Origin of the sequence: Chitinophaga sp. RAB17 (genome assembly GCF_052114225.1) — a bacterium.
Taxonomy (GTDB): domain Bacteria; phylum Bacteroidota; class Bacteroidia; order Chitinophagales; family Chitinophagaceae; genus Chitinophaga.
Map to the genome: position 1 here is coordinate 1 of NZ_JBFREI010000016.1, position 115,343 is coordinate 115,343.

Sequence of the window (115,343 nt, forward strand, 5' to 3'; positions counted from 1 at the left end):
TCCAGCGCTTCTCCTCCAAATATCAGTAGTTGCTCCGGCAACAATAATTTATCGGGCGCCGATACTGCTTTCCAGTAAGAAGGCACTACTTTGATACAGTCTATCCGATGAGAGTTAAAGTAATCATGCAGTTTGTCACTATCGTTGATAAAGGCTTTCGGAAACAGGTGCAATTCCCCTCCTGTAGCCAGGCAACCATACAATACCGTATTGCCCAGATCCGTGGCGATACCGGTCAGCAAAGCAAACGAATGGCAATCTGCAATTGGTATGGCCGCCTGCAAACCTGCCAGGTAATCAGACAGGTTGCGATGAGTGATCATAACGCCTTTGGGCGCACCTGTGCTACCAGAAGTATAAATCACATATAACAACTGTGAAGCAGATGGATGAGGTAGGACAGGTCCGGCATCGTTTAATAAATCTTCATCCAGTGAAATCACCTGCGCCGCTGTGGATGGCAACAAGCCCCGGCAACTACTACTGCTCACGATCACCGTTGCCGCGGCATCTTTTAAAATATAACTGATCCGTTCTATAGGATAATCCTGCTCAACAGGCACATAAGCACCGCCTGCCTTCAATATCCCCAGGATACCCACTACCATATCAGCAGAACGTTCTATGAACAGCGGTACTAACGTATTAGCCTCTACGCCGTTTTGGCGGAGACAAACCGCCAACCGGGTAGCACGTGCATCCAGTTCCTCGTAACTCATAGACTGCCCCTCAAATACCAGTGCAGTGGCCTGTGGTGTACGGGCTACCACAGCCGCAAACATATCCACGATCGTTTGATCCGTTCCGGCTAACGCCACATGATTATTGGCAGATAGCAGCAATTCGCGTTCAGCCGTTGTTAACAGCTCAATATCGTTGAGCTGCTTTACTTCATTTTCAATTACCTGCAAAAGCACATGATGGAACTGCGCGGCTATCTGCTGCACATAAAACGTATCCAGCAGATCACTGTTATAACTGAATAATAGCCTGGTAGTTTCTCCCGTATGAATGATGATGGTTAATGGATAGTTGGTATGCGGATGGGCCTCCAGGTTGGTCATTTTCAGCTGCCAGTCTTTTAATGCCAGTACACTGTTCAACGGGTAGTTCTGAAACGTGATGGAAGTATCGAACAAATCACCTGTTATACCGGTACTTTGCTGAATATCCTTTAACCCTGTGTATTGATATTTACCGCATTCCTGCTGGTTTACCTGAAGTTGCTGCAACCATGCAACAATATCATTCTCCGGTTCCACGGTAGTATGCAATGGCAGTGTATTGATAAACATACCTACCCGTTGTTCCATTCCCGGTAATTCTTCCGGGCGGCCGGCAACCGTAATACCAAAAATAATATCCCTGCGGCCGGTATAACGGGACAACAGATAGCTCCACACTCCCTGCATCAACGTATTTTGTGTGATACGATGACGGCGGGCATACGAAGTAAGCCTGTCGGACACGATGGTATCCAACTGTAGCAGATGTTCCCTGTAAACGCCCAATCCTTTTGTCCGGCCAGCCACAGTACCAATGAAAGGCAACAAGCTTCCCTCACTGATCCTGTTCAGATAATTACCCCAATATTGCAATGACTGTGCTTTATCCTGACGGTCCACGAAACGTATAAAATCTTCAAATCTGTCTTCCGTTGTGATGACCGGCCTACTGCCCATAGTGACAGTCTCATAATACTGCAGCAGTTCTGCCAGCAACACCGGCAATGACCAACCATCCAACAGGATATGATGGAATGTCCATAATAACCGGTAATGGTCATCTTTCAGGCGTATCAGACAGAAGCGCGTTAGTGGAGCTTCGCTGAAATCGAAGCCCTGACGGCGATCTGTTGCTTCATATTGCGATATGGCGTCCAGTTGTTCATTTTCCTTCAGCTGCCGGTAATCCAGCACGGTTACCGGTAGTTTCACCTCCCGGAGCACACACTGAACAGGAACACTGAATTCATCGTAATAGAAAACACTGCGTAAAATAGTATGCTGTTGCACCAGATGTTGCAGGCCCTGTAAGAGTATTGTTTCGTTTAATGCACCCAGGTCACAGGTTAATTGTTCCAGATAGACATCCGATTGCTGATTATACAATGAATGAAACAGGATACCCTCCTGTAAACCGCTCAGTCGATATAAGCCGGTTATTTGCTGACGCCTGGGGACACCTTTGTAAGGAACATCCAGGAATTTATCCAATGCTTCATGATTGATATACGCTCCCAATCCATAATCAGCAGGTGTAAATGAAACTACCTGTTGTGAGGCACAATGCGCTATCAGCATTTGCAGGTTTGATAAATAATCTGAAGCCAGTTTTTCTATATCAGTCATGCTATAGTGCCGCGTACTATAACGCCAGTTCAATACAAGCACTCCGTCCTGAATATAACTGTCTATAATTATTTTCTCCTGAACAGGATGTGCCTCACTGGCAAAAGCGTGCAGCGATTCCATGGAGGCACTCAGATAATCATTAGGCCTCAGCAGGCTATCCAGCTGCCCGAGGTAATTAAACAGGACATCCCAGGGATTATTCCCCTGCAGGGAAGGTACTTTGTTGATATACTTCAATACCCCATATCCGATGCCCTTATCCGTTACTTTACGCAATTGTTCTTTCACCTCTTTTATCAGTGCTGATTTGTCGTCTGTTTGCACCTCCAGCACTACGGGGTACATGCTGGTAAACCAGCCTACTGTACGGCTGTTGTCTATGCCGGCGGCAATGTCTTCCCTGCCGTGCCCTTCCACTCCCACTACTACACTGCGGCTATTATTCCATACATTGAGGGTTAGCGCAAGCGCACTCAATAAAATATCATTGATCTCCGTATGATAGGCCTTAGGTACGTCCTGCAGCAGACGTTGTGTCCGGACTGCATCCAGTCGCACTTCCAGCCGGTCAACATCAGCCGTGGCAATATTACCATCATAAGTATGTTCTACCCTTAACGGGCTATATTTTCCAGCGATTTTTTCCCAATAGGATTGTTGGTTTAATAAGTGGGGCAACCTGCTATAGTTTTCCAATACATTATACCACTGACGGTAAGAACTACCTTTGTGGCCAAGTATGCTGTTCATTTCAGGTGCTTCTGCATTCAGCAGCAACACTACATCTTCCAATAAAATCCTCCAGGATACGCCATCTACAGCAAGGTGGTGAACGATCAGCAGTAAACGATGATCTTCTTCTTCCTCCGGCGTGAGCAATAATACTGCGCGGAAGAGGATACCTTTTTCAATATGCAGACTACGCTGGTATTGTTCCTCTTTCGCTGCAATAGCTGACGGTAGTGCCGCCGGGGCAACATCATGCAGGTCAAATATTTCCAACGGAGCTTCATAATTACCGTAGGACTGTTTCCAGATTCCATCGGAATATGTATACCCGAAACGCAGCGCATCGTGATGGCGTACCAGTTGTGCAATAGCCATTGAAAGTTTATCCGCATCGGTTGCTTTGGTTACTTTCAGCAGCACGCTTTGATTAAAATGGGTACTGGTATTGCCTGTTGTTTCAAAATAAAATTGCTGTATGGGTAACAGTCCGCTGGTACCGGTAAGTAGTCCCTGCTCACCTGCAAGTGTGTTATGCTCCTGCAACAACAGGAAGGAAGAAAGTGCAGCAATGGTTTGACAGGCAAATAAATCACGGGGTTGCAACGCATAACCCGCTCGCCTTGCGCGGCTTACCAGCTGGATCGTAATGATGGAATCGCCACCTAATTCGAAAAAGTTATCGTATATACCTACACGTGATACACCCAGCAATTCTTCCCAGATAGCTGCCAATGTTTGTTCCCGTTCATTGCGGGGCGCTACATAATCCTCTTCCAGCAACACATTCATATCCACTGGCGGCAAAGCTTTTTTATCTATTTTTCCGTTTGTGCCAAGCGGTAATTCGTCCAGTGGGATCAAAAAAGATGGCACCATATAACCTGGCAATTTTGATTGCAAATAGACCAGGATAGCGCTTTTATCAAAATCACCCCGGGGTACCACATAACCTATCAACCCCTGATTATCTTTCCTTGGCACTACTACCGCCTGGCTTACCAGCTCACATTGCAGCAATAAACTCTCTATTTCACCCAGTTCGATACGATAACCGCGGATCTTTACCTGATCATCTTTCCGGCCAAGGTATTCGATATTCCCATCCGGCAACCATCTTGCCTGGTCACCGGTACGATACATTCTTGTATGCCCTGTTGCTAGAAATGGATTATTAAAAAATCGCTGAGCCGTTAATTCCGGACGATTCAGATATCCACGTGCCACCTGTATCCCTCCGATGTGCAACTCTCCCGGCACCCCTATAGGTGTTATGTTGCCGGAGGTGTCCAGAATGTACAGGGTTGTGTTGGCAACAGGTTTGCCGATAGGTACTATTTCAGGGTTACTGCTGTCTTCCGGCGCCGGCCAGCAGGTTACATCTATTGCCGCTTCTGTAGGGCCATACAGATTATACAAACCTGCAGGGATCTTCGTTTGTTTGAAAGCCTGTACCTGCTGCGGCAACAAGGGTTCACCACTGCAAAGTACACGACGTAAACAGGAGCAATCTCCTGTAGCAATATTTTCCAGGAAAACATGCAACATGGAAGGCACAAAATGGATAGTAGTAATCCCCTCCCGGACAATAATTCCCTTCAGATAATCAGCATTCCTATGTTCTTCGGGCAACGCAAATACCAGCCTCGCTCCCGTGATCAGAGGCCATAATAATTCCCATACAGATACATCGAAACAAAAAGTATTTTTTTGCAATACGGCATCGGTACTATCAAGATTAAAGTAATCCTGTGTCCATAGCAAACGGTTCAACAACCCTCCGTGCTCATTCATTACGCCCTTGGGCTGACCAGTAGTACCGGAAGTATAAATTACATACGCCAGGCTGGCTGGGGTAAGTGAATTGGGTGGCGCGGTGCGGGGATAGGTCGCTATACTGCTGTTATCGCCATCCAATGTGATCACCCGGATATTGTCTGCCAGCTGCAAACGCAGAGCAGACGCCATCGTGGTGAGTACAATGCTGGCGCCGGTATCTGTGAGCATATAACGTATCCTTTCCGCCGGATAATCCGGATCGATAGGTACATAAGCACCTCCGGCCTTTAATATGCCCAAAATGCCTGTTATCATTTCTTCAGAACGTTCCAGGCAAACAGGTACCAGTGTTTCTTCTTTTACTCCCTGGCTTTGCAGGTAATGCGCCAGTTGATTGGAGCGCTCATCCAGTTGCCGGTAGCTGATGGCAGCCTCCTTAAAAACCACCGCAACGGCATCAGGAGTACGCGCTACCTGGGCGGCGAACAGATCCAGCCAGGTTTTGTCGTTAGGATAAGCTACCGCAGTATCATTGTATGTTGCCAACAACCGATGTTCTTCCTCCGGCAGGATACTGATTTGTCCGACAGGATCCTGCAAACCATTCTTAAACTGCCGTAAAATATGCATAAGACGGCGTGCCAGTAACGGCATCTCTTCCGCAGAAAAGAACTGTTCCTGGTAATCCATTCTTAACTGTATGGGCTGTTGTTTGCCATAATCCTTCCACATCAGTTCCAGTGGAAATGAGAGATCAGGGTTAGACAGAGTGGTGGTAGTGGCTTTTATATTTCCTTCCATCTCCAGTTCCATATCCAGCAATGCATAGTTCACAATCACCTCAATCAGGTAATCGTTGATATGGCCGATCTGCATCATTTTTTTCAGATCGCTGACCAGATAATTCTGATAACGATAATCTTCCCTTTGGGTAGAAGCAATCTGCTTCAGCAGTTCGAGCAAAGGAATATCCGGTTGATACACGCCTTTAAAGGGTATAACTCCCATAAACATACCGGCTATGGTACGTAATTGTTTCGTTCTCCTTTTATGTAAAGGAACGCCAAAAACGAAGGATGTTTGCGATGTTGATTTAGCAAAGTAAATCATTAAGGCAGCAATGGTTAATTGTTGCAAATTCACACCCGATCGTTTTTCCAATTCATCCATCCAGGCTTTGTCGTCCGCTGCAATATCAAGCAGGTAGGTTCCTCCCTGCTTCTGATGTGCAGCGCCCTGTCTTTTCTTCAACACGCTATCCGGTTTTTCACCAATTCTGGCCTTCCAGTATACACCTTCCCTGACATAGTCCTCAGAATCCCAATAAGTGTGCGCCCTGATGGCTTCTTCTTTATAAGAAGGGAAACTGAAATTTGTTTCCACACCAGTTGCCAGTGCATTATATTTTTTTGCGAGATATTGAAAAACCGCAGCCACCCCTACACCATCTGTTACAAGATGATGATATTTAAAATACCACCAATGTTCCTGATCACTGATCCTGATGAGATAAAACTCATACAGCAATGCCTCCTCACCTAATTTAAAAGGGATGTTCAGCCGATCTTTTATCCATAGCTCCATTGCAGCATTATTATCAGGCATGTCAGTGGCATCCACTTCCTGCATGTGATATGACAGGGAGTTGTTATCAAAATACAGATGTGGTGTATCATCTGTGATACTGAATCTCATTCTGAGTGCATCGAATACCGCAGGCAATGAATAAACGGCGGCGGCAAATTTTTCTTTGTCAAGTGTACCCACTATTTTCAGGTAACCACCTGTGTTGTAATGAGAACTATCAGGATATATCAATTGATCCATGAAAATATCATGCTGTGCGGGATGGAGCGAAATCATCTGTTGGAACATATTATTTTATATTTTGAGTATTGTAAATTATTAAGCAGTAATAGGAACAGGCATGTAAAGCCCGCCCTGCGCCCTTTCAGGCAGCAGATCAGTAGTACGCCGTGTATTTACCGGCTATGTAACTAAATACCGGGGGGAACTATTCGGAGATAGTAGCAAATGGATAGTAACAAAAAGCTTCCGGTAATCTGCATGATTACACCGGTTGTTAACACACTTTACGACACTCAAAGTAAAGGACATAGCTGTCGCATGTGTGAGTACATATTTGTTTCACACTATTAGGCTTCCCTACGATAATTAATTATGTAAAAGCTAACGGGTAATGTTTTGTAACATATACTCCAGCTTGCATAGAAAAAACCAGATCATATCTGGTCAGTAAGAAAAGTAAGTTCAAATCATAAGCATCAGCGGATCTTTCCAGATTATTGTGCAGATCTGAAAGAAGGTATGCTGATAAATAAAAAAGAGTAATCATTTTACCCTATGTATGTTTCAACCTCCGGGTCATGGTTGGGGGACAGACATAGCTTCCACGTTAACGGCTGGGTTATTTTAAACAGAGCACTGCGGATATGGTTCAAAGGAACTAAGCTGATTAGGCCTCATAAAATACGGGTATTAAAATGTTAAGTCTCATTGACAATAAAAAGTGTTTCCCTGGATGTTGTGTTTTTATATGGGTTTCCGGCTATTTGAGTTGGTGTTGGTGTTGTTGTTATTTTTTTAGTAGTCGAAGAAAAGTATGACTAAAATTAGGAATAAAAAAACAAGAATGAAATTTTTTTTTTTAAAACTTATGACTGATATAAACAGCGCATTATAATATGGATGTTATGCTGTTTAAAATAGCTGTATTTCAAACAGCATAACATATCAATTATTCAATTTCACGGCAATTGGAAAGCAGGTGTCATAGTAGTGCCATCAGCTGCACCCGTAGGCGTTTCCACCAGTTTACGCGCCATCAGCGACAGCGCAAACATAGTACCTACTGCTTCCTGTAAAAATCCGGGCTCTCCATTGAATGTACGATGCAATGCTTTTAACATGGCCTGATACGCCTGCGCAAATTGTACAGACAATATCCGTGCACGGGAGTTTTCCGGATAGTTAACCAGTTGCGGATCATCTTCTATTGGCCATACACCATTCGCATCAAATGATATTTTAGCTCCTGTATAAGAAAAGCCACCACCTTTTTTTCGAACCAGGTGATATCCGTTCACTATTTCCGCAAACTTATAGTAATGCGCCAGCTCACCATCACCATCCTCCGGATTGGAGGAAGACATCCCTTCTCCCTGATCTTTTATCTGTTCCAACGCATTCAGCGCATCCTGTAGATTCTTTATAGCGAACAACTTTCCCTGTCCATTCCATTCCTTCACCTGTTTATCAATATTACCAAAAGTAATTTTCCCTGCCTTATTCAAATCAATCAACCCTCGTTTGATCTCATCATAAAACCAACCAATGGTATAGGGATTGGCTCCTTCCGGCCATTGCTGATTCTGCGCTTTCATCCTGGTTTGAATCATTTCCTCCGGTTCTTCAATGGTCATAAAAGTATCACGGATATGTTCTATAGAGCAACGTCGTAAATGCACAGTGAGACCTGCTCTCAAACCTCCCGGCAATGAAGCGGGATAGCGTGGTACAAATCCGGGATGCACCATATCTGGACTACCACCGATAGCAATCAACAGGTTTGATACCAATGCCATATGCAACATTTCTTCCATTACAATACCTCTGATCAATTCAGCTACTTCTATATTATATCCCTGTTTGATACTATATAAAGCGCACAGGTAAGGGGGAATAGTGGCGTGCTCCAGTTCCAGCGCCGTTTGCAATGCCAGCTTCAGACTATCAATACTATCCAGTTTCATATACACCGGATTGTCCAGCCACTTACGGATCATCTCCAGCTTTGCAGCAGAAAGGTCGCGCGTTACGGGCATATAATTAGGACTGGTGACCGGCAGCCTGAAAACATTCTTCATGACATGCAAACGCTGAATAACACTGGCATAATTAGACAAGTCAACAATAGGCTTCATCACCGGGTACAGATTGGCATACTGCTGAAAAATAGGTTGTACATGCTCCATCCAGGTTGGTTGATCTGGCACCTGGTACCCGGAATATACTTTTGCCATAATCGTGTCATTACTCCGTACATCCCCTGCCGCATAACCAATATAATACACCTGCCCATCAATAAAATCTCTCGGTGTTCCGGGATCACTGGCGGTAACAGGTATTTCTGCCACACCATCTACATTAGTCATAACATTGGCAGGGAAAGCCAGGTGAGATGGTGCACCCGGTTTAGCTCTCCGTCCCTGCACATTAAACAGCCGGATGGACTGGTTGCTGAACGGTTTGCCGAAAGCAGTTGCATATATCCTGGCAGTTTGTTTTTCTCCGGGATTAAACCGGAACGTAAATGCATCAGCACGCAGGAATGTCCCGGTTGTATCTTCCTGCAGCAACGTTCTGCCGGATGCAGAATGAAAGATAGCAAGTGGATTTTGCTCAATTAATGCAGCTGTTGCAGGTGTAAAAGGGATGGATACAATACCGGCGGTAGCAGCATACCAATTGGTATCAGCATAATGTATTTCTCCCAATAATACCGGTGCACCGGAAGCCGGCAATACCGCCAGATAAATCTGGTCCACATCGGCAAGGACTCCCTTCTCAGTAGGCAAACTATTTCCCAGGTCAACATGTACCACGCCATCGCCCACTTTACAGTAAGCAGTGTTAAGACTAATACGCGCAGCCGGATTGGGCAACAGCGCCCGGCCATTTACAAAATGCAGCGGTTCATCCGGATAATATTTGCCAATAGCTCCTGTAATCCTGCCAAAAAGAAAAGTAGGAGACGCAGGATTAAAATCAAACGCATCCAGGTTAAACTTGATGCTCAGCTTGTCCGGCGCCTCTCCTGACGGCTCGCCTGCAGCCAGTTCCTCCAGGAAGCGGGATCTTATGTTATGATTCCATCTTCCAATATTTAAAACGCTTTGATAAACAGCACCACTGCCAACATCGCCGAAAATTGCATCCTGTGCACGCAACCAGTAATCACTGAAAGCCGCCACTTCATAGTCGCCCTGAAAAGCAGCATCATCGCCATCGCCAACTACTACCTGGAAGCCCCATAGTTCAGTTGTTTTTTCATCGGTATCCAGATCCGCCATTTTACCATCCACTCGGCTGTCCACTCCGCTCAATGGCATGCCGATAATAGCATCCAAAGCAGCATCATCGCAGGTAGTGCCGTCAAGGTAAGTAACCCGCTGAACCGTACAATTATATAATCGCCAGCTGCCGGTTCCATTAGGACTGGGACCTCCATTCCCTATCGGATAAGCAGGTAGCTGATAACTGGTCTGGAAATTATCATTATCATAATAACCCCTCGGATTATTGACTGTCGGGATATCGGACTCAAATTTTCCTGAAAAATGAAGCCGGGGAAATTGCAAATAACTCATAGATAGTGTTTAAATTAAGGTGTTCGATTAATGGCATACTAATGCCACGGTTATAAAATGATATACACGATGGATTTCGCCACAGGTTGATGAACCTGTCACGAATTAGTTTTAAGAAAGGTTTGTATGCAGGTTACTCAGCCACGAAAGCTCACAGCTTCTCCAGGCAAAGCCAAGGAATCTGTACAGTTAAATGAATAACCAATAAAAAAGAAGAGACAATATTAGGAAGGAGGAGAATACTGCTTATTAATTAAAAAATGCTTCCTGATGCCAACCGATAAAATTACGAATGCTTGTTTCATTTCTTATTCCTTACGTTTCCTTAATAAATCCAGATTACCAATTATAACAACAGTATAATGTGTTATCAGGCAGAGGTGGGTGTTACAAAAAAGATATCAGATACACACGGTTTTCATATTTTCTTTACGGCGTTAAAACTACAATGTGATAATGCGATAGGGCCGCAGTATGATAAAGCATAACTTAAGGAAAAAAAAATCTGAGACCAATACAATGATGTATTGCTTTAGCGACCTTACATAGCACAGATATTCCCGCCGGTTGGAATTTCAAGCGAAGTCCACCCCGGCAAAGAATTAATATTTTGATTATCTTGCTACTGAAAAACAGCCTATCATGTGATGGAAAAAATCCTTCTTAGTGTCGATAATATACTATTCACTAATAAAACCCTTTTATTATGACAGTAGAACAAATTGCCTCACGCCTGACAGCACTTTGCCGGGAAGAAAAATTTGATATTGCACAAAAGGAACTTTATGCAGACGATGCGATCAGCATAGAACCTTACGCTACGCCTGATTTTGAAAAAGAAACAAAAGGATTGAGCGCTTTAAGGGAGAAAGACAAAAAATTCAGTTCTATGGTGGAAGCCAGGTACGGTACTACTGTTTCAACACCATTGATCACGGGCAACGTTATCGCTTTTGTACTCACTATGGACATCAAAATGATTGGCAAAGACCGTATGAAAATGAGTGAGCTCTGCGTATATCATGTAAAAGATGGTAAAATTATTTCAGAGCAGTTCTTCATGTAAGAATACATTTTCACATCGTTGATCAGCGGCTTGCTGAAGCGTTATTTCGTAGCTGATTATTTAATTCATCGACCATGATTCCGGCCCTTGAATCAACAACCCCTATCTCTCCGTGAGAAACGAGATTTCTTATCCTGGTTACACGATTGAGTTTATTGATTTGATCCCGGGTTAACATTCCTCTTTGAAAAAGCTCTCTCATGACCTGTTGAAAATGCATAAATTGCTGGGGCCAACCAGCGTCGGCACCCCGACCTGGAGTTTTAGCCAAAATGTTTCGTGCTGTTTTCTCCAATACAGCAAATTTCTCCAGGAACTCGTCTCTTGATACCGTACGGGAGTTGCTGACATCAAATGATGCTTTATCGTTTTCAATCAATTTATCTGCTGTGTTTTCAATCTTTGACGGATTTACAATAAATATGACAAATAGCATAGCCTGGAAAATGGTGAAAATATTAAGGACGCCCACAACTGCTACAAGGAATATTAAGAATGAGCCTAAATCAAATCCATTAAGATAAACGACTAACAAACTAAAAGTTATAGAAAGGCCGGTAAGCCATAGTAAAAATTTTAATCTCGAAAAATATTGCTTTTTAATATCAGCATAAATTTCAATAAGGGTTTCATCCTTTTCTACTTCTCTATCCATTCTTTCGTGGATAAAGAAAAACCCTGCTGCAAGAAAGCCTATTAGCGCCGCAATGGCCTGTGCAGAGGAACTAAATGTCCAATAAATATTATCTTCTCCCTTGTACATTATATTAGCAATATGGTAGTTACCAAAAGTTATTGTAATACCCGGATAGCCTGAGCAATCGCTATTCCGTAGGGCTAATATAGAAAGAAATGTGTAAGTATCCCTATTGGGGAACAGTTTATCCTTAGAAATTTAAAGGCAAGTACTATCTGTTTCCGTAAAGCCTTACAGCAGCATGATAGCGTAAAATAATCCCAACGTTTTATACATTTAATGAGTTTGAGATTTATTAAGTAACTTTCCTTACACTAAAACAATATCCTATGGGTAAATTTGTTGTCTCCAAAAGCAGCAACGGCGAATTCCGTTTTAAATTAAAAGCAGGTAATGGGGAAGTAATCCTTGTTAGCGAGGGCTACACCTCCAGATCAGGCTGCGACAACGGCATTGAGTCCGTAAGAACCAATTCCCAGGTTGATGAACGGTTCGAGAAAAAAACCTCCAGCAATGGGAAACACTATTTTAACCTGAAAGCTACCAATGGACAAGTTATTGGTACCAGCGAAATGTACGAAAGTGCTGCTGGTCGTGATAATGGCATTGCTTCTGTCAAAAGTAATGCCCCTAAAGCGACAGTAGAAGAAGCTACAGCTTAATTTGCTTGAAATCCGGCTGGTCGGCATATGCGCTGACCAGCCTTTAGTTAGCTCCCCACCCCTTCATTCCCCCAAATAAATACCGTTATGAAAAAACCGGGACGCGGAAGTAAAGTCATGTATACTGCCAATGCCATGCCCCCCGAAATTCAGGATTACTTTGGCATTTTGTTTAACAACATAAAAAAATATCTCCCCTTTTTTTCCGAAGCATTAACCAACAACATCATTAACAGTTGCGAGATATTCTCCTTTAAACGCAATGACATTATACTAGACTACGGAGAAATTTGCCGACACTGCTACTTCTGTATTGGCGGCATGGTTACGGCTAAATATCTTAAAGATGGTACAGAAAAGGCTAAATGGTTTTTCACGGAAAATGATGTTATCACCTCTGTAAAAAGCTTTTTCCGGCAAACAGCCAGTGCAGATAAATTAATTGCCAAAGAGCCTACCATTTGCCTGGCCATTCCATGGGAAAAACTGGAAGACATATATGCTACACATCCGGAGTTCAATAAAGTAGGCAGAAAACTAACAGAGTATTATTACGAGCTGGCAGAAGAAAGAGCCATATGGCTAAATAATACAGCAGAGGAACGTTACAACCTGCTGTTTCAGGAATACCCCAAATTGGCTAACAGGATCACGGACACAGAGCTCTCCTCCTATCTGGGCATTTCCCGCCAATATTTAAGCAAAATAAAAAAGCAACCGAGGAAAAAATTGCCTTAAATCCTTCCCCCAGGCTGATTAAAAATTGTCACATATATTAACAAACTTCTCAAAATAGCATTCTAATTTTGAAAATGAAAAAATAACCTCGCTACATTCCATGTACGCTTTAGAAATGTCTACCATTTATTAACCCTAAATAAAACGACAATGGTTATTAAAAAATCTCTCCGAAAAATCCGCCTGGCATTTACCCCACGAAGGCTAATTACTTCCATGATTAAAACTAAGCTGTAAAAAAAGCCCCCGCATCCAGCGGGGGCCTGGTAGCTATACTGAGTTGTTGCAACTGTACCCAGCATAGGCAGCAAAGCGGGGCTACTCTTTTTGCACAGCCGCCTGGCTTACACCCGTCATGATGCTGCCTGCTACTGCGAGTACACCCGCTGCATTTCCCACTATTTCAGGGAGCTGTATGAGTAGCCCTATCACTGCCGCTGCAAGAGCAGTGAGTATTAGACCGATATTACGCACCTTCTTAAAGAATGGTGGTGTTGGGGCTACTAATCGCTGAATTAATTCCATATAAAACTTGTTTTAAAGATGAAAAAATTACGCTTCCTTAAACAGCAGCGGATACCGCCACCATCTTCATGGAATTGTATGTACCATTCGACAGCTGATAAGGCTTTCCATTTATCAGCTGCACAAACTCAATACTGAGTGCCAGGAACATCGGGAAAGTGCTGTTAGGAGAAATAGTAGCCGTAAGGTTCAACGGTGCAGTATTAGTACTATCAAGTATTAATATCTCACTTGCCGCCTCGGCACTTTCATACTTCTCTCCAGTAAAATCGATAGCACTTACCCCACACGTGATGATGAAGTGTGTAGCTCCTGCTGGTGCAGCCAAGCCTTTTTTCGCATTAAATGGCGGTACCACTACGCTGCCAGTGCCAGCCACCCGATCAATGGTAGCTGTAAAAGGTGCAAAGAGGGAGGTATTCATCACGCTGTTCATATTGAACTCAAATTTTTCAATGAATCCAATTTCTCCATCTATGACATTACGCAACCCCCTGTCGCTGGTGGCATCCGCCTTTACTACTTTCACAAACGCTTGTGTAAGCCGGATAGCAACTCCGCTATCTGCTACACTACTCATCATAGTGCGAAAAGCAACCCGGAGCAATTTACTGGCCTTACCGGCACGGCCAAATTCCTGCCCATTTTCCCGTGTACGCTGGAATGCAGGATCTTTGAAGATCCGTTCACCTGATACGCCGCTTCTTTTTCTAACGGAGTATCCTTTTTTCGTTTTGTAAAACGATAAGTTTTCAATGGCTCCGTTAAACTGGAGCAGTCCATCTTGTTTACTCATAGCTTATAATTTTTTCGATTAAAGAGAGGCAATTTATAACGCCATGCCTTTTAAGCGTTTCCATCTGATCAGATAGGCTGCACTTCGAAGTACAATGCGAAATTATTCACCGGTGAAAGTGTGAGAAAACGTAACTTCCGCTTTTGCCACTTTTTGCGGAATTATGCGGAAAAACGTACCTCAAAGAATAGTGATATACACCAAAGACATTCAAAACATGTTTGGCAAGAGCGAACGCTCAGCTCAATACACCATGCAAAAATTGAGGCAAATGTTCGGAAAGTCCCAGTGGCAGCATATTTCAATAGCTGAATTTTGCAAATATTCGGGATTAAGCGAGGAAGAAGTCAGGCAATACCTGGAGGGCTCATAGTGCGGTGAAAGAGTAGTAAGAGAGTAGTAGAAGAGTAGTAAAAGAGTAATCTAACAGTAGTAAGAGTGTAGTGGAACAGTAATAGAAGTATAGCGGGAATGTAATAGATAGACGAGTCCTAAGTAGTAGAGAAGTATGCGACAAGTAGTAACAATACCATCCTTGAATTGCTATTTACAGAAGATAAGTTATCCTAATTAAATAATCCATCCTTTAATTTTATGGCAAAGGACACAGGACGGTAATGATCACAATGCCAGTCCCGGTGTTGCCCCTGGCCGTACAGTGCCCTCTGTTAGCGAATAGTTACCGATGATTCCGGAGCAAAAATTTGGGGTCAATAAAGCGGTTAGGCTGCTGTTAAATAGTCTCCGACCATAGGTGTGGTTACCTTATAGATTGTTTATTGTAAGAGGCTCTTGCTATTCGCAGGGTCCTCTTATTTTTTTGAATGAAGTTTTTCCTTTGCTTCAAAGGCATCGATCACAGCGATTATATGATCTTTATGAGCAGGAGAAAGTTTTTCCAATCTGGAAAATTGTTGAATTAAATTAGCCGGTATTGTGCCTTTTTCCAGCTCCGGACTAATATCCCGTACTAAGTAATCGAGGGAACTATCTAAAACATCAGCCATTTTTGCGGCTACTTCAATAGAAGGTTTTATTTCGTCTCTTTCATACTTTCCAATTATATCCCGCGAAGTGCCAATTGCATTTCCCAATTCCGTCTGAGTCCATTCCTTAGACTTCCTCGCTAATGTGATTTTTTGACCGAATGTCATAGTAGATAAATTATTTATTAAAACTACCGATTTAAAGTTAAATGTGAATTAAACATCTCCTGTTTGTTCGCATTCGAAGTTTGATAAAAGTGTCATATACAGCACATTAAATGACGCAAATATGACACAAAAGAGATTTAAATAGTACATTTAATGTATCTTTTTAGGCACATTTTGTTTATATTGTGATAAATAAATCACATCATGAATAACCAATTAAATGATAGAAAAGCAAAACTTCATTATAAGAGTGCGCCACGGGTATATGAATATAAAAAAGTGCCCTGGATAAATCTTTCTGGTCTTTGGCTAGAAAAGGCTGGTTTTGATATTGGAGATAGTATTACGATTTCTGTAAATGAAGGAGCATTGACAATAAGAGTAGCTAGTAAAGCCCCAAAAGTAAAAGCCTTTTGGGAAGATTAAAGTTATAACCCCAAGATGAGCACTGGCAGCCTGAGGGCGGAGTATCATAAAACTACCGCCCACAGGATACCAGGTATAATGTTGATCCCAAACCATATTTTATAAATAATCCAAAACGCCGCAGGGATGCGGCATACTACTCAGCTGGCACCTGCATTATGGTCAAACGTTCTATGCTGAACGATTGCCATCAGAATATCCGCTTTGCAAATATCAAAATCAATTTTATCGATCAAAATTGATATAATATTGCAGATGATCCCGAATAGGGCGTCGATATTAATAAAAAATAAACCAGATAATTCTGATATGGGCTTAACTCTTGATGAAATCATAAAATATGAAAATGAAACTACTTATGTTGACTTTAAAAAACAAGAATATCGTCCGGGTCAATATGTAGAATTCCTAAAAGACGTTCTTGCTTTTGCAAATGCTGATTATAATGGCAGTCGATATATAATTATTGGTGTAGATTTTTCAGAAGGAGAAAGGAAAATTATCGGTATAGAAGGACAACTAACAGATTCTGCTATATTTCAAAAATTACTTCATGATAAAGTAGAGCCGGACATTGATCTTAGCTATTACCCTTACAATTTTGGAGAAAAAAAACTTGGAATTATTGAAATCAAAAACTGCGCGGATCAGCCATACATGATGAAAGCAGATTATGGTGACGGCAAGAGAAATTTATTTAAAGGGAATAGTTGGATAAGAAAAGGTTCACATAAAATTGAACTTCAAAGAAGTGACTTAAATAGGATTTATACAAATAAATTTGAAGTGGTAAACTTCGAAAATCTAATTGACATATTTTTTAGAGATAGTAATGAACTAACCTGCAATATTAAATCCAAGAATCTACCACTGCCTTCTGAAAGGGCAAAACAAAGTATTGAAGAGGCAATTCGTTGGAAAGAAGCAGAAAAAGCTTCTAATATAAGAAACACAGGCTCATTACGTGATATTATGGCGGATACTTGGAATAATAAGTATAATGATATGAGTCTTGCAGATTTACGAATAGAAGCCCTCCTTATTGATCATAAACTTAAACGACAAGATAATTACTATAAGAATGAGGTTAATGCAATAAAACTAAATTTCACTATCAATAACAATGGAAGTTCTTATTTAGAAGACGTATCTGCTATAGTAAAAATTCCAATTAATAAGGGAATCATTGTACTACAACAAAAACAATCTGACCCTGATTCGTTAATGAGTTTACCCTTAATTAGTAGAGATAATTATCCTAGCGTTAAGAAATCGAATACCGAGTATATAATTTCGCAAAATATAGGAGTAATCAAACAYCAGATTCCACGAACTGCTTTCTTCGATGATTTAAGGCTAATTATTTCTGATGAGGTGAAAGACCTTATAGTAAAAATAGAATTTTCACTTTACTCAAGAAATCTTACTACCCCAATTATCAAGGAACTAACAATTAGGGTAGTGAATTCCCAGGAAAGCGATATGCTATGAAGTTTTGAGATATCGTCGCGTTTCCGGAAATAATATATTTAAAAAACCAAGGTATCCATTAGTGCTGCAGTTAAAAGCTCTGTTCTCTTTTCAACAAAAACAGGAAAATCGACTAAATCAAGTTCTTGGGGCAAATAATGCTTTTTTAAAGATGGTGAATATTCTTCTACCCATGCCTTTAAGTCTTTTGAGCTTTTTGATTTATTTTCATTCCCATCTAACATTTGCAGGTTAATAATCGAATTAAAATAGTCTCCTTCTGTAAAATATTCAGTATTATCATCTGCCAATATTATCCCACGAGCCTTAAGTCTTTTCTCATTAAAGGAGGAAATAGGGTGACAATGATCCAAATGAAAATCCCTATTCTTATAGTCCAGATGAGGAAATAATAATGCCAAAACAGGGAAAGCATAGCGATTGTCCTTGCTAGTATAAAGTAATCCCTGAACAAATTCCTCGTCAACAGAAATGCTTTTATTCGTCTTAGCTAATCTGGCGGCAATTGCTTTAGCTGGGAAAATTTCACAGGATCTGGCTATTTCCTTTCTTACGGTATCTCTGATTGCTTTGAGCACACCTTCTGCTTGGCCCCCAAAAATCCGATGTAACAATACTACATGCAGCCAACGTTTTATGAGTGATCTGTCTTCTTTGTATTTTACTTTTTGGCAAAAGTCCTTTACTCTATCAGTTTTATATAAATAGTACACGATGGGCAAAAGTGCATTTAATGAAGTTAAGGTGTTAACGGAGTAGCCAAAATCTGTCACCAACTGAAATACTTCTTTTATCGCAACTCTAATCTCCGGCCAATGCGACTCAAATTCTTTAGCATTACTGATTTTGAAATTTTCTACCCTAAATTTAATATCATCGTTATACAGCACAAGATACGTTCTCAAAATAAAGTCCTTATTGACCTGGAAGCCATACTCTTTTATAAGTTCGTCCACCAACCCATTAATCTCTTTCTTTGCATCCCTCTCCATCCATCCAGATATCGTCGTGGACATTACAAGATCTGAGTAACTAAGTGATAACCCTCCTGAATTAATTCTAATAAAAATGTTTAATGCGCGGGTGAAGTCGGCACTCTGTTCCAAATAATAATGAACTAATTTCTCTAGGTGTACCATATCGTGCAAGCGGCTGAGTATTTCCTGCGCGTTTTCATCCTCAATCTGATGCTTACGACAGTAACTGTTCAACTGGGACATTCCCTTGATGGCTAAGATATCCCCTACCTTAAACCATTTATCAATGTTATCACCGGCCACGACTTCATCAGGCGTTAAAAATGAGAATTCGTATTTTCTATCATCATCACTATCATTAAGATTATCCTTCTGGCCTGTTTTATATTTTAAATTCAAATATAAATAGCGAGTCGGTACCGAATACTCGTTATCCTTCCAGGCAAGATTGTATCCATGATAAGCATATGAACCTTTGAGACCTAAATATAATGCGGTTAAGCGCTGCTGCCCATCCAAAACTACTTCAAAACTCGGCATTCCAATAGTAGAGATCTCTTCCGAACGATTCAAATATCTTTCCCTGTATTTCTTCAAAATGCCATAAAAACGCTGAGAGGTAGTATTATGCCCGTCAACTCGCCATAATAACATGGAGCCGATAGGGTATCCTTGCATAAGGGAATCAAAGAGCATTTCAATCTTGGTATGTGGCCAAACAAAATCTCTTTGGAAGGCTGGTAACAGGTATTGGTTATATTCAATTTTGTCAATTGCGTCTGATACAGACAACGGAGGGAAAAAGGACATCTCTAAATATTATTAATTTTATTGTTGAAGATATTGCAACTACGAATATAAGCAAGTTTAACAATTATATGCAGGTAAAAGATGCCTGTTTCCAGGTCCCTAATACTCCCACTCCCCGCGACTTACCGGCATCCGATTTAGTTCTTCCCGGTAAAATTTCCATTGGGGCATAAATTCATTCATTAACGCCAGAAAGCGGTCATTATGATATCGCTCCAGCAGGTGTACCAGTTCATGAACTATAATATATTCAAGGCAGATAAGCGGTTTTTTGGCCAGTTCGAGGTTCAGCAGGATACGTTTTTTATCCGTATTGCAACTACCCCACTTGGTTTTCATTTGTTTTATCTGCCAGTCTTCTGCCCGCCTACCAATTACCTTTTCCCATTTGTCCATAAGCGGTCCGGCACTTTTCTTCAGCTCCTGGCGGTACCATTCCGTGATAACGGCATGCCTTTGCCCAGTGGTTGCTCCTGGCTTCACATACAAGTCAAGATAAGTTTTGGTCTTCAGCACTACTTTCTGTGGGCTGGTGTGTTCAGTCACTGTCAGCAAATATCTTTTGCCTTGGTAATAGTGGCTTTCCCGGGCCTTGTATACTCTGGGCGCTTGCGTCCGGACCACCAGCATATTTGTCAGAGACATATTTTATAAATAACAATGCGAGTACATAATCCTTATACTGACTGGCATCCATCCCACCTCTGAGCGCATCACAACTGGCCCACAGGGAACTGTATAATTCTGATTTCTTTATTCCCATTATTTTATCGCAAAATTAGATTGATCAAACGGGCCGTAATGTACTTAAAATAGTGATAATATGAGACATACGGCCTTTCCATCTAAACCGGAAGCCGGCGATAGAAATAGCATGTCCTGTATAAAGCACAAATCAAGGATCTCAATAGTACCATTTTAGCTGACAAGTGTATTATTTAGTTAGGGTGTCAGATATGGTCGTATTATGAGACAAAATTTCCTAATCGTTTCCCAGTAAAAATAATAACAACAAAGGTTTATGATTATCAAATATTTTATCAATACCCGGTATGAAGAGTACTTCACAGGGGAAAGAAGCATTGATGCAAATTCTTTTAAGTTGCTACATCCTGCTGCACAGGCGTGGGTTCAGATATTAGAGGCTAATCAGGAAATCCTATCAGGGATGGAAGGCACTATAAATCTTGTCTATTATGTCCATGAACATGAGGTTGTCCTACGCGAATTCGATCAGGCTGATCTCATGGCCGAATTGAATGCAGAAGTAAATCGCGTATTGTCAGCTACTGCAAGATAATAGACGTAACGAAGCGGTGTAAATTTAAAATCCCCACCGTAAGTATCCAGGGTCCTTATCAAGATGAGATTGACCCAATGTCTTGTCAATTTTCTGATAAAATCTTATCTTAATCTATAGTCATTAAGCCAATACCCTTACACTACCATGTCTGTCATTGAAAGTCCCAAAACTTAGCCTATAACCAAATAAGAATACATGGCAAATTTCACAGGTGAAAAAATTGAGAAAAGTAGTGTAGTAAAGGAACCTTACTTCTATTATGATAACACTAAAAAAATAAAATAGCAGCTACGTAAGTTGCTCTCCATCCAATACATATGAAAGAAAAGATAAAATCAATAAAAATTGGAATAGTAAGTTATCTCATCAAAGTACTTTACAAATGGGATGCTGCACTGAAAGGAGAAGCGTTTAATCCTAATCCTAAACATTTCGATGACCTTACCCCTACCAGAAGCCCTGAAATGGCCGCCCCATATATCGAAAGGCTGCTATGGGCATTACGCAACCGAGATGTTAAAAATATAGCGCTCACTGGATCATATGGGTCTGGAAAAAGCAGCATCATCAGAATGTTCATAGCAGCGCACCCGGAATTTAGCTACCTGACCATTTCCCTGGCTTCTTTCACGAAAAATGATGTAGATGAAGAACCAGAAAAAGTGGAATTTAGTATCCTGCAACAGATTTTTTACCATGTTAAAGGAAAAGACCTACCCGATTCACGGTTCAACAGGATAAAAAAGCTCTCCCGCTTTGAACGATGTGCGTTCCCTGCCGCCATACTATTTGTCCTTTGGGCTTTCGTCCAATTGCTATTTCCCGATTTCTTCAACAAATTTGATCTTTGGAAAACATATTACGCAACCAATGAGGAAATACTAGGCAGGATTGCGCTACTAGTAATTGCAGCGGGCATTTACTTTGCCGTCCTCTTTACATTAAGAATCTTTAAGAGATCGAAATTTAATAAACTAAATCTAAGCTCCGGTGAATTTGAACTGATACCTAAAGAATCAGATTCGTCCATACTAAATAAATATATGGACGAACTAATCTACTTCTTCCAGGTTACATCCTACGATGTATTAATCATCGAAGATCTAGATAGGTTCAAAGACACGGGTATCTTTACGAAATTACGTGAAATTAACACGCTGATAAACAACTCCACCCAAATAAACCGCAGGGTCACTTTTGTTTATGCAGTCAAAGATGACTTGTTTCCGAAAACAGGTAGTAGGACTAAATTTTTTGATTATATTATACCGATTATCCCCGTCATTAACACCTCCAACTCAGGCGACAAACTCGCTGAAAAACTCAATAAGTTCGGCCTCAAACAAGGCATCAGTGATGATTTTATATATGATATCACTTTGTATATAGATGACATGAGGGTATTAAAAAACATCGTTAATGAATATGGATTATATAAGGAAGTTATCGGCAGCTGGCTTAATAAAGAAAACTTATTTGGATTCATTGTTTATAAAAACCTTTACCCGGATGATGCCGCATTACTAAATGCTAATAAGGGAACTGTCTATACCGTTTTTAATAAAAAAGACGAGATTATCCGCTTCTGCTCGGAAGCTTTAAGGGGCGAACTAAACAAAATAAACACGGATATTACCAATATTGAAAAAGAAAACCTAAAAGATGTTCATGAATTGCAGGTGGTATATTTAAGCCAGCTCTTTGAATCGTTACCTATTGGATCTACTATCAATCAGCAAGATATGTTTTATGATGTTGGTCATTATTCAAGGTCTGGTGACTTCGATAGCCTAATAAAACAAAAAGAGGTGTTAACTTATAGCAGAGAGGGAACCCGTAACATCCGTATAGATTTCCAGGAAATTCAAAAACAGGTAGATCCAAGCCATACTTACGAGGAAAGGCTGGCAAACATCACAAACCGGAGCAGTGAACATTTAAACCTTCTGAAAATAAAAGCCGAAGAGATTAGAACCCAGATTGTAGATATTGAGCATTCCAGCATTTCCGAAATTTTACAGCAGTATGAAAGTGATATAATTAAAACTACAATAGGAGGCAATAAGTTAATTACCTACCTCTTACGCTATGGTTACATTGATGAAATGTATCATTCCTACATTTCCTACTTTTATCCCGGTAGTCTCTCCTTTGAGGATATGCAGTTTGTACAGAGTATTAAAAACAGATCAGCATTACAACATCTTCATCCTTTGTCCAACGTTAAGAAAATACTGGAAAGGTTACGTCCCAGCGAGTTTGCCTATAAAGAAGTATTGAATTTACAACTGATAGATTGGCTATGTACTCATCATAATGACTCGTCGGTAATTCTTCGAGCACTTTTCACGCAGCTTTCCAATGAGAGCTCTACATCTATCGATTTTATCGAGCAATATATAAAAAACGGGAAAAGCATACTGGTATTTATTCGCCAGCTGTGCAACAGTTGGCCAGGGTACTGGGCATTTGTATCAAGATCAAACTATAGCAATGAAACCATAAGCGAACACCTATTGTTAATCCTGCAATATGGAAAACTTAATGACATACTAGTTCAGGACAAAGGCTCAATTCTTAGCACCTATATTGAGAATAAAGAAGACTTTCTCGTCCTAGTCGATAATATACAAGATTTACCAAAAGTAGAAAATCTAATTGCGGAGCTTAAAATAAGGTTTGAAATCCTTGATATTCAAGACAGTGAAAACCGCCTATGGAAATTTATCTATCGTAATAATTGGTATCAGCTAAATCCGAAAATGATTTCGGTAATTATGAAATTGGGAGGTACAACAAATCTTAGTTACGCTCTAGAAACCAGCAACTATACTACAATTCTCCAATCTGATTGCCATTTTTTAAAAGAGTACATAGAACAACGGATATCTCGCTATGTAAGGCAAGTGTTGCTTGTCCTCCCTGAAAACAAATTCGAATCAGAAGGGACCATTTTGAAACTGCTCAACAATGAGTATCTTTCTCAAGAAGAAAAAATTACCATTATTGCAAAACAAAATAATAAGCTGTCAGTAATTACTGATGTAGGCACTGAAATATGGCCGATGCTGATGGAGGAAAATAAATTAGCCCCCACGTGGGAGAACATACTTAATTATCACAATTCCGGCAATACTTTAGACGAACACCTTATTTCTTTTCTCAATAACAACAGTAATGTGGCTCTATTAACCTCTGGAAAAAATGATATAGAATCTACTTTCCCCCGTGACAAATATAAGATTCTCTTCTTCGATATTGTTTTTTGCAACCAGATTGGAGATTCTAACTATGAAAGTTTAATTGAATTTGAACCTTTTAGCTTTGATTACCCACCGGACAAAGGGCTGTCAATATCTAAAATCAGGATATTAATAAAATACGGCGTATTCCCCTTGTCTATGGAAAACTTAACAGCGCTAAAACAGCTTCAACCAGATCTGCATCTTTCGTTAATAGAAAAACACATATCCGGTTTCATTAAAAATATTGATAACTATCAGCTTGAAACAACAGAATGGAAACACCTAATTAATTCACCGGCGATTAGCCGCGATCAAAAATACAGCATTCTTGAAAAATTTAAACCTGGCACCTTCGATACCGATAGTAGCCTGTCGGAAGATATCACCAAGTTTATTCTAGGAGATTCTCGAAAAATAAACTATGGGGTATTTACGGAATTATTGCACAGCAAAATCTCTCAAATCATTCTTCTGAAGTTATTTATAACACAAATTCCATTTATGGTTCATAACCAAATCACGGAAAGCTTAACATTACTCGGTGCACCGTATATACAATTAACAGAATCTCAAAAAAGACCAAGTTTTGAACCAAGTTCCGACAACCAGTTGCTGGCTGAAAAATTACTGACAGCGCGGTATATTGCCAATTTCAAAATGGAGGGTGACAAATTGCGGATTAATACACGTAAAATTAAGATAGCACAATAGAAGGCATTGGAGAATAACTTATTGAGAGGCGGTAAAGTCTACCTTCTCTTATCGCCACTCCCCCCTTTTTATATTCCTGAAATCGGCCACCATTGAACCCAGTATGATAATGATCCAGATAACATCAATCGTATTCCACAGTGTTCTTCCCAGCACCGGCTTTACAAACGGGCTGTTCATCAAGGCTGATACGCCCCATACAATACCCAGGTAGATGTGCTTTCTTTTAAACGCCTCTACACAGAATATCAGGAAGAGTGTAAATGATACATATCTGAAAAAGACGTAATACTGATAGGGCATTTTCAGTAAGCAAATGCCACACAGAATGATCAAAATTACTTTCAGCAGCCAGATTAGATACCGCATATAAAGCAAAAGTTATTTCACTATAATATAATAAACAATCCCCGGTCCTTGTCATAGAGCATCACCAGCACCAAGTGCAGGTCTTCCAATCTTTCTGGCCCCTCTTGGGAGAACCGCGTATCTTCCTAATGCCATATAGTGTCAGTGTTTGACAGTGGTAACGCTTTTTACTAACCGCATTGTTGACTTATTACATCTGTGGTATACAAAGACAAATGATTCCATAAAGATAAGGAAGTATAAGCTTCAAATAGCAACGACTTAATCTCACACCAGGGATTAAGTCGTGCCCATTTTAGTCAACTGCCAATCGAGCACACAACATCCGCTCCTTACTTCGCCCGCACCGCCCCCAYCATAATCGAATCAAACTTCTCAGCAATCACTCCCGGATCAATCCCTTCCGCAAACTCACTCACCAAATAATGCCGCTTATCATCCGGTGCTAAACGCCACAAATTCGTCCCGTTTTCGAAAATATGGTTATATCCGTGTTCCTGCAGCTTGAAATAAGGTTCCCACCCTCTTATAGCCACATAAACAGCAATGATGTCGGCGCTGTGATGCCAGTTCCTATGCCAGCCTTCAAGGTACAATTTGTACGCATACGCCATCGGGGTGTGCTTATATTTTTCATTGAAGAAAACCTTTCCTGTCGGCACGCTGTCCGCGAATGGGCCGCCTCCGGTGAAATAAATGCGGGTGGGCCATGCTGCAGCCACATGTTGGGTGGAGGCCGGATCAGTTTTGAAATTCCCCCAGGGTGTTGGATCCAGGTCTGCAGGGTATCTGCCTCCCATACATACCAGGTGCTTTACTTTCTTTTTCACCAGGTCAATACCTTTCAATTCGCTGAACTGATCTGCTTGCGTATCCAGCAATTTAGAAAGATTCGTCAGGTCGCCCACCGTCACCACTACCACGCTGCTATCCGGTTGCGATGATAATATCTTCCGGTACAGCATCGTTGCTTCGGGCATGTCCTCTCCCAGTTTGGCATCGGGTTTAAATTCTTCGCAAATCCTGCGTGCATATTTGGATTTATTGTACACGCCAAATCGCTGCACGGCGCCGATGGGAATATCCGGCCTGCCGAAATAGGTGTTGATTACATCCACTACTCCCGGCGACCATGGATTGAGACTGGATACCGTAACCGCCAGTATTTCCGCTTCTCCGAGATGGGCGAAACCGTGGAGCATTGCCAGGGCACCTACGTCATCCACATCGGAATCCATATCCGTATCGAAAATAATTTTTACGCGTTGCGCTAAAGTTAGATGACATAGCAACAGGCTAATGATCAATAATCCGAAATGTTTCATTTGTTCTATTTGTTTAACAATGAAGAAGCCGCCCCAATGAATTATGAGACGGCTTCTCTCTCTTTAGATTTTAATAACCTGGAATGTCTTTGTCTGACTTTCTCCTTCCAGCTTCAACCAATAGGTACCCGCTGCTAGTGCGCTGATGTCCTTGCTGATCTGCCTATCTCCTTTCTGGATATTCCATTGTCGCAGTACGTTGCCGCGTATATCCAATAAGGTGAGTCGTTTGTAGGTCCTGCCGCGCAGGTCTATGGTCAACTGCCCACTGGTGGGATTGGGATAAATAACGGGTGCTTTGGCATCCGTTGTTGCCACTGGATCCTCCGGTTTACTGTACGCCATACGGGCGGGCGATGGGTTTACTGCACAGTTATCAATACTGAACCAGTTAAACTTCAATGTGCCCGACAGTATATGCACGCCGGTATAGTTGAGGGCGGGCAGCCTGATCGTATCGGTAATCGTCATCCATACACCTCCGGTGGATGGAATGCTGATGGTATCGAATTTAAAGGTGCTATGGCCTATCCATATTTTAGCTGGAGCATTGGTCAGCACCCTGAAGCTGATATTATACCTGCCTGCAATGGGAACATTCAGGTTGTTGTAAGTAAACCAGTTGCTGGCTTTCAGGTTAGTGAAGTCCTGTCCGCCGCCGGTATCGGTACAGGCTTCCAGCACCAGGCCGGGGGCCTGAGTGGAAGCGCTTTCTGCTTCGTACTTGTTATTAACGCTACAGGTAAAATCCACTTTTACAGGAGTACTACCAGATATAGCGTTTCCACTTGCCGTGAGGGTAAATGTGCCGGGCGTTCCACCTGCCGTGAAGATACCGTTGGTGTCGATGGCATTTCCTGCGCCGGTAACACTCCAGGTGGGTTTAAAGGTAAAGGGAGTGTTGCGCTGGTCATAGCCTTTAGCAGTGAATTGTTGCGATGCATTCAAAGGTACCGTTGCGGAATCCGGCGTAATCGCAATGCGGGTCAGCACAGGCGGGGTAACTACATGCACGATAGATGTATCTGCCTTAGTTCCTAGTGTTGCTGTCACCAGGTAATCACCTGCAACATTGCCCGTAAACAGGCCGCTGGCGTTGATGCTGCCACCATTGGATGCAGACCAGACCGGTGATACAGGTAACAGGCTGCTGTCCTGGGCATAACCCGTTGCAGAAAACTGCTGCACCTGCCCTATGGTGATGGTCGCGCTATCAGGTTTTATGATCATGCGCGACAGCTGTACAGAGTCTGCCCGAATAAAGCTCAGCCAGTTGAAATTCCAGCCATCCTTGTTGGCAGCAATCCGGATGGTTTGCTGACCTTGTTCTAATCGTATAGGCGCTGACGTGACAGTGATCCATTTCTGCCATCCACCGCTTGCAGGCAGGTTGACTGTCTGCAGGGTAACGCTGTCCCGCTGTATTTTCAGGCTGGAAGCGCCGCTTACTGCCACGCGGAACTGTATCCGGTAGGTATCGCAACGGGGTACATTGATGTCGTATTCAAACCAGGTGCTGGCGCCTATATAGCTCACATCTACCCCACCACCTGCATCTGAAGTGGGTTCTGTGCAGCATGCGTTGCCGTTATCAAAGGCCTCTGCCTGTATTTTTGCCGGTATGTCCTTGTAATTGCCTGTTCGATAGGTTACAAAGGCAACGCCTGTTCTGGTGGTGGTATCTACAGTAGCCGTGGCGGTTACTTTCCCGGAATTATTCAGGGTGGCCAAACCGCCGGCGGTAATGCTGTTACCGGCGCCTGTGATATTCCACACCGGTGTAATGGCCATGGCGTATCCATTCTGATCAAAGGCTTTGGCGGTATATTGTTGTTGTTTTCCGGGCAGGAAAGACAAATCAGCCGGAGTCACCATGATGGTATCCAGCACAGGAGTGCCCACGCCTTTCTGATAAATACGCGCGTAGTCTACCGACATACTATCGGGCCAGTCCGCATCCACAATGGAACCACCCATTCCCCCGCCAATGGCCAGGTTCAGGATGAGGTGGAACTTCTGATCAAAGGGCCAGTCCTTCCAGTCCGTATGTGGATTCGCGTAAGACAGGATCTGCGTGCTGTCGTATATGAACCGGATAGTATCCGGCGCCCATTCCATAGCATACACGTGATACACGGTATCAGCATCCATCAGTTTTTTACTGTTGGATACACCTCCGCCATTGGTCCAGTTGTGGTTCTGTGTATGAATAGTCGATAACACTGTACCAAAGTTGTTGCCCACATGTTCCATAACATCCAGCTCTCCGCTTTTGGGCCATCCACCATATACGCTGCTGGTAGGCATGAGCCAGATGGCAGGCCAGGAGCCATGTGCACGGGGTAGCTTTGCCCTCACCTCTACTTTGCCGTAAAGGAAATCAAATTTGCCCTGCGTAATGAGCCGGCCAGATGACCAGGGCTCTGCGCTGTTCCCTGTGGGAAAATCTTTCTTTCCGGTAATCACCAAACGACCGTTTCTCACGCGGGCATTATCATGGGTGGTATCCGTGTATACCTGTTGCTCACCGTTGATCCAACCTTTGGGATGCGGGTCTACTGTCCACTTGCTGCGATCAGGTTGTCCGTCTGTGTTAAACTCGTCCGCAAACATCAGTGTCCAGCTGGGATTGCCTTCAAATAATACATTCCCTTTTACCGTATAGGCGGTAACGTTAGCAGTGGCCACCTCCTGGCCGGCCACCGTAAGTTTCAGGGCGGTCCTGGAATAGTTGGCTGGTGAATTACCGCTGAGCGTAATGGTGGCGGTACTGTCATTTATCCGCTGCACCTGGCTGATAGCAACGCCGGCGGGCAGGTTGGACGCCACCCAGTTGGAGGCTGTCAATGTGGGACTAAATACGCCCCCCTTCACTTGTGCAGTGAGTACTGCACCGTTTTCATGGCCCATCAGGATGCTCGTATCCTTTAAAACAAGGGCAGTGGGATTGGGCGCCTGTAGCAGATCAAAATACAGGATGCCGTTGGCTTTCTTTCCATCAATGAACTGTATGGAAATCGTGTTGAAATCTGTTCTGTTCTTAACGCTCGCAAAGTTGTAAGTAGCTTCTTCCCAGTGGTTCACGCGGGAGGGCTTGAAGGTGAAGAAAACGGCCTTGCTGTAATTGGTGCCTGGCTGCAGTTTAAACATGATCTCATCCAGTGTGCTGCTGTATACGAGCATTTTGAAAGTACTGCTCACGGAAAGGTTAAAGGAATCTCTCAGCTGACAGGTAGCGCTCATGTATTCAAAGCAGCTGGTGTCTTTCGTAAATTTGGCCACCAGCGGACTAATGTTCAGGCCGGAGGGATTGGGATTGGGCACACCAAATTCCACTTTACCGGTGGTGGTATTGCCCGCATAATAGGTCCATTTACCGGAGCATGGGCCATGGCCTTCCATGTCGTCCAGCAGCAGGAATTGCGCATGGAGCTTGCTGCTCAGCAACAGGCATAGCGGCAACAATAATAGCAGGAATTTTTTCATCAGGTGACACCTGATAGGTAGCCGCCGGACGGCACCTTGCAAAGAAAGTCCTTCGCGAACAGTTGATTTTGGTTTGCTTGCTTTCATAACATTTTATTTGGGTGGAATTGGCCAGTGCAACCGATTGCTGCACTGGTTGCATGTTTGGTATCAGGTGATTTAACGAAAGAAAAAGAATAGGAGCTTTGTTCGTCTATAGGTCATAAATCAGGATTCACCGGCACATCTGCACCGGCGATCTCGGGTTGTCAATTTGAAATCGTTTTGATCGTTCTAAATCTGACGATGCTATGATGTTATTCAAACGTGAAATACAGTTTTCGTAGAATGCGTATTTTTTCAACAGACGCGCAAGTGTTTATTTAGGACCTATGATGCCGAAATTTTTTTTACACCTGCAGCAGCTACAGTATGAGTGCGCGAAACCGCCTCCCCGACTGCTTCAGCTGCTTGCGTTCTACTTAATTTTTATATAGAAAAAAAGAAGACCCACGCACAGCGCAGGTCTTCAAATCTCCAGAGATCCTCTTGAGAGCAACACGTTTCTTCGTAATAGCTTGTTGATTAGCGTCATCCCCCATCATTCAAAATCCCGGCTCCGGTGAGATCAAAAAGAAGGAGATGATAATCACTTCCTCCTTCCATCTCTTCAGGCACCGAATTCTTACATTTTCACCAATTGTATACAATTTTTAACCCGGCATTGTATGTACTATTCCCATTGCATACTTTCGTCACAAGAAAAAATAATTCCCATATGGAAATAAAAAAATCTTCTCCTGATATCAAATTTCCAAAATACAGATGTCCGTTTTTAACAAGAACTCAGTTAATATCCATCCCGCCACAACTAACTAAAAGGCAATGGGCTTCTTTCTATCCATTGCGCATAATTTTCCTGTTGTTTGTCATCGCAATTGTCAACGGCGGATTTGTTGGAGCGATGGCAGCTCCTGTTCATACGGTGTTTGCAGACATAACGATTACCGGCAAAGTAACGGATGATAAGGGCAGTCCTATTGCTGGCGCCACGGTTAGGCTGAAAGGTACACGATATGCTACAACAACAGATTCCAGCGGCAGCTTTTCCTTAACAATACCTACCGATACGGAAGTTCTGGAGATAAGTTGTATTGGATATACTCCACAGCAAATATCTGTTAACCATCAAAAAAAAGTAACAGTCCGACTTCTGCAAACACAGGACAATCTTGGAGAAGTAGTGGTGGTGGGTTATGGCACACAAAAAAAAGCCACTTTAACCGGTGCTGTATCACAAATAAAAGGGGATGTTATAAAACTAAGTCCCAATGGAAATTTATCCAACAATTTAACCGGCAGAATGCCGGGCCTTATTGCGGTTAATCGTACAGGAGAACCAGGTAATGATGGCTCTTCCCTGAGTATCCGTGGAGCAGGTTCCTTTTCTAATCCCAATGCGGGTCCCCTGATTATAGTAGATGGGATCCCTGACAGAAGTTTCAGCCGTCTAAACCCGGACGATATTGAATCTGTTTCCGTACTCAAAGATGCATCGGCAGCTATTTATGGTATGCGCGCAGCAAACGGTGTGGTATTGATTACTACCAAGCGTGGTAAAAGTGGCAAGCCTACTGTAAATTATAATGGCAGCTTTGGCTTGCAGTCGGTAACACGGAAATTAAATCTGGTGAATGCTTCCCAATATGCCACCTATATTAACGAGATGAATACCAGGTTGGGGCAGCCTAAAACATACACTGACGAGGATGTCAAATTGTATGCTGACGGTTCCGATCCCCTGGGACATCCCAGTACCGACTGGTGGGATGCAGTTATCAGGAAAACTGCACCTCAAACACAACACGATCTTTCTATCTCCGGCGGATCTGATAATGTGAAATACTTTGTCTCTGGCCAATACCAGCGCGTTGACTATCTATACAAAGGTGGTTCAGGCTTTAATTTCAATCAAAAAAATATCCGCGCCAACCTGGATATCAATGTTACCAAAGACTTAAAAGTATCACTTGACCTGGCTGGCAGAAATGAAGAAAAATATGGCCCTTTAAGTAATGCGAGCCAGAACGGTGGCATATTTATGTATATACTCGGTCAGTATCCTACGCTTGCTGCCCAATATGCTAACGGCTATTATGGAATTGGAAATACTGTTGGCTCCAACCCACTTATTAACGCTACTGACATACCGGGTAACAGCAGGAACCTTTCCTACTTTATACAGCCTGTTGGAACAATTGATCTTAAAATGCCCTGGATTACGCCAGGCCTCTCTTTTAATGCCTATGCCGCTTTAGACAACACCTACTGGCAATATAAAAACCTGACCAGGCCCTATGATGTGTATCAATACAATAAAGACACGAAGGAATATGTGAACTTCCGGGATCAAACAGCAGGCAATGGTGTTACATTAAATGAAACCTGGGGACGCTGGAGAAGGAACACCTATAATTTCAAATTATCCTATGACCGGAATTTTGAAAATATACACGCCATAAATGCACTAATAGGCTATGAGCAAAGCGACTACTTTACAGAAAACATAGGTGTCACCAGGCGCAACCTGCTTAGCGATCAATTACCATTTATAGGTATGGGCGGATCTGATCCTGCCAATTTAGGGAATAGTGGTACCGGGGATCAAAATGGGCGTAAAAGTGTGTATGGCAGAATCAATTATGGATATGCCAATAAGTACCTGGTAGAATTTAGCGGACGATATAACGGCTCCTACAATTTTGCTCCGGGCCGTCAATGGGGCTTCTTTCCAGGCATTTCCGCAGGTTGGGTATTGTCCCAGGAAAAATTTTGGAGCAAAATTTCATCCATTGTTAACTTCGCCAAAATAAAAGGCTCCTGGGGAATTCTGGGTTATGATGAAATCAACCCCTACCTGTTCCTGGGCTTATATAACTTAGTTGATCCCGGATCTTTCTTTGGTCCTGAAGGCACACCTGTTCCCGGATTAACAACAGGCGTTTCTCCATTGCAAAGCTTTACCTGGGAAAAAGTAAAATCAACTGACATCGGTATAGAAACCGCACTTTTCAATAGTCGCCTTACCATTAATGCAGATTACTTTTACCGGAAACGTTACGATATTTTAACTGCAAGAAATGCTTCAGTACCCAATTATACTGGCCTCTCGGGTAAACTTCCTCCTGAGAATATCGGTAAAGCCAATAGTTACGGTTTTGAACTGGAACTAAACTATAACGGTAACATAGGAAAATATTTTACTTATAATATCGGCGGCAATTACACCCATACCGACAATAAGATCATCTTCATGGACGAATCGCCTAATGTGCCGGCTTATCAAAAGCAGACAGGTTTTCCAATACAGTCACTGTTAATGTATAAAACCGATGGCATATACAATAACCAACAGGAAATAGATGCCTACACCAACACAAAAGGGCAGAAAGTAATCCCACTTACCGGCACCAAGCCTGGCGATATTAAATATGTTGATGTGAACAATGATGGGAAAATTACCAGTCTTGATCAGGTACGGTATTATCAGAATCCCGTTCCACGGGATGTTTTCGGCATCACCCTTGGAATGAAGTACAAAGGGTTTGGCTTGAGTGCATTGTTATATGGTCAAAGCAATGCTTACCAGATCATCAGGCCGCAGGGTACCAACGCAGCATTCACTCCTCCCCTTTGGGAATATGAAGGAAGGTGGACACCTGAAACACCGGATAACAACAAGCCGGCAGCTTTTGATCGAACCAGCACAATTAATAATCTCAATTCCGATTTCTGGCTGAATGATATGCGTTTTCTGAAATTGAAAACATTGGAATTGTCTTATGATCTACCTGCCGATTTCATTTCCACCATAAAATTAAAGCGTGCAAGAGTATTTATAAATGGGTCTAATCTTTTCACCTGGAGCAAAATAAAAGAGTATGATCCTGAACTGAATTACGTCCCATCTGATAATAATGGTTACTACGTAAATGCAGCATACTACCCGCAAACAAGAATTATAAATGCAGGTTTCAATCTTACTTTTTAATCTGCATCATCTCAAAGAATAAAAACTATACGGATGAAACAAAAATATTTCTTTATACTGCTGATTCCATTCTTAACGCTTGGCTCCTGCAAAAAAGACATCTTAAACTCACCACCCCTGACCGCGGTGAGCGACGCTACCGTTTGGAATGACATCAACCTCGTTCAGAATTTTATTAATGAGAAATATAAAATACTTCCTCACTTTTATCTTTATACCAGCCTGCCCAGTCACATGGGCTACTCAGCTGCATCAGACGAATGCTATTCGATGTTCAACTACGAAAGTGTCAACCGCCTCAATAGTGGAGCATTGACCCCGGATAATATGGCACTGGACAGCTGGACAGTAGATTATAACTATATAAGAGATATTAATCTGTTCTTTAGTAAAATCGATGTTGTTCCCGGTGATGAAGCGCTTAAGAACCGCTTAAAGGGTGAAGCCACCTTTATCAGGGCCTATTGCTACTTTGATCTCGCGACCAAGTATGGTGGTATTCCACTGATCACCAAAGTATATACAGCTGCCGACAAAGGATTTAACGAAACGCGCTCAACTTATGAAGAAGCAGTAAAATTTGTAACAACCGAATTGGACAAAGCTGCTACATTATTACCATTAAATTATGAAGATGCGATGGCCGGCAGAATAACCAAAGGTGCCAGCCTGGCGCTAAAGTCCAGAATGCTGTTGTACGCAGCCAGCCCCCTTTGGAATACCAATAACGATGCTTCAAAATGGCAGGCCGCGGCAAACGCAGCAAAGGCAGTAATCGATTTAAATCAATACAGCCTTTGGCAAAACGCTAACTATCATGATTTATTTATCACCCCCGACCACTCAGAAATTATTCTATCTGCACATCAAAATGATATAAAGTATCAGCTATATATTGATATCCATTTATCTCCCAATGGATATCATGGCTGGTCCGCATATACACCCACCCAACACATTGTAGACCAGTTTGAAATGGCCAATGGTAAAATGATTAATGAGACAGGCTCCGGCTATGACGCTCAAAAACCTTATGAGAACAGGGACCCAAGACTTTACGCAGATATAATTTACAACGGTGCTAAATTCAAAACCAGGCCGGCAGAATATTTCAGAGGTGGTATGGACAGCCCCCAAAGCCCTGTAGAAAACTGGAACGCCAGCAAAACGGGATATAATTGGAGGAAATACAATAATGAAGCATATGATCTAAATACGCAGGCCGTAGGGAGCAAAACACCCTTTATTATATTCAGGCTTTCTGAAATATACTTAAACTTCGCGGAGGCGCTTAACGCGTTGGGTAAAGACGATAGTGCACGCACCTATGTAAACATGGTTCGTACCAGAACCGGTGTAAATATGCCAGCCCTCGATGCATCAATAACAGGCTTACAGCTGCGTGATAAAATCCGCCACGAACGGGAAGTGGAACTTTGCCTGGAAGGTAACCGCTTTTTTGATGTAAGAAGGTGGAAGATTGCTGAAACTACCGACAACCTGCCGGCCAGGGGCGTTAAAGTCACTAAAAATACGGACGGTAGTTTTACGTATGATTATAACTATACTGTAGAGCCGAGAAAGTTTTTTGCCCCTCAGCATTACCTCTTCCCGATTCCCAAGTATGAGTTGGACAAAGTAAGTCTTCCGCAAAACCCAGGCTATAATTAGTGATAAAAAAGGCGCTTCAAAATAATTATTACTACTGACCAAATACAATCATACATGCGTCAAAACATTTTCGTAATTGGATGGCTATTCCTTTATTTGGGGAACCCTTTTTTTACGCGAAATATTATTGCACAAAGCAAGCGCCCAAATATCCTTTTTTGTATAGCGGACGATGCTTCATATCCTTTCCTGAGTGCTTATGGCTGCAATTGGGTTAAATCGCCCGCCTTTGACCAGGTAGCCAGGCAAGGTATTTTATTTACCAACGCTTACACCCCCAATGCCAAATGTGCGCCTTCCCGTTCCTGTATTATCACCGGAAGAAATTCCTGGCAACTGGAAGCAGCCGCAAATCACTGGTCGTACTGGCCCGGAAAATTCAAAAGCTATCCGGAGATATTAAAGGAGCACGGCTATTTTACCGGCTTTACGGGCAAAGGTTGTGCACCAGTTATAACCGAGAAATTAAATGGTCAAGAAAGGGAACTTACTGGTCAAAAATATAGTAAGCATAAAACGACTCCTCCTACCAGCCAAATATCTGCAGAAGATTATGCCACCAACTTTGCCGATTTTTTGAATGCGAAGCCAAAAGGGCAACCCTTTTGTTTCTGGTACGGCGGAAGAGAGCCCCACCGGGATTATGAATATGGTTCGGGCATTCGCAAAGGAGGAATGCATCTGGACGACATCACGACAGTGCCTCCGTTCTGGCCGGACAATGATTCCGTTAGAACCGATATGCTGGATTATGCTTTTGAATTACAATATTTCGATCAGCAACTGATGAAAATATTGGAGATCTTAAAAGCAAGCGGAGAACTGGATAATACAATTATTGTGGTGACTGCAGACAATGGGATGCCCTTTCCACGGGTGAAAGGCCAGGAATATGAATACTCCAACCATGAACCACTCGCCGTTATGTGGAAAAACGGAATTAAAAATCCAGGAAGAATTGTCAGTGATTTTGTAAGCTTTATCGACTTTGCCCCTACCTTTTTAGAATTGGCCGGTATAAAAGCCACTACCTCGGGAATGCAGCCCATAGAAGGGAAAAGCCTTACAGATATTTTTTACTCGGATAAAGCGGGAACGGTAAATTCCCAACGAAGCTATGTGCTGATCGGCAAAGAGCGGCATGACGTAGGCCGGCCGAACGATCAGGGCTACCCTATACGTGGTATTGTTACCAAAGATTACTTGTACATCCATAATTTCAAAACGGAGCTTTGGCCTGCAGGCAACCCGGAAACCGGCTATCTGAATGTAGATGGCAGCCCTACAAAAAAGATATGTATTGAAGCTGGAAGGTCCCCCCAGACTGCGCGTTACTGGCAATGGAGCTTTGGAAAAAGAAGCAGTGATGAATTGTACCAGTTACAATCAGACAGGGAATGCCTGAACAACCTAGCTAATAACCCTCTTTATACAAATGTTTTGAAGAAAATGGAGGAAAAATTATTCTTCCACCTGAAACAACAAAAAGACCCGCGTATGTTTGGAAAAGGTGATGTTTTTGATCAATATCCCTATGCAGATAAAACAGGTATTCACTTCTACGAAAGATATCAAAAGGGGGATACAACATTGAAATGGGATTGGATCTACAAAACGGATTTTGATACCAGTTATCCCAAACAGGGCATCTTAAAATAACAATGATAAAAACTGAAACAAAAAGAGCACAGCAAATTCAGGGTATAAGCCTGTGGAAACTGTGTTAAAATATTTCTATTCATTAAGCAGAGAAGCTGCAGGCCGTGTAACAGCCTGCAGCTTCTCTGGTCTACCGCTCCATATTGAGCGTATAATAGTATTTTTGCGGAACCACGTACTATAAAACACCTTTCACTTCAAATACTTTTGTCAGGCTATTACCATTGAGATCAGGCACCGTAAAGCTCAACTTATCTGCGTCCTGCCGGAATGAGATATTTCTCTTACTTCCCAAAAGGCGGATCGACTTAATTTTATTTTTATTATACGGAGAATTTGTACCCAGCGACGGCACCTCGATTTCACCTGATATTGGATTTAGCACGAAAACATACAGCGCGTTCCCCCTGGTGGTAAATCTCACCTCGTTATGCGAATAGGGCGGACTGGCAATGGTTCGCTCGTTAAAATCTTCCGACTTATTTTTCTTTACGGCTTCGAGATCAGCATTGGTAATGTTTTTCTTTGTGGCGCCCCCTCCCAGGTTATCACCATAAATTTTCCATGGCTTGCTTGCGTAGATAGCTATGCTATCGGTATTTATCCATGCACCAACGCTGTCTAATATACGTTTATGATCAGCCGGAATAGTTCCGTCCGGACGCAGTTCCACGTTTAGCAGGAGGTTACCGTTTTTGCTGATAATATCTGTAAGTGTTTCTATAATTACCCTTGCATTTTGCCGGGGAACTTCATCTTCCTTGTAAAACCAGCTACCGAAGGTAAGTGTCCCCTGCCAGGGATAAGGCAGGATCTCAGTAGCACCGCCCCTTTCAATATCTTTTACAGTAGAAGGCTCATTATTGAATTTCCCTGCTATTACCGCAGTATACTTTCCGTGTTTTTGGAGATTATAGTTTAGAAAGTAGGTACATACTTCTTTTCCATAATTCCCGTAAGGAAATCCATAACCATCAAACCACAGCATATCAACATCATACTTTGTCACCAATTCTTCAATGCGCTTAACATAATTCCGTTTCACGCTGTCAAGGTATTCCGGTGTTCTTTTTTCAGGCGGCAGGCCGTACAGATCTGCAGGATCTAACCCGTCCCACCATTTACCTTTGCCGTCTGCCTTTGTCATACGGCCATCATAAGGCACTCCTTTGTATGGACCGGAAGTATCAGCTCCAAATGCAGGCAGCCACCAGGAAAGGAACCTGTCGTCATGTGAGCTTACCCCAAATGGTATCCCGTATTTAACCGCCGATTTTTTAAACAACCCGATGATATCCTTTTTGGGACCAACATTCACAGAGTTCCATTGGTGATAGGTAGAATTAAAATTATCAAAGTGATCATGATGATTAGCCAACGCCACAAAATATTTTGCACCAATGCTTTTAAAATATGCCAGCAGCGAATCTGTTTCCAGATGATCGGCCTTCCATTCATGGATCACATCTTTAAAGCCTTTTTCTGATGGATGACCATAAGTTCGGACCTGGTAGGAATAAGCTTTCGCACCCCATTTTTCTGTACCTACATCCTGCATGTACATGTGCCTGGCGTACCAACCGCCGCCTGATGCAGGTTGAGTTTGGGCTCCCCAGTGTACCCATATTCCAAAGCGTGCTGCTGTATACCATTTAGGAAACTGGTAGCTATTGCGCTCTTCCTCCCAGGTCAGTTTTTTTTGCCGGGCAAATAATAGGGTACCTGGTAATAAGGTAAGTATGAAAAGGAACGTCCATCCCTTTGCCAATACCAACGTCCTGATCCAATTTATTTTCATATGCATTTTCTTTTTGTTTCGCATTTTTGAGTAGCTTTTGATACGGCAGTAGCCCCTTACCTCCTGGCCTGATAATAACGGCATTCCTGATGGCTTGGTATTGAAACAAACAAAAATTTAGCGTTCTTCTATAAAATCAAGGTCCCTGCCATGCGTTTCAGGCACACTAAAAATACAATAGCATCCAATTGCAAAACAAACGGCGCCAACTATGCCCGCTGCGTGGCTTACTGTGACCAATGGTTTGAGAGCTCCATAGGAAATGGTCATTATTACAACAGTACCACGAACTACATTCGGTATGGTGGTAGCGGCGGTGGCCCTTAGATTGGTTCCGAATTGCTCTGCTCCAATAGTGACGAACATTGCCCAATAGCCTATTCCAAAACCCATAAATGCATTTAGAAAATAAATTCCCTCAGCAGTATTTATACCAGCATAGAGGTATACAACGCAACCAATAAAAGAAAGCCCCATTAAAAGCAAAACTGCTTTGCGCCGTGATTGCATGCGGTTACTGATAAAGCCACTTAAAAAATCTCCTGCCGCCAAACCTACATAGCACCACATTACGCTGAGCCCCGGCTTTATCTCTTCACCGGCCTTCACAGACTTGCCAAACTCGTTGCTAAAGGTCGACAGAATACCGATTACGTACCAGGTAGGCAAGCCGATCCCTACACATTTCAGGTATAATTTCAACCGGTCGAAGTTGGTAAAAAAAGAACTGAATTCTCCCCTGGCAATTTTTTTATTACGCAAATTCTGGAAAGTGGCCGATTCAAACACACCTATCCTCATGAAAAGTAAGCAAACACCAAGTATTCCTCCGGTAAAATAAGCGTTGCGCCAGCTGAACAACTCCACGGTAAAATAGGCAGCCACTGCTCCAAGCAGCCCAACGCCGGCTACCAGTGATGAACCAATAGCCCTCAGTTGCCGGGGCAATGTTTCTGATACCAGCGTGATACCGGCTCCCAGCTCTCCTGCCAGTCCTATACCTGCTATAAATCTAAGCAACTTGTAGAGGGCTACAGATTGTACAAAACCACAGCCAAAATTGGCAAGCGAATAAGTAAGAATAGATCCGAAAAGTACGGATAGTCTTCCTTTTTTATCTCCTAAGATACCCCACAATATACCTCCCAGCAGTAAGCCACTCATTTGCCAATTTAAGATGCCGGCGCCTTCCTGTGAAATAGCTGTTTTATCTAGGCCCAGATCTGTTAAACTGGGTATCCGGACGATTCCAAACAACAGTAAATCGTAAATGTCAACAAAATATCCTAATGATGCGATCAGGATAACCGGGCTAAACAGGTGTTGCAGCGTTGTTTTTTGCTTTGTGTCTGAGATATGGCTTAACTGCATGGATAATCTATAGTTTTAAATATTTACGTTCAATAACAGGGAGAGTGTGTATTCGTAATTTACTTCTGGGTTTCAAGATCGCGTTCCGTGATTTTCTTTGTATCGCTCCGTAACTTCATAAAGTTTATTTTATCTTGTTTTGGAAAGCCGTTTTCACGAAGTATCTTACCTACTTCTATCAGGGCTGCCCTATCCTCCGGAACGATCCTTCCATCCGGGTATGGGCCGATATTTATCAGCAGATTACCGTTATTGACAGCAGCTGTTTTCAATAGCTCCATTACCTGCGCTGCCGTTTTATGCTGCTGTTTCGGACTCTCATAATAGCCCCAGTTAATTTTTTGCATGGTAGTGTTCAATTCAGCGATCTTTGTCCGGTTCTTTTGCCAGGCTGCTTCTGCCGCCTGCGCTGTTTTCTCTCCCTGCACATTGCGCATCAGGTCTGTTATAGACTTTATTTCATGCTCACAGGAAATATAGTCTTCGTTGCCATTAAATCCCGTTTTATAAGAGATCAATGCCTGCGGCTGCAGTCTTCTGATGATGTCATAAACACTTTGCACATCAAACAGATCGGGATTTGTGTAAGCGCCTCCAATAGGATCAAACCATACACCCGCAAGCGGTCCATAGTTGCTACAGATTTCATAGATCTGTGTTTTTACATAATTCCAGTAATGCACAAAATCTTCCTTTGCTTTAAAGCGTACCTGCGGGGGGAGACTGTCGTAATGTGGCCTTGCCGCATTATAGAATTGCGTAGTAAGATAAAAAGGATGCGTCCAGTCAATGCCTATTGAATAATACACAAATAAACCCAACCGACGTTTTTTACATGCGGCAGCTATCTCTTTTAGAAAATCACGGTGAGCAGCAGCATTCATGCTATTAAAGGGCCCCGCTTTTGAGTCAAACTGGGCGAAGCCATCATGATGTTTTACCACGTAGGTGATATATTTCATTTGTGCGCTCACCGCCAGGTCCGCAATGGAATCGGCATTCCACTTTTCACCGGTGAACGTCATGGCGGAATCCATATACTGTTGCAACGGTATTTTTTTGTCGTACAATACCCAGTCTCCGGATTTGTAGGCAGCAGACGGCCCCCAATGAACAAACAATCCGAACCTTGCGTCTTCAAACCATTTCAGTGCTGCAGCACGCGGGTCTTTTTTGTAAAGCGCTTTATAAGCTGTCAGAAAATACGGAATCTCTTCTTTTTGTTGTGAAAGAGCCTCCAGGTCTTTCACAACAAAAAATAAAAAGAACATGAAATATTTCAAGTTGATAGTATTTAGATTAATAATAAACAAACCAAACCGTAGCCTTACAGTCGGTATCTGCTACCGCTCTTATCCAGTGTGCACTATATCCATCGGGGAAGATGTGTGTAATGGTTTTACCTGCCGGAACCTTTATTTTTTTGTAGGTATGCCATCCATTCAGGTCTGTATTTACCTCCAGGGTGATCGTAACATCCTTATCTGCAGTCAGCGAAACTTTTTTCTGATCATAGCCGGTCATGAGGTATGGTAAGGATACTTCACCGGCTTTCACCGAAGCATTCCTCCAAACACCGCCTTCCCCTGTTGGTTTACCTAGTTTCCACAGATCATCGATGGCGCCAAACCAAAGACCTGTTGAGTTACCAGCGTTACGGAAGTAATGACCATCGGGCTTCGCAGTGGTTTTTGTACCGCTTATCACCAATAGTCCTCTCCAGGTGCAGAAATCGATTATCTTCTTTTTATGAGTGGTGATGGGGCGCATGGCTTCAAACCCTGATTCCCGGCCTATTTCATAAAAAGTACCTTGTGCATTCAGCATATATCTTTCAGATTCTAATTCTCTCGCTCCCCGTGATGAAAATTCTTCATAATGCGAAGAGGTTTTAGGGAGTCTGAAAGTACCGGTACGGTCTTTCACTATTACGGAAGCAGCATCTGTTTCATAACCTTTTTTAAATGCCAGTAATTTTTCCAATTCGGTAGTACTATCAGCGGCCGCATTGATAAATTCCAGTCTTTCGTTTACTTCAGCATATTGCTTTTTTCCACTGCTGATATCTAACACTTGCAGGTTTTTGTTATGCCCCGCAGGACGAATCAGGTTTTCGGCTACAGCACCCTGGTCGTCAATACCCGCCAGGGAATTAAACATACCGTCCTGTTTATCGTGAGGTACACCACTGAGATGGAAAAATGCAGATGCAATACAGGGTTTATCCGCTGTTACTCTTATCCAGGCCGGCGAGAACGCTTTAGGAAAGATAAAATACTGATATTCTCCGGCAGACACGGTGAGGGTTTTGTACGACTGCCATTTATTATTCCCCGCTTTATCTATTTCCAGGGTAAAGGTTACTGCTTCGTTTGCGTCATGGCTCAGATGGAGAACTTTTTTATCAAAACCATTCAACAAAAAAGCATCTGAGGGCTCTCCTGCTTTCACGGTATCATTGATCCATGGACCGCCCCAACCATTTGTAGCTCCCCATGTTTTAAGGTCGTTCCAGGTACCAAACCAGAGGTTGGACTGTGAGCGACCGGCCATAGGGTTTTCGAGAATGGTGGTTTCATCGGTAGCCAATACCAGTTGACCATTCCAGTTACAGAAATCCGGGACATATCTCAGGTGATTACTCACAGGAGTAATACCGGCACTGTTGCTTCTGGAAAAGGTTGTAGGAAAGTTGTAAAACATGCCATGCATATCCATCAGCATCCTGTTGTTGCCCACTTCCCTGATGCGGGGCCATTCGGTATACCATCCCCCTTTGCCATCATAGGTATGTGCCGCTTTGGGCAGACGATAAGTATACCATTTACCTCCATCCAGTAATTTTAAGATAACAGAACGTTTGTCCCAACCGATGCTCCATACGGGCGCTGCATCATTGGGAGCTCCGTAGATACCACCCGGACCGGTCACGTCTGTAAATTGTTTTCTTTCTATTATAGACCATTTTTTCCCATCCCAGCTGGCCAGTACACCTTTTTCCTCACTGTTATGCGGCAGATCACCGGCTTCCAGGTCTGCTTTTGTTATTTTAAATACGGCGTCTTCTCCATTGTTAGCTACGATGAACCTGTTTTGCCCGGTATAGGCGCCTTTACCATGCCATCCCGGAACTGGTTTTTCGAACAGCTTTTTAACTGCGAGGGTGTGGACATTTACTTCATATACTTTCCCTTCCATATCGTAGAAGTATACCAGGTTTGCAGGATCAGTCAGGTGGCGCGTTGTAGCGGTCATTCTTCCCGGCATAATGGTAAGGGGAACTACTCTTACTTTCCCTGTTGAGTCAATAAAGTAGGATCCGGTGATCAACTGATTGGATTCCCGGTGGATCATTCTGTTGGCCGGCGTGCCGCCAATACTTTCAGGATGAACGGTGATGTTGAGTTCTTTATTAAGACTATACAGTTTATCAGAGCTTCCGTTAGGACAATGCGGAGAATAGGTAATCATCCACAACTGACCGGCCCAGGGGGTTACGGCTCCGATACCGCCTTCGCCACCATCGCCGAAACGGCTTGTTCCGCATGCGTTTGAACCGCCTTCATTAAACAATGCCAGGTGTGGATACACACCGCTTACCTTTAAATGTTTTGAACCTCCCGGTTTTTCTCCGGCTGCATTACCCGATGATTGCGCCAATATTTTTCCCGTTATTCCTACCCCTAAGACGAGGCAAATTCCCAGCGTTAAAATTTTCATATCGTTTATTTTTTTGAAAGCATCTTTTAGCAGAAATGTTTTCTGTGACCCCGCACTAATAATTAGGATTTTGTGTAAGCTTTGGATTTACCCTGATTTCAATAGAAGGGACAGGCCAGAGGTATTGTTTGTTTTTATCAAAGGCACGTTGTGCAATGATTTTTACATCGCCTGCAAAGCCGGTGTAATCTGCAATTCCATCATCGTCTAATGGTGTTACTCCGGGGAACGGCCACTTTGAGCGATTTTGCCTGGCAGGATCAGGGAGGCCTATTACTGGTTTAGTCAATGCTTTTTCCGCCAGTCGCCACCTGATAAGATCCATATAACGAAGCCCCTCTCTTACAAATTCCACTCTTCTTTCCCTTCTTACTATTTTGCGTAGCTGTGCTACATCTGTGGTGGTTACCGCTGGATAAAGTGTTACCTGCGTGGGCGTGACGCCATATGCCCTTGCCCTTACCTGGTTGATGGCGTCCGGCACTGTATTATCTATTTCGCCAAGTTGTATTTTCGCTTCTGCATAAATGAGTAATATTTCAGCATAGCGGTATAAGATGGCATCATTGTCTTCGACCTGCCTGTCGGCCCAGCTCTGGTCAATACCTTTTTTCCAGAGAAAGCCCGTTGGACTCGCAAAGTTGGCTACCGCCCGCGTATCCCTGTTAGGCACCCGGAGGTTTGTTTTAGAACTGAAAACGGTAAGGGTATCCGGATGCGGCTGATAGGAAAATCCAAGCCATTGCGTATTAAATTCAACTAAGGTAGCGGTAAGACGTGGATCACGGTTCTTAAACGGGTCATTGGGATTATAAAGCGGTGATTCATCTATTGGCAGTCCATCTCTACACTCGTACGCGTCAAAGACTTCACGGGTAGGCACATAAGCACCAAAACCGCCAGCGTTGCGGCTTATAAAGTCCAATACATATCCCGATCCGTTATATACCTGCTGCGCCTGATCGCGTGGAACGCTAATGATAATCTCCGGACTGGTTTCACCTGGTTTCTGGAATAGTTGCGCATAGTCCGGATGAAGTTTGTACACATTCAGTTGTATCAGTTGTTTAGCAGCATCCCTGGCAATACTCCATTGTTCCGTATATAATGCTGTTCTGGCCTTAATTGCCAGCGCCGCACCTTTTGTAAGGCGGCGTACTTCTGCCGTAGTGTATGATGCAGGCAGGTTGGCAGCAGCAAAATCCAGTTCAGAAAAAATAAAATCACGGATTTTTTTTTGGTCGGTACGTTCAATACCTTTTGCCTCGGCAAGTTCCATTGGTGCTGTAAGAAAAGGTACATCGCCAAAATGCGTGATCAGACGTGAATATTCGTAAGCGCGTATCAATCTCATTTCTGCTTCCAGTTTGGTTATCACCGCCGCCGAGGTGTTGGAAGCAGCTTTATCTTTATTGGCAATAAAAGCATTTACGCGGGCAATGGCTTTATAGGCATTTGTCCAAAGAGAAAGTGGGGCGCCATCATCTGAAGTCATGGTACCGAAGGTTACCGAGTTACCACCAGTAGTGCGATACCAAAGGTTGTCTGAAGAATTTTCATCATCATTTCCCCAGAAATCCAGGCGATAAAGATCGTTTACCGCCAGCTCCAGTTCAGTTTGATTATCGTAATAGGTTTGGGTAGATGCCTGTGCAAGTGGATTAAGATCAAGTTTGCTGCATGCTGCCAGTAAGACAGCAGATAGTACGCAGGAATATATTTTCTTCATTGTTAACGTGATTTATCAGGTAAATAATCAAAACCGGGCGGTAACGCCAATCATAAAGGTTTGTACAATAGGATAAGCATTGCTGCCTACTTCAGGATCCCAGTATTTCGGAAAATGATGAATAGAAAAGAGATCATTGGCAGCTACGTAGAAGCGGCAGGATTTCATCCCTATTTTCTGAATCTGTGGCCATTTCAGTGTATAACCCAGCGTGATATCTTTCACCCTGAAGTAGGCGCCATTTACCAGGTAAAGATCTGATAGCAGATAATTGTTGCTTACGGAACTGCGGGAAAGCCTGGGATATTTAACCGCCAGGTTTTGTTCAATGCTGTTATTCACGCTCCAGAAATTCCCCACCAATTCTTTAGGAAAATTGCCGAATGCGGCAGCAAATGGTTGAATAATATCATTGGGCATGCGGCTTAATTTTTTCGCAACGCCCTGTATCACGATTCCGAAATCGAAATTATTATAGTCGAGCCGGATATTACCGCCATACAGGTAGCGGGGCAGCGAACCACCGAGCAGCACTTTATCTCCGAGAGGGGTAATTTGTTTATCTCCATTTACATCCACATATTTTACATCACCAACTTTGGTATTTGTGCTGATCTTTGGGTAGTTTGCCAGTTCATCGGGTGTTTGAAAAAGGCCGGCAGTTTTATAGCCAAACCACTCATTAAATTCTCCGCCTTCTATATTTGCCTGGTCACCGAGAAACTGCGTACCTTTTAAATCCACTATCCTGGTGCGTGTATCAGAGAGATTGGCCGATATGGCGTATTGCAGTTTGCCGATATGATCTTTCCAGCCGACTTCTAGTTCCCATCCTTTCGCATTCAGGACACCTGCATTCTGAAATGGGTTGTCGAATCCCAGGTAATTGGGAATATCCAGTTGCAACAGGATATTATATGTTTTTTTATCGAAATAATCGGCAGAAAGCGAAAGCCGGTTATCAAGAAACATAGCATCGAATCCTGCATCAATGGAGCGGGTTGTTTCCCATGTAATATCGTTTACCGCATACACCTGTTGGTTGCCGCCGTTGAGTGGCAGTACATTTCCATTTTGATAAAAAAGTGCGGTAGTAAAAGGGATGCTTGCCTGGTAAGGATAATATGACGGATTTCCGCTGATGTCCTGCAATCTTTCATTGCCGGCCTTTGCCCAGGATCCACGTATTTTCAGGAAGTTCAGCCAGGAAATTCCCAGCAGGAATTTTTCTTCGGAAGCTGTCCATGCAGCAGACACAGTTGGGAAAATGGCCCCCCTGTAGTCTTTGGCAAACCTCGACGACTGGTCGTAACGCAGGGTACCTTGTATGCTGTACTTGTTCTTATAGCTATAACGTAACCRGCCAAATGTAGAATGCAGGGCATATTGATAAGCATCGCTGCCATTATTTCTCAGAAGCAGGGAGCCGGCCGACAAATAAGGAAAATCGGTTAAGGCAAACCCATCACGGGAGGCCATCAGGTACTCGTATGAGCCATAGTTTTCTTCATACCCGGCGAGTATATCTATATGATGTACATCATGAAATGATTTGGTATAGTTGGCCAGCAGCTGCCCGTTAATCTGGAATGTTTCGGCGCGTTGTTCTTCCAGTGTGGTACTGGCCTGGTTTTGATTAATCACCCTGGATGGATCATCCTTAGCAGTGTACTTAATCTGTTTTGAAAAGATCTTTGTTTTGTTCATATCAAACGTGGGTGCTACCACAGCCATGAGTGACAGCCCCTCTACCGGCTTAAATGCAAGTGATACCCTGCCCATAAACTGGTTGAGCCTTGTTTGATTAAAGCCTCCTTCACGTACTTGTGCCAGTGGATTAAACCCATCTTTTCCCGGAGCATAACGACCGTCATCATAACGATCATCGTAATAGGCGGGATAAATACGGATATCGGAAATCGGATTATAAGTAGGTGTGTTCTGGTCTGTGCGTCTATAGGAAACATCCAGGCTGCCACTTAGTTTGCTGCTGATCTCCAGGTCATTGTTCACGCGGAACTGATACCTGGTGTAATCGTAGTTATCATAAAGCGCATCAGCTTTCTGGTATCCAAAAGAAGCCTTGGTTTTGAGTTTATCTGTTCCTGCAGTAAACACAAGATCATGGCGATAACGGGGCGCATTTTCTTTCATAACGGATCGTTGCCAGTCGGTGTTCGGAAATTTATCGGGATTTATCCGGTTGCTGTCGAGATAGGAGTTTATGAAGGATGGCGCGTAAAGTGGAGCGGTACCATCGTTGGCCAGTTGTTCATTAAAATAGCGCATATAGTCCTGGATGCCTGCATAGCCCGGCAATGCAGTTGCTTTCTGAGTGCCATATTCATAGGTATAGTCCAATGTGCTCTGACCTTTTTTGCCCCGCTTTGTTGTTACCAGTATAACACCTGCAGCTGCCCTGGAGCCGTAGATAGCAGCAGAGGCGCCGTCTTTCAGCACACTGATATTTTCTACATCGTTGGGGTTAACATTGTCGATGTTGCTCACCGGCACCCCGTCGACAATGATCAGAGGGCTGTTATTATTCAGGGTAGTAATTCCCCTGATCAGGATATTGGAGCTGGCGCCAGGAGCACCGTTGTTCCGTGTTACCGAGATTCCCGGCATGCTGCCCTGGAGGGCTTCCGAGATTTGTACTGTCTGACGACCACCAACATCTTTAGCGCCGATTGTGGAGATAGCCCCCGTGATGTCCCGCTTTTTCTGCGTGCCATATCCCACCACTATTACTTCATCCAATCCTTTTACGTCGCGAACCAGGCTAATTTCCAGTGGCGAAGGGCCAATAGTGACCACCTGAGTTTTATAATTTAAAAAAGATACTTCTATTTCGGTGGCGGTTGAAGGCACCTGTAGTTTAAACTGACCGGCATTATCAGTTGTTGTGCCGGACTTGGTTCCGCGGACAATAATTGTCGCTCCGGGAATGGTGATATTTCCCGATGCATCCCGTACTTTTCCGGTGACGGTTTTATTTTGTCCAAACAACGCGGAACTGACAAACATCAGTAGAAAAAGAAAGTTAAGTTTCATTTTGGTTGTAGTTAGTTTTTCTCGGGTGGAAGCCGATGTGAAATTTGGTTAAGCGATTGGGTAAATTTAACTTTGAACAAAAGCTGATTCCAAAATTTCGCTTGACCAAAAGCTTCCCATATATTTGGACAACCATAACTAACTAAAAATCAGCACCTAAGAGACTATGACGTTGGGAAATGGACAAGGCGCAATAACGTATTCATTTTATTATCTGGACATTTGTTGTCATCAGATAGAATTAAAATTTACAACCAGGCCTATCGAGGAATGGACAAATACTGACTATCTCCGTTTAAAAAATGTGTTGTTACAACAGACCGATGTAGCCATTAGTCCCAATACGTTAAAAAGGATCTTCGGAAAACTTAAAACTTCCTCACGCTATTATCCTCAGAAAGCGACACGTGATGCGCTGGCAATTTATATTGGCTATACAGACTGGGAAAGTTTTGTCGCCGGGCAATCTGCGATGGAACAACCCACCTCCCCGGTGAGTAGCTCTGCAGGGAACCCATTGCCTCCGGCAACAGCAGCCGAAATGCTTTCGATTGCAGATGAGCCAACAGAAGCCAGGAAGCATGCCCTCCGGAAGTATGGACTCATCATCACAGGCTTGTTAATTATTATAATGACAGCCTTGTTGATTAGATATAATTTGAATAAGAAAGAAATACTAAACCCTCTCGGGAAAGTCCATTTAATTTGCCAAAACCCGGAAGGCAATGCTGCCCCCCACTCTGTTGTTTTCCGTTTGCAGATTCCCGAGGGATTCCATTTTCCCAAGGGACAGTTTACAATTGATTTTGGTGATAACAGACCAGTAAAAAAGATCAGGCCCGGTGAATTAGTGACTCACTTTTATGAAATTCCCGGAAGATACTATGCCAAACTTAAATATGAAGAGCAACCTGTAGATACATTCCCTGTATACCTGAAAACATCCGGCTGGCTGGCTACCGCTTCCATGCCTACCGATACCATGCGCGTGTATCCTATAGAAAGTCCGGATATTGCCGGTAAAGAAGGCCTATCAGCAAACGCCGTTAATTTGTATCATTCGGGAATTGATACCAGCCACACCTTCTATGTCAATTTTATAAATGCCAGGCCACTGCCCATCAGTGCAGATAATTTTGAGCTAACCATTGTTGGTCAGACATCAGAGAGCAGACCCGGTGTCAGATGCTCCGAAATAGATGTTACTGTTTATGGCGAAAAAACCAAACATTCATTTGTGATAATGAAACCCGGATGCGAAGCCTTCATGGATGCTTTTTTTTCTGATTGGCTGGGAAATGGGATTTATACTGACCTGAGCGCACTTTCTGCCGATCTGACCAAAGGAGGACGTATCCGTTTAACAATCATTGATAAGAGAGTGGTCATTTATATAAACGAAAAAGAAGTGTTTAAAACATCTTATCACATTTCTGCAGGAAATATATATGGTGTAGGAATAGTGTTTTCTGGTATAGGAAAAATATTTGAGGTAAATCTTAAAAACCTGCAGGATCATAAAGAAACTACCCTCCTGCCTGTTAGTAAATGACAGTGATGTGCAAAGCTGATGTTTTCCTTTTCGAATTTCGTCTGGTCTGCAACCAGCAACAGCATATTGCCTCTTATCTGAAGATCACACCACAGTCGTTAAGCAGAATAAGGAAGGAACTGGCAAAAGGTAAACATGGAAAATAGTAACGGCTGGCAGAAGGCATTATAGTTGAAGTTATATTTTGTTATAAGTATACCATCAGGTGCCATATGTAATTTAAAGTATAATATGGATAGCTTTGGCAATAACGTTCAAGTATCTGGTAATACATGTACAGGAACTGGGTGAGCAATTACCTACTATTGAAGTTTACATCTAATCCTTAATATATTTCGAAAAAGATTCAAGGGTAATTTGTTTCAATTTATCACAAAGGTATAATGATATAACTGTTTTTTTATCATGACTTGTAACGGGGGTTGTGGTATTTGTATATTTAATACAAGGTTTTTTTCTCCATTCATATGAATATCCGTCGCCTATGCCATTGAATTGCATGTCATATCGGCCATACTCGGTCTCCAATATTGATAATAGATTACTGGTATCAGGCAAAAGTAAATATACACCGGCAATATTTCCATTAAGTACCGATACTCCCAGGTGTTGAACTTCTGCTGGTAGAAATTCCTGGGCCAACAAATAATCAATTCTAAAAGGAAAAAAAGAGAGACTGACATTCAACTTTTTTTCTACCGCTTTTATTGGAATAAATCCTTTATAGTGATCAATGCTATCGCCCAGGCAATAGGTGTTCATTGCTTTTATTATGGTACGATCTGTCATCGCTTGTGATTTAACATCTCGGATAAAAAACAAGTTGAATATAACAATAAGAAAAAGACGAGCAATCTTATTGAAGATAAGAAATCTATGCATACTACTGTCTCTCATATTATTCCATTGTGCGATACTTACTTGATTATAAATTAATAAGTCCATATAGGTCGATTTGTTTCTGCGCTGACTTTTTCCAATAAATTGTATATTCAGGAAAACTTACCAATCAACTCAAATATACCATTAAACCCCTTCTGCAATGGACTATATCATTCAAAATGACAATAAACATTTGATCGTTTTAGTCCATGGACTGAATGGCGACCCCACTACCTGGCATGGAAGCGAAGAAAGGTTTGTAGAAAGGTTATCGGAGGAACAACTTGTCAAAGAATATTTTGATCTCGCTTCGTTTACTTACGGTACGAAAATATTTAGTATTGGCTGGCTTGTTAAGCTCAAAAATACCATTATCGGTTTTACCAGGAATCGTCCAAAAGAAGATATTAATGGCTTCAATGTAGGGATTGAACCCATTTCCCGTGTTTTAGAAGCTGAATTGAGAGGGATGCATGAAAAATACAAGACAATCACGTTTATAGCACATAGCATGGGAGGCTTGGTTACAAAGAGCGCATTGAACTGGTTAAACGATGATGTTCTTAAGAAAATCGAGTTATTTATCTCGCTATCAGTGCCGCATATGGGCGCCAGACTTGCAAATATCGGATCTGATCTTATTGGCAATAACCCTCAATTACGGGACCTCACAGCAATGGGAAATTTTACAACTGCGCTTAACGAAAGGTATGCCAGTTTAAAATACCTGCCCAAGGTTATTTATCAAACCGGTAACCAGGATACTATCGTACCCAGACCATCGGCCGTACCACCGAACGTTCATAGTGATTACATCGAAAGCACGTCGGATGATCATTTTTCAATCCTACTCATCAAAAACAGTAAAAACAACGCTGTTTTCAGGACAGTAATCAGGGAATTAAATGGTGTCCTACAGCCCTTTAGATCTGTTGAAGCTGATGTCCCTCAGGACACTCCTTTCCAATTTTTTGTTGAAGCAATGGCTTCAAAGTTCGGGGTTCAAATCGACATCACCTGCTTCTCTCAAACAGAACTAAGCGCAAAACTCAGGGGCGGCAAAATTAATAGTTCATCTGTTGAAGATTTCTTTTTGCAAACCGGGAATTTATCCATCAATACATTCCCTAAATATACAGTTGAGAGAGAACGAGGAACAACAAACTACACCTTCAAAAAATAAAATGCTATGAGCAACGAATGCAAATGTACACACCCGGACGGAGGTGGCGCTAAATGCCCCGTTCAGCATGTCGCCCTATGCATCCGGGGAAAGGACATGCAGTGTTACGGAGAGTGCGTACCTATTCCCGGCAGCTATAGTTTTGAAACCTCAGGATTTAACAGGTGGCTGGATGATATAATTAACCAATCCGTTAACGACTACGCCCGTGCCAACTATGGAGAAAAAACCTCACAATTTGGTGTAACAAGGTTATCGGACTCCAGTGCGCTACAAGACGGAAGAATTACATTTCAGCTTGACACCATAAAAATTCATATCAGGTTTTCCTATGAGTTCAGAAATAATATAGAGCCTTTAGGGGGCTTGCAGGAGGAGGCATATGTTAGCTAACCGGCTTTAAAGTGGAAGAAGTTAAAATTTCAATTCCCGGCTTATGAGCTAATTGATTTCAATCGTTATACGAATGGAGTTGATATGTTGCTCCATCAAAAAAGCTTAATATTCATGCAACCTTTTTATAGCAGAGGCGTCTTATATAGGAATACTATTCATTAACCCACCTGAAGAACCTATTAACATGTCAATATCACCGGTTAAATCAATTTGCATATCTGTATTAGGCCTTCTTTTCAGTGGGTATCTGTTTGCCCATAATGGAAGTGTTGCCTATGCATATCCGCTTGGCAGGATCACGGTGGATGGCGATCTTTCCGACTGGCCCAAAGATGCTGTCAGGTATAAAATCGGAATAAATCCGTCGGACACCAAACCGCAGAATGAATCCGATTTTTCCGGCTATTTCCAGCTAGGCTATAACCTCGGCAATCAATCATTATATGTGGCATTTACAATTACGGATGATGATTTCGTCGAAGATACTTCTCAAAATGTAAGCTGGAATACCCAGGATGGGTTGGAAGTAAGCATTGATGCGCGTCATCTGCTCTCCGGTTCTGGGGTGGCGTCATTTATGTATAGCAAGCGCCTTCATACCATCAATAATGCCTTCTTTGATCCTTTTGCCAGTAAAGCCACCTGGGATATTACGGAGGTGGCTCTTACACGCCATGGTAACACCCGCATTTACGAATGGCGTATACAGCTAGGAAACGAGTTGGCGGTTGGAAAATCGATCGGTTTCGATTTTCATGTATTTGACAAAGATCAGGATGGAAGCTTCTCCTGGTCTGCCTGGGGAAAGGGAGAATCTAAATTTAAGAACCCAAACAGCCTTGGCGATATCGTCTTCCTGCCTGCCGGCAAAGAACTGTCCACTGTTTCGGGAAAGTTAAGCTGGAGCAAACAACAGGCGGCAAAGCTACCAGGTCTGTTGCGGCTCGTTGCTTCGGATAATCCAAAACTTTGGATGACAGCGGAAGTAGACAGCCTGGGGAATTATGAGGCGATGGTACCTCCTGGAAAATATACCCTCGCACTGCCTGATCCTTACTTTCAATCTGACGGTAAACTTTATGCTGCTGATCAAAAAGCACCTCTCACCGTTGTGGCAAAATCAGGACAAAAAATAGTTGCAAGTGAGTTTCGTATATCATCTACCCCTCTACCCGACTTGATTCCTGATAAAGGCGTACTGTTAAATTTTACCGCATCCGGCACCAGTCAGATAGATCATTTTATCGAAACCTACCGCGATTATTATGGAATACCAGGTGTTTCGCTTGCAGTAATTAAAGATGGGAAATTGCTGTATCATAAAACATATGGTGTTAGCAACACGATGACCGGGGAAAAAGTAAATGACAATACATTGTTTGAAGCTGCTTCCGTTACAAAGCCTGTATTTGCCTTTGCTGTTGAACGACTGGCAGACCGTGGAGTGATTAACCTTGACAAACCATTATATGAGTATCTTCCTTATAAGGATATCGAATACGACGATCGATATAAGTTGATGACCGCAAGACATGTATTAACGCACAGGACAGGTTTCCCGAACTGGCGGTGGATGAATAAAGATGGAAAACTGGATCTGAAATTTACACCCGGCACAGCATATAGCTATTCAGGTGAGGGCTTCGAATACCTGAAGCTGGTGATAGAAAAAATTACTGGTAAGAAGGTGGAGCAGGTATTGCAGGAGGAGGTTATTGAGCCGGTTGGACTATACCATACTTTTTTCTCAAAAAATGATTCTTTGCAGCGGATGGCCGCATATGGTCATTATGATAAACTGCCAACTAAAAATGATCTCCCGGAAAGCCCTGGCATGGCTTATTCTATGTATACCGAAGCAAAAATCTTCACGAAGTTTATGCTGTATTTGTTGGAGCAGAAAGGCCTGAAACCAGCAACTTATGACACTATCCTGTCGAAGCATTCAGCATATACTTTTGATGACGAGGCGCATAAGCCGAAAGTTCCTACCTATATGGGTATGAGCCTTGAGATTAGAGAAACTCCTTTTGGCAAAACATTTGGTCATGGTGGCAATAATGGCGATTTCAAATGCAGGTTTGAAGTATATAAAGACCTGAAAATGGGATATGTTATTTTCACTAATTCCAATACATCTGATGTGTTGCTGGACAACCTCCGCAAGTTGTTGGTGGAGGGGAAAGATGCTACGCCGTGATGTGTTAAGTTTATCTCCAACGGGAAAAGGCCTCAAAATTAATATTTTGAAGCCTTTTCCCGTTTAGGACCACTGTCATCATACTTTTATCTACTAAAAAAAAGACGCAGGTTGTCAGAAAAGTGGTTTGTGTATTACCTTTGCGGCTGTATAAACAAAAGACATGAGTCAATTTTCACATATAAACCTGCCGTTAAAGAACAAACTGACATTCACTGCTAACCCGGTAAACGTAGTGCCATTGCCGAATGGAGAGATCCTGATGAACTTTGCGAGTCAGCCATTGATTACAAAGCTCAATGCCAACCTTGAAATTGTTTGGGAAAAAATCATCCAGGGACAGCATGCGAATTATGTAAGCAGCAAGCTGTCTGCCTCTTCTGATGGCCGCCTGATTGCTATTGCAGGAATGACCGATATGCGTATTCTCGATGCAGAAGGGACGATGGTATTACATACGGTGGAACATGAATCCTGGGGCTGGTTCCTGGGTGCTGCCTGTTATTTTGCCAGGGATAATAAAACGATCTGGTATGTATTGCCAGGTGATAAAAATGAAACAGATCAGCTGCAGGTGATGGATGCTGCTACTTTTGAAGTAATTGCTTCTTCCCCCCTGCTGGAAAGCCAGCAATACACCTATGTATTTCATGCTACGCCAGACAATGACATGATCCTGCTGGAAGCGGCCGCCGGCCAGGAGAAAACCATCCTGATGCAGTTACAGCTGAACGATAGCGTCATCTCCCTGACAGCACTTACTCAATGTGATGATGTGATCATGGGCAACTTTGCGCCATCCGGAAAAGAGTTTGTTATGGCTCCGCATTACGATGGACCATTAGAAATCTACTCCTTCCCTGGAATAGCCAGGATAGCAGAGCAGGAGCAGGAAGCTATTTTCGATGGCAGTAAAGATTTTCCTGCCACTGAACCGGATAATATCAACTATAATGTATTCTTTGTAGATGATAATAACATCCTGGTAGTTTCCCAATTTGGAAGATTGTTATTACTGGACAGAAAAGATTTACGTTGTAAAGCAGAAGTAAGACCGGAGGGTATTGAATTTACGGCATATAACCTGGATGGTAATCCTACCACCAACCCGGATTATATCTTTGATTACAGCAGTAATATTATCAATGTAATGATTGTGCATGACAAGCTGTTGCTGACGACCGGTGATGGTCAGTTGCGCAGTTATGACCTGCCTGTATGATAAAAAATCGAGGGGTGTCTCCTGGTTTAGGAGACACTTTAGCAGCCCATAAACGCGTCATAATAACCATTTTTTTGATAATTTACTATACATTTTAGTTAAAATTCCATGCGGAAATATTACTAACTATCGCTAATATTGTCATGATTCCGCTGTAGTGTCAACCAAGTGAGCAAACCGTCAACCAAATTTCCAATGCTTTATGGGGTTAAAGTGTATTGACAATGAACGTGAAATACTGGAGCAAGTGGCCGGCGGCTCCCAACATGCCTTCTCAAAGCTTTTTCATGGTTATGTACATCAGGCAGGCCGTATTGTTTATACCATCATCGGTTCCCGTGAGCAAACAGAAGAGATCCTGCAGGACCTGTTTGTAAAACTTTGGAAAAACAGGGAAAAACTCACCAGTATCAAAGAATTCAATGCCTATTTTTTTATTCTGCTGCGCAACCATACCCTTAATTACCTGACGCGGCTGGCCGCGGAAAGAAAAGGACAACAGGAGTATGCCAGGTTTGTAATACAGCAACAGGACAAAAAAGATGACCATGCTGATGTTCGTCTCGAAATAGTTGACAAAGCTATTGAAGCGCTGCCCACCCAGCAAAAAACCGTATTCCTCCTGCGGGCGCAGGGCTATAGAAACCCTGAAATTGCGTCCCGCATGAATTTATCTACCGACTCTGTAAAAAAGTATAACCAGCTGGCCCTTAAGTTTATTCACCAGTTTATTAAGGTGAGGGTAACTGTTTTGTTCACATTGGTAGCTGTCCGGTATTTAAAATAAAATATTTTTCCTCCCCATATCTCCTTTTATACCCCCTCCACTGTCTTATGTATAGGAACAATGTTCAAACAGTCATACTATGCAGCAGCAGGACCGTTTACAATATTTGCTGGAAAAGACCACTACCGGCACTATCGCTGAAGAAGAGCGACAGGAGCTGTTTGTATTATTGACTGATCCGGATACAAGGCAATTATATAATGATTTATTTGAGCAGCTGTCAACACAGTACGCTGAAGAAGAAGATTTTTTCTCTGCTGAAGAGACCACCCATTTATTTGAACAGATCAATGAAAAAAACAGGGAGTCAGGTTCAGGCCCGGATGTCAGTACCCGGATACATCGCTTAAAGCCAGTACTCTTCTGGGCTGCCGCCTGCATAACAATGTTATTGTCGTTACTCTCCTACCGCTTTTTTGTCAACATGCACCGGGTAGCTGATCAGAAAAAAATGGCGCAGCTAACACCTGCTCCCAGGCCCAAATCTGATGTAATGCTGACACTCTCCGATGGCACACAGGTGTCCCTGGACAGTACAGTAGCCGGACGGGTATTTGAGCAAAAAGGAGCCCGCGCCGTTAACAACGATAACGGAACCCTTACCTATGCCGGAGATGTTACAACAGCCGCAAAGCCCGAAGTGGTGTATAATACCCTCACTATACCGAGGGGAAAACAATATAAAGTAGTACTGCCGGATGGCAGCCAGGTTTGGTTAAATGCTGCCTCCTCCCTCCATTACCCGACACAGTTTCCCGACCAGGAAAGAAAAGTTGAACTATCAGGCGAAGCTTATTTCGATATCGTTAAGGATGATCGTAAACCATTTTTAGTAGTAACTGCTCAGCAAACTATTTCCGTGCTGGGTACTTCTTTTAACGTTAAAGCCTATACAGATGAACCGTATATTAAAACTACACTCATAGCAGGTAGTGTAAAAATTGATCCGCTAAATGGAAGCAAGTCAAGGGTATTAAAACCAGGAGAACAGGCTATAGTGGCAAATAATGATTTGCAGGTAAAAACAATAGATACCAAAGAAGATGTTTCCTGGCGGTCCGATCTCTTTTATTTTTCCGATACCGATCTGCGGGAGATGGCGTATCAGCTGCAACGCTGGTATGATATTGAAGTGGATTTTTCATCCCTTCCGGCAAAAAGATTATATGGACAATTACCCCGTAGTACACCACTACCGGAACTGTTAAGCGCAATTGAGAAAACAAGTAATATAAAATTTAAATTAAGCAACGGCCGGCTGTTTGTAGAGAAATAGTATCCGGATTTTATTTATCAACCATCATCATTTCACACCAGTAAAATTACATTTATGAGAATTCAACGTGGCCATCGTATGGGCCATTGGAAGCGCTATGCCTGGTGCATAATGTTTACTGTCTTCCATTATCTGGCAACATCTGCAATTGGCTTCTCCCAGCAGGTAACATTAAGTGTAAGCGGAGCAAGACTGGAGCAGGTGCTCGAGTCGATCAGAACACAAACAGGTTACTCCTTTATTTTTGATGCCCGGTATGCAAAAAATGCGCTGCCAGTCACGGTAAACCTTAAAGAAGAGTCACTGGAAACCGCCCTTGCCCAGGTATTTAAGGGGCAGCCATTCACCTATGAAGTAAATGAAAGAATTGTAACGGTACTTGCATCGCGTAAGGCGACGGCAGTGACTACATTGTCCGGCAGGATTGTTAGTCCGGATAACCAGCCAATTATTGGCGCCACCGTGATCGTTCAGGGCTCTAAACAGGGAGCCACGGCAGATGAAAACGGAAAGTTCTCCCTTTCAATTGCTGCGGAAGATGCCACCATCGTCATCACTTCTATCGGTTTTAACTCGTTAACGCTTCACCTGAGCAATGGCGTGCTAACACCGGCCAGCAAACAGTTTAATCATCAGCTGGTCAGAAATACGTTGCAAAATCTGCTGATCATGCTCCAGCCTTCTGCATCGCAATTGCAGGAAGTAAACGTAACAGTAGGATATGGTACGCAGAAAAAAAGAGAAACTACTGCTGCCATTTCAAGCATTAAAGGATCACAGTTGCAAAATAAGCCCAGCGGTTCTATAGAAGGATTGCTGCAGGGACTTGCACCAGGGTTAGTAGTGCAAAACAATTCCGGTATGCCGGGTGGAAGAAGCATGATTCAAATCAGAGGTCTTGCTTCGTTTTCCAATTCGGCCAACTCCAACGTAGTAAGCACGCCTTTGTTTATTATTGATGGTGTACCACTGGAACAGGATGTATTCAACCCTTCAGATCCACGCCAGGCCATCACAAGTGTGCTGGCTGGTTTCAGCCCCTTTGACCTGGAATCCGTGGATGTACTGAAAGATGCTTCCGCTACTGCTATCTATGGTTCAAGAGGCGCCAACGGCGTTATCATTATTAACACCAAACGTGGCAAAATCGGGAAACCAATTGTCACCTTAAATACACAATATGGATTGAGTTATTACCCATCACTACGTAAAACGCTTGGAGGTAAAGCGGAACGCGATTTTAAAATTGCTCTCTTTAACCAGTATAAATCTGCCAAAGTAGGCGGTGGAGATTCAGACATGCCTATTGAGCTGAGCGATAGTCTGAATAGCTTTTATAACAATTCTACCGACTGGCAAAAGCTGTACTTCCGGGATGCTGATCTGAAGAATATTAACCTGGGTATCAGCGGCGCTACGGAGAATGCCAGCTACCGGTTAGGGGTGGATTACTATAACGAAAAAGGCATTGTACTGGGTTCAGGATTTACCAGGTTTTCACTGACCTATAACGGTGTTTTCAAACCTACTTCGAAGTTAACGATTACCGGCCGGGCAAATTTAAGCCAGACCGATGCCAGCCAAAAAAGAGGCGACACTTACAGTGCAGCAGTAGTAGGAAATAACTTCTCTTCTTCTTTCCGCCCAGGCCCCAACAGCGGCTTTTTTGATTCCTTCCTGGAGTCTTACAAGAAAGGCGTCAGCATTGACCTTACCAGGAGAGTACTGGCACAGCTGGAAGTCAGTTACGATCTTACCAACTACCTGAACCTTACCTCCAGGGCATCTGGCAACTATGAATTTTATCGCACCCGCTCATTCGAACCATCTGCAACAAGAAATGACCAGAAAGCGGCGGCCTCTTATTATTCGCAGGAAAAAGTAAATCTGCTGAGCGAAACCTTTCTTCGTTTATACCACACATTTCCTTCAAAACACTCGTTCGATGTAGTGTTGGGTAATACCATCAACACCAGCGAAAACAACAACATATTCGGCTCTGCATATGGAGGTCCCAGTGATGCACAACAGGTGATACAGGGATATCCGCAATCCAATCTCAAACTGGAAACGCATAATATCAGGTATGGCTTGCTGTCTTACTATTCCAGACTTTCTTATAACTACGACAAAAAATACCTGTTTCAGGGTGTTGTGCGCGCCGATGGTTCTTCCAAATTTGGTAAAGATAACCAGTGGGGATACTTCCCTTCTCTGTCTGCAGGATGGGTATTTACAGAAGAAAAATTTGTTCGTAAGCACATTGGCCGCTGGCTGAATTTTGGAAAGATCAGGGCCAGTACAGGAAAATCCGGTACCCAGTATGAGGACAACTACCTGGCAGTAGGTGCCTATCAAACCAAGAGTGGAGACAATGCCACGTATAACGGCATTCCCTTACTGGCTCCCAGCTACGGTGCAGGTAACGGTACCGCCTTACCAAATCTTACCTGGCAAACTACTAAAGACAAGGGCGTAGGATTGGATCTTGAGTTTTTCAATAGCCGTCTGACTATGACGCTCGACTACTATAATAAAAACACAGACGGGTTCCTCTTTCCTGATGCTTTAAATGGTACCAGCGGATATACCTCCCGTTATATCAACAGCGGGGCTGTTCGCAATACCGGGTATGAAGCAGCCATCACCGCCTATCTTACAAGGCCGGGAAAGAACTTTCAGTATTCCGTCACCTTTATTGGCGCCATCAACCATAATGAACTGACCAAGCTGCCTGATTTCGGCAGAAGTGTTTCCAGGAGCGATTATGCAGTAGGACAACCTTATCTGGAGATTGGCCGCCCACTGAATGGCTTTTACCTGATGAAGTACCTGGGCGTATATCCAACAGATGAATCCGTTCCGGTAAATAAGTATACCGGTAAGCGACTTTACCCTAATACCAGCGGATTTGCCTCACAGGACCCGTATAAAGCCGGAGATATCATGTTACTGGATGTAAACGGAGATGGCAGGATTGGTGTAATGGATAATTCCGACCGCGTTTATTCCGGTGATCCTAATCCTAAATTTACCGGAAGTGTTTCTCACTCTTTCAGCTATAAGTTTAAAAGCAATGCCACACTCCAGCTGGACCTGTTTTTCAACTACTCTGTTGGCAACAAAGTATTTAACAAAGTAAAGGCAGATCGTATCAAGGGTGTAAGCTGGACCGCCAGTGAAAATGTGAACTATCCGGGCGGACAAAGAAACCTGCTGGATGTATCAGACCTGGATTTCTGGACGCCTACCCATACCAATGCAAAATACCCGGTGCTTAATCCGTGGAGATACTACGGCACATCCAGTTATGATTTTATCGGCAACTACGAAACCAACACCGATCTTTTCCTGGAAAGCGGAAGCTTTATACGGTTAAATAATATCAACCTGAGCTATGATTTTGCACCGGCTGCGCTAAACCGTTTTAACATCCGTAGACTGAGAGTGTATGGAGGGATGAGTAACGTGTTTATCCTGACAAAGTATTCCGGCGTGGATCCTGAAAACGTGGATTCTTATGGTTACGATCTGGGTAATGGATATCCCATTCCTTACAAATTTAACTGTGGCTTTAACTTTGAATTTTAAGATTATGAAGATAAAAATAACATGGAAAAACAAAATGTGCTTCCTCCTCGCAGGTAGCGCCTTATTATTTTCCTGCAAAAAAATACTGGATCCTGAAATTATTGAACTCCCTACTGCCGCTAACGCTATTATGACCTCGGCAGATGTGGAAAAAGGAGTAGCCGCTGCTTACTCCTACCTGCGGGCGGTGGTACCTGATAAAGTATTTCTCATGGGAGATGTACGTGCAGATGTGTTCTCCAGTTATTCCCAGAGTTCAAACGTTCGGGTTGAGACGCCTATTGCGACCAATACCGCCAGTGCGTTACTGAATAACGGAGGTGGCAACTGGAACCAATTTTATACCGTGATTGCGCAATGCAACCTGCTCCTTGAAAAAATCCCTACGATTGCTAACTACGATGAGTCGCTCAGAAACAGACATATCGGGGAAGCCAGCTTTATCCGGGCACTCACCTACTTTTACCTGGTTCGTTTCTGGGGAGATGTACCCATCAACTTAAAGAGCGTGAATATAGATAACCTGTCAAGGGCGCCACAGGCAGATGTATTTAAGCAGATCACCAGTGATCTGGACATCGCCATTGCTGACCTGGCATTGGATTACGGTGGTGGCGACAAAGCCGTAAGAGCCACCAAAGGAGCAGCATGGGCTATTAAAGCGCATGTACTGGGATGGTTACAGGATTATGCCGGTTGTGAAAAGCTATGCGACAGCGTAATTACAAAAGGGCCGTACAGTCTTGTTACGGATACACTGAACCTCATCAGCATCTTTGTTGGAAAATCCAATGAAGGCATCTTTGAGCTTAATTTTGATGCCAATGCAAGAGAGGTACAGAAAAACCGTGTTTATAACAGAACATTGGGCAGGCCCTGGTATAAAGACCAATCAGATGGCGGAGGCGGTACCGAAAAGTTTATACTTTCTCCCACCAGGCAACAATTGAATAACATGTTCCCTCCAAGTGCGCGCGATGCCCGGTTGTTTACCTGGTTTGATCGTGCCACCTACCTGCAGGGCGTTTATGATGACCGTATCTTCCTGGGCAAGTACAAAACGCTGCAACTGAAAGGCGACACCTCTTCACAGAATATTAATGAATCAAACATTATCATTACCCGTTTGGCGGATATCATGTTGCTGAGAGCAGAAGCGCTGGCCAGTCCGGCTGTAGGCAGAGCCGGGGAAGCTGCAGTACTGCTGAATAAAGTAAGACAACGTGCATTTACCACTCTCTACACAGGTGGAGGCAGTATCCAGGACACTATCCTGCTCGAGCGCAGAAAGGAACTGATCGGGGAAGGCCAATATTTCTTTGACCTCGTGAGAACAAGAAAGCTGGATAAAGACTCTAAAATAACAGCAGCCGATTGGTATCAGAAAGGTGCATGGCTACTCCCGATAGACCAGAGCATTATCGCGAAAAGCAATTTTATGATCACTCAGAACGAATACTGGAAATAACTTTTTATATGAAGAAAAATATTTCACTAAAAAAAGCGGCACTCCTGGCAACCCTTGCTATACTGATGTTTTCAGCATGCAGGAAAGATAACTATTATGTCGATGGAGGCTTGTCTCAGCAATCCGAGGAAGAAAAAAGGATGACGGTATATGAATTCCTGGCCAGCAGACCTAATCATATATTTGATTCGCTGGTGAAGATCATTGACCTCACCAATAGCAAGGCCCTGGTGAATCAGGCCAACATTACTTTTTTTGCGGCACCCAATAAAGCAGTGCTGCGGTTACAGATGAACTATACACCGGATGACCGGCAGACTCCCCAACCCCTCGCCAACATAGGAAAGGATACATTGATCACCTTACTTGGCAGGTTTATTATACCCAATGCCAAAGTGAGCCTGGAGCAAGCTGTAAAAGACCGGACACGATATTACAAGGCGCTTAATGGCGACTCCCTGATTGTTAGCGCTGTAGACGGCGGAACAAGTGCCACCAGCTCACTACAAACGTCAGCGTACAGAATAATGTTTGAGCATTTAAAAATACCAGGAGTGGATACGGTAAAATTCAGCGCCAGTATACAAACGCATAACCTGATCACTGCCAACGCCATTGTACACGTATTAAGCAATGGGTCGAGTTTCGCAGCAGGGCTGAAACAAAAATATTTCAGATAGTCTTAATCATTTTATCATGAAAAAATCATTAAACATACAATGCCTGTTCTGGCTGGCTATCACGTTGTTAACGATTTCCTGTAAGAAGGACAGTAGCGATGGCTTTCTAAGCCCGGCACTCAAGTATACCAATCCTTCCATAAAGATAGCAGTAGGCGCCTCCCTGATACAATCCGGTGCTATGGTAGCAGATGAATCTACCAAACCGCTGGAGTTCACCATTGATGCCATTCACTATGAAGATGGAAAAATTGCCGATAAGTTGATGGCCTATAAAGTAGATACCTACTTCTGGCAAGCAGAGTATACAGGAAAGGAGAAAACGGTACAGGAGTTAGACAAGAAGCGCACCAAGGTGAATCGCCCTGCCGTTGATATCAACCCTGCGAATGGAAATATCGTCATCTACCCGGAGTCTAGTGATACCACCATATTTACCAAAGGCAAGTATATCATTGACGTAAGAGTGAAAAACAGTGGCGGAGAACGTCTTATTAAATCTGCCTTAACCATAGACGTTAGTTACGCATTGCCTTATACTTACCGGCTCGCTGGTCTTGACGGCAAAATAACAGGCCTTGATGTAACCTTTGACAGGCAGGTAAACACCGGCAATAAAATACTGGTATACGTACTGAAAAAAGACGGCACCGCGGTGGATCCGAAAACGTTACTCGGATACGATTATTCCAGTAACCCGGATGTAACAGACTTAAAGGATTGGCATAACCTCGGTTTGAATAATCCTACTAAGTACACTGAATTCCCCGATCACCTGGAGCTGGAGATAGCCGGGTTCCCACTCCCCTTCGTTTCCGGACAGGTGCTGAGGATCGATATGTATAATAACGGAGATATCAACGGTGGCTATTTCAACTACTGGTTTGACATGTCTATTCTTAAAGAAGGTATCTGGAAAGTAACGATTCAGTTGAAGTATAATTAACGATCTGTTGTTACTTTCATAATTGTTAAGAGGCTGACCAGATTTTACTTTGGTCAGCCTCTTGTTTTATAACTGAATCCCCATCCAGCATTAATCGTGCACCGTCATCGTGTGAGATTTGTAATCTTCCATCCGGCGTTTACCATTTTATTTTCAGTTCGGAACGCCTGTTCTGCTTATATTCATCTTCCTTGCACGGCACCCCGTCCTTACAACCGTTCACTGGATTCCCCTCCCCTTTATTGCTATAATAGAGGCGTTTCGGATCGATGCCCTTATTAACGAGGTAATCTATTACCGCATAACAACGTAATGCCGACAAATCGGTGTTATATTGATCAGAACCACGGTTGTCTGCAAAGGAAGCAATCACGATCTTCCAGTTGGGGTGACGCTTCAGCACTGCTGCCACCTGGTCCAGGATCCTGCGGGATGCTGTAAGCAGTGACGCACTGTTATAATCATATAAGAACTTCAGTTCCTCCAGTTGTTGTTTATCTGTTTCTTCTTCTGCGGTATGTTTTTTCTCCACCAAACCTGGTTGTCCGATTGGCACAGATGGTACACTATGCTCCGTTTCCACCACCGGATTCCTGTTGCGGTCAACCCTGTTAAAGTAATCGGGATCAGAGAAGTAATAGATATCATCCTTGCCCATGCCGCCCTGCCTGTTGGATGCTATATACCCTTCATAGCCGTTACGTTTCAGTATGAGCCCTAAATCATCGCCCGCGGAGTTAAACGGCACCTTCATATTCTGCGGTATTTCCCAGCTGGATTTCGCCCCTTTTACACGATAGATGTCATATCCACCCATCCCTGCATAACCTCTGCTGGAGAAGTAAAGAATGCCTTCTTCATTAACAGTGGGGAAGGTTTCAGAAGCCACCGTGTTTACCTGGTTGCCACAGTTGATGGGCGTTCCCCAGGTACCATCTGCCTGTTTTTCCGAGTACCAGAGATCTGTCTGACCTTGCCCGCCCGGGCGGTCAGATACAAAATACAGTACGTCGCCGCCAAAACTGAGTACTGCATGACTGGACGAGTATCCTGGTACATTAATACCCGGCATCAATACGGGGGTTTCCCATTTCCCATTCTTTTTTACAGACTGGTAGATCTGCAACTGGCGGACACCATTCACGATACCTTTCCCGGTGACTGGTACATCCCGGCCCTGTATGTTGATAGTGGCGTAGAGGGTATCCTCTGCGCTGCTAAGACACACCGGGCCGATATGATAATCATATTTGCCCAGCAATGCCGGCACCAGCTCTTCCAGGTAGGTGTTGGAATTGTCGCCGGAGTATTGCTGATAAACATATGCTTTATAATAAGGCAGTTCCGTACGTTTGTCCGTAGGTGGCTTTGACTGTGAGCCACCATTAAGTGCCATCGAGCGGTATCCGTTTGACATCAGCAGCAAACCTTTCTTTACTACTCCACTTACCAGGTCCGAGTTGGGCGTATTCAGCTCCTTAACGGGTTTTAATTGTACAGGGGCCGCCTGTTTACCCCATACAACGGCACTGTCGCAACTTTGCAGGGCAATCTCTTTTAATGTAAGACTGTCTGCATCAGACGTAGCAAACAAAATATATTGTTGCTTTGCCGCGTCATACTGCTCCAGCTGCCGAAGCACTTCTCCATAAGCAAAATAAGCGGATGCAGGACGGTCAGTACGGCTGGTGATCTCCTGGTATATATCCGAGGCTTCCTTATAGTAACCGATCTCGTGGTAGCTATGAGCCATTTTCATCAGCTGATCCACAGGCATCTTATTCCCTTTATTGCGGGCAATCCTGTTATAGAGCGCTCCTGCCTCCGCATACTGCTGCCTTGCATAAGCTGCGTTAGCTAATTGCGACAGGCTTTTCTGCTCCTGGCTAAACAGGCTGAAAGCCCTCAAAAACATCAGCGGAATAATAATTATAATGCAACGTATCATACGGGTAGAAACTAATGGTTAAAAATACCTGGGGTTCTTTACTGCGAAATTTTTCGAAGGAATTAAAAAGCCTAGTGATATTTCATGTGATCCTCCCTGGTAACCCGCCATTTTATTAATGCTCAGGTCATAGGAATACCCGATACGCAAATTTTCTGTCGCGTAAAATTCCACCATCACACTGGCTGCATCCAGTTCACTCAGATCCTTCTGCAGGTTGGTTTTGTTCCATACCCCCACACCTGTACGATAGGAAGCGCCTGCCCACAGCTTTTCACCGATCAGCAGAAAGGCATTTATGTCTACGTTAGTAGGTCCCTTAAAGTCTTCCTTGATAAGGATAGAAGGCTTCAGCTGTAAGTGCTCTCCCAGCGGAAACATAGCACCCGTAGTAATATACAGGTGCTGTGTTTTGCGAATAGTAGAATAGTTGTTTCCTTTCCAGCTGTAACGCGAAGCGTCAGTATAAAGGGAAAAGAGGTCCATAACAGAAGCGCCTGCATAAAAACGGGAAGTATAGTAGTAAATCCCGAAGCGGGCATCCGGTACCCACACACTCTTTTTACCCAGAGGTATCGCGGAATCGTCATTATCCGTGTATTGCAGCGCCGAGCCATCAATGGAGTACTGGGTAACCCCTCCTCCTATACCGAAGCATAGCCGGCGCGTGCCTTCATCATCCAGCGGAATCCGGTACGAGTAAGAGCCATAGAGCGACAAAGCATCCTGCGGACCCAGTTTATCAAACAACATTTGCAGCCCCAATCCCACCTTATTTTCACTGGCAGGAGTTACTCCATCTATTGACACTCCCCCTGTACGGGGCGCACCTGGAAATCCGGCCCACTGATGGCGGTAAACGGTATTCACGTACAAGTCTTCCTTATAGCCCGCATAGGCAGGGTTAATACTTAACCCGTTGAACACGTACTGGCTGAACTGTATGTTTTGTTGCGCCATTCCGCGCATACCTGTTGCCAGCAGCAAGACCATTATTCCTGCTTTGAGTACTGTTTGCATCTTTTACACGTTTTTTGTAGCAGATAATATTGTTGTCTTTTACCGTATTATTGTTACCCAACCTTTATACTTCCTGATACCATCCGGCTTCTTCACTTCCAGTATATAGTAGTAGGTGCTTTCATTCAGGTTAGAACCGTCCCAGTTGTTGCGGTAATCCTTAGACTGGTACACCTGTCCGCCCCAGCGATTGAAGATGTATATCGCTGAACCCGGGTATTTCTCCAGTCCGCCGATGATGAACCTTTCGTTCTTACCATCACCATTCGGCGTGATCACATTCGGGAAAGACAAGTCCGATCCTTCAATTCCTGCCGTAGAAACCCCTACGTTATTGGTACTGTCCGCGTCCGGCATGTTTGTGCTGTAGGCACTCGCTTCGTTGATCAGCTGTCCGCCTTCTATCACACGGGCTGTCAGTGTCATCTGTACCGTGGCACCAACTGCCAGGTCACCGATGTTCCATTCTACCAGTTTGGTAGCTGCTGTTACCACTACCTCTCCTTTTTCTGCGGACGTATGGGTAGGCACATCCAGTTGTACCGGCAGGCGGTCTTCTGCTTTTACGCTGGTCACTGGTATGTTACCCGCATTCTTTACAGTGATGCGGTAGGTAAGGCTCTGGCCCATGCGGTAAGGACCTGTTACCGGTGCAACGATCTCTTTGGTAACGATCAGGTCACCGGCCAGTTTATCCGTATCCGTTATAGTTACCGTGGCGTCGCTGACAGCGCCTGTTGTAAAGGTGTAGCTGGCAGATTTTCCACCGGTAAGCAGGAACACCACTGTTTCCGGAGATTCTACTTCGTTGTCGTCCAGCACACTCACGGGAACGGTTACACTGCTGGCGCCTGCCGGGATGGTGATACTGCCGGTAATGGCCCTGTAATCTGCATCCGGTGTGGCCGTGCCACCTATCATGTATTGTATGGTGATCGGTTCTGCGGTACGTTTACCACTGGCCAGACTGATCGTGAACGCACCATTGATACCCGGTTCAGTAGCATCCGGTTTGCTGGCGGTAACGAGCAGGTTCAGGTTAGTATTATCGTCGTCTGCAATGTTTACAGTCGCGGTGTTGCTGGTACCTACTGTGTAATTTATTGCGGCAGACTTACCTCCTGTCACCGTGAGCACCACTGTTTCTGCCGGTTCTATCAGATCATCGTCTGTTACGTTTACTGGTATCGTTATACTACGCTGGCCTGCAGGGATCACCGCGGTGCCGGTAAGTGTTGTATAGTCGGCGCCTGCAGTAGCAGTACCTGCTACGGTATAAGTGACCGTGACGTCTGCAGCTGGTATTTTGCCGCTGGCAAGACTAATCGTGAATTCCCCTGGAGTGGATGGTTCTGCCGCATTGGGTTTGGTAGCGTTGACCACCAGATCCAGGTTTTTGTCGTCATCATCTGCTATGGTCACTGTAGCAGTATTGCTGGTACCTGGTGTAAACACGAGGCCGGTTGCCGTACCACCAGCTCCCGTGATGATCACGGTTTCGTTTCCTTCGATCAGCTGATCATCGGTTACAACTACGGGAACGGTTATACTATTCTGGCCCGCAGGAATCACTACTGTGCCGGTGAGGGCAGTATAGTCAGTACCGGCGATCGCCGTACCTGCTACGGTATATTTAGCAGTGATGTCCACAGCCGCAGTAACACCGGTTGGCAGACTGATAGTGAAGCTGCCATTGGTAGCCGGTTCTGCACCATCGGCATTTTTGGTAACGTTCAGTACCAGGTTGCTTTCATCATCGGTGATATTCACGGTAGCCGTATTGTTGGCGGTGAGCGTGAAGTTGGTGGAGCTGGCGCTGGTCAGTGTCAGGATCACCGTTTCCGTACCTTCTATCACCTTGTCGTCTATAACTGTTACTGGTATGGTGACGCTGTTCTGTCCCGCCGGGATAGTGACGGTACCGGTGAGGGCAGTATAATCTGCATTCGCCGTTGCAGTACCTGCTATGGTATAGTTCACTGTGATAGCTTCAGACGAAGTGATACCCGCAGGAAGGCTTATTTTAAATCCACCATTGGTAGCCGGTTCTGCGCCATCAATGTCTTTGGTGGCAGCCAGTACCAGTTTAGCAGGTGTAACGCTTTCATCATCCGTAATATTTACGGTAGCATTACTATTGCCGGTGAAGGTGAAGTTGGCAGAAGTACCGCCGTTGAGAGTGGCGACTACTGTTTCTGTTACTTCTATAATCCGATCATCTGATACTACTACGGGAACGGATACACTATTTTGTCCGGCAGGTATTACTACAGTACCTGTGAGGGTAGTATAATCAGCCCCGGCGGTGGCGGTACCCGTTACGGTATAGTTCACCGTGATCGCTTCAGATGAGGTAATTCCCGCGGGCAGGCTTATCTTAAAGTTACCGTTGGTAGCAGGTTCTGCGCCGTCTGTATCTTTAGTGATGGTCAGTGCCATACTCGCCGGTGTGATACTTTCATCATCGGCGATATTTACCGTAGCATTACCGTTGCCGGTGAAAGTGAAGCCCGTGGAAGTCCCACCGTTGAGTGTCATGATCACGGTTTCTGTGACTTCAATTACCTGGTCATCTTTTACGGTTACGGGAACGGATACACTGTTTTGTCCCGCTGGGATGGTGATCGTTCCTGTAATGGCATTATAATCAGTACCACTGGTAGCAGTACCAGCTATAGCATAGTTTACGGCGATGTCTTCGGAAGAAGCTATGCCTGAAGGCAAGCTGATTTTGAACGCACCGTTAGTGCCCGGCTCAGCGGCATCTGTTGTTTTCGCCACAGTCAGTGTCCGGTTTGCAGGTGTATCCTCATCATCCGTAATATTCACCGTAGCATTACCTGTACCGGTAAAGGTGAAGCTGGTGGAAGTTCCGCCGTTCAGTGTCATCATCACGGTTTCTGTATGCTCAATCAGCTGATCGTCCATTACAGTTACTGGTATGTTCACACTGTTCTGGCCTGCCGGGATAGTAATCGTTCCGGTGATGGCGGTATAGTCTGTACCAGCGGTGGCGGTGCCGCCAATCGTATAATTAACGGTGATATCTTCGGAAGAAACAATACCAGCAGGCAGACTAACTTTAAATTCACCATTGGTGCCTGGCTCTGCGGCATCTGTTGTTTTAGTGACCGTCAATACCCTATTGGCAGGATCGCCCTCATCGTCGGTGATGTTCACGGTAGCACTGCTGGTACCTGTGAAAGTGAAGCTGGTAGACGTTCCCCCGTTCAATGTCATGATCACTGTTTCCGTGTTCTCAATTAACTGATCATTTATTACAGTTACCGGTACACTCACGCTGTTCTGACCAGCAGGAATGATAATTGTTCCTGTAATTGCGGTATAGTCTGCACCGCTGGTAGCAGTACCACTCATGGTATAGCTAACCGTAACATCTTCAGAGGAAGCGATACCCGTTGGCAGACTGATCTTAAATCCACCGTTGGTAGCAGGTTCTGATGCATCTGTTGTTTTAGTTACTGTCAGCACACGGTTAGTCGCTGTGTTTTCGTCATCTGTAATATTCACAGTAGCGTTACCGGTGCCGGTGAATGTAAAGCTGGTGGAGGAGCCTCCATTCAACGTCATGATCACCGTTTCTGTATTCTCAATCAACTGGTCATCGATTACGGTTACCGGTATGTTCACACTATTCTGACCCGCAGGGATAGTGATAGTACCTGTGATGGCGGTATAGTCTGTGCCACTGGTGGCCGTACCGGCGATGGTATAGTTTACGGTGATAGCTTCAGAAGAAGCGATACCTGCCGGCAGACTGATCTTAAAGCTGCCGTTGGTAGCCGGTTCTGATGCATCTGTTACTTTACTCACCGTAAGCACACGATTAGCCGCTGTGTTCTCATCATCTGTAATATTCACAGTGGCATTACCAGTACCGATGAAAGTAAAGCTGGTGGATGTTCCACCGTTCAACGTCATGATAACCGTTTCTGTGTTCTCTATCAGTTGATCGTCTTTTACCGTTACCGGTATGCTCACGCTATTCTGACCTGCAGGGATGGTAATCGTTCCTGTAATGGCAGTATAGTCTGTGCCGCTTGTAGCGGTGCCACCCATAGTATAGTTAACGGTAATATTTTCTGATGAAACAATGCCGGCCGGAAGACTGATAGTGAAGCTACCATTAGTAGCTGGTTCTGCAGCATCTGTTGTTTTCACAATGCTGAGTCTTCGGTTAGCTGCGGTATTTTCATCATCCACAATATTCACGGTAGCGGTGGCGCCGCCGGTGAATGTGAAACTGGTCGATGTACCACCTGTAATGGTCATGCCTACTGTTTCGGTATTCTCCAGGATCTGGTCATTGATCACAGGTACGGGTACAGTAACACTGTGCTGACCAGCAGGGATGACTGCGGTGCCGCTCAGGGCTGTATAGTCTGATCCGCTGGTGGCAGTACCGCCAATGGTATAGGTCACCGTAATAGCTTCTGATGAAGCAACACCTGCAGGCAGGCTGATGGAAAACTCTCCATTTGTACCTGGTTCTGCGGCATTTTTTGTGGCGGTTACAGCGAGTATGCGGTTAGCTGCAATGTCGTCGTCATCCAGTATGTTGACGGTGGCGCTGCCGTTGCCGGTGAAACTAAAGCTGGCAGAGGATCCGCCGCTCAGTGTCATCACTACGGTTTCCGTATTTTCTATCAGCTTGTCATCGATCACCGGTACCTGGATAGTAACGCTGTTCTGACCGGCAGGTATCACTGCTGAAGTGCTGAGGGTGGTGTAATCAGTACCTGCAGTGGCGGTGCCACCGATGGTATAGTTTACAGTTACATTTTCAGCAGCGGTAATACCCGCAGGCAAACTAATGGTAAATCTACCGGCGGTAGACGGTTCTGCTGCATCGGCAGTTTTTGCCACGCTGAGTATCCGGTTCGCCACTACGTTATCATTATCAACAATATTTACGGTAGCATTACCTATGCCGGTGAAAGTGAAGCTGTTGGACGTACCACCGTTCAGCGTCAGGATCACGGTTTCTGTATTCTCAATCACCTTATCGTCAGTTACGATAACTGGAACGGCTACACTATTCTGACCGGCCGGTATGGTAATCACCCCGGTGAGCGCCGTATAGTCTGTGCCGGCAGTGGCCGTACCTGTTATGGTGTAGTTAACAGTAATATCTTCAGAAGACGTAAATCCTGCAGGCAAACCAATATTAAAGCTGCCATTAGTAGCTGGTTCTGCGCCATCACTGATATGGGTTACTGATAATACGCGGTTAGCAGCCGTGTTATCGTTATCTGCAATATTTACGGTGGCATTACCGCTGGTACTGCTGGCGGCGAATACAAAGCTGGTAGACGTTCCGCCTGTCAGCGTCATAATCACGGTTTCCGTGCCTTCGATGATCTGGTCATCTGTTACAGTTACCGGTACAGCAACGCTGTTCTGACCAGCAGGTATTACTACGGAGCCGGAGAGGTTTGCATAATCGGTACCATTCACGGCGGTGCCGGCGATGGTATAATTCACAGTGATATTTTCTGCAGCGGTTATACCGGCAGGCAGACTTACATTGAAGTTGCCATTGGTGGCTGGCTCTGCGCCATCTGCGGTTCTGCTTACCAGCAATACCCGGTTTGCGGCAATATCATCGTCATCATTAATATTCACGGTAGCATTACCGTTGGTAGTGCTGGCAGTGAAGTTGAAATTGGCAGAAGTGCCACCGGTAAGTGTCAGGATCACGGTCTCTTTGCTTTCAATGACCTGGTCATTGATCACACTCACTGGCACGCCTACACTATTTTGTCCGGCAGGGATCACTACGGTGCCACTGAGGGTATTATAGTCGGTTCCGCTTGTGGCAGTACCAGCTACGGTATAATTCACGGTAATATCTTCGGCCGAGGTTACTCCGCCAGGCAGGCTGATAGTAAAGCTGCCGTTGGTAGATGGTTCTGCCGCATCGCCTGCATTGTTTACACTCAGTACACGGTTAGCCGGGGTGTTATCGTCATCTGCGATATTCACCGTAGCATTTCCGCTGGTACTGCTTGCCACGAGCGTAAAGCTGGTGGATGTAGCCCCCGTGGCCGTTAATATTACTGTTTCTGTATTTTCTATAATCTGATCGTTGATCACGTTTACGGTTACCGGTACATTATTCTGACCGGCAGGGATCACCACAGTTCCGCTAAGAGCTGTGTAATCAATACCACCGGTAGCAGTACCACCTATGGTGTAATGAACGGTGAGGTCTTCCGCAGCGGTGTATCCGGCGGGCAAACCAACCGTAAAGTTGCCATTGGTAGCTGGTTCTGCACCGTTTACAGGATTCGTGACATTGATCACCAGGTTAGCCGGGATGTTATCATCATCTGTAATATTCACGGTAGCATTACCACTGGTTGTGCTGGCAGTGAAGGTAAAGCTGGTACTTGCGCCACTTGTGAGCTGGAGGATCACCGTTTCGGTAGTTTCAATTACCTGGTCGTTGATCACTGGCACTGTTACGGCTACACTATTCTGACCGGCAGGAATTACTACCGTACCACTCAGCGCGGTATAATCTGTTGCACTGGTAGAAGTACCACCGGTAGTGTAATTCACGGTGATGTTTTCAGCTGCCGTGATACCTGCAGGCAAACTGATAGTGAAGACACCATCTGTACCTGGTTCCGCGGCATCAGTGGTTTTCACGACACTCAGCACACGGTTAGCCGCCACGTCGTCATTGTCCGTGATATTCACAGTGGCGTTGCCTGTACCGGTAAATGTGAAGCTGGTGGAGCTACCGCCGGCAAGGGTCATGATCACAGTTTCAGTGCCTTCGATCAGCTGATCGTCCAGCACAGCTACGGGCACGGCTACACTATTCTGACCAGCAGGGATCACTACTGTACCGGCAAGAGCAGTATAGTCTGTGCCGCTGGTGGCGGTGCCTGTGGTAGTATAGGTAACGGTGATATCTTCTGCCGCGGTATATCCTGCCGGCAAACTGATATTGAAGGAACCGTTGGTAGCTGGTTCTGCGGCGTCTCCCGTTTTGGCAACACTCAGCACGCGGTTAGCCGCCACGTTATCATTGTCCGTGATATTCACGGTAGCGTTGCCGGTACCAGTGAAGGTAAAGCTGGCAGAGGATCCGCCGGCGAGAGTTGCGATCACGGTTTCTGTATTCTCTATAATCTGGTCGTCAGTTACTATAACTGGCACGGCTACACTATTCTGGCCCGCCGGAATCACTACCGTACCGCTTAAGGCAACGTAGTCGGTGCCCGCAGCAGCGGTACCCGCTACCGTATAGTTCACGGTAATGTTTTCGGCTGCTGTGATGCCTGCTGGCAGACTTACGCTGAAAGAACCATCAGTGGAAGGTTCTGCCCCATCTGCAGTTTGGTTAATATTCAACACCAGGTTAACCGGATTGCTGGCCTCATCATCTGTAATATCTGCGGTTGCGCTGCCATTGGTACTGCTGGCCACCAGGTTAAAGTTTGTACTGGTTCCACCTGTCAATGTCACGATCACCGTTTCCGTATTTTCAATGATCTTATCGTCTTTTACTACTACCGGCAGGGTTACGCTGTTCTGGCCGGCTGGCAGCACAATGGAATTGCCTATAGCACCGTAATCCGTGCCACTGGTGGCTGTACCAGCTACAGTATAGTTCACGGTAATATCCTGAGATGCGGTGTATCCTGCAGGTAAACTAATACTGAATGCCGCATTAGTAGATGGTTCTGCACCGTCGGTGGTTTTGGTGATATTCAACACAAGCGCAGCAGGCGATTTGTCATCGTCTTCAATATCCAGGAAAGCATTGCCATTTGTGGCGCTGCTGGTGAAGCTAAAGTTGGTACTGGTGCCACTGTTCAGGGTCATGATCACGGTTTCCGTGCCTTCAATGATCTGGTCATTGATAACAGTTACCGGTACTACCACGCTGTTCTGGTTGGCAGGAATCACTACTGTGCCGGTGAGGTTCGTATAGTCAGTGCCGTTAATAGCAGTACCTGTGATAGTATAGTTTACAGTTACATTTTCCGCCACTGTAATGCCTGTGGGCAAACTGATCCTGAATTCACCGTTAGTAGATGGTTCTGCCGCATCAGCGGTCCTGATCACGCTTAACACGAGGTTGCCCGGTATATTGTCTTCATCGGTAATATTCAGGGCAGCATTACCATTGGTAGTGCTGGCAGTATAAGTGAAGCTGCCGGAAGTGCCACCGGTAATGTTCATGATCACGGTTTCTGTATTCTCAATAACCTGATCATCTGCTACATTCACTGGTACGGCTATACTATTTTGGCCGGCCGGTATGATCACCGTACCGCTGAGGGCAGTATAGTCTGCGCCGGCAGTGGCGGTACCGGTAACGTTATAGTTCACAGTAACAGGTGCCGATGCGGTATAACCTGCAGGCAAACTGATACGGAACGAGCCGTTGGTGCCTGGTTCGGCTGCATCCGCTGTTTTGGTCACACTGAGCACAAGATTAGCAGCGATGCCATCATCATCTGTAATATTTGCGGTAGCATTACCATTAGTGGTGCTGGCAGTAAACACAAAGGATGGAGAAGTGCCGCCGGTGACAGTGAGCGTCACTGTTTCGGTTCCTTCTATAATCTTGTCATCTGAAACGATCAACGGTACGGGCACACTATTCTGACCGGCAGGTAATACAATGGAGCCGGAGAGTGTAGTGTAATCTGTTCCGTTAACGGCCGTACCTGTGATGGTATAATTTACGGTCACCGGCTGGGCGGAGGTAACACCTGCCGGCAGACTGATGGTGAATGTTCCATTAGTACCCGGTTCTGCAGCATCTGTTGTTTTGGAGATGCTGATTACCTGGTTAGCCGCGGTATTGTCGTTATCGGTAATGTTCACCGATGCAGTGCTGTTACCGCTTGCGGGTGTAAAGTTAAAGCTTGTGCTGGTACCACCGGTAAGCGTAACCGTTACTGTTTCTGTACCTTCTATTACCTGGTCATCGGTTACATCTACAGGCACCTTAACACTGGTCTGACCGGCTGGTATCTGTACTGTACCGGACAGGCTGGCGTAGTCGGTACCGGCAGTAGCTGTACCGCCTACGGTATAATTCACGGTAATGTCTTCTGATGCAGTATAACCTGCAGGCAGACTGATGGTAAACTCGCCATCGGTAGACGGCTCTGCGCCATCAGCGCTATTGGTTACCAGCAATACATTGTTCGTGTTGTTATTATCATCGTCAGTGATATTCACCGTTGCGTTATTGCCCGCTGCATCTGCAGTATAGGTAAATGAGTTACCGTCTGTACCACCGGTGAGTGTCAATATTGCTGTTTCGGTATTCTCAATGATCTTGTCATCTATAACAGACAGTGGTATAGTAACGCTGTTGGTATTTGCGGGCAGCGTGATAGTGCTGATAGCGTAGTCGGTATTACGGACAGCGGTACCACTCATGTTATAATTCAGTGTGATACTGGCGGCGGAAGTATAACCCGCAGGCAAACTTATCGTATACGCGCCACCGGTAGATGGCTCTGCCGCATCGGTGGTCTTCACTACTTTCAGTACCTGGTTGGCAGCAATCGCGTCATTATCCGCTATGTTCACCGTCACATCATCATTAGCCGGATCCGGTGGGAAGATAAATGCGTTACCGCCACCGTCTATAGCACTGCCAGACAAAAGCGTAAATATCATTGTTTCAGTAGGTTCAATGATCTGGTCGTCCAATACATTGAGATCTACCGTTACGCTGTTGGTATTTGCCGGGATCACGATAGCGCCCAGGGCCTGGTAGTCCACACCGGATATGGCGGTACCGGATATCTTATACCCTACCGTAACAGGCCATGCGGAAGTGGCAACACCTGCGAGCTTCACCGTGAAGGTGCCTTTGGTAGCCGGTTCTGCGGCATTGGTGCCGGCAATTACCTGTAATGGTGTGCTGCTGGCAGCGTTGGCGTCAATGATGTTCACTACCGCTCCATTACCTGAAGGGTCTATCGTGAACGGATAACTGCTGGAGGCTGCGCTGGTAAGGGTCAGTACCACCGTTTCAGGCCCCTCGATGATGCCATCGTTACCGGCGTCTACATCAATGAATACTTCATTGGCTCCCGCCGGTATAACGATCTTACCAGCAGACAGTCCCAGCAAATTATAGTCAGTTATATCAGTGGCTGTTCCCCCAAGGGTAAAGCTAATCACTACATCTTCAGAGCTGGTAATACCAGGCGCCAGGGCTATTCTGTACTGCCCTTTAGCACCGCCTTCTATGGCGTCAGATACTTTGGTGAGCAATACAACATTGCTGTTTCCTGCATGATCATTATCAGTAATAGTAACGGTAGCAGTACCTCCCCCACTTGCAGCGGTGTAAGTGAACTGCGCATCGTTGCCACCCGTGATATTCAGGATCACTGTTTCATCAGGCTCTATCACGGTATTGTCTATCACATTCACTGGAACGGATACACTATTTTGGCCGGCAGGGATGGTGATGATGCCGGTAATGGCCTGGTAATCTGTGCCAGGAGTGGCAGTGCCACCGGCCACAGTATAAGCCACCTGAATATCCCTGGCAGCTGTAATTCCTGTCGGGAGACTTATACGGAAACTACCATTGGTAGCTGGTTCTGCGGCATCAGCTGTTTTGGTAACAGCAAGTACCTGGTTAGCAGCTGTATTATCATCGTCTGTTATATTCACAACAGCATTGCCATTGGTAGTGCTGGCAGTATATGCGAAACTGCTGCTGGTACCACTGCTGATCGCAAGATTCACGGATTCCGTACCTTCTATGATCTGGTCATTGATAACATTAACAGGAACGGCTATACTATTCTGACCGGCAGGGATAGTAACAGTGCCGGTAAGGGCGGTATAATCAGCGCCACCTGTGGCTGTACCGCTGATAGTATATGTGACATTGATATCTTCTGATGGCAGTATACCGGCAGGCAGACTGATTGTAAACCCGCCATTGGTAGCTGGTTCCGCCGCGTTGCCATTATTGGTAGCACTCAGTACGCGATTCGCCGCTGAGTTTTCATCATCTGTAATATTTACGGTAGCATTACTGTTGGTAGTGCTGGCGGTATAGGTAAAGCCAGTGCTGGTGCCACCTGTAAGCGTCATGATCACAGTCTCTGTGTTTTCCACGATCTGGTCGTTGATCACACTCACTGGCACGGATACACTGTTTTGTCCTGCGGGCAGGATTACGGTACCTGTCAGCGCCGTGTAGTCTATGCCACTACCTGCCGTACCTGCTGCGGTATAGTTTACCGTAATTGGTAAAGCTGCAGTGTAACCGGTAGGCAGACTTATCTTAAAGGAGCCATTGGTACCTGGTTCTGCGGCATCGCCATCGTTCACCACACTCAGTACCTGGTTCGCAGCAATGTTATCGTTGTCCAGGATATCAGCGGTAGCACTGCCGTTGGTAGTGCTGGCAGTAAAGCTAAAGCTGGTGCTGGTGCCACCTGTCAGCGTTGCAATTAATGTTTCTGTGCCTTCAATAATCTGATCATCTGATACGACTGCTGAAATATCCACGCTGTTCTGACCTGCAGGCAGGATTACGCTGCCGCTTAAGCCAGCATAGTCGGTACCGTTGGTACCCGTACCTGTAATGGTGTAGTTAACTGTTACCGGTTCTGATGATCTTATCGTTGCAGGTAAACTAATCCTGAAGCCACCATTAGTGGAAGGCTCTTCGAGATCAGACAGTTTCACTATGCTGAGTACACGGTTTGCCGCTGTATTGTCATCATCTGCGATATTGATCGTTTCATCACCATCTGTGGTGCTTGGGGTAAAGACCAGCGCCCCGGCTGTACCGCCGGTAAGCGTCACGGCTACTGTTTCTACATTTTCAATGAATTTATCATCTATCACATTCACCGGTAATGCCACGTTGTTGGCTCCCGCCGGAATGGTGATAGTACCGCTCAGATTGGCGTAATCTACGCCAGTTGTGCCCGTACCTGCCACGGTATAACTCACTGTAATAGGTTGAGCTATTGTAACACCGGCAGGCAAACTAATGCGGAAGGCACCGTTGGTAGCTGGTTCCGCAGCATCAGCCGTTTTGGTAACCGACAGCACGCGGTTAGCGGGCTGGTCGTCATTATCAATAATATTGCCCGTAACACTGACTGGATCAGGGGTAAAGGTAAAGCTGGATGAGGATGCACCAGTGACGGTGATCACTACTGTTTCCGTACCTTCTATGATCTGGTCATCAACAATATTGGCGACCATGGAGGTTGCACCTGTGCCTCCAGCGGGAATGGTGGCAGTACCACCAAAATGCGCCGGTGTGAGGCCAATATAGTCCGTTCCTTTAGTGGCAGTACCACCAACTGTATAATTAATGGTTATTGCTTCTGAAGAAGTGATTCCCGTAGGGAGATGGAAATTAAATCTGATGGAAGCACCACCTTCGGCCCCATCCCGCGCCAATTCCAGGATCACGGTACGGTTAGCCGGTGTATTATCGTCATCTGCAATATCTACTGTAGCAGATGCCGCTGTGGACGAAGCTGTAAAGTTGAAACTGGTACTGGTTCCGGATGTAACATTCAATATTACCGTCTCTGTTTTCTCAATCACCTGGTCATCTGTGACGTTTACAGGTACCAATACGCTATCCTCACCTGCAGGAATGATGATCGTACCGGAGATCGGCGTATAGTCGGTGCTACCAGCTGTACCAGCCACTGTATAACTCACCGTAATCGGCTCGGAAGAAGTGACACCGGCAGGCAGGCTCACACTGAAGCTGCCATTGGTAGCCGGTTCCGCCGCATTGGCCATATTACCTACAGTGAGTATGCGGTTAGCTGTAGTGTTGTCGTCATCCGTAATATTTGCAGACGCATTACCGTTTGTGGTGCTGGCAGTATAAGTAAAGTTGGCAGAAGTACCACCTGTGAGTGTTAATACTATTGTTTCAGTATTCTCAATCACCTTGTCGTTTATCACTGTTACCGGCAATGCTATGCTATTCTGCCCGGCCGGAATGATGGCAGTACCACTTATTGACGTATAGTCGGTACCGTTGGTAGCAGTACCGGCTATGCTGTAATTCACAGTGATATCTTCTGAAGGTAAAACACCCGAAGGTAAACTGATCTTGAACGCAGCATTGGTGGCTGGTTCTGCTCCATCAATAGTTTTAGTGATACTCAACACACGATTGGCTGCAGTGTTATCATCATCCGCAATATTCACTGTAGCATTGCCATTGGTGGTGCTGGCAGTGAAAGCAAAGCTGGTGCTGGTACCACCGGTTATTGTCATAATAACCGTTTCGGCATTTTCCATCAGCTGATCATCAACAACAGTCACAGGTACCACTACGCTATCCTGGCCGGCGGGTATTATCACCGAGCCTGTCAGCGTAGTATAGTCGGTACCGTTAGTAGCGGTTCCGCTGGTTGTATAAGTTACGGTAATAGGTTCTGAAGAAGTGACACCTGCAGGCAGACCTATCTTAAACGCCCCGTTGGTGGCTGGCTCGGACGCATCGCCGGCATTGCGGACACCTAAAACGCGGTTAGCGGCGGTGTTATCATCATCGGCGATGTTGGCCGTAGCGCTGCCATTGGTGCTGCTGGCAGTGAAGCTAAAGCTGGTGCTGGTACCGCCGGTCACCGTTGCTATCACCGTTTCTGTGTTCTCTATGATCTTGTCATCGGCAACAGTGATCGGTAAGGGTACGCTGTTCTGTCCTGCAGGCAGCAGCACAGATGTTCCCAGAGCAGTGTAATCTATGCCACTACCGGCAGTACCTGCGGATGTATAGGAGATGGTTATGTCCTCAGATGCTGTGACACCAGCAGGTAAACTGATAGTAAACTTGCCGTTGGTAGCCGGTTCTGCGGCGTCAGTGTTTTTCGTAATAGCAAGTACACGGTTAGCCGGTATGTCGTCATTGTCGGCTATGTTCGCTGTAGCGCTGCCTTCAACAGGATCAGCAGTAAAGGTAAAGTTGCCGGATGAAGCGCTGGTAATGGTAAGTATAATGGTCTCCGTACCTTCTATGACCTGGTCGTCTACTATAGATGCTATGTTTGCACTTGCATTGCCGCCCGCAGTAATACTGATTGTACCGGTGAGATGCGCCGGGGTAGCGCCATTATAGTCCGTGCCTTTTACAGCTGTACCGCTTATGGCATATTTGACTACTACTGTCTCTGAAGAAGTAATGCCTGGAGGGAGAAGGAAATTAAACCTGGCGGTAGAACCACCTTCAGCACCATCACGATCTTTCACTACTCTCACCACAAGATTAGCGGGCGTATTGTCATCGTCTATCACATTCACAATAGCATTAGCGGCAGAAGTATTCTGAGTAAGGGTAAAGTTGGCGGACGTCCCGCCGGTTACGGTGACCATCACCGTCTCTGCAACTTCGATCAACTGATCATCGCTTACAACTACTGGCAACACCACTCCATTCTGGCCTGCGGGAATCACTACTGAGCCGCTCAGCACACCATAATCCGCTCCTGGTGTAGCGGTACCACCAATACTATAGTTCACGGTGATGTCTTCCGATGCAGTAACACCTGCTGGCAGGCCTATGTTGAATGCGCCATTGGTAGCAGGTTCTCTTGCATCATTAACCGCGGTGACACCTACAGTGGTTTTAACAGGATTATTGCTGTCGTTATCAATAATATTCAGGGAGGCTGCTGCCTGTGTGCTGCTGATATTATAAGCGCTGCTGCTAGTAACACCGGTAGCCGCATTCAGGGTAACGGTGACACCCTCTGTAGTTTCGAGGATGTTATCATCAGCCACTACTACGGGGAGGGCTACACTATTGTTGCCTGCGGGGAAAGTAACCGTGCCGTTCAACGCCGTATAATCGGTACCGTTAGCAGCCGTACCTGTTACGGTGTAGTTTACGGTGATATCTTCTGTGGCCATTACGCCTGCAGGCAAGCTGATATTAAAGGAACCATTCTGTGTACCTTCTGTACCATCCTGTACTTTGGTGATAGTCAGTACCTGGTTGGCGGTTGTTACTCCACCGAAAGTGGAGAAGTTCTGAATACCGCTGAACTCAACGTATTCCACGCCATCCTGCTGACCGGTAGCTGATGGAGAAATCTCCGTAATATTAGTCAATCCTCCGGGAGTCAGGTCAGCCAGTGTGGCGGTAACATCACCTGTATGTTTGAACCATGCCCACCGTTGTGCGCCGGTTATGCCGCGGGTACCGGAGAGCATATTCTCCGCATTCGTTCTTTCAGCAGGATTCCAGAAGAGGCGAAGCGTAACGCCGCCGTTCTGGGTCAGGTTGGCGCCTGTGTAGGCGATATGTACCAGCCTGCGCATCAACTGCGTACCATAATCGGTGCCGCTGTTTTTACCCAGTGCTGTATTCATATCCCTGTTCACGTCCACAACAGCAGACAGTTTGGTAACATCCATGGTGTTGCCGTTCAGGGCAATGGAGGCTATGAATTTATTTGGATCAGAAGGATCAATGAAATAAAGCGTACCGTTATCGATACAGGTAGAGGCTATTGTTCTCACGGTAGCATCAGGTACCAGGTTAGCTGTACGCTGAAGATGACTGGTAACGAGTGTAAACACAACGCCATCTTTCAGCGCACCGAGGTTTTCAAAGCTTACAATACCGCCGTTAAAACCGGTGGCAGGTATTTCGGTAACCGTACCGGTTGCGAAGTCACCATCGCCATCTTCATCAATCATAATGGTGAAATCCTTAGCTGCGGTTCCTTTTACAGTAATACCGTTCAGGTCAAACTGCAAACTGAGGGGCTGCGTACTGATATCGTAATTGCTGAACTGCGTTTTCCACTCCTGGGTGAGGCGTTCAGGGATACAGCTACCCACAGGCAGATCTGTACCTGTTACGGTGAGTGCTGCGCTGTTGCTGCCGAGCAGGAGGTAACTTTTATCCGCGCCAAAAGTATTGGTGTTATCTGCATTGGTGGCAGCAATGGAACGAAGGCCGGCTGTGAGGATGGAGCCGGTATGCACGCTGCGGGATTGTTTTTGTACAAGTCCTTCTGCGTCATCACGACCAATACCAAAGATGTTGTTTTTATAGATGTTGTTGGTAGTAGCATTCCAGATCACCGAACCATTGGTGGCCAGGTAATCCTGTGCGGTAGTCTGGTCGAGTGTAATACCATATTTGATGCCGAGGTATGATTCTACCTGCCGCGCCTGTGTGGGTGTAAGCGCAGATTTATATACGATCACTTCGGGGATCTTACCGTTGAAGATACGACCGTCATATGTATTGTCATCTCCTGTGCGGCCACCCAGTTCAAAGAAAGCGCCGTCCGCCTGCGGTGCACAGTTGGTACCAAGAGGGCCTCGCAGGCCGTTCAGCCAGGTGCTTCCGTTCAACGAATTGTTGGCACTTACATAAACGCCCCTGGCAATGATTGGCCCTGCGTAAGAAGGTGTGGATAAACCTACCACGCATCCCGCGCCGTCCAAACCATATTTACCGGCGTTTAGGAGAAGTCCCCTGCCTGTAGCACCTGTTGCTGTCCAGTTACCGTTAGTGGCAAAAATACCCTGTAACGCACTTCCAGGACCTTCAGGCTTATTCACAGAGAATATAGACAGGTCGGCTGATGTGTTCCAGTTAGTGGCGTCGCTTCCTTTCAGTGATTTGCCGACTGCACCTGTGAAGTCTATTGCCGGGTTGAAGTTAATACCATTAGGATCACGAACAATATCTGCTGAAGGAGTGATTGGATTTGTATGTCCTGGTTGAGCGGCGCGTAATTCAGTTACCATGGAACCGCTTTGGTTCAGCCATTGTTCTACCTGGTTGCTGCCGTTCACCTGTACATCTGCATCTGCTTTCACCCACAGTTTTTCACCCTGTACGCCGCCCGGTGAGGTGACGAAGCTGGCGAAAGTGAAGTATTGGTTGTTAGTAAGATCAATATTGGTTGAATAGCTGGCCACACCGTTCACATCAGCCTGAGACAATTGAATAAACTGATCACCACCATCAAAAGTGGCGTCGCTGCTGATGACCAGGTAAGGCGTGGTAGCGCTTAATGGTAGCTGATCCTTCGGGATGGAAATAGCCACTGTACCAACAGCGCCTGTTTCCTGCACTTTCCATACTCTCGCCATACGGGTAGTTACAGCGGGGTTGCCGGTAACAGCAGTCGTGAATAAAGTGCTGGCGCCATCATCACCCCAAACCATATATGATTTATCGCTTGTAAATGTATTGGTATTGGCAATATTGTTTGCCGCAATACCACCCAGGCCCACTATGGGCTGGAAGCCCGTGTTGATGTTGCGACTCTGCTTCTGCGTAAGCCCTTCCACATCATCACGGCCTATACCGGTAATATTATTTTTATAAGTGGCGTTAACGGTGGCATCCCATACTTTGGTAGTGCCATCGGTAGCCAGGTAATCAGTAGCGGTAGTCTGATCTATCGTATAGCCGTACTTGATAGCCAGGTAAGTAGACACCCGTTGCTGTTCGGTGGTGGATAACGCTACCGGATATACGATAACATCTCCCATGGTACCGTTCCACGACTGGCCATGATCCCACGGAGCGGTACCTATCTGCGCGCCGCCGTTGCCGGTGTTCCATGCCTTAGCCAATGGTCCGCCTAAAACTTTCATCTTGCTGTACAGTGTTGCATTGCCGCCGTTGCCAGCCCATACGCCCACCATTTCGTTAAATGTTCCTGATTGCCAGTTGCCGGCAGGGCTTATCACGTCATTAGCATATCCCACAAAATCAGCGGTGCCGTTTCCACCTATGGTGGCAATACCGGTACCTGTGCTGGTAGCCGCGGCGCCGTATCCGAGAATATATCCGTTGCCGGTGATGGTTGCTAAACTACCGGTACCAAAGTATGTTCTGGCACTGATACCTAAAGGCAGCTTCGTGATATCCAGGTTCAGATAATCTGCACCATCAAATTTCACTACCGGGTTAAAGTTTGCATTATTGGTAAGGTTGTTCAGATACAGCGGTTGACTGGCAGGCACTGTTGTTTGTGTGGCGTTGTTCAGCTCTGATGCGTAATCAGTCCAACCATTAATAGCGGTGTTGTCTGTAATGCTGGAAGTACCTGCATCCGGGCGCAGCCACAATGAAGTACCCACCACACCACCGGGCGTTTTGATAGACGCACCATAGGTGAAGTATTGACCATTTGTTAAATCTACGTTGGCGGCATACTGTTTCACACCGTTCAGCATTGTTGCTGTTACAGGGATAAACTGATCCGCTCCATCGAAGGTGGCGTCGTTACTGATGATGAGGTAAGTTTGCGCAGCATTGGGCAGTGCATTGTATGGCACAGCCACCTGTACGCTGCCGATGGTACCGGTTTCCTGTACTCTCCATACCCTTGCCATGCGATAGTTCGCTACAGGGTGACCTGTGAGCGGAGTTTTAAAGAGGCTGCTGCCGGCATTGTCGCCCCATACCATGTAGGATTTGTCCGATGCAAATGCATTGGCATTTCCTGTATTTGTTTCAGCCAGGCTGTTCAGGCCAATAGCCAGTTGCATACCATCTGCTGTATTGCGGGATTGTTTCTGGTTAAGATCTTCTGCATCATCACGGCCAATACCGGTGATATAGTTTTTATAAGCATTGTTTGTTGTGGCATCCCATACTGTGCTGCCATCGGTAGCGAGGTAATTGCTGGAGCCATTATTCAGGGAAATACCATATTTGATACCCATGTAGGTATTCACACGCTGTTGTTCATTTGCCGTGAGCGCATTGGCATAAACGATCAGGTCGCCCATGCGGCCATTGTAGGAGCTGGTATTAGCGCCCAACTGGAAAATGCTGTTGTTACCGGTAAATGTACTGGTGTTATTACCGTTGGCTACATTTAAGCCATTCCTGTAAATAGCCTGCTTGTTGGCAGCAAGACTAATATCGTCAGTGGCAGTCCAGAGAATAACCTGGTTGCTGATATCTCCTGCGTTATAGGTAAGACGGTTACTGATATAAGGAGCATCCCAGTAAACAATATTATCACCCCAGGTAGCATGCAGCGTAAACTGGGTACCTGTGCCGGCTTGTTCTGTAAAAATAACAGTGTTAACAGGAGTTGTTTGACTGGCTGCAAAGAACGCGTTAGCAGCGGTGTAATTGCCTGTCTTCAGGAACGAGTTACCTGTCATTGAATGAGGCGCACCATTAAACCTCACCACCGGGTTAAAGTTCATGTTGTTGGTGGCGTTGTTGAAATACAATGGTTGACTGGCCGGCGTAGCCTGTGACATATTATTGCCGTTAGGGCTATAGTCATTCCAGCTGCTGATCCCCGTGCTATCTGTGTTAGCAGAAGTGCCCTGATCCGCGCGTAACCACACCAGCTTACCACTGTTTACACCACCCGGGTATTTTACCGCTGCGCCGAAGGTGAAATACACACCATCAGGCATCAGGGTGGAGTTAAGCGTAATTGTTTTATCTGCATTCAGCGGCAGTTCCTGGTTGATCGTCGCAAAAGTAGGATCAGTGCTGATCAGCAGGTATACTTTCGTGCCTGGTGCATCTGCTTTCAGGGTGATCGATTGATCTGCCCAGTTGGTTTTATCTACCTTCCAGATGCGTGGCAGGCGGCGGGTAGCGTTTGTACCGCTTATAATATTTGCATAAGAAGCAGCGGACTGCCCGTTGTCTCCAAAAACAAAGAATGATTTATCGTTGGTAATGGTGTTGCTATTCTGTTCGTTGGTAATAGCAATACTGTTACCCAGGGAGATGGTTACAAAACCTGTATCTACACTGAGCGATTGTTTAGTATTCAGCGCAGTACCGTTATCTCTTCCGATACCGGTGATGCGTGACTTATAAACAGGATCGGCTGTCCAGTATTTCGAGCCATCTGTGGCCAGGTAATCCGTGGCACCGTTGTCTATTGTAATACCATATTTGAGACCGAGGTAAGATTCTACTGACTGTCTTTCAGCATCTGACAAAACGCGGTTGTAGGCGATCACTTCTCCCATATTACCCATCCAGTAAAGTCCGCGGGCGGCAATGGTACGGGAGCCAATAGCAATAAGGTTTTCTGTGAGCGGCGTTAAATTAATAGTGCCCTGGTTGTCAAAAGAGTGGTTTGCAAAAATACGAACTCCATTAGGCGTGTTATTGGATTGGGTACCACTAAAAATATAGGGTTTATTGGGCTGGTATGTGTAAAAACCACCTACAGCAACCACTGATGCGGCATTTTCCAGGTACTGCAATTGTCCGGTGTTGATGAGACGGAACTCCATACCATGTCCTGCGCCTACGCCTCCGCTACTGATAAGATCTCTTCCTGTGCCAAATCCCGAACCACTGCCAACCGCAAAAACGGTGGCGGTAGCAGGATCTATACGTGTAGTAGTGATATCCAGGAAGTCGTCCGTACCATCGAATACAAGACCGTAATTAAAGTTGAGCGCCTTCGCATCTGTAATAGGCTGGCTGCCCACTACACTTTGTAAAGCGTTATTGCCATAGTTGGCGTAGTCGTTCCATTGGCTGCCACCGGATATACCATCATCTGCACGCAGCCAGAAACTGATACCATTTTTCACACCATTCGGACCGGTGATCATCCTCGCGAAAGTAAAGTAGGCGCCATCGGGTAGCAGGTTACTATTAACGGTAACGCTGCTGTCGGCATTTAATGCATAGGCTGCATCACCTGCGCCAAAAGTATTGTCGGTGCTTACGAGCAGGTAAGTGCGCGCATTACCGCCGGATAATCTGAACGTAATATTCTGATCTGCCCAGTTATTTTTCTGTGCTTTGAAAATGCGGGCCATGCGGGTATTCACATTCGTTACGCCGGTAACCGGTGTCAGGAAAGTGGTAGCGCCACCATCATCACCGAAGGTGAAGAAAGAAAGGTCATTGGTAATAACAGTTGCATTGGCTTTGTTGGAAGCAGTAATGGCTGCGCCGGCGGCAATAGTAACCATGCCGGTATCGGCGCTGACAGATTGTTTCTGATACAGCATGCCCCTGTCGTCGCGACCTATACCCGTGATATGTTTGGCGTAGCTGCCGCCAACAGCTGCTTTCCACATGGTGGTGCTGCCATCGCTGGCGAGGTAATCCACCGGCGCATCTATTCCCAGCGTAAGACCGTAGCGCAGCGCCATATAAGATTGTACCTGCTGGCGTTCTACAGCGCTCAGCTTACGGGAGTATAAGATCACTTCGGAGATGTCGCCATTGAACACCGCGTTATGCCCGGCTCCTATATAATCCTTACCACCCGCGGGTGAAAGGAAGCTTACTGCATTCGCATTGGCGGTCACCAATACCTTACCGTCAATTCCTCCCGCCCAATCGTTGGTGGCGCTCCAGAGATTCACCATATGCGCATTGCGCACATTTACCGATGCGGGGTAAAAAAAGCCCCTGCGTGCGGTGGCAGAACCAAAATAAGTATTGTGACTATTGTTACTCCAGGTATATAGCGCCTGATTGCTGGCATAAGTACCGCCAAATTCAAACGGATAGCTCATCACCGAAGCCGTGTTATCAACATTTGACGTTTGTACAGAGAATATTTCACCTGCGGTAAATGCGTTCGCAAATTCAGCTGTCACAAAATAATTGGCGGCTCCGAAACCTATCCCCGGATTAAAGTTGAAAGATCCTTCCTTCCAGGGCATCACGGTTCCACTTGATGGACTCCATACGCGGCGTGATGCACTCAGCTCCGTCCATTGTGTGGCACTGCTGCCACCTGCTACCCCACTATCCGCCCTGGCCCATACTTCCAGGCCGGCGGCCACACCCGCTGGTGCTGCCTGTGTATTACCGAAAGTGAAATAAGCACCATCCGGCAGCTGATCACTATCGAGCGTAATACCTCCATTGGCATCCAGCACATACACTTTATCTCCTGCTCCAAAAGTTTCATCACTACTTACCAGCAGGTAGTTGGTGTTGTTACCATTCGTCAGCGATAAACTGATGGGACTTTTCGCCCAGTTGGTACGATCTGTTTTATAGATCCGCGCCATGCGCAGCGTAATATTACCCAGCCCTGTAACGGCCTGGCTATACGTAGCAGCCTGACCATTATCACTGAAGGTAAAGAAGGAAAGATCGTTGGCGATATTACTGCTGTTGTCCACATTAGATGCCGCCAGGCTGCTGCCTGCGCCAATGGATACGTTAGCACCATCGAGTTGTGAGCGGCTTTGCTTCTGAAGCAGGGTACCGTTATCATCTCTGCCTAAGCCGGTGATACGTTCACCGTAACCGGTATTTTTGGAAGCGCTCCACATACGGGTGGTACCGTTGCTGGCGATGTAATCGGTCAGGGCGCCGGCGCCGGTTTTTAAAGTGAGTCCGTATTTCAGGGACAGGTAGCTGTTCACCTGGGCGCGCTCGGTAGCGTTTAACTGCCGGTTGTAGAAGATCAACTCTGACATACGCCCATTGAAACTGGCGAAATGCCCTGCGCCGATAGCAACATTCACCGCAGTTCCCCTGGAAAAACTAACCGGGAAGGTAGTGCTGCTGCCGATTGTTTTGCCATCGAAGTTCAATGCCCAATTGCCTGGAGCACTCCAGTTATTCAGGATATGCGCCTGTTGTATATTAATACCTGTCAAAGCGTAACTGGGCCTTGTGGTAATACCGAAATGCGTATAGTGGGAACCGCTATACACATAAGCTGGCTGGCCACCGGCTGCTGTGGGGTCACCACCAAACTCAAACGGGAAGCTCAGTGTGGTAGACGTAGACGCAAGATTAGAAAGCTGCACAGAGAATATTTCTCCCGCTGTATAACTTTCGGTAAACTTTGGTACGCTGAAATAATTAGTCCCCAGGAAGTTGATTGCAGGGTTATAGTTAATACTGTTCTGTTGCCAGCTAAGAGGTGTATTGGCAATGGCTAATGGCCATTCTCTCTGCCCGGTCTGATCTTCCCATTTGGTAATATTACCATCCACCACGGTTGCACCTGCATCTGCTTTCACCCATGTCTGCAGATTAGTGGCTACTCCACCGGGGAATCGCTGTTGCTGACCAAAAGTAAAAAAGGAACTATTGGCAAGATCTGCGCTGGAAACGGTGACCGTTCCTGTGCTGCTGAGTTTAAGTTCGCGCGTAATGGTGCCGAAAGCTGCATCTGTGCTGATGAGCAGGTAATTATTTTCAGTGCCGCCGTCGAGTTTCAGTGTTACCTGCTGACTGTTATTCCAGCCGGCAGTTTTCTGCACCCGCCAAACGCGCCCCATGCGTTGTGTGGCATTAGAGCTGGTTACAGCGGTGAAGTAACTGGTGTTACCATTGTTGTCGCTGAACACCAGGAATGATTTGTCCTGTGTAAAAGCGTTTGTATTGGCAGCATTGGAAACAGCGATTGCATTTCCCAATGCAATGGTTACGATACCGGTGTCCTGACTCAGCGATTGCTTCTGGTTCAACATACTGCAATCATCGCGACCAATGCCGGTGATACGCGTACCATAACCGGTATTGGAAGCGGCCGTCCATATTTGCACGGCGCCATCGCTGGTAACATAATCTGTTGTACCGGCATTGAGTGTGACGCCATATTTCAGTGCCATGTATGATTCAATGCGCTGAATTTCTATAGGAGTAAGATCGCGGTTGTAGATGAACACTTCGGGAATGAATACTTTTGAATACTCTCCGAACGTGGCTCCGCCCACATCCAGCGTCCACACGCCGGCATCAGATGCAGCGCCGTTTTTCACAAGGGCACCATTACTTTTAAATTCATACGCACCGGTTGCCCCCCTTTCAAAGGAATAGAGCTTACCTTTTGTGGTTATTGCGTTACCTGTGTTTAGCCAACCTTCCACATACAGCCGGTTTTCCACCCCCGCATGCCAGCCGAATAATTTATTGCCGGTGGAGCTGGTGAATACACGACCGGTTTGTGAGCCTTCCAACTGGCTCATGCCCATAATGGAATAGGCGCCGGTTACCCCTGCTGAGGCAGGCACAATGTGCGCATCGTTTCCGTCATAGTAAATAGCGGGGTTAAAGTTTACCATGCCGGTGGTATTATCCGGATCACCTATTACGGTCATGTGATTAGCATTGCCGGAAATATCTCCCCAATTCACGCCATTCACGGCCTGGTCTGCCCGGTACCATGCCAGGATGCCGCTATTCACACAGGCGGGCCCCTGCAAGGTCATAGGTATGCTGTTACCAAACTCCGAGGTACCGCAATTGTTGGCGGCTATTCGAAGTGTGGCTGTCCAGAAACCGAGGCCGGTAGCGCCGGGTCCTGCATTATAAGTGATAGTTTGTGTGGAAGTGCCGGTGGCTAGTCCTGTTAAGGTCGTAACATAATATTGCCCACTCGTTTTATTCGTAGCGGGATCGTTGGCATAAATATCTACCGTGTATTGTGCACCGGCTGTTATATTTGGGATCGTGAGCTGCAACTGGTACTGCCCCCCTCCCTGCGCGGTAGATGAAACCAGCACCGGTGTGCGGCCGGCAGCCGCTGTATAAGTACAATTACCGGCGGGCAACGCAATGCCCAAACCGGTATTATTATAAATGGAGTTGTTAGTGATGACAACCTTGTTGGGTGATTCATTATAAACACCTGCTCCGCCGTTATCATGTACAACGCAACCTGTTACTGCCGCATCCGTTACACCTGCGCCTCCATAAAACCAAATGCCGTGGCTGGTACTATTAACTACCGTATCGCCTGTCAGGTCATAATCTGAAACGGCATTGGCGCCGTTGAGCACAATACCTGAGCGCACACTATTGCGGAAGGAGGAGTTGACAATATCTACATTACTGCGTGCAAAGTTGCCACCGAATCCAATACCGTCATTATTTTTGGTAAATGTAGAATTGGTTACCTGGAAGTTAGTCGCCGCTCCGCTTGAGACCACCCCTCCAATGTCAAATTCGTCAAAAGTAACATTATTGATAGTCACCCCTGTTGCTGTATTCAGGAAATAGATCCCATAGTCCGAGTCATCTGTGTTACCGGGCTTGTCTCCATTCAATACTGAATTACTGATAGTAACTCCATTTACCGTATTTTCAAATCTTATAAAAGAACTGGTAGGGTAAAGTCCGGGCACACGAGTCTCCATCAGGGCATTACTGATCGTAATATTGCTGGCTGCCCCATTGAACCATACATCATAGATATCATTTTCATTTATATTGATAGAGTCCAGGGTGATACCGTTTGCCGTATTGTCGAAGCGAATAGCATAGTCACCATCGTCATCCGTACCTATCACATTCATATCTACTGTGGTCCTGTTAATATCAAAGTTGGTGGCAACATAATCGCAATAGATACCCAGTGCCACCCCGCTCCACAAACTATCTATGTTCACATTCCTGAACAACACATTATTCGCCGTTTCCACGGCGCCGGCAGTATTATCGAACATAATAGCATTCTGGAAGCCGCTGATATTACTGTTGGTCAGCGTAAACCCGTTCACTGCTGCATCCCTGAACACGATACCTTCACCGCCACGCACATTACCCGCTGTGCTGAGCTGGATATTATCCATTACCAGGTTAGTCTGCATGCCGCCTGTAAAATAAAAAGCGCGCCCGTAATAAATGTTGCTGGCAGTCTCCACGTCCGTAGAATAAATATTTCTCACAGTCAGACCAGTGGATGCCCCCTGTACCCTCATAAATGCATTCAGGTAGTTACCTACTGTGCTGAAAGACCGTATATTCTCAACCGTGATACCTGTCCTGTTTGGGAAAATATCTACATCTATGTCCCCGTTATTCTGTATCGTAAAATTCCGGACGGTCACGCTGTCCGCATCAATCACGAATGGATTGATAATGGAATTGGTGCCGGTGGAATATAGTGTGATCTTGTTTTGCCCATCGATGGTCAGCTTCTTTGCCGTAATGGTGGGCATGGTGGTGGCCAGTGTAATCTGTCCGTGCACACTGAACACGATCTGGTGCGGCCCCGCTCCCGCTGCGTTTGCATCCAGGATTGCCTGTCTTAATGAACCAGGCCCCGCATCATTGGTATTAGTGACAGGGAAGCTGTTCGCTGTTGCGGCGATAGTCACCATCATACCAAACAGTGCCAGCAAAAGACGCTTACAGCCTTTACTGAAAAATCTCGAATCGCGATTCGTAACATTAAAGAGGGACATAATGCAATAAACTTTGGGTAATGAGGGGCCGGTCCGCTTCGTTGCACAAACGGATCGGAAAGATTCTTTAAGGAACCTTTGCATGCTCGTATACAGGATATGGTTGTTTGTTAAAAGCTATAGACAACTCCTTTCAGCCGGTATCGGTCAGGCACAGGTAAAATCACAGGTTTCATCGTTGAAATAATTGGTACCGGCATAAATTTCTAAAGTCCGCGTGCTGCGGTGATTGGGTAAAGTTTTCCATAGGAAAATGTTAAGATTACAAAAAAGGATACGGGTATCATCAGTTGATCCTAAAAAACCTCGAAATGTTCACATGACTCAATAGAACAAATCTACTTACCGAAAGTAGATAAACTATTCTTGCGTGGTTGTCACTGTTTATTCAATATCCGTGTAGTATTTACACTACATGAAAAGAGTTGCAGGGCATCCTATACCGGAAGTTTTGCAATTTTCTCTACTCATATACTTATCCGATACTTATCTGAGGAAGCGATGGGCCGGAACGGTTTGGTAAAAAAAAACTACACCCACTGTCATATATATACGAAGAAAAAAATGTTAATTTAGCGTCGACAAATAACTATGCCTGCCCGATCCCTAACTTGGAATAGAAATGAAGAATGTACTAATAGCAGATGATCACGCCATAGTAAGACTTGGTATGAAACAAATTATCTGCTCGCTGCCCGGAGCCATGTCTGTTGCTGAAGCTAAAACATTTGATGACGCCATTTCTCTTATTGAAGCCAACACCTTCGACCTGTTGATATTGGACATTAATATGCCTGGTGGAAACAACCTTCAAATGATTTATGCGGTAAAACTACGGCAACCCGATATCAGGATCCTGGTTTTCTCTGCGTACGATGAAATACTATATGCTCTTAACTACCTCAAGGCAGGTGCAGATGGCTATATCGAAAAAAATTCCCCGGATGAGGAATTCAGAACGGCCATCAATGCCGTATTGATGGGTGAAAAGTATATCAGTAAGGCTGTCCGGGACCAGTTGATAGGCAAATTTACCGGGCAACGGGAGCAACACAGCAACCCTTTCGCGGTACTTTCTCCCCGGGAAATTGAAGTCATGAACCTGCTTACAAAAGGGCATTCCCTGATAAAAATTGCGGAAACACTTCATTTGCAGTTAACAACCGTCAGCACCTACAAAACGCGGATCTTCGAAAAAGTAGGCGTAAAAAATATGATCGCCTTAATGGAAAAAGCGCAGATGTACCAGGTAACTAGCCACCATTAAGATGGAGTTGCAGAGATACCCTGGTACCTCCATCAATGCCCGGATAAGTTAACAGCTTACCGTTTATCACTGTCAGCAATTCCATTACAAGGATCAGCCCAATCCCGCCACTCCCGGAATGCCCGGGATCTTCATTGCTCATGTGATTGATCCAGTCTCTTACTGCCGGTGGCATGCCTGTGYCGGTATCCACCAAATGTACGGTCAATACGCGGTCATCTCTTTCAGCGGTTAATTTCACATATCCCCTGGCAGTATATTTTACGGCATTGTCTAACAGGTTATGCAACACCACTGCCAGTAACAGCTTGTTTACCATTACCGTCATTCCTGGCGAAATATTATTGATGATCTGTATGTTCTTTGACGTGGATACCGGCCTGAAGATTTCCATTTTCTCTTCCATTAACTGGTAAATATCCACGGTCTCTTCCGAAAATTCACCCGTCAGGAAAGAGGTCCGCATGTAATGTATCAGGTTATCTACCAGGTGATGCATACGGTAAAGACTATCATATGTCACTGTTTTTATTTCCTTCTCCTGTAGCACACCGGACAATGGTTCATCTTTATTCACCCTGAGCAAAAACCTCAGCGGCGTTTTAATATCATGGGTGATGGCTGCCAGCAAACGTTCGTGCATAAAACTTTGTTTACGCAATTGCTTGTCTGACTCACTGAGTATAGTCATTGTTTCTTCCAGCTCCCGGGTACGGCTCGTTACCTTTAATTCCAATTGCCTGTTCTTCTCCCGGATATGCCTGATGCGTATTTTGTAGAATAGCACCACCAGGCAGATTAACAGGATGAATATCGCCAGCCTGAACCACCCTCTTTCATAAAAAGCCTGCTGTATATGAATGGCGATTACCTTTTCAATATATTGATCTCTCCCAAATCCTTTCAGCTTGCGGATATGGATGCGATATTCCCCTGATGGTAACGAGGTAAAAGTAATTGTTCTGTCACTACTCATCGGCAGCCATATCAGTTGTTCTTCCCCCTGGTCTTCTTTTTCCAGGGAATAATAAAACTGCAGGTTCCGGGAATCACCGAAATAGGGTGAACTGACATGTACCCGGAAGGTTTGAAAATTATTCGGCAGATCGAAACGCTCTCCTGGCGCCGTCAATTTCAGGTTATGCTCCGCCCAGTCTAAATAAATTCCTTTATCCGGTATCTCCATGTGGATGGAAGATGGGTCAAACTGCACCAGGCCATCGATCGATGGTAACGAAATGTCACCATTATCAAATTGAAAAGCACAGGGCTCACAACCGCCATTAAACTCGTTTGTATTAAACCCCTGGTCCTTCCCGAAATAATAATAAAATAAATCACGCTGCTTTCCTTCAGCGAAATCGAGGGCATCCTGCCGCCGGATCCTGAATAATCCTTTATTGGTAGTTAGCCAGAAATAACCATCCTCATCTTCCGTGATACAATGGGTGGTAGACATATACCGCTGCCGGTCCTGTGGCAGGGCCACCAGTTTTTCATTCCGGTAAAGAAAAACGCCCAGGTTATAAGTAGTGATCCAAACTTCTCCTTCCTTAGGGATATAAATACTTCTTACAGCTCCCCGTTCCAGGCCTTTGATGGTATCTGTACGCCCTGATGGCAAATGTACCCGGTATAGTCCATTACCGGTACCTATCCACAAAAGCCCTGGTTTCCCTTCTTTTATATAGGTCACATCTCCAACAGCGGCCGGGAGAAACTTTAATCCCTGTTCCGGCTCATCTGTTTTCATATAGTATAGTCCGGGCCATTTCCCGCCTACCCATAAAATTCCATCCCGGTCGGTATATGCCTGCCCGATAAGGAATGGTAATTCAATTTTGCGCAATACCTGGCTAAAGTCCGGTGATACACAAACCAATGTCAGTCCTAATCTCCCCCAATACTTTCCCTGTTTATCCCGGGTAAGGGAATATTTCTCCAGCACACCTTCCTTATTGAAGGACAATGGCAGCCAACTGTATTTTCCGTTCCGGGAAAAGACGAGCCCGGAAGTTGTTACTACCGCATTTCCGGGGAAAGGAGCCTGTGCGTAAAAAACTTCCGCACCGGAAGTATTCGTTTTGCGCACCGCGAATTGTTGCCGGGTACAGATATAGAGCCCCTTCGTGGAACTTCCCAGGAAAACCTTGTTGTTAAGCTGATTATAATAGATCGAAGTAATATAGTTTTGGTGAAAATCAAAACCCCTCAGCACCATCGAACTGTGCATACCTCCACCCGGCCCCGGTTGTAATTGATAACAGTTGTTATCTGTATAAACAAAAACCTGGTGCGTTGCCAGGTTCCAGTACAATTCCATCTCACATTTGCCAAAGGAGGGATCAGATAACAGATCCCCGGTAAGCGATACTTTTACCTGCCGGTCTTTCTCCCACCCTATTATGCTTCCATCTTTTTTTAAATAAAAAAGATGATTACTGAAAACAAACAAATGTAACAGGTCGAGCTGAGGCTGTATGATGCGGTATGCTACCTTTTCCTGCTTTACAAAAGAGATGGTATCATGCGCTACTTCAAAATAACTGTCCGTTTCCCCCGGCATTACAACAGGTCGTTCTTTGGCAAAATGTGCTGCATAATCATCGGGCCACCCCCGGATGGGATAAAACTCATTCCTGTTATCCTTGTATTGCTGATACTTATATCCCAACAGCTCGTTTCCTATATGTTTTACTGTACTTTCCGTCACCGTTAATATCTGCCCGATATCCGTTTCTACAGCGATGGCGGTGTCATTTGGATAAACCCTGGCCATCCGGCTGCTTTTCAAACCTGGCAGGTTATCACTGTTGAAATTGAGAAAATAATTGCCATCGAACCTTGTTAACCCGTTTTCCGTGGCCAGCCACAAAAAACCGTTCTTATCGGGCACGATACCTTTGATACTGTTTTGTGGCAGACCATCTTCATCAGTAAAACGTTTTATAAAATAATGCGCTGTTGTGTCCATTGAAACAACGGGCACTGCTGGCATAAGATGCAATAAAGATAGGTGGAGACAAAAAATAAGGTTCATCTTGAGAATAAAAGCAGTAACAACATGACAATACAGCATCACAACAATACAACATCCCCTGTAATATTTTCTTTATTACGCACGGTGAAGATATAAAATATTCTTATTTTGTTTGGAAAGTAGTCTATTCATAATGGCGTGTATTGTTAAATATTGCCGTATATGCGCCTCTTCATAGCGTATATACGTTGACTGCTATTATGAAAACCCACATCAATAAAATAACATAACAACCAAAATAATACCAATGAAACAAAAAAAACTAACAGAATTAACAGACCAGGAATTGTTACAGGAAGCAAAAAAAGTGAAATCAACCGCTATAATTAATGCTGTATTAATTGGCTTTTTAATAGGAATTGTATTTTTCAGTGTTATGAAAAACAGCTTAGGTTTTCTTACATTAATCCCTTTATTTTTTGTATATAAATTGATTAATAATTCAAGGCATAAAAATAAAGAATTAGATAATCTTTTAAAAGAACGAAAATTGAAATAAATAAATCTTTGTAATCAACGTGAAAGTTTTAATTAATTAAAATTAAAAGACGATGGGCTACGAAATATTATTTATCCAGGGTGCAGGGAACGTAACAACAGAAGAGGAACAGGTAATTGTAGACGCACTAAGGGCTAACCTGGGCAATGAGTTTACAATTATATACCCACCCATGCCGGATGCTGACTACCCTACTTATGTGTCCTGGAATGAAGTCCTAACAACTAATCTCAAAAAATTATCGGGTAAAGTTATTCTCCTCGGTCATTCCCTGGGAGCTTCTATTATATTAAAGCATTTTTCCAGTGCGCCCGTTCCTGATAAAGTAATAGGAATGATTTTATTCGGCGCGCCCTATTGGAAAGATCAGCATTGGGATGTGTCAGAATATGTGATAGCGGATAATTTCGCAGCTAACCTCAGCAAACTGAAGAATATCTATTTTTACTACTCTCTTGATGATGAAGTAATTCCTTACACACATCTGGAATCCTACCAGAAACTACTTCCACAGGCCAACTGGAGGATCATCTCAGGTGTGGACCACTCTTATCATGGCGCAATAAATGATATGATTAAAGATGTACAGGAACTGGCATCTCCATCTTTGTAGAGAATGATACTTGCTGAAGTAGCCGCTATTGCTCCTTTTATAGCAGGAAATGTATAAAACATCCTGTAAAGGTTACGGCTTATAAAATACAATAAGATATTACCCGAGCTGCTCGCTTAACCCAACCATAATGCCTTCGGGGCCGCGGACATAGGCGAGTCGATAGCTATCCTCATATTGCACCACTTCACCCACCAGTTCAGCGCCGTGAGCAAGCAGGCGCGACACCACTTCATCAATATCATCAACGGCTAACATGATACGGCGAATTCCGAGTTCGTTCACCTGAGCCTTCTCCGGGCCGGTTCTGATGGCGTCCGGCGTGTGGTACTTGTCCAACTCGATTCTTCCGTGACCATCAGGAGTGCGCATAAAGGACAGCGTAGCACGAACGTTCTGAAGACCAACGAGGCGATCCACGGAAGGGCCCTCCACAATCGTTTCGCCTTCTAATTCAAATCCAAGGTCAAGAAAGAAGGCTTTTACCGCTTCGAGGTCATCGACAACGATAAGGACGTTGTCCATTCTGAGCAATTTACTTTTTGTCATAGTTCTAAATTATCATTTATTATCCATTCCATTGTTGAATAAGTTCTCTCCTACTATCTATTTATGGATATATCATCAAAGATAGTCGGATATGGAATAGGACAAGCAGTGTGTTTACGACAAGATGTGTGGGTATTTGAGACAATTGGACGGGAAATTTTTCCTGAGTAGTATATGACCCTCGAATTAGTTTAGGATGCAATCTCCCCCTTAGATTGATGTTTTCACCGCAGGTAACTTCGAAAAGTGCTGGGTACATTTGTGACACAATCAATTCATTATGCAAAATGTTTACACGAAACCGCCTTTGCTTATCATTTAAAAGCCACAAGTATCTTTTTTCATTTATTTATTTTTGATGCGCTCTCCATCAGGCGCTGCAGCAGGTTTTTGTCTTTTGTAATAATGCGTATAGTTCCATTCATTTCCGGCGTAAATGCTATTCGCCGTTGATAGCTGGTAACCAGGCTATCGCCAAGCTGCACATACACCCTGTATTGAGGCGGTTGATCTGATTCCGGGCGGCTGTTGGTCTGTGCTGTCGATGAAATAAAAACCACTTTTCCTTCCAGGTATCCATATTCGTTATACGGGAATTGGTCCAACAGGATATGCGCCTGCTGCCCTTTATTGATCTTGCCAAAATTAGCGGAAGGAAACAAAGCGGATGCGATGAAGGAAAACTTTTCGGGTGTGATCATATACACATTCTCGCCTGATGCCAGCACATCATTGGCCTGCACAGACCTCAGCTCGTGTACGAGCCCCTTATAAGGAGCAACAAGCAGGTATTTCAGCTTCCAGCCCTGGATAAAGTTCTGCAGGTTTCGGGTCTGCTCTTCGATGTCCAGCAACAGCGCCTGTTCCTTTTCTGCACGTTCATATGTCACCTCCGCTAAAAGTTTCCTGTTTTCATTTTCAGAGATAGCAGATTGCAGTTTTGCTGACCGCTGATTCTGCCATTCCTTCTTTTTTAGTGTATATTGATCCAATGCTTCCAGGTATTCCTTTTTTGAGATCACTTTATCATCAAATAAAGACTTATAGGCGGCAAGCATATCTTCTCCTCTCTTCAGCTCTTCATTTGTCAAAGATTTGCTCTGGTCTGCAATAGATGCCAGATCCCTGTAGTTACTCTTTTGTGATTGCAATACACCGATGCGCTTTGAATAGATGGCCTGATCTTTCAGTAAAAGCAAAGCACTGGTGCTTTCAATAAGTTTATTATAATGATCCTGGGCATCTCCTAATGATACCAGTTCATGTGCTCTGAAATCTGCCAATGCGTGAAAATCTTTTTGATTCAGTGCAAGACGTATTCTGTTACAAAGGCTGTCCAGCTGGCGGATGTTACTTAAACCTGTATTATTTTCCATTTCCGCTAATATCTGTCCATCGCTTACAAGGTCCCCCTCTTTTCCGGTTACCTGCAAAATACGCCCGCCCGCCAAAGCCTTAATTTTTACCGGCAGTGGTGCTGTCGTGATCAATGCTTTTCCTTCCAGCGTATCCGGGTACTTTATAAAAGCAGCAATGGCGAACAACAATATCAGGATCAGCAGAAAGGACAGTATGCCCCAACGCATGATCCAGGAAGGTGTACGCGCCAGGATATCTTCAAATTCGGGTGAAGTGTCGCCGGATCTGATATGACGCGTTATTTCGGTGGGCATTATCCTTTCCGGCTTTGTGATTTGCCCCGCATCATTTGTAGTATTTATTGGTTCCTGCATGCTATTATCCTCCCAACTCCAATTGATTTTTTACAAGATGGTAATAATACCCTTTACTCAGGCTAAGCTCGTAGTGTCCGCCCTGCTCAACAAGGCATCCATTGTCCAGCACAATAATATTGTCTGCGTTCATTACCGTACTTAATCTGTGTGCTATAACGACCACCGTTTTATTTCTGCAGAAGGCGTCCAGTTTTTCCATGATCTCCCGTTCGTTGTTTGCGTCCAATGCTGACGTAGCCTCATCAAAGAATAGTATTTCCGGGTTCTTATAAACGGCCCTGGCAATTAAAATACGCTGTTTCTGCCCGGTACTGATACCCATGCCCTCCTGTCCTATTTTGGTGTCGTATTTCAATGGGAGGGCATCTATAAAATAACTGATATTGGCAGTATCGCAGGCTTTCTTCAAACGGGTATAGTCCGGAAGATCATCGCCCACTGCGATATTGCCGGTAATCGTATCGTTAAAAATAAATCCCTCCTGCATTACCACGCCGCAAAGTTTTCTCCATTCATGCAAATCTGTTTTATGCAACATCTCCTGACCTACCCGGATGCTTCCTTTCTGAGGATCATAAAACCGCATCAGGAGCTTTAACAACGTAGTTTTCCCACTACCGCTGGCTCCCACAATGGCCGTTACTTTTCCCGCGGGGATGGTCAGCGTAATATCGCGCAGTACAGGGGCCATCATTCCATTGTAGGAAAAGCTCACATTCCTGAGATCGATCGTATGATCTTCGGGAACAGCCAAAGGCAGAGGCATTCCTGCTGCTTCCATAGGTACTTCATCTTCTTCTGTATAGGTCTCCATTAGCCTGTCCAGACTGATGCGCGCATCCTGCCACTCCTTGATTATTGAAACCAGCTGCAATACAGGGCTATTCAACTGGCCGATGATATATGACACTGCCAGCATGGTACCCAGCGTAACCTGCCCGTCTATCACCAGTTTGGCGGCATAGAAACTGATCAATATGTTCTTGGTTTCATTAATGATCCGCGCGCCAATACTCTGCGCCTGCTCCAGCCGCAGTGCACTGATGCTTACATGGTATAATTTGATTTGTATGCGTTCCCAGCTCCAGCGCTTCGGCAACTCTGCGTTGTATAACTTTATCTCCTGCATACCACTTACCAGCTCATATATCTTGCTGTTGTTCTCGCTGGCGTAGTGAAAACGTTTATAGTCCAACCTGGACCGTTGCTTTAGAAAGAATAGTATCCAGGTAACATACAGCACACTGCTGGCAAGAAAGATCAGCAAAAGCCAGGCGTTATAGTAGGACAGCACCAGACTATAGGCCAACAGGGTAAAAATAGAAAATACGGCACTCATTGACGACCTGGTAAGGAAATTCTGTATACGCTCATGATCGTTGATCCGTTGGAGCAGGTCGCCCTTAATTCTGCTGTCGAAATAACGGATAGGCAGGCGCATCAACTTGCTGAAGAAATCTGACACCAGCGATATATTGATACGGCCACTCATGAATAGTAGCATCCAGCTGCGCATCAGCTCCAGGAATAGCTGGCCAAGTGTGAGCATCAACTGGGCGATCAATACCAGCCAGATAAAGTTCAGGTCCTTCTTGTACACGCCTGTATCTACAATGTTCTGCGTTAAAAAAGGCACCACCAGTTGCAGCAGGGTGCCCAACAGCAAGCTTGCCAGCACCTGCAGCATCAGCTTATGATAGGGCCTGAGATAATGCAACAAAAAGGGCCTTACACCGATCTTCCCGCTCTCTTCCTCAGCAGATGCTGTGTTATAGAACACAGGCGTAGGCTCCAGCACCATTACAATACCTTGTGCTGCTTCCTGCCTGGTATCACCGCCCAGCCAATACTTTACAAACTCCGTAGTGGAATACGTAATCAGGCCCTTTGCGGGGTCCGATATATACACTTTCTTTGAGGTAACTTTATAAACCACTACGAAGTGATGCTGCTGCCAATGCAGGATCAGCGGAAGCGGCGCTTCATCTTTTAATTTCTCAAAATTGATGCGTGCTGCCATGGTACGGAACCCATTCTCTTCAGCAGCCCTGGTCAACCCTTTCAGTGAAGCTCCGTCCCGGCTTGTGTCACTGCTTTCCCTCAATTGCTTTAACGGCAGCCGTCGTCCGTAGTAACGGGCAATGATCCTTAAACAGGTGGCGCCACAGTCCATTGAATGGCGCTGTCGTTCATGTGGAAATCTGCTCATGGCCGGATAGCTTCTCTTAGTTCGTAATGATCAATAGCTTTTTGTTTCAGCGGATTTGTTGCCCAATTACTCCAGGTAGCGGAGTAAGGATTATAACCACATTTCAGCGGCTTGCTGTATATATCTGCCGGCTCTTCCAGATAGGCCCTGCAATCAGTACATACATGCCGGAACTCGCAGTCCCGGCATTGTTTCACCATTTCCTTGTGAATGCCCCATAGGTGCCGGAACCCCTCATCATTGACCACCTGCTTTAATGGGGTATCTGCGATGTTGCCGTAGTGCTGTTGCATAGAAGGACAATTTTTAATGAACCCCCGTTTGTCTATCGCGATCTTCTTCCACAGGCAGGTATTATGTTGCTGCGATTCAAGAAAATGTTTCTGATTAGCTGCGAAGTAAGCAGGCCCGATAATTCCACAATGCTTTTCACTGCTGATCTCTTCTTCTGTCTGGCTGATATAAATCTGATCACCAACGAACAGGTCCATCTTTCTCCGGGGGGCGTTATAACAAACAATTCCACCAATACGCTGATTATAGAAGAAGTAGTCCGTAAGTGTTTGGTTATTTTCGTAGCTATGGTCAAAAGGAACGATAAACTCAATGTTCCGGCAGGCGGTTTCCTCCGTGGTCATCGCCAGCGAGATCAACTCATCGGCATTCATACGGCTGAATGCCCTGATCTGTACGGACAAACATCCCAGGTCAATGAGCTGGGGAATAATGGAAGTTGCCGGAACCGGGGATGCTTTATCTATGTCAATGATTGCATTTTGTATGATCCCGGGGGAATCGATATCAGGAGAGCATCTTATAAAACGTTCTGCATCTGCTGCATGATCACTTAAAAAAATAAATTCTCCTGCTATCATAAATGCAAAGAACTCGTCCAATGCCTGTTTATTTTCGGGTCCGTATTCATCATATATAGCCTGGATCTGCCAGCCATGATAGTTATCTATCAGGTCAGAGAAACTACGGGGCACCAGGTAGTAGGCCCCGCGTTGCAGATCACAGAGAAGGGCCCTTTTTGCCCCGGCAGTAATGCTGCACGATGCCAGCCGTATCATGTACTTACGGGCAGTGCTTTCAGGATCGTTCATAGGCGGTGTTTATAATTCTTGAAACGGATTTATATAGCGGGGCTACCTTCAGCAACTCCAGGTGATATTGATGATAGGGCGCATACTTGAAGAAATTGGTATTATTACCATCTTTCCCGACAAGCAAGGAAATAGTTTTACCATAAAAAGGAGGATACTGCTCCCGGAAATGGCCATCAAAGATCTCTTTCAACGTGCTCATATGTGGCAGAAATTGTTGTTAAGTAAGTAGCGACCTCCCGCTCCAGTTGATAGCTGCAGCTGGCGCTCATATTTCCAAATTGCCCCACCGGATTTACTTCAAGAAATACAAAGCTGTCGTCAGGAGTCACCAGTATATCGATGGAGCCTGTATTTAAATCCAGCTGTTTCATTAATACACCGATCATATCCCCGATAGCTGATGGGAGCTGATAAGGAACATTCCGGTTGGGTTTCTGATAATTGTAATGCCGCATATCTATACGTGTCAGCGGGTCTTGCTGACTTAGAATGGCCATTGTATAGCACCTGCCATTGATATAAAAAATACGCAGTTCATACTTTTTTTCTACGTATGCCACAAACAGGCCGGGCATAAACCGTTCGGGCAATTGTTCAATATCATCGACTGTAAAGAGTGCATTATACTGTCTGTACGATATGTTTCCTTCATTAAAAAAACTAACATCACTGACGGGCTTTGTCAATATTTTTCCATGTTTAATGGCAAATGTCCTCACCGCGTTCCGCTGGGTAAAAATGCCAAATTCAGGCACCAGCAAACCTATGTCCCTGGCGGCATCCATCACCAGCAGGCGATTCATCCTTCTATTGCCATTGCCGCTCAGATTGGGTATTTTCCCCAACCGGGTATTGAGCAGCTCCACGATAAATCGGAGCTCGGCCCCCAGCTGTGTGGAAATAGCATCCGGCACATCGCTGTGCTGCCACGTTTCGGAAAAAGCGAAGGCTCCCCTGCGGTACCAGTATGCCTTTATATCGCTGAAGTGCAGTGTCTTGTTTCCTTTAAAATAAAGAACGATTTTATCGTTCTCAATAAAGATATTTTCGATAACATCTTTATCGCTGACCAGCATCACGGTATGCCCCATTTCCTCTATCCAGCGGATAACTGATAAAGTGGTGGCATCGCCTTCTCCGGAAAGTATTAATATCATAACCTGCAATAAAAAAAGGAACGTGGGTTAAATACCTGCCGAAGGGATTGGAATCCCTCCGGCAGGCGTGTAATGCGTTAATTATGATCCGTAGACATAAAGTTTACGTCATTGCCTCCGGAATCCACCCCCTGCGATCCTTCCAGTGTTCGCCCTTCGAGTGCAGTAATACGAAAATAGGTGATAGTACCATAGTAGTTACGCACAGTGTAACGATAATCTCCTCCTGATACTTGTGCTAATTCATGGTCTTCCAACCCCTGATTAAAAGTTGAGAATTTTTCCAGTGTTTTCATGTGTTTGGATTTGAGTGATTAAATAATAGGGCGCCCTCTGCGTAGGCAAGGTGCCTGGTTAACAATTTTTTTTTACATTTGTCTATGTGCCTTTTCTATAGAAATGCTGCACGGTGGTATCATGATCTCACGTAAAATAAATAGTTAGGATAACTATAAAGGAAGATTATAAACATTCGTTGCACTATTTTATATATTTGTTTTATACAAAAGAAAATATAATGTACCCCGCGTTATGAAAACAATAGTGATTGTTGAAGATGAAGCTAATATCAGGAACGACCTTCTTTTATTGCTCCGGCAATACAAAGATATTGAGATAGCCGGGGCTGCAGATACGGTGCAGAGGGCATTGGGTATGGTGCAAAAAAAGATGCCCGATGTCCTGCTGTTGGATATTCAGCTCGGTGGGCAAACCGCATTTGACCTGTTAAATGAGCTGGAACATCCTTTCCCTCATCTTATTTTTATTACGGGCTACGATCAATATGCTATTAAAGCCATCAAATACGGGGCGCTGGATTATCTTTTAAAGCCGGTAAACGAGCAGGAATTAATAGCAGCAATCACCAAAGCTACTGTCCAGCCTTCATCAAAAGAGATCCGGAAGTCTTTACAGGTGGCCCAGGCATCTCTTAAAATGGATCATGCCCCAACAGAAATTGTTTTACGGACCCAGCAAACCATTGATATCGTTCCATTCAAAGACATCCTGTTTTGTAGTAGCAGCGGGTGCTATACCACCTTCCACTTACAGAACAGGAAACTGATTGTGGTAAGCAAGCCTATGAAAATATATGAAGAGCTACTACCGGAAGGTAGCTTCCTGAAACCACATCAGTCCTACCTGGTGAACCGTTCTTTCATAAAAGGCTATCATCGCGATGGCTATCTGCTCTTACACAGTGGTGATCAGGTCCCTGTATCCGTAAGAAAAAGAGAGCAGGTGATGAGCCATTTTAACAGATAAAAACTTCGTCCATGTCACATCACCCAACCCCATTCATGAAACATCTGCCGGGAACGATATTATGCGGTCTGTGCTTACTGTTACATGCGGCCTGCCACCAAACTCCTGCCGGGCCTTCAGATAAGCAGCTCAAAGCAAAAGAAGACAGCTTTAACACTTATTCCAACAACCGCTTCAATATATTCCTCGCCAACCAGGACATGGAAAAGGCCAGGCTGTTTATGGACAGCATCACACCAGTGATGGAAAGCTTCGGGACCCTTCGCATGCAGGTACAGGCATTGACAACAAAGGGCTCCTTCTACAAAGCTTCCGGTAACCTCGACAGTGCCATGTATTTTTACAACAAAGCGCTGGAACTGGCGTCAAAGAAAGATACCAGCAGAAAACTGATTATATCCGCAACTTTTGGCATAGGGGAAGTTTACCAGAGACGGAAAAACTATGCAGAAGCCCTCAGCCGGATCAGGGCCGCTTATGAGTTCCGTCGCGAACATGATACTATCAACCTCGGTTATACAACTTATCGCCTGGCAGAACTGTACGGCGATATGGGAGAAGGGGAACTGCAAAAAAAATATCTCCTGGAAGCATTCGAACAAACACATGACCCCAGATTAAAACGGGTACTGGCCAATAATCTGAAAAATTACTACACGTACAGAGGTAACAATGACTCTGCGCTATACTACGTTGATAAATACATCATGCCGGATACAAGCCTCTATCATCCTATGTATACCGCCGGCAAATATGAAATGAGGAGTACCCTCCTGCGGCAACAAGGCAAATATGAAGAGGCCCTCAAAAATATCTTCACCGCTATGGACATTCAGCGGCAGGCGAAAAGATTCCCTCCTGTAACTTATTATAATGTAGCGAACATCTATATAGAGATGAAGAATTATCCCAAAGCGCTGGTATATATCGATAGCTGTATAGATATCCTGAACGCAAAGAAGCAGGATACTACATTGTCTACTTCTAACGATATAGCAACATCTGCCTGGGAACAAAAAGCCGGCATCCATTACATGCTGAGGCAATATAAAAAGGCCAGCGAAGCATATTACGAATCGCTGGGCTTTCTGAAATCCTATAACGATTCTGCTTACGCCGAACGGGTAAGAGAACTCGAAGATCAATATGGCTTAAAGGCGAGGGATGCCAAAATATCAAACCTGGCGGCCATCAATATGAGCACAAAAAAGATCAACCGTCTACAAAGCATTATCATCGCCGGATTCATTGCATTTGCCCTGTTGTCGGTCATTCTACTGGTCCTGTTCTATAAGCGCCGGCAACTCAGGGAGAAGCTCAGGCAGGCAGAAATGGAACAAAAGCTGCTTCGCAGCCAAATGGAGCCCCACTTTATCTTCAATACCCTGGCCGTATTACAGTCCATGATACGCAATAAAGAAACAGAAAGGTCACTCAGCTACCTCTCTTCCTTTGCCAACCTCCTCAGGGCCAGCCTGGAACATTCACAGGCAGCCTTTGTAGCACTGGAACATGAAGTGGAGGCACTTACCAATTACCTGGACCTACAGGCACTCCGTTTTAAAAACAGCTTTGACTACTCCCTGGCACACCCCGACGATATGGACGACATCTTCATTCCTCCCATGCTGTTACAACCTTTTGTGGAAAATGCCATCCAACACGGCGTACAGGAACTGAACTACCAAGGGAAAATATCCGTTGAAATCAGGAGAGAAGCCGGTATGCTCCATTGCATCATTGAAGACAACGGAAAAGGCGTACAGCAAAACAAACCGTTCACCCCAGGCAGCAAGCCATCGCTATCCACCCACATTAACAGGAAACGTCTTGAAATGCTCAGCCGGCAAACAGGTAAGCGTTTCAGGCTGGAAATAACGGACAAGGCATCCATAAATGGAGGTAAGGGAACGATCGTAAATATCTATTTCCCTTACCTGGAAGAAATTAATTGAAATAACAAACGCCGGATCACTTACATCGTGCAGCCATCGGGCGTTGTAGAGGAATAGGAGTATTTACCATCAATATAGTAATCCTCCGTGATCCAGGTGCCATTGGCGGTAACTTCCGAGCTAAACTTGATCATCGTGTACCCCTGGCCACCCTGGGCGACAGTCATTTCCTCCTGGCTCAATTGCTCATTGAACACAGAAAACCTTTCCAGTGTTTTAACATTCTCGTTTCGCATATTATTTTTCCACTCCTGATTTGGTAAAGAAGTGGCTCCTGGTACAAGATTATGTTGATCATCTCTATAAAAGAAAAATAAATAATATCCGTAGCGGTTTTTTAAATATTTGTAGAAAACGTATAATTTATTTGCGTTTTCCCAATGATACAGAAATCGAACTTTCTTCTCAATGGCTTCAAATATTTATATATTTTCCAAGTCAATATTTCAACAATCACTACCCTTGTGCGCGTTAAATCCTATCATATCACGGTGTCCGGACACAGGGCTAAGTAGCTGTTTAAGATAATCGAAGATCAGTCTTATGTCTTCACTGTGGTTACTAACTTTATTCTCAAGCTGCTCCAGCTTCAGTAAAATGTCCTTATGTGTTGAAATCATCTCCCTCATCCGATGAAATATCCGTATTATCTGGATATTTACAGCTATAGCCCTCTCACTGTTGAGAACGCAGGAAAGCATAGTCACGCCTTGCTCACTAAAGCAAAAAGGTGCATAGCGAAGTCCCTTAAACTCCTGCTTAGAGGACGCAAATTGCGTCCTCCAATTCTCAAACTCTTCTTTGTCCATTTCAAACATAAAGTCGGCTGGAAATCGGCTTATATTTCTTCTTACTGCTTCTTTCAACCTTTTAGTTTCAACACCATAAAGTTCAGCGAGGTCGCGGTCTAACATAATTTTCTGTCCTCTGATAAAATAGATTTTATCCATTATTATTTCGTCTGGAACTGAAGCTTGCTTGATACTTTTAGACATAAATAATATTTCTATTAAGAATAGATTTTTCGTGGAGCAAAACTAGTCGTTTGCATAAACTACATGCTTTATTGCTTGATAATTTTATTGTATTAACAAATAATTGGTAAGAAACCCCAAAAAACATCAGACAGAGGAACTCTAAGAGCGAACAACTAAGAAATCAGCTCTATGGTACTCGAATATACCTGCAGATCCTAATGCATGATTAACGTCATAACCGGCCAACATCACGGCTTCGGACGTTATTCGTTTCTAAAAGCGCCCTCTAATGCTACTGCAAAAGTGTGTCTCTCCCAAATCCGCATACAAGGATTTCCGGATACTATTACTTACCTGCCCGAATAATATCCAATGTATATTGGATCTCCGGATCTTTGCCGGCACGGATATATTGCTCAAACGCTTCAAAAGTCAGCGCCTTGTCGGGCTGACACCCACGCCCGTTATCCTGCTTAGCTTTCATAAAATACACTTCGCTCATCGGAACGGTCAACTTACTTTTCGTTTTAGGAAGTATATAGGTGTTGAACCATGCCGCTGTAGTGGATGCTTCGCCGCTACCGGTTTCGGTGCCTACCAGCACTCCACGCTTGTTGTTCTTCACCAGCGCAGCAAAGTAGGTAGCCGCGCTTACTGTGCCGCCGCTGATCAGCACATACACGTCACCTTTAAAGTTATTCTTATCAGGTGGATAGTTGGAAATGGAGCCTTCCGTCAGGCGTGCATTGCCATAGTAAAACCCTGCCGCGCTGTCGTAGTCGAACCGTTGTTTCAGGAAGTTCTCGGTCTGCTTTACTTCCGCTTCTCCCATTTTGGTGCCGTAACCATTTAACAGGTTTTCGGGATCATGCATCTGTATGTTCTTTGTCCGGTAATTGAAAACGTTGTCGAACGGACGCAACGCCACAAAGGAATACAGCAACGCAGACATATTCGGGTTGCCTCCGCCGTTCGACCGGATATCTATGATGACGTTGCTGATATTGCGCTTCTTTACTTGTGCGAAAAAATCGCTCAGTTCCTTATACATGGCATTTTCATCCAGCATAAATGTAAGAACGGTCAGGATGGCGGTAGATTCCTTATCCTGGTATTCTTTCGTTACATAGCCACGCTTCAGGAAAGTATTAAAGGGCAGCTCTCCCAGGCTCCGGTTATGGTAACCGGTTTTGGCGTCTACTGCTTTCAGCTGTACGGTAGCGGGGTTTTTAGCGCCCTGCTCTTTATATACTACTTCATAACTGCTGGCTTCCGGAAAAACGAGGCTGATGAACAAACTAAGGCTTGTTGCGGTACGATCGGCGCCCGTTTTGATGAAGCCATCGCTATAAGTGGCGTACCCGATTTCACTGAGCAGCTTTGCAGCAGACATTTTATTAATGCTCAGTATCTCTGCTCCAAAAGGAATGATTTCTCCTTTGGCATTCACAATGATCCTGTCTTTAAAAGTAGTAGTGGCCAGCGGAAAGTGATGAATACCATAAAATGCTTCTACCACCCGCTCCTCATCATAATCCAGTTTCAGATGCACATCATTGAATAGCTGTACGGGAGAATACCGTAAAGCGCTTAACAGCGATGGATCTTTATCCAGCCGGTTCATCAGGGAATCCATTTTACGGTTAAATGTAACAGTGTCCGTGAACTTATAAGGATTCGGATGCTGCTGCTTCAACAGCTCAACGGCGTATTTAAAATCATCTTTCAGATCCTGCCTGGTAAATCCGGTAAAAGGTTGAACCTGGGCCAGGGCAGATGTGGAAAGTAGGGACATAAGTATCCCTGATGCAAAAATTTGCTTCATGCTATTAGTAATTTTAAAAAATAGTAATCAACACGACATATCGTGATATGATCGGGTGAGCGTTTCTCCCAGGCTACATTTTATTGATGAGCGCAATGATTCCCTCGTTTTCGATGATCATCATACCTTGCCGGTCTTCGGTAATACCTTCCTGTAAAGTGTAGGTGTACCTCGGTACATTTCCTTCCAGTACAGTAGGCATAAATCGAAACTGCACATTCGGCAGGCCTTTCAGCGCTTCCCCCACTTCGATGATATGAGTAGATACGATAAACAGGCAATTGTTGTATTCGGAGAAACCTTCCGTAACCGCCAGGGTGCCGTCGAAGGCGTCTTTCACATTGGTGCCCTTAAACAATTCATCGAACATCAGCAGCAGGTGTTCGCCGGTAGCTGCTGCCAGCGCAGCATCCTTCACCCTTACTACTTCAGCATAGAAATGGCTGTACCCCATTGCGATGTTGTCGGCCACATTGATGCTGGAGAAGATGCCTTCGCGTACCGAAAACACCATTTCGGAAGCGGCGACCGGGAAACCGATATGCGCCATGTACATACCGATACCGATAGATTTCATCCAGGTAGACTTACCTGCCATATTGGCCCCGGTGAGGAACAGCACATTACTGCCCTCTTTCATTTGGAGGTCGTTACCCACCGCTTTTGAAATACAGGGATGCTTCAATCCCCGGGCATGGAACACATTTTCTTCTTTCTCCACTGCCGTTGCGTAACAAAAATGCCGCTCGCGCGCAACATTGCTGACCGCAATGTATACATCTGTTTCCGCGATGAACAGCAGCACATCCTTCATCGCTTCGTTGTGCCTGTTGCGGAGCAGGAAATCATACTCGGATACCGTGCCGGTGGACATCGGCTTGTAGATGTCGCTGTCCAGGATGCTGCGGATGTCCTTTTGCTGCATGATCGCCAGTAACGCTTCTACACGGTTCTGCAAAGGACTGTTTTCGAGTTTCAGCAACTCCAATAGTCCAAAACACTTCTTCAGCGTTACGATCGTTGCCTGCAACTGTAAGAGCGTGTTTTTGAAACGGCCGTCTTTCGTGAGACCCGCCAGTAACTTTTGCAGTTGCATGTCTACCGTCACCGCCCATTGCGACTTTCCTGCCGTATTATCAATATATTCCCGCATCAGGGAAACCTGGTCGGCCTCAAAAGGAAATGCGACACCCTTCTCTTCGAAAAACTCAAAAATCGCTACCCGCCGGTTGATAGCGGCAGCATCATTGAGCGGATGAGAAAACATCTCATCCATCAGTTTCTCCCCGATCCGTGTTCTCACTTTATTGAATAAAAAGTATACTGATCCCTGCCGGAATTTCCCCATGAGGTTCAGCTCTCCTACCGATTGACGATCTATTTTAAAACTCATAATTGCTTATTTAACCTTTTTCCACCTTTGTTTCCCTGCTTAAGAATGTCCAGTATACCTTCGTTATTAATAATGATCATTCCATGCTTATCGTTGGTAACGCCTTCCTGCAGGGTATACGTGTATTCAGGTACAGCCCCTCTCATCACGGTAGGAAGAAAGTAAAACGCGGCGCTTTCCTTTTTGCTCAACCCCTCCGCGGCCTCGATAATATGGGAGGAGATGATGAACTTACTGTCTTGCCGGTTGGTAAATGCATTGCAAACAGCCAGTGTTCCTTCCAGCGCATCCTTCACATTCGTACCCCTGAACAATTCGTCGAACAATACAAACAGTGATTTTCCTTCACTGAGTTCCTGCCCTATTTTCTTCACACGCAGCACTTCTGCGTAGAAATGGCTGGCACCAATGCCCAGGTTATCAGGCAGGTTGATGGTGGTATATACGCCGTCCATCACAGAAAACTCCATAGAAGCAGCAGCTACCGGAAAGCCCATATGCGCAATGTAAACAGCGGTACTAAACGAACGCAGAAAGGTGGACTTCCCGGCCATGTTGGCCCCCGTAAGAAAAATCAGGTTACGGGAAGGCGTCATATGGAGACTGTTAGCCACCGCATTTTTTAAAAGTGGATGGTATACACCATCCACTTTTAAAATACTGGTCCCTTTCGGGTGCACCACGGGGAATACCATGTTATGTTTCCTGGTAACCTGCGCCACTGAAACATACACATCGATATGATAAATGAAATGCAGTAGTTGCAGCACTTTCCTTTTCTCCTTATTACGGATCAACACATCAAAAGCGGTAACAGCAGCGAATGAAATTCTGGCATTCGGTTTTTCATTAAACACCGGTATAAAAGCCGGATCATTCAACACCGCGATAGCCGCCAATCGTTCTTCCGCCAACTCTTTCACACCTGCCATTTCCGCCGACTCCAGATATCGTTTGAGTATATGGAAAAGATCGATGACCGACATAACCCCGTTCTGTACTTCCTTCTCACTGAGCGACACTTTTGTGCCGCCATCCGGGTTATCGTCAAAAGAAATGTATTTCTCTGCCTGGTCCAGCAAGGCACCATCGAAAGGAAAGGTGGCCCTCATTTTCACGAAAGCAGAAATGGTATTGATCCGTTTGATGATCGCTTCCCTGTTGTTCAGTGGTTTCCTGAACATGGCTTCCATAATGGTTTGCCCGCCACGGGTAAATGAATGATTATAAATATCGTAAATACCCTGTGTGTCTGCTTTGGAAAACAAGCGCAGATCATCCATCGTCTGCATATCTGTCTGCAAATACATAATTATACTTTTTATGAAACAATGAAAGTACCCGCTATTTGCGTTTTCTTCTTATCAGTATCACGATACCG

At 44.8% G+C, this 115,343-nt stretch carries 62 protein-coding genes (1 of these 62 running past the window's edge); 26 read left to right on the forward strand and 36 right to left on the reverse strand.

What is annotated here, in order from left to right:
- A partial coding sequence (locus tag AB4Z08_RS32405) for an amino acid adenylation domain-containing protein (protein WP_441577937.1) occupies positions 1-6,734 on the reverse strand: 6,734 nt, incomplete at its 3' end.
- An 893-nt stretch (positions 6,735-7,627) separates the two neighbouring features.
- Complete coding sequence (locus AB4Z08_RS32410; RefSeq protein WP_441577938.1) at positions 7,628-10,249, reverse strand: ferritin-like domain-containing protein; 2,622 nt, start codon at positions 10,247-10,249, stop codon at positions 7,628-7,630.
- A 706-nt stretch (positions 10,250-10,955) separates the two neighbouring features.
- On the opposite strand from AB4Z08_RS32410, the gene AB4Z08_RS32415 reads away from it, so the two are divergent.
- Positions 10,956-11,315: a SnoaL-like domain-containing protein gene (locus AB4Z08_RS32415; RefSeq protein ID WP_441577939.1), complete on the forward strand. Its 360-nt coding sequence runs from the start codon at positions 10,956-10,958 to the stop codon at positions 11,313-11,315.
- A gap of 22 nt (positions 11,316-11,337) precedes the next feature.
- Here the strand turns inward: AB4Z08_RS32415 and AB4Z08_RS32420 are convergent, their stop codons facing one another.
- On the reverse strand, positions 11,338-12,078 hold the full coding sequence (locus AB4Z08_RS32420; protein ID WP_441577940.1) for a hypothetical protein: 741 nt from the start codon (positions 12,076-12,078) through the stop codon (positions 11,338-11,340).
- Positions 12,079-12,341: 263 nt separating this feature from the next.
- On the opposite strand from AB4Z08_RS32420, the gene AB4Z08_RS32425 reads away from it, so the two are divergent.
- Positions 12,342-12,674 carry a YegP family protein gene (locus AB4Z08_RS32425; protein ID WP_441577941.1) on the forward strand — a complete coding sequence of 111 codons (333 nt, stop codon included), beginning with the start codon at positions 12,342-12,344 and terminating at the stop codon, positions 12,672-12,674.
- A gap of 87 nt (positions 12,675-12,761) precedes the next feature.
- A complete protein-coding gene (locus AB4Z08_RS32430; RefSeq protein WP_441577942.1) occupies positions 12,762-13,412 on the forward strand; it encodes a Crp/Fnr family transcriptional regulator in 651 nt (216 codons plus the stop codon).
- Between the two features lie 318 nt (positions 13,413-13,730).
- Here AB4Z08_RS32430 and AB4Z08_RS32435 read toward each other — a convergent pair whose 3' ends face one another.
- The 3 genes from AB4Z08_RS32435 to AB4Z08_RS32445 all read right to left on the reverse strand — a co-directional run bounded on the left by AB4Z08_RS32435 (position 13,731) and on the right by AB4Z08_RS32445 (position 15,887).
- Complete coding sequence (locus tag AB4Z08_RS32435) at positions 13,731-13,937, reverse strand: hypothetical protein (RefSeq protein ID WP_441577943.1); 207 nt, start codon at positions 13,935-13,937, stop codon at positions 13,731-13,733.
- A gap of 37 nt (positions 13,938-13,974) precedes the next feature.
- Positions 13,975-14,733 (reverse strand): hypothetical protein, encoded by a 759-nt coding sequence (locus AB4Z08_RS32440; RefSeq protein ID WP_441577944.1) that lies wholly within the window; start codon positions 14,731-14,733, stop codon positions 13,975-13,977.
- An 812-nt stretch (positions 14,734-15,545) separates the two neighbouring features.
- Positions 15,546-15,887, reverse strand: coding sequence for a helix-turn-helix domain-containing protein (locus AB4Z08_RS32445; RefSeq protein WP_441577945.1), 342 nt, complete (start codon positions 15,885-15,887; stop codon positions 15,546-15,548).
- Positions 15,888-16,091: 204 nt separating this feature from the next.
- Between AB4Z08_RS32445 and AB4Z08_RS32450 the strand changes: the two genes are divergently transcribed.
- Positions 16,092-16,313: a SymE family type I addiction module toxin gene (locus AB4Z08_RS32450; RefSeq protein WP_441577946.1), complete on the forward strand. Its 222-nt coding sequence runs from the start codon at positions 16,092-16,094 to the stop codon at positions 16,311-16,313.
- Between the two features lie 255 nt (positions 16,314-16,568).
- Positions 16,569-17,804, forward strand: a complete 1,236-nt coding sequence (locus tag AB4Z08_RS32455; protein WP_441577947.1) for an AlbA family DNA-binding domain-containing protein — start codon at positions 16,569-16,571, stop codon at positions 17,802-17,804.
- 38 nt (positions 17,805-17,842) lie between these two features.
- Here AB4Z08_RS32455 and AB4Z08_RS32460 read toward each other — a convergent pair whose 3' ends face one another.
- The 3 genes from AB4Z08_RS32460 to AB4Z08_RS32470 all read right to left on the reverse strand — a co-directional run bounded on the left by AB4Z08_RS32460 (position 17,843) and on the right by AB4Z08_RS32470 (position 20,354).
- Complete coding sequence (locus AB4Z08_RS32460) at positions 17,843-19,591, reverse strand: DUF262 domain-containing protein (protein ID WP_441577948.1); 1,749 nt, start codon at positions 19,589-19,591, stop codon at positions 17,843-17,845.
- A 99-nt stretch (positions 19,592-19,690) separates the two neighbouring features.
- Positions 19,691-20,236, reverse strand: coding sequence for a M48 family metallopeptidase (locus tag AB4Z08_RS32465; protein ID WP_441577949.1), 546 nt, complete (start codon positions 20,234-20,236; stop codon positions 19,691-19,693).
- Positions 20,130-20,354: a type I restriction-modification system subunit M N-terminal domain-containing protein gene (locus tag AB4Z08_RS32470; RefSeq protein WP_441577950.1), complete on the reverse strand. Its 225-nt coding sequence runs from the start codon at positions 20,352-20,354 to the stop codon at positions 20,130-20,132. Before AB4Z08_RS32470 ends, AB4Z08_RS32465 begins: the two co-directional genes overlap by 107 nt.
- Positions 20,355-20,612: 258 nt before the next feature.
- Here AB4Z08_RS32470 and AB4Z08_RS32475 point away from each other — a divergent pair, with 258 nt between their 5' ends.
- Both AB4Z08_RS32475 and AB4Z08_RS32480 read left to right on the forward strand, forming a co-directional pair.
- Entirely contained in the window at positions 20,613-20,891 is a 279-nt protein-coding gene (locus tag AB4Z08_RS32475; RefSeq protein WP_441577951.1) for a hypothetical protein, read from the forward strand.
- 320 nt (positions 20,892-21,211) lie between these two features.
- A complete protein-coding gene (locus AB4Z08_RS32480; protein ID WP_441577952.1) occupies positions 21,212-24,850 on the forward strand; it encodes a YobI family P-loop NTPase in 3,639 nt (1,212 codons plus the stop codon).
- Between the two features lie 48 nt (positions 24,851-24,898).
- Here the strand turns inward: AB4Z08_RS32480 and AB4Z08_RS32485 are convergent, their stop codons facing one another.
- From AB4Z08_RS32485 to AB4Z08_RS32495, 3 genes are all read right to left on the reverse strand, one after another.
- On the reverse strand, positions 24,899-25,219 hold the full coding sequence (locus tag AB4Z08_RS32485; protein ID WP_441577953.1) for a DUF6804 family protein: 321 nt from the start codon (positions 25,217-25,219) through the stop codon (positions 24,899-24,901).
- A 332-nt stretch (positions 25,220-25,551) separates the two neighbouring features.
- Positions 25,552-26,544, reverse strand: a complete 993-nt coding sequence (locus tag AB4Z08_RS32490) for a nucleoside hydrolase (protein ID WP_441577954.1) — start codon at positions 26,542-26,544, stop codon at positions 25,552-25,554.
- A 63-nt stretch (positions 26,545-26,607) separates the two neighbouring features.
- Positions 26,608-30,117, reverse strand: coding sequence for a carbohydrate-binding protein (locus AB4Z08_RS32495; RefSeq protein ID WP_441577955.1), 3,510 nt, complete (start codon positions 30,115-30,117; stop codon positions 26,608-26,610).
- Positions 30,118-30,787: 670 nt separating this feature from the next.
- On the opposite strand from AB4Z08_RS32495, the gene AB4Z08_RS32500 reads away from it, so the two are divergent.
- From AB4Z08_RS32500 to AB4Z08_RS32510, 3 genes are read left to right on the forward strand one after another with little or no spacing between them, the layout of a single operon-like run.
- On the forward strand, positions 30,788-34,060 hold the full coding sequence (locus AB4Z08_RS32500) for a SusC/RagA family TonB-linked outer membrane protein (RefSeq protein ID WP_441577956.1): 3,273 nt from the start codon (positions 30,788-30,790) through the stop codon (positions 34,058-34,060).
- Positions 34,061-34,093: 33 nt separating this feature from the next.
- A complete protein-coding gene (locus AB4Z08_RS32505) occupies positions 34,094-35,731 on the forward strand; it encodes a RagB/SusD family nutrient uptake outer membrane protein (RefSeq protein ID WP_441577957.1) in 1,638 nt (545 codons plus the stop codon).
- Positions 35,732-35,785: 54 nt separating this feature from the next.
- Positions 35,786-37,390 carry a sulfatase family protein gene (locus tag AB4Z08_RS32510; protein WP_441577958.1) on the forward strand — a complete coding sequence of 535 codons (1,605 nt, stop codon included), beginning with the start codon at positions 35,786-35,788 and terminating at the stop codon, positions 37,388-37,390.
- 178 nt (positions 37,391-37,568) lie between these two features.
- Here the strand turns inward: AB4Z08_RS32510 and AB4Z08_RS32515 are convergent, their stop codons facing one another.
- The 6 genes from AB4Z08_RS32515 to AB4Z08_RS32540 all read right to left on the reverse strand — a co-directional run bounded on the left by AB4Z08_RS32515 (position 37,569) and on the right by AB4Z08_RS32540 (position 49,062).
- The gene (locus tag AB4Z08_RS32515; protein WP_441577959.1) at positions 37,569-39,188 is read right to left on the reverse strand and encodes an alpha-L-fucosidase; all 1,620 of its coding nucleotides are present in this window, start codon (positions 39,186-39,188) and stop codon (positions 37,569-37,571) included.
- Between the two features lie 117 nt (positions 39,189-39,305).
- On the reverse strand, positions 39,306-40,559 hold the full coding sequence (locus AB4Z08_RS32520) for an MFS transporter (RefSeq protein WP_441577960.1): 1,254 nt from the start codon (positions 40,557-40,559) through the stop codon (positions 39,306-39,308).
- A 59-nt stretch (positions 40,560-40,618) separates the two neighbouring features.
- Positions 40,619-41,842, reverse strand: coding sequence for an alpha-L-fucosidase (locus AB4Z08_RS32525; protein ID WP_441577961.1), 1,224 nt, complete (start codon positions 41,840-41,842; stop codon positions 40,619-40,621).
- 16 nt (positions 41,843-41,858) lie between these two features.
- The gene (locus AB4Z08_RS32530) at positions 41,859-44,279 is read right to left on the reverse strand and encodes a hypothetical protein (RefSeq protein ID WP_441577962.1); all 2,421 of its coding nucleotides are present in this window, start codon (positions 44,277-44,279) and stop codon (positions 41,859-41,861) included.
- A 55-nt stretch (positions 44,280-44,334) separates the two neighbouring features.
- Positions 44,335-46,008 (reverse strand): RagB/SusD family nutrient uptake outer membrane protein, encoded by a 1,674-nt coding sequence (locus AB4Z08_RS32535; protein ID WP_441577963.1) that lies wholly within the window; start codon positions 46,006-46,008, stop codon positions 44,335-44,337.
- Between the two features lie 27 nt (positions 46,009-46,035).
- Positions 46,036-49,062: a SusC/RagA family TonB-linked outer membrane protein gene (locus AB4Z08_RS32540; RefSeq protein ID WP_441577964.1), complete on the reverse strand. Its 3,027-nt coding sequence runs from the start codon at positions 49,060-49,062 to the stop codon at positions 46,036-46,038.
- Between the two features lie 166 nt (positions 49,063-49,228).
- Between AB4Z08_RS32540 and AB4Z08_RS32545 the strand changes: the two genes are divergently transcribed.
- A complete protein-coding gene (locus AB4Z08_RS32545; protein WP_441577965.1) occupies positions 49,229-50,614 on the forward strand; it encodes a hypothetical protein in 1,386 nt (461 codons plus the stop codon).
- 318 nt (positions 50,615-50,932) lie between these two features.
- Here the strand turns inward: AB4Z08_RS32545 and AB4Z08_RS32550 are convergent, their stop codons facing one another.
- Positions 50,933-51,559: a hypothetical protein gene (locus tag AB4Z08_RS32550; protein ID WP_441577966.1), complete on the reverse strand. Its 627-nt coding sequence runs from the start codon at positions 51,557-51,559 to the stop codon at positions 50,933-50,935.
- Between the two features lie 97 nt (positions 51,560-51,656).
- On the opposite strand from AB4Z08_RS32550, the gene AB4Z08_RS32555 reads away from it, so the two are divergent.
- The 10 genes from AB4Z08_RS32555 to AB4Z08_RS32600 all read left to right on the forward strand — a co-directional run bounded on the left by AB4Z08_RS32555 (position 51,657) and on the right by AB4Z08_RS32600 (position 65,245).
- Positions 51,657-52,679: a lipase family alpha/beta hydrolase gene (locus AB4Z08_RS32555; RefSeq protein ID WP_441577967.1), complete on the forward strand. Its 1,023-nt coding sequence runs from the start codon at positions 51,657-51,659 to the stop codon at positions 52,677-52,679.
- Positions 52,680-52,685: 6 nt separating this feature from the next.
- The gene (locus AB4Z08_RS32560) at positions 52,686-53,072 is read left to right on the forward strand and encodes a hypothetical protein (protein ID WP_441577968.1); all 387 of its coding nucleotides are present in this window, start codon (positions 52,686-52,688) and stop codon (positions 53,070-53,072) included.
- A 187-nt stretch (positions 53,073-53,259) separates the two neighbouring features.
- Entirely contained in the window at positions 53,260-55,275 is a 2,016-nt protein-coding gene (locus tag AB4Z08_RS32565; protein WP_441577969.1) for a serine hydrolase, read from the forward strand.
- 163 nt (positions 55,276-55,438) lie between these two features.
- Entirely contained in the window at positions 55,439-56,497 is a 1,059-nt protein-coding gene (locus AB4Z08_RS32570) for a hypothetical protein (protein WP_441577970.1), read from the forward strand.
- Between the two features lie 202 nt (positions 56,498-56,699).
- Positions 56,700-57,284 (forward strand): sigma-70 family RNA polymerase sigma factor, encoded by a 585-nt coding sequence (locus AB4Z08_RS32575; protein WP_441577971.1) that lies wholly within the window; start codon positions 56,700-56,702, stop codon positions 57,282-57,284.
- 79 nt (positions 57,285-57,363) lie between these two features.
- A complete protein-coding gene (locus AB4Z08_RS32580) occupies positions 57,364-58,560 on the forward strand; it encodes a FecR family protein (RefSeq protein WP_441577972.1) in 1,197 nt (398 codons plus the stop codon).
- Positions 58,561-58,614: 54 nt separating this feature from the next.
- Complete coding sequence (locus tag AB4Z08_RS32585) at positions 58,615-62,151, forward strand: SusC/RagA family TonB-linked outer membrane protein (RefSeq protein WP_441577973.1); 3,537 nt, start codon at positions 58,615-58,617, stop codon at positions 62,149-62,151.
- A gap of 4 nt (positions 62,152-62,155) precedes the next feature.
- Positions 62,156-63,619 carry a RagB/SusD family nutrient uptake outer membrane protein gene (locus AB4Z08_RS32590; RefSeq protein WP_441577974.1) on the forward strand — a complete coding sequence of 488 codons (1,464 nt, stop codon included), beginning with the start codon at positions 62,156-62,158 and terminating at the stop codon, positions 63,617-63,619.
- Between the two features lie 8 nt (positions 63,620-63,627).
- A complete protein-coding gene (locus tag AB4Z08_RS32595) occupies positions 63,628-64,299 on the forward strand; it encodes a hypothetical protein (RefSeq protein WP_441577975.1) in 672 nt (223 codons plus the stop codon).
- 16 nt (positions 64,300-64,315) lie between these two features.
- Complete coding sequence (locus AB4Z08_RS32600; RefSeq protein WP_441577976.1) at positions 64,316-65,245, forward strand: DUF5007 domain-containing protein; 930 nt, start codon at positions 64,316-64,318, stop codon at positions 65,243-65,245.
- A 139-nt stretch (positions 65,246-65,384) separates the two neighbouring features.
- On the opposite strand, the gene AB4Z08_RS32605 is transcribed toward AB4Z08_RS32600, so the two are convergent.
- Genes AB4Z08_RS32605 through AB4Z08_RS32615 form a run of 3 tightly spaced genes read right to left on the reverse strand, consistent with a single transcriptional unit; the run spans position 65,385 to position 94,367 of the window.
- Positions 65,385-67,160 carry an OmpA family protein gene (locus AB4Z08_RS32605; RefSeq protein WP_441577977.1) on the reverse strand — a complete coding sequence of 592 codons (1,776 nt, stop codon included), beginning with the start codon at positions 67,158-67,160 and terminating at the stop codon, positions 65,385-65,387.
- 51 nt (positions 67,161-67,211) lie between these two features.
- Positions 67,212-68,213, reverse strand: a complete 1,002-nt coding sequence (locus tag AB4Z08_RS32610; protein WP_441577978.1) for a PorP/SprF family type IX secretion system membrane protein — start codon at positions 68,211-68,213, stop codon at positions 67,212-67,214.
- 39 nt (positions 68,214-68,252) lie between these two features.
- Positions 68,253-94,367: a Calx-beta domain-containing protein gene (locus AB4Z08_RS32615; protein WP_441577979.1), complete on the reverse strand. Its 26,115-nt coding sequence runs from the start codon at positions 94,365-94,367 to the stop codon at positions 68,253-68,255.
- Positions 94,368-94,989: 622 nt separating this feature from the next.
- Here AB4Z08_RS32615 and AB4Z08_RS32620 point away from each other — a divergent pair.
- A complete protein-coding gene (locus tag AB4Z08_RS32620; RefSeq protein WP_441577980.1) occupies positions 94,990-95,634 on the forward strand; it encodes a response regulator in 645 nt (214 codons plus the stop codon).
- Here the strand turns inward: AB4Z08_RS32620 and AB4Z08_RS32625 are convergent.
- A complete protein-coding gene (locus tag AB4Z08_RS32625; RefSeq protein WP_441577981.1) occupies positions 95,621-98,632 on the reverse strand; it encodes a ligand-binding sensor domain-containing protein in 3,012 nt (1,003 codons plus the stop codon). The two genes, AB4Z08_RS32620 and AB4Z08_RS32625, sit on opposite strands and share 14 nt — an antisense overlap.
- A gap of 289 nt (positions 98,633-98,921) precedes the next feature.
- Between AB4Z08_RS32625 and AB4Z08_RS32630 the strand changes: the two genes are divergently transcribed.
- Together AB4Z08_RS32630 and AB4Z08_RS32635 are read left to right on the forward strand one after the other, a co-directional pair.
- Positions 98,922-99,173 carry a hypothetical protein gene (locus AB4Z08_RS32630; protein ID WP_441577982.1) on the forward strand — a complete coding sequence of 84 codons (252 nt, stop codon included), beginning with the start codon at positions 98,922-98,924 and terminating at the stop codon, positions 99,171-99,173.
- 52 nt (positions 99,174-99,225) lie between these two features.
- Complete coding sequence (locus AB4Z08_RS32635; RefSeq protein ID WP_441577983.1) at positions 99,226-99,786, forward strand: alpha/beta hydrolase; 561 nt, start codon at positions 99,226-99,228, stop codon at positions 99,784-99,786.
- Between the two features lie 99 nt (positions 99,787-99,885).
- Here the strand turns inward: AB4Z08_RS32635 and AB4Z08_RS32640 are convergent, their stop codons facing one another.
- The 7 genes from AB4Z08_RS32640 to AB4Z08_RS32670 all read right to left on the reverse strand — a co-directional run bounded on the left by AB4Z08_RS32640 (position 99,886) and on the right by AB4Z08_RS32670 (position 106,842).
- The gene (locus AB4Z08_RS32640; protein ID WP_441577984.1) at positions 99,886-100,335 is read right to left on the reverse strand and encodes a VOC family protein; all 450 of its coding nucleotides are present in this window, start codon (positions 100,333-100,335) and stop codon (positions 99,886-99,888) included.
- 341 nt (positions 100,336-100,676) lie between these two features.
- Positions 100,677-102,008 (reverse strand): HlyD family efflux transporter periplasmic adaptor subunit, encoded by a 1,332-nt coding sequence (locus AB4Z08_RS32645; RefSeq protein ID WP_441577985.1) that lies wholly within the window; start codon positions 102,006-102,008, stop codon positions 100,677-100,679.
- A 64-nt stretch (positions 102,009-102,072) separates the two neighbouring features.
- Positions 102,073-104,280, reverse strand: coding sequence for a peptidase domain-containing ABC transporter (locus AB4Z08_RS32650; protein ID WP_441577986.1), 2,208 nt, complete (start codon positions 104,278-104,280; stop codon positions 102,073-102,075).
- Complete coding sequence (gene gwsS / locus AB4Z08_RS32655; protein WP_441577987.1) at positions 104,277-105,386, reverse strand: grasp-with-spasm system SPASM domain peptide maturase; 1,110 nt, start codon at positions 105,384-105,386, stop codon at positions 104,277-104,279. Before gwsS ends, AB4Z08_RS32650 begins: the two co-directional genes overlap by 4 nt.
- The gene (locus tag AB4Z08_RS32660; RefSeq protein ID WP_441577988.1) at positions 105,373-105,588 is read right to left on the reverse strand and encodes a hypothetical protein; all 216 of its coding nucleotides are present in this window, start codon (positions 105,586-105,588) and stop codon (positions 105,373-105,375) included. The genes gwsS and AB4Z08_RS32660 overlap by 14 nt, the downstream gene beginning before the upstream one ends.
- The gene (gene gwsG, locus AB4Z08_RS32665) at positions 105,563-106,546 is read right to left on the reverse strand and encodes a grasp-with-spasm system ATP-grasp peptide maturase (RefSeq protein WP_441577989.1); all 984 of its coding nucleotides are present in this window, start codon (positions 106,544-106,546) and stop codon (positions 105,563-105,565) included. The genes AB4Z08_RS32660 and gwsG overlap by 26 nt, the downstream gene beginning before the upstream one ends.
- Before the next feature lie 77 nt (positions 106,547-106,623).
- A complete protein-coding gene (locus AB4Z08_RS32670) occupies positions 106,624-106,842 on the reverse strand; it encodes a hypothetical protein (RefSeq protein WP_441577990.1) in 219 nt (72 codons plus the stop codon).
- 235 nt (positions 106,843-107,077) lie between these two features.
- Here AB4Z08_RS32670 and AB4Z08_RS32675 point away from each other — a divergent pair, with 235 nt between their 5' ends.
- Together AB4Z08_RS32675 and AB4Z08_RS32680 are read left to right on the forward strand one after the other, a co-directional pair.
- Complete coding sequence (locus AB4Z08_RS32675; protein WP_441577991.1) at positions 107,078-107,812, forward strand: LytR/AlgR family response regulator transcription factor; 735 nt, start codon at positions 107,078-107,080, stop codon at positions 107,810-107,812.
- Between the two features lie 11 nt (positions 107,813-107,823).
- Positions 107,824-109,767, forward strand: a complete 1,944-nt coding sequence (locus tag AB4Z08_RS32680) for a tetratricopeptide repeat-containing sensor histidine kinase (protein WP_441577992.1) — start codon at positions 107,824-107,826, stop codon at positions 109,765-109,767.
- A 20-nt stretch (positions 109,768-109,787) separates the two neighbouring features.
- Here AB4Z08_RS32680 and AB4Z08_RS32685 read toward each other — a convergent pair whose 3' ends face one another.
- The 6 genes from AB4Z08_RS32685 to AB4Z08_RS32710 form a co-directional block, all read right to left on the reverse strand.
- Positions 109,788-110,003 (reverse strand): hypothetical protein, encoded by a 216-nt coding sequence (locus AB4Z08_RS32685; protein WP_441577993.1) that lies wholly within the window; start codon positions 110,001-110,003, stop codon positions 109,788-109,790.
- 210 nt (positions 110,004-110,213) lie between these two features.
- On the reverse strand, positions 110,214-110,762 hold the full coding sequence (locus AB4Z08_RS32690) for an ORF6N domain-containing protein (protein ID WP_441577994.1): 549 nt from the start codon (positions 110,760-110,762) through the stop codon (positions 110,214-110,216).
- A 328-nt stretch (positions 110,763-111,090) separates the two neighbouring features.
- The gene (locus tag AB4Z08_RS32695; protein ID WP_441577995.1) at positions 111,091-112,569 is read right to left on the reverse strand and encodes a S41 family peptidase; all 1,479 of its coding nucleotides are present in this window, start codon (positions 112,567-112,569) and stop codon (positions 111,091-111,093) included.
- Between the two features lie 73 nt (positions 112,570-112,642).
- Positions 112,643-113,962: a MutS-related protein gene (locus AB4Z08_RS32700; RefSeq protein WP_441577996.1), complete on the reverse strand. Its 1,320-nt coding sequence runs from the start codon at positions 113,960-113,962 to the stop codon at positions 112,643-112,645.
- Complete coding sequence (locus AB4Z08_RS32705; RefSeq protein WP_441577997.1) at positions 113,959-115,272, reverse strand: MutS-related protein; 1,314 nt, start codon at positions 115,270-115,272, stop codon at positions 113,959-113,961. The genes AB4Z08_RS32700 and AB4Z08_RS32705 overlap by 4 nt, the downstream gene beginning before the upstream one ends.
- Positions 115,273-115,306: 34 nt before the next feature.
- On the reverse strand, positions 115,307-115,343 hold the end of the coding sequence (locus AB4Z08_RS32710; RefSeq protein WP_441577998.1) for an ABC transporter permease subunit. Its footprint extends 2,288 nt past the window's final position; 37 of the gene's 2,325 nt are visible here — the last part of the coding sequence; its start codon lies off the right edge, out of view — the gene reads right to left on this strand; the stop codon is at positions 115,307-115,309.

What these genes read in the sequence shown, in the direction of transcription:
- AB4Z08_RS32615 (WP_441577979.1), bottom strand. Translation starts at nt 94,367, where the DNA reads ATGTCCCTCTTTAATGTTACGAATCGCGATTCGAGATTTTTCAGTAAA.
- AB4Z08_RS32415 (WP_441577939.1), top strand. Translation starts at nt 10,956, where the DNA reads ATGACAGTAGAACAAATTGCCTCACGCCTGACAGCACTTTGCCGGGAA.
- AB4Z08_RS32450 (WP_441577946.1), top strand. Translation starts at nt 16,092, where the DNA reads ATGAATAACCAATTAAATGATAGAAAAGCAAAACTTCATTATAAGAGT.
- AB4Z08_RS32675 (WP_441577991.1), top strand. Translation starts at nt 107,078, where the DNA reads ATGAAAACAATAGTGATTGTTGAAGATGAAGCTAATATCAGGAACGAC.
- AB4Z08_RS32605 (WP_441577977.1), bottom strand. Translation starts at nt 67,160, where the DNA reads ATGTTTTTGAGGGCTTTCAGCCTGTTTAGCCAGGAGCAGAAAAGCCTG.
- AB4Z08_RS32560 (WP_441577968.1), top strand. Translation starts at nt 52,686, where the DNA reads ATGAGCAACGAATGCAAATGTACACACCCGGACGGAGGTGGCGCTAAA.
- AB4Z08_RS32440 (WP_441577944.1), bottom strand. Translation starts at nt 14,733, where the DNA reads ATGAGTAAACAAGATGGACTGCTCCAGTTTAACGGAGCCATTGAAAAC.
- AB4Z08_RS32580 (WP_441577972.1), top strand. Translation starts at nt 57,364, where the DNA reads ATGCAGCAGCAGGACCGTTTACAATATTTGCTGGAAAAGACCACTACC.
- AB4Z08_RS32550 (WP_441577966.1), bottom strand. Translation starts at nt 51,559, where the DNA reads ATGGACTTATTAATTTATAATCAAGTAAGTATCGCACAATGGAATAAT.
- AB4Z08_RS32520 (WP_441577960.1), bottom strand. Translation starts at nt 40,559, where the DNA reads ATGCAGTTAAGCCATATCTCAGACACAAAGCAAAAAACAACGCTGCAA.
- AB4Z08_RS32595 (WP_441577975.1), top strand. Translation starts at nt 63,628, where the DNA reads ATGAAGAAAAATATTTCACTAAAAAAAGCGGCACTCCTGGCAACCCTT.
- AB4Z08_RS32425 (WP_441577941.1), top strand. Translation starts at nt 12,342, where the DNA reads ATGGGTAAATTTGTTGTCTCCAAAAGCAGCAACGGCGAATTCCGTTTT.
- AB4Z08_RS32565 (WP_441577969.1), top strand. Translation starts at nt 53,260, where the DNA reads ATGTCAATATCACCGGTTAAATCAATTTGCATATCTGTATTAGGCCTT.
- AB4Z08_RS32690 (WP_441577994.1), bottom strand. Translation starts at nt 110,762, where the DNA reads ATGTCTAAAAGTATCAAGCAAGCTTCAGTTCCAGACGAAATAATAATG.
- AB4Z08_RS32640 (WP_441577984.1), bottom strand. Translation starts at nt 100,335, where the DNA reads ATGACAAAAAGTAAATTGCTCAGAATGGACAACGTCCTTATCGTTGTC.
- AB4Z08_RS32575 (WP_441577971.1), top strand. Translation starts at nt 56,700, where the DNA reads ATGGGGTTAAAGTGTATTGACAATGAACGTGAAATACTGGAGCAAGTG.
- AB4Z08_RS32660 (WP_441577988.1), bottom strand. Translation starts at nt 105,588, where the DNA reads ATGAGCACGTTGAAAGAGATCTTTGATGGCCATTTCCGGGAGCAGTAT.
- AB4Z08_RS32515 (WP_441577959.1), bottom strand. Translation starts at nt 39,188, where the DNA reads ATGAAAATAAATTGGATCAGGACGTTGGTATTGGCAAAGGGATGGACG.
- AB4Z08_RS32635 (WP_441577983.1), top strand. Translation starts at nt 99,226, where the DNA reads ATGGGCTACGAAATATTATTTATCCAGGGTGCAGGGAACGTAACAACA.
- AB4Z08_RS32500 (WP_441577956.1), top strand. Translation starts at nt 30,788, where the DNA reads ATGGAAATAAAAAAATCTTCTCCTGATATCAAATTTCCAAAATACAGA.
- AB4Z08_RS32585 (WP_441577973.1), top strand. Translation starts at nt 58,615, where the DNA reads ATGAGAATTCAACGTGGCCATCGTATGGGCCATTGGAAGCGCTATGCC.
- AB4Z08_RS32430 (WP_441577942.1), top strand. Translation starts at nt 12,762, where the DNA reads ATGAAAAAACCGGGACGCGGAAGTAAAGTCATGTATACTGCCAATGCC.
- gwsG (WP_441577989.1), bottom strand. Translation starts at nt 106,546, where the DNA reads ATGATATTAATACTTTCCGGAGAAGGCGATGCCACCACTTTATCAGTT.
- AB4Z08_RS32570 (WP_441577970.1), top strand. Translation starts at nt 55,439, where the DNA reads ATGAGTCAATTTTCACATATAAACCTGCCGTTAAAGAACAAACTGACA.
- gwsS (WP_441577987.1), bottom strand. Translation starts at nt 105,386, where the DNA reads ATGAACGATCCTGAAAGCACTGCCCGTAAGTACATGATACGGCTGGCA.
- AB4Z08_RS32460 (WP_441577948.1), bottom strand. Translation starts at nt 19,591, where the DNA reads ATGTCCTTTTTCCCTCCGTTGTCTGTATCAGACGCAATTGACAAAATT.
- AB4Z08_RS32510 (WP_441577958.1), top strand. Translation starts at nt 35,786, where the DNA reads ATGCGTCAAAACATTTTCGTAATTGGATGGCTATTCCTTTATTTGGGG.
- AB4Z08_RS32410 (WP_441577938.1), bottom strand. Translation starts at nt 10,249, where the DNA reads ATGAGTTATTTGCAATTTCCCCGGCTTCATTTTTCAGGAAAATTTGAG.
- AB4Z08_RS32475 (WP_441577951.1), top strand. Translation starts at nt 20,613, where the DNA reads ATGATTATCAAATATTTTATCAATACCCGGTATGAAGAGTACTTCACA.
- AB4Z08_RS32435 (WP_441577943.1), bottom strand. Translation starts at nt 13,937, where the DNA reads ATGGAATTAATTCAGCGATTAGTAGCCCCAACACCACCATTCTTTAAG.
- AB4Z08_RS32645 (WP_441577985.1), bottom strand. Translation starts at nt 102,008, where the DNA reads ATGCCCACCGAAATAACGCGTCATATCAGATCCGGCGACACTTCACCC.
- AB4Z08_RS32700 (WP_441577996.1), bottom strand. Translation starts at nt 113,962, where the DNA reads ATGAGTTTTAAAATAGATCGTCAATCGGTAGGAGAGCTGAACCTCATG.
- AB4Z08_RS32705 (WP_441577997.1), bottom strand. Translation starts at nt 115,272, where the DNA reads ATGTATTTGCAGACAGATATGCAGACGATGGATGATCTGCGCTTGTTT.
- AB4Z08_RS32680 (WP_441577992.1), top strand. Translation starts at nt 107,824, where the DNA reads ATGTCACATCACCCAACCCCATTCATGAAACATCTGCCGGGAACGATA.
- AB4Z08_RS32470 (WP_441577950.1), bottom strand. Translation starts at nt 20,354, where the DNA reads ATGGGAATAAAGAAATCAGAATTATACAGTTCCCTGTGGGCCAGTTGT.
- AB4Z08_RS32695 (WP_441577995.1), bottom strand. Translation starts at nt 112,569, where the DNA reads ATGAAGCAAATTTTTGCATCAGGGATACTTATGTCCCTACTTTCCACA.
- AB4Z08_RS32505 (WP_441577957.1), top strand. Translation starts at nt 34,094, where the DNA reads ATGAAACAAAAATATTTCTTTATACTGCTGATTCCATTCTTAACGCTT.
- AB4Z08_RS32485 (WP_441577953.1), bottom strand. Translation starts at nt 25,219, where the DNA reads ATGCGGTATCTAATCTGGCTGCTGAAAGTAATTTTGATCATTCTGTGT.
- AB4Z08_RS32445 (WP_441577945.1), bottom strand. Translation starts at nt 15,887, where the DNA reads ATGACATTCGGTCAAAAAATCACATTAGCGAGGAAGTCTAAGGAATGG.
- AB4Z08_RS32670 (WP_441577990.1), bottom strand. Translation starts at nt 106,842, where the DNA reads ATGAAAACACTGGAAAAATTCTCAACTTTTAATCAGGGGTTGGAAGAC.
- AB4Z08_RS32495 (WP_441577955.1), bottom strand. Translation starts at nt 30,117, where the DNA reads ATGAAAGCAAGCAAACCAAAATCAACTGTTCGCGAAGGACTTTCTTTG.
- AB4Z08_RS32650 (WP_441577986.1), bottom strand. Translation starts at nt 104,280, where the DNA reads ATGAGCAGATTTCCACATGAACGACAGCGCCATTCAATGGACTGTGGC.
- AB4Z08_RS32620 (WP_441577980.1), top strand. Translation starts at nt 94,990, where the DNA reads ATGAAGAATGTACTAATAGCAGATGATCACGCCATAGTAAGACTTGGT.
- AB4Z08_RS32420 (WP_441577940.1), bottom strand. Translation starts at nt 12,078, where the DNA reads ATGTACAAGGGAGAAGATAATATTTATTGGACATTTAGTTCCTCTGCA.
- AB4Z08_RS32535 (WP_441577963.1), bottom strand. Translation starts at nt 46,008, where the DNA reads ATGAAGAAAATATATTCCTGCGTACTATCTGCTGTCTTACTGGCAGCA.
- AB4Z08_RS32545 (WP_441577965.1), top strand. Translation starts at nt 49,229, where the DNA reads ATGACGTTGGGAAATGGACAAGGCGCAATAACGTATTCATTTTATTAT.
- AB4Z08_RS32610 (WP_441577978.1), bottom strand. Translation starts at nt 68,213, where the DNA reads ATGCAAACAGTACTCAAAGCAGGAATAATGGTCTTGCTGCTGGCAACA.
- AB4Z08_RS32465 (WP_441577949.1), bottom strand. Translation starts at nt 20,236, where the DNA reads ATGTCTCTGACAAATATGCTGGTGGTCCGGACGCAAGCGCCCAGAGTA.
- AB4Z08_RS32480 (WP_441577952.1), top strand. Translation starts at nt 21,212, where the DNA reads ATGAAAGAAAAGATAAAATCAATAAAAATTGGAATAGTAAGTTATCTC.
- AB4Z08_RS32555 (WP_441577967.1), top strand. Translation starts at nt 51,657, where the DNA reads ATGGACTATATCATTCAAAATGACAATAAACATTTGATCGTTTTAGTC.
- AB4Z08_RS32590 (WP_441577974.1), top strand. Translation starts at nt 62,156, where the DNA reads ATGAAGATAAAAATAACATGGAAAAACAAAATGTGCTTCCTCCTCGCA.
- AB4Z08_RS32600 (WP_441577976.1), top strand. Translation starts at nt 64,316, where the DNA reads ATGAAAAAATCATTAAACATACAATGCCTGTTCTGGCTGGCTATCACG.
- AB4Z08_RS32530 (WP_441577962.1), bottom strand. Translation starts at nt 44,279, where the DNA reads ATGAAAATTTTAACGCTGGGAATTTGCCTCGTCTTAGGGGTAGGAATA.
- AB4Z08_RS32685 (WP_441577993.1), bottom strand. Translation starts at nt 110,003, where the DNA reads ATGCGAAACGAGAATGTTAAAACACTGGAAAGGTTTTCTGTGTTCAAT.
- AB4Z08_RS32630 (WP_441577982.1), top strand. Translation starts at nt 98,922, where the DNA reads ATGAAACAAAAAAAACTAACAGAATTAACAGACCAGGAATTGTTACAG.